Origin of the sequence: Salinisphaera sp. PC39, from assembly GCF_040361335.1 — a bacterium.
Taxonomy (GTDB): Bacteria; Pseudomonadota; Gammaproteobacteria; order Nevskiales; family Salinisphaeraceae; genus APNM01.
Genome location: NZ_APNM01000001.1, coordinates 339689 through 452626, shown reverse-complemented (window position 1 = coordinate 452626; position 112938 = coordinate 339689). Strand labels below are relative to the sequence as shown.

Genomic DNA, 112938 nt, shown 5'->3' with positions numbered 1-112938 from the left:
CCGATCACGCCGGTGGAGAACGGCAGGACGGCGTCGGCGGTCACGCCCAGTGCGCGTGCGACCGCCTCGCAACTCTCGCGCGCGTCTGCGAGACCGCGCGCGCCGGTGCCGGCGTTGGCATTGCCGCTGTTGACCAGCAGCGCCCGCGGCTCGGCCTCGGACCAGTGCTCGCGCGCTACGACAACCGGCGCGGCGGCGAAGGCGTTGCGGGTGAATACCGCGGCGGTGTGCGATCCCGGTGCCAGCTCGAACAGGGCGAGATCATCGCGGCCCGGCCGCTTGATCGCGGCCTCGGCGGTGCCGACTCTAATGCCGGGGATGGGCAGGAGGTCTTCAGGTGGATTCAGATTGACGGCCATGGGCTTGATTCCAGAACCCATCCCCCTCGGGGAGAAGACCCGGATGAAGGTGCCTTTGTATCGCCCCCTCACCCTGACCCTCTCCCCCTAAAGGGGGAGAGGGGACTTTAGGCTGATTTACCGCAGCAATGCTTGTACTTTTTGCCCGAGCCGCAGGGGCAGGGTTCGTTGCGGCCGACCTTGCGGTCGTCGCGCACGAAGGTCTCGGGCCTCTGGGCCGGCGCCTGGCGCTGCGGCCTTTGCGCGGCATTGCCGCCGCCCTGCGCGGGCGCCGGACGCGGTGCCTGGCCGCCGCCCAGGCCGGGTAGCGGACCGCCGGCGGCCGGCGCGACACCACCACCGCCCTGGGCGCCACCCGCGGCCGCCGCGGAGGCGGCGGCGGTGGCCTGCTCGGCGGCGCTGGCCGCCTCGGCATGCTGGTAGTTCAGCTCGCGGATGCGCTCCTGCGACTGCTGGCGTGCCTCCTCGTCGATCTCGGCACGGACCTGCCCCCGCGCGAGCACGGTGACGACCTCGTGCTTCAGCCGCGAGAGCATCTGGTTGAACATCTCGAAGGCTTCGCGCTTGTACTCGTGCTTGGGATTCTTCTGCGCATAGCCGCGCAGGTGGATGCCCTTGCGCAGATAGTCCATGGCGGCCAGGTGCTCGCGCCACAGCGAGTCCAGCACCTGGAGCATCACCGCCTTCTCGATCTTGTTCATCACCTCGTCGCCGGCGGCCTCGCGCTTGGCGTCGTAGGCGGCCTTGACGCGGTCCAGGATACGTTCGCGAAGCGCTTCCTCGTCGAGCTTGCTGTCCTCGTCCAGCCATTCCTGGATGGGCAGGTCCTCGCCGAACTCGCGCTTGATCGCCTCGGTGAGACCGGGGATATCCCACTGCTCTTCGAGGCTCTTGGGCGGCACGTATTCGTCGATCACCTCCTGGACCACATCGTTCCAGATGTTCTCGACGATGTCGGTGACCTCCTCGACCTCCATAAGCTCGTTGCGCTGCTCGTACACGACCTGACGCTGGTCATTGGCGACGTTGTCGTATTCGAGGAGCTGCTTGCGGATGTCGAAGTGGTGCGACTCCACCTTGCGCTGGGCGTTCTCGATGGCCCGCGTGACCCAGCGGTGCTCGATCGCCTCGCCCTTCTCCAGGCCCATGCCCTGGAGCATGGAACGCAGGCGCGGCGGGGTGAAGATGCGCATCAGGCTGTCTTCCAGCGCCAGGTAGAAGCGGCTGGCGCCGGGGTCGCCCTGGCGGCCGGAACGGCCGCGGAGTTGGTTGTCCACGCGCCGCGACTCGTGCCGCTCGGAACCGATCACATACAGGCCGCCGGCCTGCTTGACCTGCTCGTGGCGCTCGCGCCATTCGGTCAGGATGCGCTCGCGGCCCTCGGTATCGTCCTCGGGCAACTCGGCCAGCTCCGGCTCGGGATTGCCGCCGAGCACGATGTCGGTGCCACGGCCGGCCATGTTGGTGGCGATGGTCACGGCGCCGGGCCGGCCGGCCTGGGCGATGATCTCGGCCTCGCGCTCATGCTGCTTGGCGTTGAGCACCTCGTGCTTGACGCCTCGCTTGCGCAGCAGGTCGGACAGGTGCTCGGAGGCCTCGATCGAGGCCGTGCCCACCAGCACCGGCTGGCCGCGCTCGCGCGACTCCTGGATGTCGTCGGCGATCGCCTCGAACTTCTCCTGGATGGTCAGGTAGACCAGGTCCGGCAGGTCCTTGCGGATCATCGGCTCGTTGGTGGGGATGACCACCACCTCCAGCCCGTAGATGGACTGGAACTCGAAGGCCTCGGTGTCGGCCGTGCCGGTCATGCCCGAGAGCTTGTCGTAGAGCCGGAAGAAGTTCTGGAAGGTGATCGAGGCCAGCGTCTGGTTCTCCTGCTGGATCTTGACCCCTTCCTTAGCCTCCACCGCCTGGTGGAGGCCGTCCGACCAGCGCCGGCCGGGCATGGTGCGGCCGGTGAACTCGTCGACGATGACCACCTGGCCGTCGGTGACGATGTAGTCGACATCCTTCTGGTAGAGCGTGTGGGCGCGCAGGGCCGCGTTCACGTGATGCATCAGGATCACGTTGTTGGCGTCGTACAGGCTCTCGTCCTCGGCGAGCAGCCCGGCCTCGCGCATCAGCGTCTCGACCTTCTGGTGGCCCTCCTCGGTGAGATAGACCTGCTTGGCCTTTTCGTCCGGCGAGTAGTCGCCCGGCCCTTCCTCTTCCTCCTGCTTTTCCAGGCGGGGGATCAGCTTGTTGATGCGCTGGTAGAGCTGCGGATCATCGTCGGTCGGCCCCGAGATGATCAGCGGCGTGCGCGCCTCGTCGATCAGGATGGAGTCGACCTCGTCCACGATCGCGAAGTGGCGGCCCCGCTGCACCCGGTCCTTGGGCGAGAAGGCCATGTTGTCGCGCAGGTAATCGAAGCCGAACTCGTTGTTCGTGCCGTAGGTGATGTCGGCGGCGTAGGCGGCCCGCTTGTCCTCGGTGGGCTGGCCGGAATAGATGGTGCCGACGGTCAACCCGAGGAACCGGTAGATACGACCCATCCACTCGGCGTCGCGGCTGGCGAGGTAGTCGTTGACGGTGACGACGTGGACGCCCTCGCCCTCCAGAGCGTTCAGGTAGGCCGCCAGGGTGGCGACCAGGGTCTTGCCCTCACCGGTCTTCATCTCGGCGATCTTGCCCTGGTGCAGGACGATGCCGCCGATCATCTGGACATCGAAATGCCGCAGCCCCAGCACCCGCCGGGCCGCCTCGCGGACCACGGCGAAGGCCTCGGGCAGGAGGTCGTCGAGCTTGGCGCCGTCGCCCAGGCGCTTGCGGAATTCCTCGGTCTTCGCGCGCAGCGCGTCGTCCGGGAGCGCGCGCAGCTCGTCCTCCAGCGGACTGATCTTGGCCACATCCTTGCGTAGCCGTTTCAGGACCCGCTGGTTCCGGCTGCCGAATATCTGAGTGAAAAAGTTAGCCATCGGACCTCGGGTGTGACAGCGCGCACGGCGGAAAGTGCCCCGCGCCTCGACAACGGAAGGCAGGCATCATACCGCAGGGAACGGGCGGATTTCAGCCGACCGGCGGCCGGCACGCGTCACGTTTGGATTCGGGATTGCGCATTGCCGGCCACGGGGCCGGGCCGGCAGACATCGAACGCGAAACCGGAGGCCTGAAGAAGCCCGCAACGGCACGCGCCGCGCTCAACGCGACGCGTGTATGTACGAGGTGGGGTTCACGACCCGGCCGTTACGCAGCACCTCGAAGTGCACGTGCGGGCCGGTGGAGCGGCCGGTGGAGCCCATCTTGGCGATGAGCTGACCCTTGCTCACGCGCTCGCCCACCGATACCAGGAGCTTCTGGTTGTGGCCGTATCGCGTCACGTAACCGTTGCCGTGGTTGATCTCCACCACGTTGCCGTAGCCGGAGCGACGTTCGGCGAGGCTGACCACGCCCGAGGCCACCGCGATGACCTCCGTGCCCAGGGCGCCGGCGAAATCGATGCCGTGATGGCTGGTACGGCGGCCGGTGAACGGGTCGGTGCGTACGCCGAAACCGGAGGATACCCAGCCGCTCTTGACCGGCCGGCCCGAGGGCATGACCTCCTCGCGCAGCTCGCCGGCGACCATCAGGTCCCGCAGCACGCGCATCTGCCGCTCGCGGGCATCCAGCTCGCTGGAGAAGCGATCGAGGGCGGCGCGGAACTCGTCGACGGACGGCGGCGAGCCCGCCACCGTCTGCTCCTCGGGACCGCCGAGCGGCGGCGGGTTGTTGAAATCGAATTCCCCGGTGTCCAGTTCGGCCATCAGGGTCATGCGCTCGCCGACCGCGTTGAGCCGGGTCACGTGCGCCTGCAATTGGCCCAGACGCTGCGCCAGGGCATGGAGGTTATCGTCCATGCGCTGCCGCAGGTCCGCGATTTCCCGCCGCTGCGCCGACACCTGCTTGTCCCAGACGGCGGTGGCCTCCAGCACGCGGTCGACACCGCGGGCGTCCGGCGCCAGGGCGTAACCGGCCCAACCCGCCGCGCCCAGCAGCATCGCCGGGACCAGGACCAGAGGTGCGAGCAGCTTCAGGGAACGCGGCTGCACCCGCAGACGCAGGCTCTGTCCGCGCTCGTGGCTGATCAGTATGATGTCCATATGACTATGGCTATTTCGTGCCCCGGCCGGTCGCCTCGGTAATGAGAAAACCGCCCCGTTCCGTTAACGATTTATTACGGTCGCCCCCTCAGACACTTGCGAGTGTACTCAGGCGCGTCGCGTTTCTGCAAGAAATTGAGGCGGTTGTCCGGGACGGATTGCCCGCCGAGGCCCGCGATCAGGTGCGGGTGGCGGCCTGCGACGAGCGGGGATTGGTCCTGCATGTCGCCAACGGCGGCTGGGCCACCCGGCTGCGTTATCAGCAGAACACGATCCGCCGGGCGCTGGCCCAGCGCATGCGGCGCGACGTGCCGCGCGTGGATATCCGGGTGCGTCCCATGGCCGGACCGGCGGCGGCGCCGCGGCCTCCCCGCCGACTCTCGGACGACGCCCGCAAACAACTCGGCGCGACGGCGCGCTGCGTGGAGGACAACCCCGCTCTCGCGGCGGCGTTGCGGCGGTTGGCGGAAACGGCGGGGTGAGACCCGGAATCCCCCTCCTCCCCCTTTGGAAAGGGGGAAGAAGCTGCGTTCCCCCTTTGGGAAGGGGGACAGGGGGATCTATCAGGCCGCGGTGACCGGCCGCGCGTTGGCGTAGGCGATGGGCGCGGTCTCGACATCGTCGAAGGTGACCTCTTCCCAGGCATCCGGCTCGGCCATGAGCGCGCGCAGCAGCTTGTTGTTGAGCGCGTGCCCCGACTTGTAGCCGGAAAAGCTGCCGATCAGGCCGTGGCCCAGCAGGTAGAGATCGCCGATGGCGTCCAGGATCTTGTGGCGCACGAACTCGTTGTCGTAACGCAGGCCGTCGGCGTTGAGCACCCGATAGTCGTCCAGCACCACGGCGTTATCCATGCTGCCGCCCCGCGCCAGGTTGTGCGAGCGCAGGAACTCGATATCGCGCATGAAACCGAAGGTGCGTGCCCGCGAGACTTCCTTCACGAAGGAGGTGGTCGAGAAGTCGACGCTCGCGGTCTGGGTATCCGCGTCGAAGGCCGGGTGGTTGAAGTCGATGCCGAAGCTGACCTTGAAGCCGTCGTAGGGATCGAAACGGGCCCACTTGTCTTCATCGGCGACCTGCACCGGCTGGCGGATACGGATGAACCGCTTAGGTGCGTCCAGCTCCTGGATGCCGGCCGACTGGATCAGGAACACGAACGGGCCGGCGCTGCCGTCCATGATCGGCACCTCGTCGGCCGAAAGCTCGACCACGGCGTTGTCGATGCCCAGGCCGGCCATCGCCGACAGCAGGTGCTCCACGGTGGAGACCCGGACGTCGTCCTGCACCAGGGTCGTGGCCAGCGTGGTTTCGCCGACCTTCATCGCGTCGCCCTTCAACTCCACCGCGGGAGACAAGTCGGTGCGACGGAACACGATGCCGTGGTCCGCCGGCGCGGGCCGCAGGGTCATGTAGACCTTGTGGCCGGTATGCAGTCCCACCCCGGTGGCACGGATCGGATTCTTCAGCGTTCGTTGTCTCAGCATTCCGCACCTTCCCTCAAGTCAGCGAGCGGCGACGTGTCATGAAACCGTCACCGTTAGCGCCAATACTCTAGCCTGCCCCATTAACGCCCGCTGAACAGGGGCGTGCGTGCAGAAATTGTTGCAGTGAACAATTCATTAAGCGCAACAGTTTAGCACACAAACCTGCCCCGAATGGCGACAGCGCACGGCGGCTGTCGCCATCCCTCCGACGGGCGGCCGACACCGGCGTTCAGTCCGCCTGGTTGCGGAGGAACGCGGGCACGTCCAGGTAATCCAGGTCCACGGCCGCGTTCTCGTCGGCACGCTGCCGCGGCGCCCGGCGGATCACCGTGGGCTTGTCCAGGTCCTCGTAGCGCATCTGGCCGCTGGCGTCCGGCTGCAGCTTGCGCACGGACTCGCGCGCCAGCTCCGGCTGCCGGCCCAGGCCGGTTGCCACCACGGTGACGCAGAGCTCGTCGCCCAGGTCGTGATCGACGGCCGTGCCCACGATCACCTCGGCGTTCTCGGAGGTCATCTCCATGACCACCTCGTTGACGAGCTGGAACTCGTTGATGCTGAGGTTCTCGTCGCCGGTGACGTTGACCAGCAGGCCCTCGGCGCCGTGCAGGTTCAGGTCGTCCAGCAGCGGGCTCGACAGGGCGGCCTCCGCGGCCTCGCGGGCACGGTCGTCGCCCACGGCCGTGGCCCGGCCCATCATCGCCATGCCCTGCACCGACATCACCTTGCGCACGTCGGCGAAGTCGACGTTGATCAGGCCCGGACGGGTGATCAGGTCGGAGATGCCCTGGACCGCGTTCTGCAGCACATCGTTGGCGGCCTTGAACGCGGACTTCAGGGACGTGCCCTTGCCCAGCACCGTGAGCAGCTTCTCGTTCGGGATCACGATCAGCGAGTCCACGTATTCCTGCAACTCCTGGATGCCATTCTTGGCGACCTCCATGCGCTTGCCCCGCTCGAACGGGAACGGCTTGGTGACCACCGCCAGGGTCAGGATGTCCAGCTCGCGGGCGATCTCGGCCACCACCGGCGCCGCGCCGGTACCGGTGCCGCCGCCCATGCCGCAGGTGATGAACAGCATGTCCGCACCCTCGATGGCCTCGCGGATGCGGTCGCGGTCCTCCTCGGCGGCCTGCCGGCCGACCACGGGGTCCGCACCGGCGCCCAGGCCCCGGGTCACGTTCACGCCGAGCTGCACCAGCGTGTCCGCCTTGCAACCCTCCAAGTGCTGCGCATCGGTGTTGGCGCAGATGAAGTCCACGCCCTCGATGCCGGCGGTGACCATCTGATCGACGGTGTTACTACCGCCGCCACCGACGCCGATCACCTTGATGACCGCCTTGTCGGTCCTTTCGTCAGCGAATTCGAATACTTCGCCCATGACACACCTCCTACTTGCCGTGCTTGGTCCGGTCGCCCGGACTGTCAAAAATCAGAAATTGCCTTGAAACCAAGCCTTCATGCGTTGCCAGACCTGCTGAAAACTGTTGTCGGTCCGGCCGAGACTGCCGCCGGGAATCGATTTCTGCCCGAACAGCAGCAGACCCACGCCCGTGGCGTGGATGGGGTTCTTGACGACATCGGTCAGCCCTTGGGCGTGCTGCGGCACACCCAGACGGACGGGCATGTGGAAGACCTCCTCGGCGAGGTCGATCAATCCCTCCATCTTCGCGGAGCCGCCGGTAAGCACCACGCCCCCGGCCAGCACCTCGTCGAAGCCGCTGCGTACCAGTTCCTTGTGGATCAGCACGAACAGCTCCTCGTAGCGGGGCTTGATCACTTCCGCCAGGGTGTAGCGCGACAGCCGCCGCGGCGGGCGGTCGCCCACGCTGGGCACCTCGATGGCGTCGTCCTCCTCGATCAATTCCGGCAGGGCGCAGCCGTACCGGGTCTTGATCCCCTCGGCGTGTTGGGTGGGCGTGCGCAGGGCCACCGCGATGTCGTTGGTGACCTGATCCCCGGCGATCGGAATGACCGCGGTGTGGCGGATGGCACCGTTGACGAACACCGCGATGTCCGAGGTGCCGCCGCCGATGTCCACCAGGCACACGCCCAGATCCTTCTCGTCGTCGGCCAGCACCGCCTCCGCGGAGGCGAGCTGCTCCAGCGACAGCTTGGAGACCTCCAGGCCGCAGCGGGCGACGCATTTCTGGATGTTCTGCGCCGACGTCACGGCCCCGGTGACCATGTGCACCTTGGCCTCCAGCCGCACGCCGGACATGCCGACGGGCTCCTGGATTCCCTCGTTGTCGTCCACCGCGAACTCCTGCGGCAGGACGTGCAGGATCTTCTGGTCGGCGGGGATCGCGACCGCGCAGGCGGCGTCGATCACCCGGTCGATGTCGGCCTCCGTGACCTCCTTGCTGCGCACGGCGACGATGCCGTGCGAGTTGAGGCTTTTCACGTGGGCGCCGGAAATCCCGCAGTGCACCGACTGCACCCGGCAGCCGGCCATCAGCTCGGCCTCCTCGACGGCGCGGCGGATGGCGTTGGTGGTCGACTCGATATTGACCACCATCCCCTTCTTCATGCCGCGGGACGGGTGGCTGCCCAGGCCGATGATCTCGAGATCGCCGTCCTCGCCGATCTCGGCCACGATGCACGCCACCTTGGACGTGCCGATGTCCAGGCCCACGATCAGGTTCTTCTCAGGCCGCTTGCTCATTCTCGCTCTCCCGATCGGTATCCGTGTCGCGCAATCCGCCGACCGCGAATCCGTCGCCGTAGCGCATGTCCACATAGGCCGCCCGTTGCAGCCGCTCGCCCAGGGCCGGCGCGGCGTGCTCGACGAAACGGCGCACGCGGGTCTCGATGTCGGTGCGGCCCAGGCGCAGCTCCAGGCCGTTGTCCAGTTCCAGTCGCCAGGCGCCGCGCGGATCCAGGCCGAGGGCCGCGACCCCGTGCCCGGCCGGCGCGAGGATCTCCCGCAGTTCCGGCAGGCGCGCGCGCAGCCGCGCCTGGCTGCCCTCGGGGCCGACCAATCGCGGCAGGCCCTCGGGCCGCGGACCGCGCGGCACGAACAGGCTGCCGTCCGCGGCCAGCACCGCGTCCTCGCCCCAGAGGGCGACAGGCCGGTGCTCGCGCACCCGGATCACGAGCCCGTCCGGCCAGCGCCGGTGCACCTGCACCACGGCCAGCCAGGGCTCGGCGGCGACCGCGTCCCGGATCGCGTCCAGGTCGAGGTCAAAGAAGTCGGCGCCGAGATGCGGCCGGGCGGCCTCGACCACGGCGCGGTCGGACACGTGCGACAGCTCGCCGGCGACGTACAGGCGGCGCGGCCCCTCGTCGTGCTGGCGCAAGCCCTGCCAGGTGCAGGCCGCGAGTCCGAGCAGCAGGAGCGCCGCCGGCACCGGCCACAGCCGCCGGATATCCGGGCTATGCCGCTTCATGGCCGTCCTCCCGGGTTGCCAGCGTGGTCGCGAGGATGCGCCAGACCAGTTCGTCGAAATCGATGCCGGCGGCGGCCGCCGCCATCGGCACCAGGCTGTGCGAAGTCATGCCCGGCACCGTGTTCAGCTCCAGGAACCAGGGCTGGCCCTCGCCGTCCATCATGAAATCCACCCGCCCCCAGCCGTGCGCGCCGGCGGTCTCGAAGGCACGCAGCGACAGCGCCGCCAATTCCGATTCGCGTTCGGGCGGCAGCCCGCAGGGGCAGTGGTAGCGGGTGGTGTCCGATTCGTACTTGGCGTGATAGTCGTAGAAGCCGCTCTCGACCTCGATGCGCAACAGGGGCAGCACCCGGCCGTCCAGGATCGAGGCGGTGTATTCGGGCCCGTCGATGAAGCGCTCGGCCAGGACCTCGCGGTCGTAGACCGCCGCCGCCCGATAGGCGGCCGCCAGGTCGCCGGCCGCATCCACCCGGGTCATCCCCAGCGACGACCCCTCGTGTGCCGGCTTCACGAACAGCGGCAGCCCGAGATCGCCGGCCACCGCCTCGAAATCCATGTCCGGCACCAGGTAGCGATGCGCCGGCGTGGGAATCCCCTGCGACGCCCAGACCGCCTTGCAGCGGGCCTTGTCCATCGCCAGCGCCGAGGCCAGCACGCCGCTGCCGGTATAGGGCAGACCGAGCACTTCCAGGACCGCCTGGGCCACGCCGTCCTCGCCGCCGGCGCCGTGCAGGGCCACCCAGGCGCGGTCGAAGCCCTCGCCCTTCAGCCCCAGCAGACGGGCGCGATCGATATCCACGCCGTGGGCGTCGACGCCCCGTCGGCGCAGACCGGCCAGCACCGCCTCGCCGCTCACCAGCGAGACCTCGCGCTCGGCGGCCCAGCCGCCCATGAGCACGGCCACGCGGCCGAAGTCTTGCGGATTGTCCACCCGCGGCGCGTTCATTCGTCCGTCACTCCCCTGTTGCGGGCCAGCTCGGCGGCGGCCTGGCCGATGTCGCCGGCCCCCAGTGTCAGCACCACGTCCCCGTCTCCCGCGATGTCGGCAAGCAACGCCGGCAACTCCGCGAGATCGGACAGGAACACCGGATTCACTCCGCCGCGGGCGCGCACGCCGCGGGCCAGCGCGCGCCCGTCGGCGTTGGCCACCGGCGTCTCGCCGGCGGCGTAGACCTCGCACAGCACCAGCGTGTCCAGGTCCGCCAGCACGCGGCAGAAATCCTCGAACAGGTCGCGGGTGCGGCTGTAGCGATGCGGCTGGAACACCACCAGCAGGCGGCGGTCCGGCCAGGCGCCGCGCACCGCGGCCACGATGTTGGCGATCTCGCGCGGGTGGTGGCCGTAATCGTCCACCAGCAGGCAGCGCTTGCCGTCCAGGTCCAGCTCGCCGTGGACCTCGCAGCGGCGGCCGATCCCCGCGAACGAGGACAACGCCGCCTGGATGGCGCCCATCTCCACGCCCAGCTCGCGCGCCACCGCGGCGGCCGCCAGTGCGTTCAGCACGTTGTGGCGCCCCGGCAACGCCAGGTGCACGGTCCAGCCCTGCTGGCTGTCCTTGGTGCGCAGGGTGAAGCGGGTACCGGCGCCGACCGGTTCCAGCTTCTCGGCCCAGAGATCGGCGTCGGTCTCCACGCCGTAGGTCAGCACCGGCCGACCGACCCGCGGCAGGATCTCGCGCACCACGGGGTCGTCCACGCACAGCACCGCCAGACCGTAGAACGGCAGGTGGTGGATGAACTCCACGAAGGTGTCCTTGAGGCGGGCGAAGTCGCCGCCATAGGCCTCCAGGTGGTCGGCATCGATGTTGGTGACGATCGCCAGCATCGGCGTCAGGAACAGGAACGAGGCGTCCGACTCGTCGGCCTCCGCCACCAGGTACGGCCCCTCGCCCAGGCGGGCGTTGGTACCGGCGCCCAGGACCTTGCCGCCGACGATGAAGGTCGGGTCCAGCCCGCCCTCGGCGAGCAGCGCCGCCACCAGGCTGGTGGTGGTGGTCTTGCCGTGCGTGCCCGCGACCGCGATGCCGTAGCGGAAGCGCATCAGCTCGGCCAGCATCTCGGCACGCGGCACCACCGGCACCAGCCGCTCGTGGGCGGCCACCACCTCCGGGTTGTCCTCGCCGACCGCGGACGAGGTGACCACCACGTCCGCGCCCGCGGCGTGCTTCGCGGCGTGTCCGATGTGGATCGTCGCCCCCAGCTCGGTCAGCCGGCGGGTCGCGGCGCCCTCCTTGATGTCGGTGCCGGACACGGTATAGCCGAGGTTCAGCAACACCTCGGCGATACCGGCCATGCCGACACCGCCGATGCCCACGAAGTGCACCCGCTGCACACGCCGCATGGGCCGCTGGCTCATGGGCAGGAAGTTCTGCTCGGCGCCGGTCATGACGGAATCCCCCGAGGACATGCCGCGGCCATGCAAGCGTCCGCGATCTCCCGCGTCGCATCGGTCCAGGCGGCGCCGCGCGCGGCCTCGGCCATCTCGCAGAGGCGGGCCCGGTCGGCACACAGCTCGGCCAAACGATCCGCGAGGCGCCGGGCGTCCAACGCCGATTGCGGAATCAGCTCGGCGGCGCCGCGCCGGGTCAGATATTCGCCGTTGATCCGCTGGTGATCGTCCACCGCATACGGATACGGGATCAGCAAGGCGCCCAGCCCGGCCGCCGCCAGCTCGGCGACGGTGAGGGCGCCGGAGCGGCATACGACCAGATCGGCCCAGGCATAGGCCGCGGCCATGTCCTCGATATAGGCGGTCACGTCGCCGGCGACGCCGTGCTCGCGGTAGGCGGCCTGCGCCGCCTCCAGGGTGCGGCCGGCCTGGTGCCGGACTTCCGGACGGGTTGCCGCCGGCAGACGCGCCAGCGCCGCCGGCACCATCTCGTTGATCGCCAGCGCGCCGCCGCTGCCGCCCAGTACCAGCAACCGCACGGGCCCTTCGCGACCCGCCAGCCGCTCGCGCGGGCCCGGCAGCGCCAGAATGTCCGCGCGCACCGGATTGCCCACGCAGCGGGCGCCGCGCGCGGCCGGGAACGTATTCGGGAACGCCTCCAACACGGTCACGGCCATCCGTGCCAGCAGGCGGTTGGTCAGACCGGCGACGGCGTTCTGCTCGTGGATCACCAGCGGCCGTCGCAGCAGCCGGGACGCCAGACCGCCGGGCCCGGAGGCAAAGCCGCCCATGCCGAGCACGGCGCGCGGCGCGGTACGGCGCACGATGCCCAGCGCCTGGGCCAAGGCCCGAAGCAGCCGCCAGGGTGCCGTCAGCCAGGAGACCCAGCCCTTGCCCCGCAGGCCGGCGATACCGATCCATTCCATCGGATAGCCGGCGGCCGGCACCACGCGGGCCTCCAAACCCGCCTGGGTGCCCATCCACACCACTTCGGCGCCGCGGTTCTTCAATTCCGCAGCCACGGCCAACGCCGGGTAGACGTGGCCACCCGTGCCACCCGCCATGATCAGGATCCTCGGCGCGCTCACCGTCGCCTCCCCGGCGCGGCGGCGCGCGCCTCCAGGTCCACCCGCAGCAGCAAGGCCACCAACACGCAGGTCGTCAGCAGGCTGGAGCCGCCATAGCTCATCAAGGGCAGGGTCAGACCCTTGGTCGGCAGCAGCCCCATGTTCACGGCGATGTTCACGAACGCTTGCAGGGCCAGCCAGCTCACGATGCCGTAGGCCAGGTAGGCCCCGAACCAGAGGCCGGCCGCGCCGGCGCGGCCGGCCACCGCGAAGCCGCGCCAGAGCACCAGCGCGAACAACGCGATCACGGCGAGCGAACCGATGAGCCCGAACTCCTCGGCCAGGATCGCGAACAGGAAATCGGTGTGGGTCTCGGGCAGGTAAAGCAGCTTTTGCACCGAGTTGCCCAGCCCCACTCCGGCGAACTCGCCGCGCCCGATGGCGATCAGCGCCTGGGTGAGCTGGAAGCCGCTCGCGTAGGGATGCGCCCAGGGATCGGTGAAGCTCACCAGCCGCGCCACCCGGTAGGGCGAGGACAGGGCCGCGACCATCAGCATGCCGACCGCGCCACCGCCCAGCATCAGCAGGTGTGACAGCCGGGCCCCGGCCAGGAACAGAAGAATGCCGGAGACCGCCACCAGCACCGCCACGGCGCCGTAGTCCGGCTCCAGCAGCAGCAACAGGCTCGCCAGCAGCACCGGCAGGATCGGCCGGACCAGACCGCCCAGGGTCGTCCGCAGCTCGACCTGGCGGCGCACGGCGTAGCCGGCCAGGTACAACAGCACGCACAACCGCGCCGGCTCCGAGGCCTGCAGCATCGCCGGCCCCAGGTCGATCCAGCGCCGGGCGCCGTTGACCTCGCGGCCGATACCGGGGATCAGCACCAACACCAACAGGGCCAGGCCCGCGCCCAGCAACGGCACGCTGTTGGCCTGCCAGAGGCGCAGCGGCAGGTGTAGCACCACGAAACCCGCACCCAGCCCCAACAGCGCGTAGACCGCCTGCCGGTAGAAGTAATACAGCGGTTCGCCGGTGGCGCGGTCGGCCACGGCCACCGAGGACGAGGCCACCATGACCAGTCCGATCAGCAGCAACACCGCCACCGCCACGCTCAGTCCGAGGTCCGGCCGCGCCGGCGGCAATTTGAGGGACGCGGCGCCGATCATGCCGACAACCTCCCGACCGCCGCGGCGAAGCGTTCGCCGCGCTCGCGGTAGTCCCGAAACATGTCGAAGCTGGCGCAGCCGGGCGACAGCAGGACCGTGTCGCCGGGCCGGGCCGCGTCGGCGGCGGTGCGCACCGCCTCGTCCATGTTGGCCGCGCGGTGCATGGGCACCACGCCCGACAGCACCGCCTCGATCCGGCCGGCGTCCGTCCCGAACAGGACGGCGGCACGCCCCTTGGCCGCCATCACCGGCCGCACCGGCGCGAAATCGCCGCCCTTGGCCTCGCCGCCGGCCAGCAGCACGATCGGGCCGGCAACACCTTCCAGCGAGGCGAGCATGGCACCGACGTTGGTGCCCTTGGAGTCGTCGACGTAATCGACCTCGTTCACGCGCGCCACCCAGCGGCAACGGTGCGGCAGCCCCGGGAACTCGCGCAGGGCCGCGAGCATCGCGAGTCGCGGCAGACCCGCGGCCTCGCCCACGGCCAGCGCGGCCAGGGCATTGCCCAGGTTGTGGCGACCCCGGAGCTTGAGCTCGTCGGCGCGGCACAGCGGCTCATCGCCGGCGCACAATCGGATCGTCCCGTCCGCGTCCTCGCGCAGATGCCAATCGGCCTCCCCAGCGGTGCTGAACCGCACCACGGCGGCATCGCCGGTCGCCATGGCCGCGACCCGGGGATCGTCGACGTTGACCACGGCGGTGCCGGCGCCCCGGAACGCCCGCGCCTTGAGATCGGCGTAGCGGTCCAGGCTGCCGTGGCGATCGATATGGTCGGGGCTGACGTTGAGCACGACCGCGGCCGTGGGCCGCAGGGAGTCCGTGAGCTCGAGCTGGAAACTCGACAGCTCCAGCACGTAAAGCTCGATATCGTCGTCCAGCAGGTCGAGCGCGGGGGTACCGAAGTTGCCGCCCACGGCGACCCGCAGGCCCGCCGCCTCGGTCATGGCGCCGACCAGGGCGGTCACGGTGGACTTGCCGTTGGAACCTGTGATGGCAATCAGACGTGATTGCTGATGGGTGATGGGTGATTCGGAAGGCGATTCCGTATCCGAGTCCATCGCCCGGTGACCGAGTTCGCGGGCGAAGAGTTCGATATCACCGACCACGGGGATGCCGGCACTCTGCAGCTCACGGATAAAGGGTTCCTGCAACGAAATGCCGGGTGAGACCACCGCCTCGGCGATTTCCCCCAGCGGCAGCGGCGATGCGAATCCGCCGAAACGGCGCGGCACATCGCCGAATGCCGCCAATCCCTTCATTTTCGGCGGCTGATCCCGACTGTCCGTCACCGCAAACGGCACGCCCTTGCGCGCCAGATAACGCGCCACGGACAAACCTGTGGCCCCAAGGCCGACCACCAGCACCGGCCCTGTAACCTGTAACCCGTAACCTGTAACTTGCTGCCTGCTCATCGTATCTTCAACGTCGACAGGCCGATCAGGACCAGAACCAGGGTGATGATCCAGAAGCGGACGATGATCTTGGGCTCCGCCCAGCCCTTGAGTTCGAAGTGGTGGTGCAGCGGGGCCATCCGGAACATGCGGCGGCCGGTGAGCTTGTAGGTGGCCACCTGGAGCATCACCGACACGGTCTCGGCCACGAACACGCCGCCCATCACCAGAAGCACGAGTTCCTGGCGCACGATCACGGCGACGATGCCCAGCGCGGCGCCCAGCGCCAGCGCCCCGACGTCGCCCATGAACACCTGCGCCGGATAGGTGTTGAACCAGAGGAAGCCGAGACCGGCGCCGCCGATCGCGGTGCAGAAGATCGCCAGCTCGCCGACGCCGTGCACAAAGTGGAAGCCGAGATAGGCCGAAAACTCGGCATGCCCGGTGACATAGGCGAAAATGCCCAGCGCCGAGCCGACCAGCACACAAGGCATGATCGCCAGGCCGTCCAGGCCGTCGGTCAGATTCACCGCGTTGCTGGCGCCCACCACGACCAGGTAGGCCCAGAGGATGTAGCCCGCGCCCAGCGGCACCACCACATCCTTGAGCATGGGGATGAGCACGCCGGTCTCGGCGGTCGACTCGGCACTCAGGTAGACCCAGACGGCGGCCGTCAGGCCCACCAGGGTCTGCCAGAACAACTTGTTCCGCGCCGACAGCCCCTTGCTGTTGCCGTACTTGAGCTTGCGGTAGTCGTCGATGAACCCGATGGTGCCGAAGGCCGTGGTGACCAGCAGCGCGATCCAGACATAGCGGTTGGCCAGGTCCGCCCACAGCAGCGTGGCCACCACCACGGCGGCGATGATCAGGGCGCCGCCCATGGTCGGCGTCCCGGCCTTCACCAGGTGGCTCTGCGGGCCGTCCTGCCGGATCTGCTGGCCGATCTGGTGGAACGTCAGCCGCCGGATCATCCAGGGACCGAACACGAACGAGAAGATCATGGCCGTGAGCACGCCCAGGATCGCCCGGAAGGTCAGGAACTGGAACACGCGGAAACCACTGTGGAACTGTTCCAGCCATTCGGCGAGATGCATCAGCATGGCGCGTCCCTCCCTCCGTCCTCGCCGGCGGCGAACGCCTGCGCGACCCGATCCATGCGCGCCGAGCGCGATCCCTTGACCAGCAGGTTCACGCCGGGCGTCAGCGCCTCCCGCAGCGCCGCGATCAAGGATTCCTGATCGTCGTAATGCGTAGCGCCGTCGCCGAACCCCTCGACGGCGTGGCGCGACAGGGGCCCCACCGCGAACAGCCGCGTCACGCCGGCGGCACGCGCGGCGCGGCCGGCCTCGGCATGTGCCGCCTCGGCGCCGTCACCCAGTTCGGCCATGTCGCCCAGGGCCACCCAGGCATCGCCGGACTGGGCCACCAGCCAGGACACGGCGGCGGCCAGGGAGGCCGGGTTCGCGTTATAGCTGTCGTCGATGAGACTCACACCGGGCACCGACGCGGGGCGCGACTGCAGCCGGCCGGCGACACCGGCGACGCCGGTGAGACCGGCGGCGATACGGGCCGGATCCAGTTCCAGGGCGGTGGCGACGGCCGCCGCCGCCAGGGCGTTGAGCACGTTGTGGCGACCGGCCAGCGGCAGCTCCACGGCGGCCTCGCCGGCGGGCGTGATCAACATGAAGCGGGTCACGCCGCCGTCGCTCTCGATCGCGCGGGCGCGCACGTCGGCCCCGGCCTCCAGGCCGAAGGTGACGCGCCGCCGGTCGCCGGCCAGCTCGTACCAGACCGGGCTGCGGGGATCGTCGGCATTGATCACGGCGACGCCGTCGGCCGCCAGGTCGGCGAACAGCTCGCCCTTGGCCCGGGCCACGCCGTCCAGGGAACCGAACCCTTCCAGGTGGGCCGGCCCGGCGTTGGTGATCACGCCCACATTGGGCCGTGCCAATCGCGTCAGCAACGCGATCTCGCCGGGACCGCTGGCGCCCATCTCGATCACGGCGTGGGCGTGCTCGTCGTCGATGCGGAGCAGGGTCAGGGGCACCCCGATGTGGTTGTTCAGGTTGCCTCGCGTGACCAGGACCGGGCCCACCCCCCGCAGGATCGCGGCGATCATCTCCTTGACGGTGGTCTTGCCGTTGCTGCCGGTCACCCCGATCACCGGCCCGCGGAAACGCAGCCGCCAGGCGGCGGCGTAACGCTGCAGGGCCGCGAGGGTGTCGCCGACCACGATCTGCGGCAGGGCGACATCCTGCGGCCGCTCGACCAGGGCGCCGGCGGCGCCCAGCGAGGCGGCCCGCGCCACGAACTCGTGACCGTCGAAACGTTCACCGCGCAAGGCCACGTAGAGATCGCCGGGCGCCAGGCCGCGGGTATCGGTGGACACGCCGGTGAACGTGGCGTCGCCGCCCTGGAGACGCCCCTCGACCACCGAGGCCAGTTGTGCGAGACGGGCGTTCATGCCGCCTCCAGTGCCTGGCGCGCCGCGGCGCGGTCGTCGAAAGGCCGGCGCTGGCCGGCCACGATCTGGAACGTCTCGTGGCCCTTGCCGGCGATGAGCACGGCATCGCCGTCGCGCGCCTCGGCGATCGCCGAGGCGATGGCGCGGGCGCGGTCGTGCTCCACGGTCACCGGCGCCGCCGCGGGAAACCCGGAGCGGATATCGGCGACGATGGCCTCGGGTGCCTCGCCGCGCGGATTGTCGTCCGTGACCCAGATGGCGTCGGCGTGGCGGGCCGCCGCCGCGGCCATCAACGGGCGTTTGCCGCGGTCGCGCTCGCCGCCGCAGCCGAACACGCAGATCAGGCGGCCGCGGCAGTGCTCGGCCACCGCCAGCAGCGCCTGCTCCAGCGCCCCCGCGGTGTGGGCGTAGTCGACCACGACCAGCGGCCGGCCCATACCGCCGCTGACGATCTCCATGCGCCCCGGCACGGTCCCGACGCCATCCAGCGCGGCCACCGCGGCGGCCGGCTCGATCTCCCGAACCAGCAGCACGGCCGCGGCGGCCAGGAGGTTGTAGGCATTGAACCGGCCGATCAGTCGGCTGTGGATGCGGAGCTCGCCCCAGTCGCCGGTGATGTCCAGCGACAGGCCGTTGGGCTGTGCCAGGACCTCGCGCGCGACCACACGCCGGCAGCCGGCCGGGACCGCCGCCGGATCGAGCCCGTAGGCCACCACGGACACACCCGCCGGCAGGGTCTCCAGCCAGGCGCGGCCGTGGGCATCGTCGGCGTTGAGCACGGCCGTGCCCAGGCCCGGCATCTCGAACAGGCGGCGCTTCGCGGCGGCATACGCCGCCGGGCTGCCGTGATAATCCAGGTGGTCGCGGCCGATCTGGGTGAGCACGGCGACATCGAAGGCGACGCCGTCAACCCGGCCCTGCTCGAGGGCGTGCGACGAGACCTCGATCGCCGCCGAATCCAGGTCGGCGGCGACCATCCGCGCGAGCCAGTCCTGGAGTTCCACGGCGTCGGGCGTGGTATGCGCGGCGGGCGTCAGATCCGCGAGCGTGCCGTAGCCGAGCGTGCCGAGATAGCCGCAGCGGTGTCCGGTCAGGTCCAGGGCCTGGGCCAGGATATGGGCACAGGAGGTCTTGCCGTCGGTACCGGTCACCCCCGTCACGGCCAGCGCGCGCGAGGGGTGTCCATGGAAACGGGCGGCGATCTCGCCGCAGCGGTGCGCTAGATCGGGCACGCGCACCGTCGGCACGGACAAGGCCGCGCGGGGATCGTCCGGTTCACCGTCCCAGATCACCGCGGCCGCGCCACGGGAAACGGCTTCCTCCGCGAACGCCAGACCATGATTCGCGTCGCCCGGCCGCGCCAGGAACAGGTAGCCCGGCCGCACGCGGCGGCTGTCGGCGGCCACGCCCGACACCGGCGTGTCCGGCACCGGCGATGCCGTCATGCCCGCCAGGAGCGCGTCCAGGGGGCGTGGCGCCACGTTCGCTTCCGCCAGGGTCACGACGCTTCCTCCCGGCCGGCGTCGGCCGTGAGCATGGCCGGCTCGGACGGCGGCACCCGCAGGGTCCGAAGGGCGTCGCGCATGATCCGCGCGAACACCGGCGCCGCCACGGCACCGCCGTAGTAATCGCCGTCGCGCGGCTCGTCGATCATCACCAGGGTCACGAGCCGCGGCTCGTCGGCCGGGGCCATGCCCACGAACAGGGCCTGGTGGCGTTTGTGGTCGTAGCCGTCGGCGTCGACCTTGCGGACGGTGCCGGTCTTGCCGGCGATGTCGTACCCCGCCACGTCCGCGCGCGTCGCCGTGCCCTCGGGGGCGACCACGCCGCGCAGCAGATCGCGCACCGTGCGCGCGGTGGCCGGGTCGACCACCTGGCGTTCCCGCAGGTCGGGACCGGCTGCGTCGATGTCCGTGGCGACCAGGCTCAGGGGATGTAGACGACCGTCCGCGGCGATCGCGGCGTAGGCGCGCGTCAACTGCAGCGCCGTGACCGATACCCCGTAACCGTAGGCCGCGGTGGCCGTGGCGATATCGCCCCACTGGTAGAAATCGCGCAGCACCCCGTAGCGCTCGCCGGGGAACCCGATGCCGGTCATGTCGCCCAGACCGAAGTCGCGGTAAGCCTCCCAGAGCGCCTCCGCGCCCAGCTCGAGACCGACCTTGGCGGCGCCGACATTGCTGGATTTGGCCAGCAAGCGGGCAAAATCGACGTCGCCGTAGTCGCGGAAATCGCGGACCGTGAGCCGGCCCACGCGGAAGCTGCCGCCCTCGGTGTCGATGGTGCTGGCGGTGGAGAAGACGCCGCTGTCCAACGCACGCGCGATCATCAACGGCTTGATGGTCGAGCCGGGCTCGAAGATATCGGTCACGGCCCGGTTGCGCAGCCCGCCCGTCGGGATCGAGCTGCGGCTGTTGGGGTTGAAACTGGGATAGGAGGCCATCGCCAACACCTCGCCCGAGGCGGGGTCGAGCATCACCACCACACCGGCCTTGGCCTCGTTCTGCGTGACCGCGGCCTTGAGTTCGCGGTAGGCTAGGTACTGCAGCCGCAGATCCACCGTCAGGCGGATGTCGCGCCCGGCCTGGGGCGGCGTGAATTGCGCCAGGTCCTCGACCACCCGGCCGAGGCGATCCTTGATCACGCGGCGACTGCCGGACTCACCGTGCAGGCTCTCGTCCAGGGCCAGTTCCAGCCCCTCCTGGCCGCGACCGTCGATATCCGTCAATCCCACGAGCTGGGCCGCGGCCTCGCCCGCCGGGTAATAACGTCGGTATTCGCGTTGCAGGAAGATGCCGGGCATGTCGAGATCCATGACATGCCGCGCCTGCGCGGGGCTGAGCTGCCGACGCAGGTAAAGGAACTGACGATCCCGGTGCCGGTTGAGTTTCTCGCGCAGATCGGCGACGCCCGTCTCCAGCCGTCCGGCCAGCGCCGACAGGCGCTCCGGGGCCTCCAGGACCGCGGAGGGCACCGCCCAGACCGATTCCGTCGGCGCCGACAGGGCGAGCGGCTCGCCGCGACGGTCGCGGATCGCGCCGCGCCCGGCGGGCACGTCGACGGTACGCACATGGCGTTTGGTGCCCTCCTCGACCAGGAACTGCCGGTCGAGCACCTGCAGGTCGAACGCCCGCGCGCCCAGCACGACGGCGAACACGCCGAAGACCGCGAGCACGGCCCGGGCGCGCCACGGCGGCGGCGGTTCCAAGCGGACATTGGGGCGCCGGCGCCGGCTCACCGCGTGTCTCCCAGGACCGCGTACTGCCGCGGCCGGTGCATGTCGAGCCGCTCGTGCGCGATGCGCGCGATCCGGTCGGGGTTGGCCCAGGCGCTCTCCTCGAGCTGCAACTGGGCCCACTCGGTCTTCAGCCGGTCGCGTTCGACCCGCAGCACCTGGAGTTCGTGCTGGAGCTCGCGCGCGCGGTGCTTGGCCTGCACCACCGCCAGGGCGGCGACCAGGTCGGCCGCCACCAGCGCCAGGATCAGCAGCGCCCGCCGGCTCATGTGCCCTCCCCGGCCGTGCGCTCGGCCACGCGCAGGATCGCGCTGCGTGCCCGCGGGTTCTCGGCGATCTCGTCCGCCCCGGCGCGGTGCGGCTTACCGATCAGGCGCAGGGCCGGCGGCGTCGGCTCGGCCATGGGCAGCGGCGGCGGCTCGGGGTGCGCGGCGTCGCGCATGAACCGCTTGACGATGCGGTCCTCCAGCGAATGGAAACTGATTACCACCAGGCGCCCGCCCGGCGCCAGGGCCGGCAGGCATTGCGCCAGCGCCTCGCTCAGGTCTTCCAGCTCGCGGTTGATGTGGATACGCAGGGCCTGAAAGCTGCGGGTGGCGGGATGGATGCGCGAACCGGCGGCGACACGGGCCGGCACCGCGGAAGCGATGATCTCGGCGAGCCGCGCGGTGGTCTCGATCGGGGCCCGCTCGCGGGCATCCACGATGGCGCCCGCGATGCGGCCGGCCAGCGGCTCTTCGCCGTAGCGCTTGAGCACGCGTGCGATCTCGCCGTGGCCGGCGACCGCCAGCCATTCGGCGGCGCTCTCGCCGGCCGAGGGATCCATCCGCATGTCCAGGGGCCCCTCGCGGCTGAACGAAAAGCCGCGCCGGGCGGCGTCGAGTTGCGGCGAGGAGACGCCCAGGTCCATGAGAATCCCGTCGACACGGCCGGCCAGGTCGGCCTCGGCCAGGACCTCGCCGAGGCGGGCGAAGCTGGCGCGATGAAAACTGAACCGTGGATCGTCGCCCAGGGTGGCGCGGGCCGCGTCACCGGCCTCGGGGTCCTTGTCGAAGGCGAGCAGCCGGCCGCCCGGCCCCAGGCACGACAGTATGGCCGCGCTGTGCCCGCCGCGGCCGAAAGTGGCGTCCACGTAAACGCCGTCGGGCCTGATCGCCAGGCCCGCCATCGCCGCATCCAGCAGGACCGGCTTGTGTTCGGTCTGCTTCACTGCCCTCGCCCGCATTTGCTGCCGTACCTAATAAATAGAGGTGTCGCGACGCGCCGGGTTCACAGCTGGAGATCCTTCAGCGTGTCCGGCAGCTCGTCCGCCGCGGCCTGGGCGGCCAGACTGTCGCCGATGTCGGCGGTGCTGGCCTGCCAGTCGTCCTCGTTCCAGAGCTCGAACAGGTGTCCCATGCCGGCCAGGACGGCGCGCGTGTCCAGGCGCGCGAACCCCCTCAGGTTGGCCGGCAGCAATAGCCGTCCCTGACGGTCCATCTCGATGTCGCGCGCGTTGCCGAGGAAGAAGCGTTGGATATTGCGGACCTGGCTGTTCAGGCCGCCCTTGCTGAGCAGCTCGCGCTCGAAGGCCTGGAAGCGGTCCTGGGGATAGACCAGAAGGCAGCCGTCCCAGTGCTGGGTGACGACCATACGGCCACCGCAGGCGTCGACCAACGCCTGCCGGTACGCCGACGGGATCGCGAAGCGACCCTTGGCGTCTATGGTGACCGAATGCGAACCCCTGAACACCTCGGGCTCCTCTGGCTGCTTGCCACTTTAACCCACTTTTTTCCCCGATGCGCCACTATAGGCACCGCTGTCTCGCAATGTCAAGGAAAGAAACGCGACCAGTTCAGGCAAAAGCCCCGCCAAAACAAACGCTTACGACAGCAACCCAGGCCACGCCTGAGAAGTCGCGTTTGCCAACGAATACAGTTGCTTAGGAGATGTTTCTGACGCGGAAGATTAGAAGCGGGGCTCGCACCGGACAGGGGCCGGTGGTGAGAAGTGGGACACCCACCCGGACCGGCGACTGGGACGGCCAGACGGCTCGTCCCAATCACCAATCACGAATCACCAATCACGGTGACAAAAGGAGAGCCGACCTGTAAGCCGGGTTCTGTCGAGGACGGTCATTCCTCTGCGACGCCCGTCACCGGACGCCTGTAGCGACCTACCCGGGAGCCGTGCGGGCCACACGATCGCTCCCCTATTCGGTCTTGCTCCGGGTGGGGTTTACCGTGCCGCGAACCGTTGCCGGCCGCGCGGTGCGCTCTTACCGCACCTTTTCACCCTTGCCTGTGCCCTTTCGGGCCATCGGCGGTATGTTTTCTGTGGCACTTTCCGTCGGCTCACGCCGCCCAGGGGTTACCTGGCACCCTGCCCTGTGGAGCCCGGACTTTCCTCCGTCCCGCGATGCGGGGCAGCGACCGTCCGGTCGGCTCGATTGTCATTATAAAGGAACCACAGAGGCACGGAGAACACAGAGGTAAGACAAGGAGCAATTTGCTCTTCACTCCGTGCCCTCTGCGCCTCTGTGGTTGCCTTCTTTGATTTTCAATATACGTTCGTAGGCTTCGTTGCGGGCCACGCCGATGAGTTCGGCGGCGGTACGAGCCACGGCTTTGGCCGGCATATGTTCGAGCAGCACGCTGAGCAGGCGGTCGAGATCCACCTCGTAACGGGCCGGCGGGGTTTCGGTGCCGCCCACCACCAGCACGAACTCCCCGCGGTGGCGGTTGTCGTCCGCCGCCAGCCACTCGCCCAATCCGGCGGCCGTCAGGGTCACGCTCTCCTCATGCAACTTGGTCAACTCGCGGGCGAGACAGACCGAACGATCGCCACCGAGGGTCGCGGCGATGTCCGCCACCGTATCCGCGATGCGGTGGCTGGACTCGTACAGCACCAGCGTCCGGGTCTCGACCGCCAATTCCCCGAGCCGGCGCCGACGCGCCGTGGCGCGCGACGGCAGGAATCCCTCGAACACGAACCGGTCCGGCGGCAACCCCGAGACCGCGAGGGCGGCCACGGCGGCACAGGGTCCCGGCACGACGCGCACCGTCAGGCCCGCTTCACGCGCGGCACGGACGAGCAGGAAGCCGGGATCGCTGACCAGCGGCGTGCCGGCGTCGCTGACCAGGGCGACCTCGCCCCCCGTGCGCAGACGTTCGATGATCTCCGGCACCCGCTCGCTTTCATTGTGCTCGTGCAGCGACACGGCCGGGACGCCCGCGATGCCCAGGTGGCCGAGCAACTGCGCGCAACGCCGGGTGTCCTCGGCCGCGATCAGATCGACGCCCGCCAGGGTGTCGCGCACGCGTGGCGCCAGGTCCCCCAGATTGCCGATGGGCGTGGCCACGATGTGAAGGACGCCTCCGCCTTGCACCATGTGTCTCCCGGAACGGTCGGATACGACGGTACGCTATGCTATACGCTGACGGCGGCCGTGTCGGCACGGTCGCCGGCGGGCCGGTATCCGCGCCCGGACCAGACCCGAGACCGGACCAGACATCGGAGACGCATGATCGCCATCCGCCCCGTCCAAGCGCGCGCCCCCCTGGCGCTCGCCCTCGCCCTGCTCCTGTTCGCGGCCGGCTGCGCCCGGGTGCCCGTCACCCCGGCACCCGCACCGGAGGTGCCCACCGCCGACCGCGCGGCGGCACGGGCCGCGCAAGGCGAATACAGCGAGGCCGCGCGGCTCTACGCCCGGGCGGCGGAGGACGCCCGGGGCGCGGAACGCGACCGGCTTTACCTCGCCGCCGGCGAGGCGGCGGCCCGGGCCGGGGACGCGGCGACCGCCAACGATCATCTCGATCGGGTCAATACGGACTCGCTGGACGACACGCAGCGCGCCCGCCTGAGACTGGCCCGCACCGAGGCGCGCATCGCCGATCTGCCGCCGCCGCGCGCGCTGCAGCTCGTGCCGATTCCCGAAAGCGGCACACCGCCGGCGGTCGCGGCGCGGACCTGGCTACTGCGCTCGCAACTGCTCCTGGCCCAGGATCGCGTGGTGGAGGCGGTTCACGCCCTGGTGCAACGTGATATCTGGCTGCTGGAGCCGGAGCAGGCCCGCGCCAACGACGAGCGCATCTGGCGGATACTGCGGGCCCGTCTGCCCGAGGACGCCCGGCTCGACGCCCTCGACCGGGTGGACGACACCACCCGCGGCTGGGTCGCCCTGGCCCGCATCGGCGCCCGCGTGCGTACCGACCGCGCGGCCCTGGAGGATGCCCTGATCGACTGGGAACGGCGCTTCCCCGGTCATCCGGCGGGACGCACGATCCTGCCCGAACGCTTCGACTACGACCCGATCGCGCCCGGCACCGGCATCGCCGCGGGCGACGGCCGCGGCATCGGCCTCGCGCTGCCCCTCACCGGCCGCTTCGCCGATCCGGCGGCGGCGGTACGCGACGGGTTCCTCGCAGCCTACTACGCCAGCGGCCAGCCACGGCCCAGACTCCACATCTACGATACCAACGCCGTGGCCGACATGAGGGCGTTGGTGGAGCGGGCGCGCGGCGACGGCGTCGGCCTCCTCGTCGGCCCCCTGGACAAGAATCACGTCGCCGAACTGCGCACGCTGGAGCGCGGCAGCGGCGAGAACGGGGGCGAGAACGAGGACACGCCGCCCATGCCGATACTCGCGCTCAACTACACCGAGACCGACAGCGGCTACCCCGGCTTCTACCAGTTCGGCCTCGCCCCCGAGGACGAGGCGGAGGCGGTGGCCGAGCGCGCCATCAACATGGGCCTGCGCCGCGGCCTGGCCCTGGTGCCCGACAGCGACTGGGGCGACCGCGTGCTGTCAGCCTTCCGGGACGCCCTCTACTACATGGGCGGCGAAATGGTGGATTACGCCACCTACGACCCGCGCGACCAGGACCACGCCGGCCCCATCAAGACCCTGCTGAAATACCGCGGCGTTCCCGAAGACGATACCGAAAAGGACGACGACGACACGCCGCCGGAGACCGACGAGAACGGCGACCCCATCGAGCGCGGCCGACGTCAGGACGCCGATTTCATCTTCATCGCGGCGCAGCCGGCCGAGGCCCGACTGATCCGCACCCAGCTACGCTTCTACCGGGCCATGCGGCTGCCGGTGCTGGCGACCTCCCATGTCTTCACCGGCAAGATCGATCCCGCGCGGGACAGCGACCTGGACGGGCTGATGTTCGCCGACATGCCCTGGGCGCTCGCCCGCGAGGGCGACATCGCCGAACGCCGCGAACGCATACGGGAACTGTGGCCGGACGCGGCCGACCGCTACCTGCGCCTGTTCGCCCTCGGCCACGACGCCTGGGCACTGCAGGCGCGCATCCGCCGCGGCGACCTGGAGACCGGGCGACTGCTCGACGGCGACACCGGCGAGCTGTTCCTGCAGCCGGACGGCGAGATCCACCGCGCGCTCGACTGGGCCCGCTTCGTGCGCGGTCGCCCGGAGCCGATGCCCGAGCCCGTGGTGGAGGATGTCGGCGCCGCCGACGGCGAGCGCTAGGACGGCGGGCATTATGAGGACCTGGCGCCAGCGTCGCGGGCGCGCGGCCGAGAACCGGGCCCTGGCGGCCGCCCGCGAGCGGGGCTTGACCTGCCTGGCGCGCAATTTCCAATGCCGGCAGGGCGAACTGGACCTGGTGCTGGACGACGGCGACGAAGTCGTGATCGTCGAGGTCCGTTATCGCAACCGCACCGACTACGGTGATCCGGCGGCCACCGTGAACGCCGCCAAGCGACGCCGTATCATTGCCGCGGCGCGCCTGTTCCTGCTCGCGCACCCGGCGCTGGGCGACCGCGGCGTACGCTTCGACGTGGTCGCCGTCGGACCGGGCGAACGGCTGGAGTGGATCGAGGCGGCCTTCGACGCGGATAATTGGTAAAACCGATTAACCACAGAGACACAGGGGCACAGAGGTCCGGGAAACAGTCAATGCTTTCGTACCCTTTGTGACCGAAAATGACTTCGCCCGTGACTCTGTGCCCCTGTGGTGCTTTTCTTCCTGACCCATTCGGGAGTCCTGCATGAATCATGAGGAACGCCTGCGCGGCTTCTTCGAAGCCAGCATCCGGGCCAAGCGCGACACCCTGGCATCGGCGCTCCCGGTGCTGGCGGCCGCCGGCGAGATGCTCGCGGGCGCGCTGGCCGACGGACACAAGGTCCTGAGTTGCGGTAACGGCGGCTCCTCGGGCGACGCCCAGCATTTCTCCTCGGAACTGGTGAACCGTTTCGAACGCGAACGTCGCGCCCTGCCCGCCGTCGCCCTCACCACCGAGAGTTCCACGCTGACCGCGATCGCCAACGACTATGACTACGACCGGATATTCAGCCGCCAGGTGGAGGCCCTGGGCGCGCCCGGCGACGTCCTGCTGGCCGTGAGCACCAGCGGCAATTCACCCAACGTGGTCGCCGCGATCGAGGCCGCGCACGAGCGCGGCATGCGGGTGCTGGCGCTGACCGGACGCGACGGCGGCCGCATCGCCCGGACGCTGGCCGGGGAGGACATCGAGCTGCGGGCCGCCTCGGACGTGACCGCCCGTATCCAGGAGGTGCACCTCCTGTTCATCCACTGCCTCTGCGACCAGATCGACGAGCGGCTATTCGGCCACGAGAATCAGGCCTGAGGAACAAACCACAGAGACACAGAGGGCACAAAGAGAATCAGGCTGGCACACGTAGTCAGCCGACCGCGAAAGGGGCCGTTCTTGCCCCACAAGAAGCATCTTTCTCTGTGCGCTCTGTGTCTCTGTGGTTCGTATCGTCTTATTTGACGACCTTGAGGTGGGAGCGCTTCTTCTTTTCGCCCTGCTCCGGCTCGCCGTCGCCGCCATCGCCGTCGCCGCCATCGCCGTCGGGCGGCGGCTCGGGCTCCTCGACCTCGCCGAAGAGCATGCCCTGACCGTTCTCGCGGGCGTAGAGGGCGAGCACGGCGCCCGGCGGCACCTCGACCTCGAACGGCCGTCCGGAGAAACGGGCCGAGAAGCGGATCATGTCGTTGCCCAACGCCAGGTCGCGCACGGCGGAGGGGCTGACGTTGACGGTAATCTTGCCGTCCTCGGTCACGAACTGTTCGGGTACGCGCACGCCGGGCGCATCGGCGGCGACCAGCATGTGCGGGGTCAACTGGTTGTCCAGGACCCATTCGTATATCGCGCGGATCAGATACGGGCGCCGGGAGATCACGGCAACCACTCCTCGATGTCGGTCAGTCAGCCCGCATCTCCGCCTCGATGGCGGTCAGGCTGGCCTTGAATGCGGGACGCTCGAACAATCGCTTCGAGTAATCCTTGAGCTTGGCCTCGGCGCGTTCCGGCAGGGTGACCCGGTAATGGGGCAACCGCCACAGGATCGGCGCGAGGGTGCAATCGATCAGCGAGAACTCCTCGCCGACGTAGGGCCGCGGCGAGAACTCGGCGGCCAGGGCCGCCAGCGTCTCCTTGAGACGGTTGCGCGCCTTGCGCGTCTGCGCTGCGGTGCCCTCGAGATCGTCCACGAGGCCGTACAGTTCCGACTCCATGCGCAGCAGCGCCAGGCGGTAGCGCGCCCGGTTGACCGGATCCACCGGCATCAGGGGCGGATGCGGAAAGCGCTCGTCCAGATACTCGACGATGATCCGGGCGTCGTAGACCACGAGGTCGCGATCGACCAGCGTGGGCACCGTGTTGTACGGGTTCAGGTGCATCAGGTCGTCGCTGGTCTCGCCTTCCCGGACCTCGATCACGTCGAGGCTGGTGATGCCCTTTTCGGCGAGGACCAGCCGCACCCGATGGCTTTGCGGGCATTCCGGACGCGAGAACAGCGTCATCAGGGAACGGCGGTTGGCGACGGACGCCATGATGGCTGCTCTCCCTGATCCGGCCTAGTGCACGTCGCGCCAGTATTCGCGCTTGAGCAACCAGGCCAGGGCGGTGAACAGCAGCAGGAACGCAATCACCTTCACGCCCAGCCCGTAGCGCACCAGCTTGGCCGGCTCGCCCGCGTAGGTCAGGAAGTTGGTGATATCGGCTACGGCACGGCGGTACTCGGCCTCGCTCAGCCGGCCCTCGCGAACCAACTCGAAATCGGGGCCGCCGCCCCCGTGACCGCCCGACGTCTCCTCTCCATGATCGGCGTTGTAGTGCTGATACCCCTGCAGCGGCGCCAGCACGTGCGGCATCGCGGTGTTCGGCAGCACCAGGTTGTTGACGCCGGTCGCGGTGGAGTCGTCCAAGTAGAACGTCAGCAGAAAGCTGTAGATCCAGTCCGGGCCGCGCGAGCGCGCGACCAGACTCAGGTCCGGCGGGGCCTTGCCGAACCACTCTTCGGCCTTGGCCTTGGGCATGCTGTTCACGATGTGTTCGTGCGCTTCGCCGCCCGCCAGCATCAGCTTGTCCTCAAGGATCTCCTCGGGAATCCCCAGGTCCTTCGCCATACGGTTGTACCGCAGGTACTGCAACGAGTGGCAGCCGGCGCAATTGTTCAGGAACAGCTTGGCGCCGCGCTGCAGCGAAGCCTGGTTGCCCAGGTTCGGATCGAACTCGAAGGGAACCTGCTCCCCGCCGGCACCCCAGGCCGCCGGCATCGCGGCCACCAACAGAATCGCCACTAGCCGCCGCATCATTCGCTCACCCTCTCCGGAACCGGCTTGGTCTTGTCCAACTTGCTGTAGATCGGCATCAAAAGGAAGAACAGGAAGTACACGGCCGTGCCGATCTGGGCCGCCGGCATGCGCCAGCCGCCGGGCGGCTGGGTGCCGAGGTAGCCGAGCAGCAGGAAGCTGATCACGAAGGCGGCCACCGGCACCTTGAACATCCAGCCCTTGTAGCGGATCGACTTGACCGGGCTACGGTCCAGCCAGGGCATGAAGAACAGGATCAGCACGGCGGCGAACATCAGGATCACGCCCCAGAGCTTGGCCGGCACCCACAGGAAATCGACGGTGATCGCACGCAGGATCGCGTAGAACGGCGTGAAGTACCACACCGGTGCGATGTGCGCCGGAGTCACGGACGGGTTGGCTTCCTGGAAATTCGGCGGCTCCAGAAAATAGCCCCCGCCTTCCGGCGCGAAGAAGATCACGCCGCAGAACAGGATCAGGAACACGCCCACCCCGAACAGGTCCTTGACCGTGTAGTACGGATGGAACGGGATGCCGTCCGCGGGGTTGCCGTCGGCGTCCTTGACCTTCTTGATCTCGACGCCGTCGGGATTGTTCGAGCCGACGTGATGCAGCGCCATGATGTGGGCGATCACCAGCCCCACCAGCACGAACGGCAGGGCCACGACGTGCAGCGCGAAGAAGCGGTTCAACGTCGCGTCGCCGATTACGTAGTCGCCCTTGATCCAGGTCGCCAGCCCCTCGCCGACCACGGGGATCGCCGAGAACAGCGAGATGATCACCTGGGCGCCCCAGTAGGACATCTGGCCCCAGGGCAGCACGTAGCCCATGAAGGCCTCGGCCATCAGCACCAGGAAGATCAGGCAGCCGAAGATCCAGATCAGCTCGCGCGGCTTGCGGTAGGAGCCGTACAGCAGCGCCCGCATCATGTGCAGGTAGACCACGATGAAGAACGCCGACGCGCCGGTGGAGTGCATGTAGCGCAGCAGCCACCCCCACTCGACATCGCGCATGATGTAGGCGACGGAACCGAAGGCCTCGGCGGCCGACGGCTTGTAGAACATCGCCAGCCAGATGCCGGTGATGAGCTGGTTCGCGAGGACCAGCATCGCCAGCGAGCCGAAGTAGTACCAGAAGTTGAAGTTCTTGGGTGCGTAGTACTCGGACAGGTGCTCCCGCCAGAGCTGCGTGGCGGGGAAGCGCTCGTCCACCCAGTCCATGAAGCGAGAGCTCATTTATGCGGTCTCCGACTGATTGGGATCTTCGCCGATCACGAGGACGGTGTCGGTCTTGTAACGATACGGCGGGACGACCATGTTCAGCGGCGCCGGCACGCCCTTGTAGACGCGGCCGGCGATGTCGAACTTGGAACCGTGGCAGGGGCAGAAGAAGCCGCTGTAGGGCAGGTCACCCTGGGACGCGTCGGGGCGGAACTTGGGCGAGCAGCCCAAATGGGTACAGATGCCCACCATCACCAGGAATTCCGGCTTGATCGCGCGCGACTGGTTCTGGATGTAGGGGGGCTGCTGCGGCTTCTCGGAATCGGGATCCCGCAGCATGTCGGAGACCTCGTCCAGACTCGCCAGCATCTCCTCGGTGCGGCGCACGATCCAGACCGGCTTGCCGCGCCAGGTGACGGTCAGCATCGCGCCCTCGGCGAGTTGGCCCACATTGACCTCGACCGGCGCCGCGGCCGCCTCGGCCCGCGCGCTCGGCTGCCAGGACTTGATGAACGGAACCGCGACGAACGCCGCGCCGACGCCGCCGGCCACCGACGTGGCGGTGGTCAGGAATCGGCGCTTGCCGACGTCCACCCCCTCATTACTCATGCGAACAACCTCTGAATGACTCCCGGAATCGCCGTCCGCGTCGACGGCGTGCGGCCGGCCGACTAGTCGCCCCGATGGCGCCGGGCGGACCTAGACGCCGCCCCGCGCCGAATGGCGCGCCAACCGTTGATTTCATTTGCTTCCGCCGCCGTCCGTCCCGTGGTCGAAACGGGCGGCACGCAACAGCCGGAAAGTATAGCACAGCCCTCACCCGGCTCACGCCCCCAGGAGATCGCCCAAGGCCGTGATTACGGCCGTGTTTCCCTCCGGCGAGCCGACCGTGATGCGCAGGCAGTCGGCGACCAGCGGATGGCTGCCGTCCACCAGCTTGACCAGGATGCCGGCGTCGCGCAGGCCCGCGTGCAGCGCGGGTGCGCGGCCCGCGGGAACGCGCACCAGCAGGAAATTCGCCTGGCTGGGATGGACCGTCAGTCCCGGCAGCGCCGCCAGCGCCTCGTGCAGACGGCGCCGCTCGGCCACGATCGCCGCCGCCTGTGCCGCGAAGGCGTCGTAGTGTGACAGCGCCACCTCGGCCCCGGCCTGGGTCAGGGCATTGATGTTGTAAGGCAGCCGCAACGGCTCCAGCGCCTCGATCCAACGCGGCGCGCCCGCGAGCAACCCCAGCCGCAGCCCGGCCAGGCCGAGCTTGGAGACGGTGCGCAGGAGCAGCAGGTGCGGGTAATCGTCCAGCCAGGCCCGGCAATCGGCATCGGCGAACGGATAATAGGCCTCGTCGATCACCACGAGACCCGGCGCCGCCTCGACCACCGCGCGCAGGGCGGCGGCATCGAAGGCGTTGCCGGTCGGGTTGTTGGGCTGGGCCACGATCACCAGGGCCGGCCGGTGCGCGTCGATGGCGGCGCGCATGGCGTCGGCGTCGAGCGCGAACTCGGGAGTGAGATCGACGGTCTCGTGGCGCAGCCCGGCGGCCCGGGCGATCAGGCCGAACATGGCGAACCCCGGCGCCGGCGTGACCAGGGTCGCGCCCGGTCGCGCCACGGCCGAGATCAGGATCTGCAGCAGTTCGTCGGAGCCGTTGCCGAGCATCAGCGATGCTCCGAGCGGCAGATCCATCGCTGAGCGCAGGGCCGCCTTGAGAGCCGCCGCCTCGGGATCGGGATAGCGGTTGACCGCCACCGCCGCCAGACGCTGCGCCCATGCCTTGCGCACCACCTCGGGCAGCGGATAGGGATTCTCCATGGCGTCGAGCTTGATCAGCCCGCGCGCGTCGGCCACCTGATAGGCCCGGAGAGCCAGCACCTCCGGACGCAGCCAGTCTTCCGGGGCCGTGATTGGTGATTGGCAATTGGCAATTGGCAAAGCGATTCCCTCTCTCTCCGGATCACGAATCACCAATCACGAATCACGCGCGCCGCCGGCGGCGCGCGCCTCGGCGGATTGCGCGTGCGCCTCCAGGCCCTCGCCGCGCGCCAGCTCGGCGGCGATCGACGCCAGCCGCGCCGCGCCGCCCGGCGTGGCGTGGATCAGCGACAGGCGCTTCTGGAAATCGTAGACGCCCAGCGGCGACGAGAAGCGCGCGGTGCGGCCCGTGGGCAGCACGTGGTTGGGCCCGGCGCAGTAGTCGCCGAAGGCTTCCGGCGAATGGTGCCCCAGGAACACGGCCCCGGCATGGCGGATGGCGTCCAGCAGCACCTTGGGCTGGGCCACCGCCAACTCCAGGTGCTCGGGCGCGATGCGGTTGCTGAGATCGGTGGCCTCGTCGATGTCCCGGACCTTGATCAACGCGCCCTGCTTCGCGAGCGCCGCGCGAATGATCGCGGCGCGGGGCTGAGCGTCGATCAGGCGATCCACGGCCGCCGCCACCGCGTCCAGGTAGTCGCCGTCCGGACTGACCAGGATGGCGCGGGCGTCCTCGTCGTGCTCCGCCTGTGCGAACAGGTCCAGGGCCGCCCACTCGGGATCGCCGGTGCCGTCGGCGATGATCAGGACCTCCGAGGGACCGGCGATCATGTCGATGCCCACCTGGCCGAACACCTGACGCTTGGCGGCCGCCACGTAGGCGTTGCCGGGCCCCACGATCTTGTCGACGCCGGGCACGGTCTCGGTGCCGTAGGCCAGTGCCGCGACCGCCTGCGCGCCGCCGATGGTGAACACGCGATCCACACCGGCCAGCGCGGCCGCGGCCAGCACCAGATCGTTGCGCTCGCCGCCCGGCGTCGGCGAGACCATCACGATCTCGTCGACCCCGGCGACCTTCGCCGGGATCGCGTTCATGAGGACCGTGGAGGGATAGGCGGCCTTGCCGCCGGGCGCGTAGACGCCGACCCGGGCCAACGGCCGCACCGTCTGCCCCAGGGTGTTGCCGTCGCCGTCCTCGAATTCCCACGAGTCGGTCTTCTGGCACTCGGCATAGTCGATCAGACGGGCGGCCGCCGCCTTTAGGGCATCGCGCTGCCGGCCGGGGATCGCCATCAGGGCCTCCTCCAGCGCTTCGCGCGGGATTTCCAGATCGGCCGCCGCCGCGGCGTCCAGGCCGTCCAGCTCGCGGGTATGACGCAGCAGCGCGACATCGCCCTCGGCGCGCACCGCGGCGATGATCTCGGCCACGCGCGGGGCCACCTCGGCCTCGCGTCCGCCGGCGCGGTCGATCAGCGCCGTGAAATCCTCGGCGAAGCCGGCATCGGCGCTATTCAGACGTCTGATCTTAGTCACGATCAATCACCACTGACTGGACATTAACCACAGAGTCACAGAGCACACAGAGGCACGAAGGCACAGAGGGAAGAAACACAAAGAGGCTGGATGTTGATTCAAGCATCAAAAGCCCTGTGTCTCTGTGCCTCTGTGGTTAGTCTTCATTAATGAGCGGAAAATGCTCAGGACTGCCTGCCGGGCTAGACGCCGAAACAGCCCTCGGGGTCCAGCAGCCTTACTTCCCGCCTGCTCTGCTCTGTGTCCTCTGTGCCTCTGTGGTTCGATTGAACACGTCGAGCAATTCCTCGATGCGGTCGTGCTTCATCTTCATCGCCGCCTTGTTCACCACCAGCCGCGAGCTGATCTCGCGAATGGTCTCGAACGGCTCCAGGCCGTTGGCGCGCAGGGTATTGCCGGTGTCCACCAAGTCCACGATCACGTCCGCCAGACCCACGATCGGGGCCAGCTCCATGGAGCCGTAGAGCTTGATCAGCTCCACCTGGCGGCCGGCGCGGGCGAAGTGGGCGCGCGCCGTCTCGATGTACTTGGTCGCCACGCGCAGCGGCCGGTTGGCGGCGCCCTCCAGCGCGCCGGGCAGGCCGGCCACCATCAGCCGGCATTTGGCGATGCCCAGATCCAAGGGCTCGTACAGATCCTGGCCGCCGTGCTCGATCAGCACGTCCTTGCCGGCCACGCCCAGGTCGGCGGCGCCGTAGGCGACGAAGGTGGGCACATCGGCCGCACGGATCACCAGCAGGCGCAGGCCCTCGCGGTTGGTCGCGAACACCAGCTTGCGCGAGTCCAGCGGGTCTTCCTCGGGTTCGATCCCGGCCGCGGCCAGCAGGGGCAGCGTATCCTCCAGGATCCGGCCCTTGGACAATGCCAGCGTCAGCGATGTCATGGCTGGGGCACCTTCTTGCCGGGCGATCGCGGACAAATCCCCCCTAGCCCCCCTTTACGAAAGGGGGGGACGAAGCGGGTGGAGCGGCTTGCCGTGGTCATGCCAGCGCTCCCACCGGCGCCCGGTCCGGCAGCCGCCGGATCGACGCCCCGAGCTGGGCCAGTTTCTCCTCGATGCATTCGTAGCCGCGGTCGATGTGGTAGATGCGACGGACGTCGGTGGCGCCCTCCGCCACCAGACCCGCGAGCACCAGGGATGCCGAGGCCCGCAGGTCGGTGGCCATCACCGGCGCGCCGGTCAGACACTCCCGGCCGCGCACGATCACGGTATTGCCCTCCTGACGGATGTCGGCGCCCATGCGCATCAGCTCGGAAACGTGCATGAAACGGTTCTCGAATACCGTCTCGGTGATCGTGCCCACGCCCTCGGCGACGGCGTCCAGGGCCGTGAACTGGGCCTGCATGTCCGTGGGAAAGCCGGGATACGGTGCGGTGCGCACCGATACCGAGCGCGGCCGGCGGCCGCGCATGTCGACCGCGACCCAGTCCTCGCCGGTGGTCACCTCGGCCCCGGCCTCCTCCAGCTTCAGCGTCACCGCCTCCACCAGGCCCGGGTCGGTATGGGTCACGCGCACGCGACCACGGGTAGCCACGCCGGCCACCAGGAAGGTGCCGGTCTCGATGCGGTCCGGCAGCACACGGTAGGTGGCGCCGTGCAGCTTCGGCACGCCCTCGATCACGATCTCGGCGGATCCGGCGCCGCGGATTCTCGCCCCCATGGCGATAAGGCAGTTGGCCAGATCCACCACCTCGGGTTCGCGGGCGGCGTTCTCGAGCACGGTGGTGCCGTCCGCCAGGGTCGCGGCCATCATCAGGTTCTCGGTGCCGGTGACCGTGACCGTGTCCATGACGATGCGGGCCCCCTTGAGGCGCCCGGAGCGGGCCCGGATATAACCCGCCTCGACGTCGATCTCGGCGCCCATGGCCTCCAGCCCGCGCAGGTGGATATCCACCGGCCGCGCGCCGATCGCGCAGCCGCCGGGCAGCGAGACCTCGGCCTGGCCGTGCCGGGCCAGCAGCGGCCCCAGCACGAGGATCGAGGCGCGCATGGTCTTGACCAGGTCGTAGGGCGCGACCAGATCGGTGATAGTGCTGGCATCGGCCTCCACCGCCATGTGGTCGGCGATGGTCACCGACACGCCCATCTGCGCCAGGAGCATGTTGGTGGTGGTGACGTCCTCCAGGTGCGGGACGTTCTCGACCACCAGCGGCTCGTCGATCAACAGCGACGCCGCCATGATCGGCAGGGTCGCGTTCTTGGCGCCGGAGGCGCGCACGTCGCCCTCCAGCCGCCGGCCGCCCTCGATCCTCAGCAGGTCCATCAGCGGCCCGTCCCGCCGGCGACGCCGGTCATCGGCCCGCCTGTTCCGGCGTGAGTGTGCGCAGCGACAGGGCGTGGATATCCCCGCCCATACGCTCGCCCAACGCCGCATAGACCATGCGGTGCTGCTCGACGATGCCCTTGCCGGAGAAACTGGGGGAGATCACGCGCGCCGCGAAGTGCACGCCGTCATCGCCGGCGACCTCGACCTGGGCGTCGGGCAGGCCGGCCTCGATCAATCGCTTGAGTTCGTCTGCGCTATACATCGGATACGGGGTGTCTGTGGGGTGTGGCGCGGCCGCGTCATCCTATCACGAGCGCAGCTTGTAGCCGCTCTTGAGCATGGCCAGACACACGCCCGACACGGCCACGAAGAAGACGCCCACCACCGCCAGCGACAACGCCGGCGGCGCGTCGCCCACGCCGAAGAAGCCGTGCCGGAAGCCGTCGATCATGTAGAAGAACGGATTGTAGTGCGACGCCGTGCGGGCGACATCGGGCAGCGAGTGGACCGAATAGAACACCCCGGACAAAAACGACAGCGGCATGATGAAGAAATTCTGGAACGCCGCCAGGTGCTCGAACTTGTTGGCCACGATGCCCGCGATCATGCCCAGCACGGCCAGGGTGCCGCCGGCCAGGACCAGCATCGCCAGGGTCACCAGGGGCTGGCTCATGGGCACGCGCACGAAGAACAGCGCCATGATGTAGAGCCCGGTCGCCACCAACGCCGCCCGCAGCAGGGCCGCGCCGACGTAGGCGGCGTACAGCTCCAGCGCGGACAGCGGTGTCATCAGCACGAACACCAGGTTGCCCATGACCTTGGACTGGGTGATGCTCGACGAGGTGTTGGCGAAGGCGTTCTGGATGATGCTCATCATGATCAGGCCCGGGATCAGGAACGCCGTGTACGGCACCTCGTCGTAGACCTGCACGCGGTCCTCCAGCACCTGCCGGAACACCACCAGGTACAGCAGCGCGGTGATCACCGGCGCGCCCACGGTCTGGCCGATCACGCTCCAGAAGCGCCGGACCTCCTTCTTGAACAGGGTGTAGCAGCCGTACGGGTTCATCAGGCGGCCTCCACGGCGGGATCGCCGTCCATGGTGAGCTCCACGAAAATGTCCTCGAGCGAGGGCTCGCGCGTGCGCACGTCCTGGATGCGGAAACCGGCGTCGCGCAGCGCCTCGAGCACGTCGGCGATGTAATGCCGCCCCTGCTCCAGCTTGAGTTCGATCTCCTTGCCGTGGGTACTCTCGACCAGCTCGCGGACGCTGTCCGGCAGGTGCCCCGAGCCTTCCAGGCGCAGCTTGAGGAAACGGTAGGGATGGCGGTCGAGCAGCGCGCGCTTGTCCTCCAGAACCTTGAGCTCGCCGTGGTTGAGGATGGCGATGCGGTCGCAGAGCTCCTCGGCCTCCTCCAGGTAGTGGGTGGTGAGCACGATCGTCCGGCCCTGGTCGTAGAGCTCGCGGGTGAAGCGCCACAGGGTCCGGCGCAGTTCGACGTCCACGCCGGCCGTGGGCTCGTCCAGGATCACCACGTCCGGCTTGTGCACGAGCGCCTGAGCGATCAGCACGCGGCGCTTCATGCCTCCGGAGAGCTGGCGCATGGTGCTGTCGCGCTTGTCGGTCAGCTCCAGGGCCTCCAGCAGATAGTCGATCCACGGCCAGTAATCGCGGCCGCAGCCGTAGTAGCCGGCCTGCAGGCGCAGCAGGTCCAGGACCGGGAAGAAGGGATCGTAGACCAGTTCCTGGGGCACCACGCCCAGGCTGCGGCGCGCGGCCCGGTAATCCCGGACCACGTCGTTGCCGAGCACCGCGATGCGCCCGGAATCGATCCGGGCGAGGCCGGCGATCAGGTTGATCAGGGTGGACTTGCCGGCGCCGTTCGGCCCCAGGAGGCCGAAGTATTCGCCGCGTCGGATGTCGAAGGACACGCCCTTGAGCGCCTCGGTGTCGCCGAAGCGCTTGCGCACATCCTCGATGGCGATCGCGATGTCGGTCATGGCGGAGCTGAGGACAGGACAGGGCGCGCATTATACGCACCGCCGCAACCGGCGCCCGCGTTTCCGGTACCATCATGGCCCGCTTTCGCCGCTAGCAAGTGCCGGAAACAGCCCATGCTTTTGAGCCTCGTCGCCGTCGCCGGCGGCCTCGCCCTGCTCGTGTTCAGTGCCGACCGTTTCATCCTGGGCGCCGCCGCCAGCGCGCGCGCCCTGGGCGTGCCGGCCCTGCTGATCGGCCTGACCGTGGTCGGCATCGGCACCAGCCTGCCCGAGATCGTGGTCTCGACCGTCGCCTCGGTCCAAGGCAAGGCGGGCCTGGCGATCGGCAACGCCGTCGGCTCCAACATCACCAACATCCTGCTGGTGCTCGGCGCGACCGCCCTGATGATGCCGCTGGCCGTGCCTCGCGGCCTGTCCCGGCGCGAGTTGCCGGTACTGCTGGCGGTCACGGGCGGCGCCTGGCTGCTCGCCGCCGACGGCCAACTGTCGGCGCTCGACGGCATCCTCCTGTTGCTGGCCCTGGCGGCCCTACTGGCCTTCCTGGCGCGGCTGGCCCGTGACGACGGCGACCCCGCGGACGATCCGCTGGCCGCCGAGATAATCGCCGCGAACGAGGTCGAGCTGGCACCGCGCGCCGCGGCCGGCTGGCTCGCCCTGGGCGTGGTGCTGATGCCGGTGAGTTCGCAGCTACTGGTCTGGGGCGCCTCCAACATCGCCGCCGCGCTCGGCGTGAGCGAACTGGTGATCGGACTGACCGTGGTCGCCGTCGGTACCAGCCTGCCGGAACTGGCCACCTCGCTGGCCGCGGTGCGGCGCCGGGCCCACGAGTTGGTGCTGGGCAACATCGTGGGCTCCAACCTGTTCAACCTGCTGGCGGTGCTGCCGGCCCCCGCCCTGCTCGCGCCCGGCCTGCTGCCCGACGGCGCTCTCGCTCGCGACCTGCCGGTGATGGCCGGCGCCACGGTCGCCCTGTTCCTGCTCTGCGTGCTGCGCGGCGGTCGCATCGGCCGCGGCCACGGCCTGCTCCTGCTCGCTGCCTTCGCCGCCTACCAGACGCTGTTGTACGTGTCCCGTTTCCAATGAGGGCGTCTGCGACGGATAATGGAAGCATGAAAGGTGCCAATCGCATTCGTGTCGATTCGATGCGCGACGGCGGCGAATCCCGCGTGCGCATCCACGGGACCGCGCCCCCTGTTTCCGGCGACCACGCCAGCGGGGCGCGCGGCGCATGAGGGACGACGCTCTCATCGCCATGGGCCGGCGGGTCGTCGAGATCGAGGCCGGCGCGGTGACCGCCCTCGCGGAGCGCATCGGGGACGACTTCGCGGCCGCGGCCAAGCTGATGTACGCCTGTCACGGCCGGGTGATCGTCACCGGCATGGGCAAGTCCGGTCACATCGGCGGCAAGATCGCGGCCACGCTGGCCTCCACCGGCACGCCGGCCTTTTTCGTGCACCCCGGCGAGGCCAGCCACGGCGATCTCGGGATGCTCACCGGCAACGACGTGGTGATGGCGCTGTCCAATTCGGGCGAGACGGCGGAGGTCCTGACCATCCTGCCGCTGATCAAGCGCCTGGCGCTGCCGCTGATCGCGCTCACCGGCCGTCCGGGCTCGACGCTGGCGCGCCGGGCGGATGTCCACCTGGACGTGAGCGTGGCGGAGGAGGCCTGTCCGCTGGACCTGGCCCCCACCTCCAGCACCACGGCCACGCTGGCGATGGGCGACGCCCTGGCGATCGCATTGCTGGAGGCGCGCGAGTTCACCGCCGAGGATTTCGCCATGGCGCATCCGGGCGGCGCGCTGGGCCGGCGCCTGCTGCTGCGGCTGGAGGACATCATGCACCGCGGCGACGAGATGCCGGTGGTGGACGAGACCACGCCCCTGGGCGACGCGCTGCTGGAGATGACGCGCACGCGGCTGGGCATGACCGGCGTGGTCGACGGCGAGGGCCGTCTGTCGGGATTGTTCACCGACGGCGACCTACGGCGCGCCCTGGACAGCGCGGCCGACGTGCGCAGCACACCCATCGCCGAGGTGATGACGCGGGCACCGCGTACCGCCGGCCCCGACATGCTGGCGGCCGAGGCGCTGCACATGATGGAAGCGCACAAGATCAACGGCCTGATGGTGGTGGACGCCGAGCGCCGCCCCGTCGGCGCCCTCAACATGCACGATCTGCTACGGGCGGGAGTGGTATGAGCGATTTGCAAGCCAGGGCGGCGGCGATCCGCCTCGCGGTGTTCGACATCGACGGCGTGATGACCGACGGCCGGCTTTACCTCGGCCCCGACGGCGCCGAATTCAAGTCCATGCATATCCGCGACGGCCTCGGCCTCAAGCGGCTGCAGGCCGTGGACATCACCCCCGCCGCGATCAGCGGACGTCCCTCGCGCGCCGTCGAGGATCGCCTGCTGGATCTGGGCCTGCAGTACATCTACATGGATACCGAGGACAAGCTGGCCGCGTTCGAGGGCCTTCTGGACGATCTCGGCCTGGACCCCGCGCAGGCGGCGGTCATGGGCGACGACCTGCCCGACCTGCCGCTGATGCAGCGTGCGGGACTGGCATTGGCGGTGCCCGATGCGGTCCCCGAAGTCCGGGACGCGGCGGACTGGGTCAGCGCCGCCGCCGGCGGCGCCGGCGCCGTGCGCGAAGCCTGCGAGCTGCTGATAGCCGCGCGCAGCGGCCGGGACGCTTCGGCATGAGCCTCCTGCGACACGGGGTCGCGGCGTGATCCGCGCCGGTCTGGCGGCGGTCCTGCTGGCGATGGCGGCACTGTTCGCCCTGCGCCTGTACGACCCGAGCCGGCCCGAGCCGGACGACGTCCCGGCGACACCGGGCGACAGCGACTATTACCTGCTCGATGCCGAGATCCTTCAGATGGGCCCCCAGGGCGACCTCAAATATCGCATCCGCACCGACGAGTCCCTGCACTATCCCGACGATGCCGTGCGCCTGACCGGCATCGACGTGACCTATCTCGCCGGCGAACGCGGCCCCTGGCGCCTCGACGCCCCGCGCGGCCGGGTCCCGGCGGGCAGCCGCGACATCCACCTGGAGGGCGGGGTCGTGCTGAGCCAGCGCCGCGACGACGGCGAGCTGCGCGTGACCACGCCCCGCGCCCGGGTACGGCCCGACGCCGACCGTGTCGAGACCGACGCCGAGGTGACCGCCCGAGCCCCCGGCCAGGACATCCGCGCGCGCGGCATGACGGTGTACCTGGACAGCGACCGGCTGCGGCTGCGGCACGATGTCGAGGTGACCTATGCGCCTTGACCGTCGTTTCGCCCTGATCGCCATCGCCCTGCTCGCCGCGGCGGCCCCGGCCCGCGGCATCGAGATCCAGTCCGACACCGCGGAGCTGGACCGCAACGCCGGGCGCAGCATCTACCGGGGCGACGTGGTGCTCACGCGCGAGGGCCTGGAGCTGCGCGGCGACAAGCTGGTGGTCACGCGCGACGCCGACGACCGGTTCACCGCCGTGCTCACCGGCAACCCGGCGCGTCTGCATCAGGCACCCGCCAATCCGGACGAGGCACCGGTCAACGGCTCGGCGGCGCGCATGACCTACCGCAGCGGCTCCGAACTGGTGGAACTGCGGGGCGAGGCGATGATCGAGCGCGGCGGCAACGCGGTGCGCAGCGACACCATCACCCACGACCTCGCCAGCGGTCGCACCAAGGCGCGCCGCGCCGATGGCGAGGACGGCGAACGGGTCCGCATCACCCTGGAACCGCCACCGGACGCGGAACCGCCGCCGGATCAGAGCCCGTCCGGCGAGGAGACGCCGGACGGGAATGCGGGAGCCGCCGATGACGGCTGAACCCGGGGTACTGCGCGCCACCGGTCTGCGGAAGCGCTACCGCGGCCGCGACGTGGTGCACGACGTCGACCTCGAGGTGCACGCCGGCGAGGTGGTCGGCCTGCTGGGCCCCAACGGCGCCGGCAAGACCACCTCGTTCTACATGATGGTGGGCCTGGTGCCGCCGGACGCCGGCCGCATCCACCTGGACGACACCGACATCACCCGCATGCCCATGCACCGGCGGGCGCGCCGGGGGCTCGGCTACCTGCCGCAGGAGGCCTCGGTCTTCCGAAAGCTCTCCGTGGCCGATAACATCATGGCGATACTGCAGGTGAGGCGCGGCCTTTCCCGGCAGCAGCGCGAGGCACGCCTGGAGGCGCTGCTCGACGAATTGTCGATCGGCCACATCCGCGACAGCCAGGGGTTGAGCCTGTCCGGCGGCGAGCGCCGCCGGGTGGAGATCGCGCGGGCGCTCGCCGCCGAACCGCGCTTCATGTTGCTGGACGAGCCGTTCGCCGGGATCGATCCGATATCCATCGGCGACATTCGAAGCATCGTGCGGCACCTGCAGGAACGCGGCATCGGCATCTTGATCACGGACCACAACGTGCGCGAAACACTGGGCATCTGCGACCGCGCCTATATCCTGAGCGCCGGGGGCGTCATCGCCGCCGGCGCCGCGGACGACGTACTCGCGGACGAGCAGGTACGGCGCGTGTACCTGGGCGAGGACTTCCGGCTATGAAGCAGTCGGTCTCCCTCAAGCTCGGGCAGAGCCTGACCATGACGCCCGCGCTGCAGCAGGCGATCCGCATGCTGCAGTTGTCCACCCTCGACCTGCGCACGGAGATCCAGGAGGCCCTGGAATCCAATCTCATGCTGGAGGCCGAGGAGCGCGAGGAGGTGCCCGAGGAGGCGCCGGACCGCGCCGAGGAGAACCGGCCCGCCGGCGACGACATCCCCGAGAACCTGCCGGTCGACGCCGACTGGGACGACATCTACCAGAGCGGGCCGGCACCGAGCGCGCCCAGCGCCGACGAAGAGGCCCTGTGGGATTATCGCCAGGCCAACATGCATACCCCGCCGGGTCTGCACGAGCACCTGACCTGGCAGGCCGAGCTGCACTCCTTCACGGAACGCGACGCCGAGATCGCGGCCCATCTGATCGACGCCGTCGACGATTACGGTTACCTGCGCAACTGGCCCGAGCTCTGCGCCCGCCTGTGTGCCGAGCACGGCATCGACGAGTCGGCGATCGAGACCGTGCTCGCCACGGTCCAGCAGTTCGACCCGCCCGGCGTCGCCGCGCGCGATCTCGCCGAATGCCTGTCGATCCAGCTCCGCCAGACGCCCCCAGACACCGAGGGCCGGGATCTCGCCCTGGCCATCGTCGACAACGACCTGCTGGAGCTGCTGGCCGCGCACGACCATGCCGCCCTGGCCCGGCGCCTGGACGTCGGTACCGATGCGCTCGCGCCCGCCGTCAGCCTGATCCAGAGCCTGCAGCCGCACCCCGGCGAGGCGTTCTCGGACCACGAGGCCGACTACGTGGTCCCGGAGGTCTTCGTGATCAAGCGCGAGGGCCGCTGGCAGGTGACCCTGAACCCGGACATCGCGCCGCGGCTGCGGATCAACCCGCACTACCTCGCCCTGGTCAAGCGCGCCGACAAGAGCGCCGACCAGACCACGCTCAAATCGCACCTGCAGGAGGCACGGTTCTTCCTGAACAGCCTCAGGAGCCGCAACGAGACCCTGCTGCGGGTCGCGCAATGCATAGTTGAAGCCCAGCGCGCATTCCTGGAATATGGCGAAGAGGCGATGAAGCCACTGGTGCTCCGCGACGTCGCCGACAGCCTGGACATACACGAATCGACCGTGTCACGCGCGACAGCCAACAAGTACATGCAGACCCCGCGCGGCCTGTTCGAGCTGAAGTATTTCTTCTCCAGCCACGTCGCCACCACCGACGGCGGCACCTGCTCGGCCACCGCGATCCAGGCGATGATCCGCCGCCTGGTCGGCGAGGAAGGGGTGGACAAGCCGCTCTCGGACAGCAAGCTGGCCGAGATGCTGCTCGCCGAAGGCGTGCGCGTGGCGCGCCGCACCGTGGCCAAGTACCGCGAGGCGCTGGGCATTCCCCCCTCGCACCAGCGCCGGCGGCAGAACGCATGAGCACGCCGCGGCGCCACACCCGTATCCGTCGCGACGGCGCGACCTCCGCGAGGCATGCCGGCATCCCCGGCGGCCGCCGCGGCGCGGGCGCCCTCGCCCGCCCCCTCCCCGGCATGACCGGTCACCCTCCGTCTCATTCAAGGAGCGCGGTATGAACCTCAACATCTCCGGACACCACATCGACCTGACGGATGCGCTGCGCGACTACGTCAGCACCAAGCTGCAGCGCGTGGAGCGCCACTTCGACCATGTCATCGACGCCGAGATCGTGCTCGAGGTCGAAAAGCAGCGACACAAGGCCGAGGCGACGCTGAAGCTGTCCGGCACCACCCTTCATGCCGAGGCGGTCGAGGCCGATATGTATGCCGCGATCGACGTGATGATCGACCGGCTCGACCGTCAGACCCGCAAGTTCAAGGAAAAGCTGACCGATCACCACAATCGCGAGGGCCAGCAGGCCCAGATCAACGCGAGCTGACCAGATAGGAAAACGCATGACCATTGCCGACATCATCCACCCGGACCGGGTCCGGGTCGTAGCCGACGTCCAAAGCAAGAAGCGCGCCCTCGAGCGCCTGTCGGAAATCCTGGCGGAGGCCACCCCGTACCTGACCGCGACCGAGATCTTCACCGGGCTGGTGGCCCGCGAAAAGCTCGGCAGCACCGGGATCGGCGACGGCGTGGCCATTCCCCACGGCCGCCTCAAGGGCCTGGACGAATGCGTAGGCGCCATGATCCGGCTGCCGCAGGGCGTGGACTTCGAAGCGTCCGACGACCGGCCGGTGGACATGCTGTTCGGGCTGCTCGTACCGCAGGAATCCACGGAGGCGCATCTGCGCATCCTCAAGGCGCTGGCCGAAATGTTCGCCGACGAGGACTGCCTCAAGCGCCTGCGCGCCGCGGAGGACGACAAGGCCCTGCACGCGCTACTGCTGGATTACGACCCCATCGCCCAGGCGAGCTGACGCGGCCCCGGCGGACCGCGCGACGGGCGCCCAGCGGATGCAGGTCGACAACGCCGAAATCTCGGTCGCCCGCATCCACGCCCAGGTGGGCGAGGCCCTGCAATGGCGCTGGCGGCGCGAGCCCGCCGGCGGCGACCGGCCGTTGCGCACGGGCGCCATGGGCCGGGGCCACGTGCCCATGGTGGGGTATTTCAACTTCATCCACCCGCCGCGCGTGCAGGTCGTGGGCGCCCCCGAAGCCGATTACCTGGCCGGCGCCGACCCGGCCGAGCGCCGCCGTATCCTGGCGCGGGTCGCCGCCGCCGACACCGCCATGATGGTGCTCGCCGACGACTGCCGGCTCGAGGACGCCTGGCTCGACCCCCTGCACGATGCCGGCATCGCGGTGTTCGACACCGCGGTGTCGGCGCATCGCGTGGCCTATCGGCTGCGCCACTTCCTGGGTCGTGCGCTGGCACGCCAGGTCACGATCCACGGCGTGTTCATGGAGATCCTGAGCCTGGGGGTGCTGCTGACCGGCGAGCCGGCGGTGGGCAAGAGCGAGCTCGCCCTGGAACTGATCAGCCGCGGGCACCGCCTGGTCGCGGACGACGCCCCGGAATTCGCCCTCCTCGGCCCGGACGACCTCAACGGCGGCTGCCCGCCCCTGCTGCAGGATTTCCTGGAGGTACGCGGCCTGGGCATACTCAACATCCGGGCGATGTTCGGGGAGGCGGCGATCAAGCGCCGCAAGCAGCTCGGCCTGATCGTGAACCTGGTGCGGCCGACGGACCCGGCGCTGCCGGTGCCGGACCGGCTGGGCGGCAGCCGCCGGACCCGCGATATCCTGGAGGTCCGTACCCCCGAGATCACGCTGCCGGTGGCCGCCGGCCACAACCTGGCGGTGCTGGTGGAGGCGGCCTGCCGCGACCACCTGCTGCGGATGCAGGGCTACGCCGGGGACGAGGCCTTCGCCGAACGCCAGGCGGCGGCCCTGGACGAGAACGGGCGAGGAGAGGACGACTCATGCGACTGATCGTGGTCAGCGGCCTTGCCGGTTCCGGCAAATCCGTGGCCCTGCACATGCTCGAGGACCTGGGCTACTACTGCATCGACAACCTGCCCATCGGCCTCCTCGGCGATATCACCGCCGAGACACTGCGCCGCCAGGACCTGGACTTCGAACGCATGGCGGTGGGCGTGGACGCCCGCGCCCGGCCCGCCGAGATCCGCCAGTTCCCCGAGCGCATCGCCCGACTCAAGCGCGACGGGGTGGATATCCAGGTGATCTACCTGGAGGCGGACACGGACGTGATCCTGCGGCGCTACAGCGAGACCCGGCGCAAGCATCCCCTCACCGATGCCGAGACCCCGCTGATCGACGCCGTCGAGCGCGACCGCGAACTGTTGCGGCCCATCGCCGAGCAGGCGGACCTGGTGCTCGACACCAGCCGCACCAACATCCACCAGCTCCGCGACCTGATCCGCAGCCGCGTCGAGGCCAGCACCGCGGGCGGCCTGTCGCTGTTGCTGCAGTCGTTCGGCTTCAAGTACGGCGTGCCCGAGGCGGTGGACTTCGTCTTCGACGTGCGCTGCCTGCCGAACCCCCACTGGGAGGAATCGCTGCGCGACGCCACCGGCACCGACGAGGCCGTGGCCGCCTTCCTGGAGAAAACCCCGGAGACCGGCAAGATGCTGCGCGACATCGGCGACTTCCTGAGCGACTGGCTGCCCGCCTTCTCGCGCGAGAATCGCGCCTACGTCACGGTCGCCGTCGGCTGCACCGGCGGCAAGCACCGCTCGGTCTACCTGGTGGAGAAGCTGGCGGAACGGCTGCGTGCCGATTACCCGCACACGCTGGTGCGTCACACCGAGTTGCCGTAGCCTTACGGCCCGAAAGCGATACCCCACGGAACAGGCATGATCGGCGTACTTCTCGTCACGCACGGCCAGCTCGGCCGCCACCTGGTGGATACCGTCACCGGCATGCTGGGCGAACTGTCCCTGCCCACGGATGTCCTGGAGGTCCACCGGCAGTCCGACCCGGACGAACTGATCAACGCCGCCCGCGACGCCGCCGCGCGCCTGGACGACGGCCACGGCGTGCTGATCCTGACCGACGCCTTCGGCTCGACGCCCAGCAACATCGCCAACCGCGCCGCCGACCGCGACCGGCACCGCGTGATCGCCGGCGTCAACCTGCCGATGCTGGTGCGCATCTACAATTACCCCAAGCTGGAACTGGACGCGATGACCGCCAGCGCCGTGGAGGCCGGGCGCCAGGGGATCATGCCGTGCCTGCCGCCGACCGACGTGGACTGAACCGGAGATACGGGACACATGCCGCAACGCGACGTCGCCATCGTCAACAAGCTGGGCCTGCACGCCCGCGCCGCCTCCAAGCTGGTCACGGAGGCCTCGCGCTTCGACTCGGACATCCGCGTCGCCAAGGACGGGCGCGAGGTATCCGGCAAATCGATCATGGGCGTGATGATGCTGGCCGCGGCGCGCGGCTCGCGCATCCGCATCACCGCCGAGGGCGACGATGCGGAGGCGGCGCTGGACGCCCTCGAGGAACTGATACGGGACCGCTTCGGGGAGGAAGCGTGAAACGGCATACCCTGTTTCACTGTTCTCGTGTCACGCCGCTGCCGCACGGCACGCGGCGGCGTTTTCCGTCTCACGTTTTCCGTCCGACGGCGACGTCATGAGTCTCTGGCTGGCCGGCATCGGGGTCTCGCGGGGCATCGCCATCGGGCGCGTGCACCGCGTGCACGGCGCCGACCTGGATATCCCCGAGTACGCGATCGAGCCGGAAGAGCTGGACGCCGAGGTCGAGCGCTTCGAGGCCGCCCTGGCCGAGGCCCGGAGCCAGCTCGAGCAGATCCGCTCGCAGATCCCGGCCTCGGCGCCCGCGGAGATCAGCGCCTTCATCGACACCCACCTGCTGATGATGCAGGACACGGCCCTGTCGGACACCGTCGCCAACCTGATCCGCGAGCACCGCTGCAACGCCGAATGGGCGCTCAAGCTGCAGCAGGACCATCTGACCGACGTGTTCGACCAGATGGACGACGCCTACCTCAAGACCCGGCGCGACGACGTCGAGCACGTCACCGCCCGCATCCAGCGGGTGCTCCTGAAACAGGAGCGGCGCATCGACGCCCGCGCCGACCGCTCCCGGCATCCGCCGGTGATCGTGGCCGACGACCTGACGCCGGCCGATATCATCATCCTGCACCAGCAGGGCGTGGCCGCCTTCGTCACCGAGCACGGCGGGCCCCTGTCGCACTCGGCGATCCTGGCGCGCTCGCTGCGGATTCCCGCCATCGTGGGCGTGCATGACGCGCGCCGGATGCTGGTCGACGACGAGACCCTGGTGGTCGACGGCGAGGCCGGCCACATCCTCGCCGACCCGGCCGAGGACGCGCTGTCGTTCTACCGCCACCGCCAGAAGCGCGACCAGCGCTACCGGCGGATGCTCGGCAAGCTCAAGACCGAGCCCGCGATCTCGGCCGACGGCCGCAAGGTCCGGCTGCTCGCCAACGTCGAGCTGCCCGACGACAGCAAGGACGCCGCCGAGGTCGGCGCCGAGGGCATCGGCCTGTACCGGACCGAGTTCCTGTACATGAATCGCGAGGAGATGCCCGGCGAGGAGGAGCAACTCGCCGCCTACCGCCGGGTGCTGCGCTCGGTCGACGGCCCCGTGACCATCCGCACCCTCGACATCGGCGCGGACAAGACCCTGGGCCACGGCCGCGACCACTCGGCCTCCTCGAACCCGGCGCTGGGCCTGCGCGCGATCCGGCTCTGTCTCAAGGAGACGGACATGTTCCGGGTCCAGCTCCGGGCCCTGCTGCGCGCCTCGGCCGAGGGCGACGTCCGGATCATGCTGCCGATGATCTCCAACATCCAGGAACTGCGGCAGACCCGCCACCTGATCAACGAACTGATGACCGAGCTGCGGAGCCAGGGCCTGGCGTTCAACCCGGCCCTGCCGGTGGGCGCAATGATCGAGGTGCCGGCCGCGGCCCTCGCCGCGCCCCTGTTGGCACGCCACGCCGACTTCTTCTCCCTGGGCACCAACGACCTGATCCAGTACACCCTGGCCATGGACCGGGTGGACGACGAGATCAACTATCTCTACGACCCGCTGCATCCGGCGGTGCTGCGCCTGATCAAGTTCACCATCGACGCCGGCGCCGATGCCGGCATCCCGGTCTCGATGTGCGGCGAGATGGCCTCCGACCGGCGCTACACCCGCTTGCTGCTGGGTCTGGGACTGACCGAGTTCTCCATGCATCCGGCCAACATCCTCGAGGTCAAGCGCCTGGTCATGCAGTCCGACGTCTCGGCCTTGCAGCGCCACGTCGAGGCCGTCCTGGGCGCCACCGACGCCCTGGAATACCGCGAGTTGCTGGACGCGCTGGACGAGCCCGCGGCCGCGTGACGGCGGACATCCCAGCGTCCATGGACGCTGGGGCGCTTTACCGGTACCTTCACGGCAACCTTTTCCCGCGAGCCGATCCCCGGCCATGAGCGAACCCGCACAAAACGAGGACTACAGCGAATCCCGGCTCCAGTACCTCCACGATGTGCTGGAATCGGGGCGCATGCGGCGGCTCAAGCCCATGCTGCACGCGCTGCACCCGGCGGAGACCGCGCTGCTCCTCGAGGGTGTCCCGCGCGCCAAGCGCGAGCTGGTCTGGGGCCTGGTGCCGGAGGACGACCACGGCGAGGTCCTGCTGCACGTCAACGACGAGGTCCGGGCCGAGCTGATCGAGGGCCTGGACGACAGCGTCCTGCTCAAGGCCACCGAAGGCCTGGAGATGGACGACCTCGCCGACCTGATCGAGGACCTGCCGGAAGAGGTCACGCAGCAGGTCCTGCGGTCGATGGACCGGCAGAACCGCGAGCGCCTGCAGGCGGTGATGTCGTACCCGGCGGATTCCGCCGGCGGCCTCATGAACCCGGACACCGTGACGGTGCGCCCGGACGTGTCGCTGGACGTGGTGGCACGCTACCTGCGCCAGCGCGGCCAGCTCCCGGACGCCACCGATACCCTGTTCGTGGTCAGCCGCTACGGCCGCTACCTGGGCATGCTGTCGCTGGCCAAGCTGGTCACCCTGGACGCCGAGCACGACGTCTCCGAGGTCATGGACACCTCGGTCGAGGCCCTGCCCGTCGACCTGTCGTCGAGCCAGGTGGCCAAGCGCTTCCAGGACCTGGACCTGACCTCCGCCCCGGTGGCCGACGACGAGGGCATGCTGCTCGGCCGGATCACCATCGACGACGTGGTGGACGTGATCCGCGACGAGGCCGAGCACAGCATCATGAGCATGGCCGGCCTGGACGAGGAGGAGGACGTGTTCGCCCCGATCGCCCGCAGCGCCCGGCGCCGCGCGGTATGGCTGGGGATCAACCTGGCCACCTCCTTCCTGGCCGCGCGGGTGGTCGGCCTGTTCGAGGCCACCCTGGAGGAGGTCGTGGCCCTGGCGGTGCTGATGCCCATCGTCGCCTCGATGGGCGGCATCGGCGGCAGCCAGACCCTGACCATCATGATCCGCGGCCTGGCGATGGGCCAGATCGCGTTCTCCAACGCCCGCGCCCTGCTGATCAAGGAACTGGCGGTCGCGGTGATCAACGGCCTGGTCTGGGCCGTGGTGGTGGGCGTGATCGCGCTGATGTGGTTCGGCAACCCGGTGCTCGGCATCGTGATCGGCAGTGCCCTGATCCTCAACCAGATCGGTGCCGCCCTGGCCGGCGTCACCCTGCCCCTGGCGATGCGCAAGTTCGGCATCGATCCGGCCCTGGCCGGCACCGTGGTCCTCACCACCATCACCGACGTCGTCGGCTTCGGCCTGTTCCTGGGTCTGGGGACGCTGTTCCTGCTTTGAGAACAAAGCGTTTTTGATCCACGGATGACACGGATGGCACGGATTCGAAGACAGGAAGTGATCCGCAGATGACGCAGATGGACGCCGATAAAAACTGATCCACAGATTGCACGGATTACGCGGATAGAAGCAGATAAAAAATTTCTTGAAAATCTGCGTGCATCGGCGTTTATCTGCGGATTGCTTTCCCTCTTGAAATCCGTGCCATCCGTGTCATCCGTGGATTCCTACTGCCCGCCGACGGTCATCTCGCCGATCAGGAGCGAGGGCGCGCGGAGGCTGCCGCGCACGTCGAGATCGTTGCCGATCGCCACGATATCGCGGAAAATATCCGCCAGATTGCCGGCGATAGTGGCGTTCTGCACGGGACGGGCGATCTCGCCGTCCTCGATCCAGAAGCCGGCGGCGCCGCGCGAGTAGTCGCCGGTGATCAGGCTCACGCCCTGCCCCATCAGCTCCGTGACCAGCAATCCGGTGCCGGCGCGGCGCCGCAGCGCCGCGGCGTCTTCATCGCCCGGCACGATCTCGAGGTTGAACACCCCGCCGGCGTTGCCGGTGGTCTCCAGGCCGAGACGCCTGGCCGCGTAGCTGCCCAGGAGATAGCCCTGGAGCACGCCGCCGGCGACCAGTTCGCGCTCGCGGGTGGCGACGCCGTCGGCATCGAAGGCGGCGCTGCCCAGCGCGCGCCGCAGGTGGGGCCGCTGGACGATGTCGACGGCTTCGGCGAACACGGCCTCGCCGACCCGGTCCTTGAGGAAAGAGGCGTCCCGGTACAGCGCGCCGCCGCTGATCGCGCCGACGAAGTGACGCAACAGCCCGCGCGCGAGCTCCGCCGGGAACAGCACCGGCACCCGGGCGGTGGCGGGCGTGGTCGCGCCCAGGCGCGCCGCCGCACGCCGGCCGGCCAGCCGGCCGACCTCGGCCGCCGGCGCCAGGCCCGCGGCATGGCAGGCGCGGCTGTAGTGATGATCGCGCTGCATGGCCCCGTCCGCGTCCCGGCTCACGGCCGCGCAGGCCAGACCGTGGTCGCTGGTGCGGTGATAGCCGAAAAAGCCGTGACTGTTGGCGTAGGCGGTGATGCTCTCCCCGGTGTTCACCGACGCCGGTTCCACCTGGGTCACGCGCGGATCGGCCGCGAACGCCGCCTCTTCCATCTCCCGGGCCAGCGCCTCGGCCTCGCGCACCTCCGGATGCCAGGGGTGGTGCAGATCCAGCTCCGGCAGTTCCGCGGCCATGAGTCCGGGGTCGGCCAGGCCCGCCCATGGATCCTCGCCGGTGTGGCGCGCCAGGGCCGCCGCGCGCCCGGCGGCATCGGCGATGGCCGTGGCCGTCAGGTCGGTGGTGGTGACGCTGGCGGAGCGCCGGCCGCGGAACGCGGTGACCGACAGGCCCCGGTCGCCCTGGAACTCGACCGTGTCGATCTCGCCGCCCCGCACGCGCACGGACAATCCGCGCGACACCGATACCGCCACCTCCGCGGCATCCGCGCCCGCCCCGCGGGCGGCGTCCAGGGCCTGCGCGCACCAGGTTTCCAGGCTGCTCGGTTCGGCAAGGGCGGTAGCTTGGGTCATGGATAACGGCCTCTAGTCGACGTTCGTCGGCGTCCTTCTGTGGGTAGCTTGGCGGCGGCGCGGCGCCGCGACAGCTTAACGCATCCCATGCTGGTCAAGGACCGAGGTTTGGGTATCCTGGCCGCCATGGCGCACCCCAATCTACGCCCACGCTCGGTCCCCGGCCTGTTGCTGGCCGGCTTTGCGCTGGTGGCCCTGCCGCTGGCGCTGGCGGTCGCCTTCGCGGTGGTCTACGTGGACCGGCTCAGCGACCAGAGCGAGCGCCTGGTGGATCGGGGCGTGCAGGTCACGCGGGTGAGCAACCGCCTGACCGGCATCGTGATCGCGATGGAGCGCAACGTGCGGCAATACGCGGTGCTCGGCGAAGCCGAGCTGGCGGAGACCGTGGCCGAGCGCCATCGCAATTTCCAGGAGTCCGTGGACACCCTCGCCGCGCTCAACCTGGACACGGTGGCCGCCTGGAACCTGGACGAACTGCGCGAGCTGGCCGACTCGATCGCGGCGGCCGTCGCGGCGTCGCCAGAACGCTCGCAGGCCCTGCTGGACGCCAGGCCCGACATCTTCGACCGGTTGCGCGAGCGCACCGAGGCGATCACCGACCAGGGCAACCGCTTCATCGACAACGAAGTCGCCCGCCTGCAGCAGACCGCGGCCGAGGCGCGCGGCTTCATGGTGCTGCTGGTGTTCGCCGTCCTGCCCGGCGCGGCCTTGATCGTGGTGTTGCTCACGGTGGTGATCTCGCGGCCGATCCGCCAGATCCGCAATGCCGTCCGCCGCCTGGGCGAGGGCGATTTCTCGCAGGCCGTGGAGATCAGCGCGCCCTCGCGCGAGTTGGACGCGCTCAGCGACCAGCTCGACTGGATGCGCCAGAAGCTGGCGGCCCAGGAGAGCGAGAAGAACCAGTTCCTGCGACAGATGTCGCACGAGCTGAAGACACCGTTGGCCAGCGTCCGGGAAGGCGCGGAACTCCTGCGCGACCACAGCCTGGGCGCACTGACCGGAAAACAGGCCGAGGTGACCGACATCATCCGGCGCAGCAGCCTGGAACTGCAGTCCCTGATCGAGAACCTGCTCAACTTCGCGGCCTGGCGCCAGCAGCGCGGCCAGGTGACACGCTCGCGCTTCGACCTCGGCGAACTGGTCGACGAAGTCCTGGCACGCCACCAGCTCGCCATCGAGCAGAAGGGGCTGCAGATCGAGGTGCCGGACAAGGGCCTGGTGCTCGATGCGGACCGCGACCAGTTCCGGCTTATACTGGACAACCTGCTGACCAACGCGCTGAAGTTCTCGCCGCCGGGCGGCGGCATCCACATCGACGCCTCCCGCACCCGGCGGGAATGGGTGATCGAATTCGCCGACGACGGCCCCGGCATACCGCGGGAAGAATGGGAACGTGTATTCAACCCCTTCTATCAATCGAGGCAACCGGAGAGAACGCACGTGAACGGCACGGGTATCGGCCTGTCGGTGGTACGCGAGGCGGTGCGCGCGCACAATGGCGACGTCACGGTGACGGAAGGCCGGGGGCGGGGGGCCTGCTTCCGGATCACGATTCCCCGTCGGAGCCGCCCATGAGAAACGGGCTATCGGCATCCATCCGCAGCTTGGCATGCGCGGTCGCCGCGACGGCCGCACTCGCCGGCTGCGCGTCCCTGCAGCAGATGCAACTGAACGGGGGCGACGCGGAGGTCATCGACTATGCCGCCCGACTGATCGACCTGGAACCCGAGGAACGCCGGCAGGCCGTGGCCGAGGCCAGGCAGCGCTGGGAACGAACCGGCGATCCCCGCGACCGCGCCCGCCTGGGACTCGCCCGGGGCCAGTGGGGACACGAGGGATACGCCCCGACGGCCGCGGTCTCCGACATCCGGCATGCCCTGGCCGCCGACGGGGTAAGATGGAACGAAACCGAACGGCGCTTCCTGAACCTGCGCGCAGCCGAGCTGGCCTATCTCGCCGAGCGCGAGGGCGACATGGCGCGGCTGCGCCAGGAACGGGCCGAGCTGGAGGCCTCGTTGCAGGAGGCGCGTCGCAAGCTGCGCGCGATCACGGATATCGAACGCAGCCTGGGTGAGAAAGAGTCCGAGGAATAGCCGGACGCATAGAGACGAGGGGGACGGTCCCGATGGCAAGGAAAGGCCATATCCTGTTGGTCGACGACGATCCCAGCCTGCAGCGCCTGCTGTCGCTGCGGCTGGAATCCGAGGGGTACACGGTCGCCTGCGCCGACTCGGGTCACGCCGCCCTGACCGAGCTCGCGCGCTTCCCCGCCGACGTCGTGATCACCGACCTGCGCATGGAGGGCATGGACGGACTGCAACTGCTGTCCGAACTGGTCGCGCGACGGCCCACGCTGCCCGTGATCGTACTCACCGCCCACGGCACCATCCCGGACGCGGTCAGCGCGACCCAGAGCGGGGCCCTGGACTTCCTGACCAAGCCGGTCGACAAGGAGGCGCTACTGCGTCTGCTCGACAAGGCCCTGGGCGACGGCGGGCGAGCGGCGGACGGCGGCGACGACTGGGCGCCGCGCATCGTCACCCGATCGCCGCGCATGCACGCCCTGCTGGAGGAGGCACGCCTGGTGGCCGCGGCCGACGCCGCGGTCCTGATCAACGGTGAATCCGGCACGGGCAAGGAAGTCCTGGCCCGCAGCCTGCACGAGGCCAGCCCGCGCGCGGACGGTCCCTTCGTGGCGATCAATTGCGGTGCGCTGCCGGAAGCGCTGCTGGAGAGTGAGTTGTTCGGGCACGTCAAGGGGGCCTTCACGGACGCCAAGACCTCGCAGCCCGGCCTCTTCCGCGCCGCCGACGGGGGCACCCTGTTCCTGGACGAGATCGGCGACATGCCGCTGCCGCTGCAGATCAAGCTGCTGCGGGTGCTGCAGGAACGCGAGGTGCGTCCGGTGGGGGGCCGGGAATCCGTGGCCGTCGATGTCCGGGTGATCTCGGCCACGCACCGCGATCTCGGCCGTTCGATCGAGGCCGGCGAATTCCGGGAAGACCTCTATTACCGCCTGAACGTGGTATCGCTCACCCTGCCGCCGCTGACCGAGCGGCGCGAGGACATTCCGCTGTTGGCCAACCATTTCCTGCGCCAGATCGCCGCACGCAACGATCAGCCGGTGAAGGTCTATGCCCCGGACGCGATGGCCCTGCTGGCCGGCGCCGAGTGGCCGGGCAATATCCGCCAGCTCGCCAATGTGGTGGAGCAGAACGTCGCTCTGAGCCGCGCCCGGGTGATCCCCGCCGAGCAGGTACGCAAGGCACTCGGCCCCCAGGCCGGCGGGGACGCGGAACTGCGGGGGCTACCCCCGCTCAAGGAAGCGCAGGACGCCTTCACGCGCGACTACCTCGTGCAACTGCTCACGATCACGGAAGGCAACGTCAGCCGCAGCGCCCGGCTTGCCCGGCGCAACCGCACCGAGTTCTACAAGCTCCTGGACCGGCACTCGATCCAGCCCTCGGCTTTCAAATCCGACTGACTGTCGCCTATCGGCGACAGCTTTTACCTTTTCATATCAATAAGTTGAAATTCGACACGTGAATAGTGTCGCCGCCGGGCGACAGTCACCACCGCAACCGGCTCGTGCCTCACGGCCGGATATCCCCTAGCCGCCGGAACCGCGTCCCATCGCATTCCCGGCGGACCGGCCGTCCCCCCGGCCGGTCCCGATGGGCCGGCCCTCGTGCCGACCGACCCCGGCACCGCGGCCGCTGACGGGCCTTGCTGTCGGGTTCCGACGACGCTTTGCCGGCCGCTGTGGCCCCGATCACCGATCACGGCCGACGACACCGCCCCAATAAAAATATAACTCACTGTAAATAAAGCACTAATTATTCTTGGCACGGGGGTTGCTCCCTGTGCATGGCAAACGGACGAAGCGATCGGAGTACGACGCGAGTCAAGCAAGGAGTTCGACGAGTTTTCGCCTGGCCGGGCCGGCATCTCCCGGTCCCCCCTCGTGCCTCGGCGTGTCCCGGCCCGGCCAGTGCGAAACCTTCCGCTCCGACAGAGTTCGACGAGTTTTCGCCTGGTCGGGCCGGCATTTCCCGGTCCCCCCTCGTGCCTCGGCGTGTCCCGGCCCGACCAGTGCGAAACCTTTCATCCGCCGACAAGCAAGAAGGAGCAACACATGCAGATACGGATTCCCGGCTATCTGGCATTGCTCGCGCTCGCCCCCGCCCTGGGCGTATCGGCGCCGGCCGTGGCCCAGACCTCCGGGCTGGAGCCGCACGGGTACCTGGGCGGCGGCATCGGTTACTACCGCGTCGAGGATGAGGAGTTCCCGGACGACGACGACGATTTCAAGGACGAGCGCGAGGCCTACCGCGGGTTCATCGGCGCGATGCTCAACCGCTACGTCGGTCTGGAGATCGGGTACACCGATTTCGCCGAGGCCGAGGACGGCGGCTACGAAGCGGACGCCGACGGTTTCACCGCCGCGGTCCTGGCGCAGGTCCCCGTGAACGAGGCGTTCTCGGTGTACGGCAAGGGCGGCATGCTCGCCTGGGACCTCGACGTCAGCGGGCCGCTGGTTTCCGGCAGCGACGACGGTGAGGATCCGTTCTACGGGGTCGGCACCCGCATCGGACTCGGCGGCGCCTTCGGGCTGCGCCTGGAGTACGAGCGCTTCGAGCTGGACGACACCGACGTCGACCTGGCCTCGGCGAATCTCGAATTCCGTTTCTGAGCGGTTTCAGGCAAGCGTCCGACCCCCGAGCGAGTCCCCGCCGGACCGAGACCCGGCACACAACTCCCTCCCCCATCCTCCGCTTATTGGACGGCCACGGTTTCCCTGGCCGTCTTTTTTATGCGCGGCGCGCCAGCATCGCCAGGAGCTTGTCGTGGATACCGCCGAAGCCGCCGTTGCTCATGACCAGTATCCGGTCGCCGGGCCGGGCCGCCGCGACCGCGGCCTCGGCCGCGGCATCGACATCGGCCACCACACGCGCACGATCGCCCAGCGGCGCCAGCGCGCCGGCCACGTCCCAGGCGATATCCGGCGCCCGGTGCACCACGCTGAAATCGGCGTCGGCCAGGCTCGCCGCCAGCCGGTCGCGATGCACACCCATGCGCATGGTGTTGGAACGCAGGTCCAGTACCGCGATCAACCGTCCCGCCCCCACGGCACCGGCCAGGGTGGTCTCGATGGCGGTGGGATGGTGGGCGAAATCGTCATAGACCGCGACGCCGCCGGCCTCGCCGCGCAGCTCCATGCGACGCTTGACGCCGGGGAAACCCGCCAACGACGCGATCGCGCGTTCCGGCGCGACGCCCACATGGCGCGCGGCCGCGATCGCGGCGAGGGCGTTGCTGCGGTTGTGCCGGCCCGGCAGCGGGCACTCGGCGTGTCCGAGCCCCTGCCCCGCGTACGCGACGGTGAAACCCGACGCCCCCGGCTCGGCCGTCCAGCCGTCAGCGGTGTCGAATCGCTCGACCTCGCTCCAGCAGCCGCGCGCCAGCACGTCCGACAGGGCGGCGTCGGCGCCGTTGACGATAATCCGTCCCTGTCCGGGCACCGTCCGCACCAGATGATGGAATTGGCGCTTTATCGCCTCCAGATTGTCGAAGATATCCGCGTGATCGAACTCGAGATTGTTCAGCACAAGGGTCCGCGGCCGGTAGTGGACGAACTTGGAGCGCTTGTCGAAGAAGGCGGTGTCGTACTCGTCCGCCTCGACCACGAAGAAATCGGATTCGCCCAGACGGGCCGAGAGCCCGAAGCCGCCCGGGATACCGCCGATCAGGAACCCGGGGCTCAGGCCGGCATCCTCCAGCAACCAGGCGAGCATGCTGGCGGTCGTGGTCTTGCCGTGGGTACCGGCCACCGCGAGCACCCAGCGCCCGGCGAGCACGTTCTCCGCCAGCCATTGCGGCCCCGAGATGTACGGCAGGCCGGCATCGAGCACATGCTCCACCGCGGGATTGCCGCGCGACAGGGCGTTGCCGATCACGACCACGTCCGGCGCCGGATCGAGATGCTCGGGACGGTATCCCTCCAGGACCTCGATACCGGCCTCGTCGAGCTGGGTGCTCATGGGCGGATACAGGCCCTGATCGGACCCGGTCACGCGGTGCCCTGCGGCGCGCGCCAGCAGGGCGACACCCGCCATGAAGGTGCCGCCGACGCCGAGGATATGCAGATGCATCAGCCGGCGACGCCGAGCAGCGAGAAGGCCAGGAACAACACGATCTCGAAACCGACGGCGGTCGCCACGCCCAGCCACAGGTTCACGCCCAGGGCGTGACGATAGATATGCCCGTAGGCCACCAGCCCCCAGATGCCGATCACGAGATAGGCCAGGATCACCATGCCCGGCGGTTGCGGTACGGCCTCGGGATCACCGGCTTCGGCCAGCGCTTCCAGGAAGGGCGCCAGCGCCGCCGTGGGACCGAGCATCAACAGCGTGAGCACGGCGCCCACGACGAGCAGGCCGGTCAGGGTTTGCACGAAGCGCTCCGGCACGCCCCGCCAGCGCAGGACCGAGTGCACGAACAGCGCCAGCAGCAGCACCGCCGTCACCGTCTGGGCGATCGCGGGCAGCGCCGAGGCCACCATCCGCACCTGGACGAACGTCAGGCTACAATAGAGGATGCCCACGCCGCCGAGCAGGCCCCAGTCGCTGGGCAGGTCCTGCGGACCGCGGCGCAGCAGCAGCAAATCCACGGTGACGCGCAACAGTTGGGACAGCATGACCATTCACTTTCGGAACGAGCGGGCATGATACCGGACACGTCGGAATCCGTCGCCGTGATCGCGGACGTCGAGGCCCTGCGCGATCTCGTGCAGCGCCTGCGCAAGTCGGCGTGGGTCGCGGTGGACACCGAGTTCATGCGCGAGCGGACCTACTACCCCAAACTCTGTCTGGTCCAACTCGCCACCGACACCGAACTGGCCTGCGTGGACCCCCTGGCGCTCGCGGACCTGTCGCCCCTGACCGAGCTGTGGACCGACGCATCCGTCACCAAGGTCTTCCACGCCGCCGGCCAGGACATGGAAGTCCTGCTGCAGACCGCCGGCGAGCTGCCGCGACCGGTGTTCGACACCCAGATCGCCGCCACCCTGCTGGGCTATCCCGACCAGATCGGCTACGCCCGCCTGGTGGCCGATCGCCTGGGCGTGACCCTGGACAAGAGCCATACCCGCAGCGACTGGTCGCGACGGCCGCTGTCCACCGAGGAACTGGACTACGCCGCCGACGACGTGCGCTACCTCGCCCGGCTGTTCCCGGACATGGAGGCCGAACTGGAGCGGCGCGGCCGGCGCGACTGGCTGGACCCCGAGTTCGAGACCCTGCTGGACGCGAACCGTTACCGTCCCGACCCGGCCGCCGCCTGGCGCCGGGTACGCGGCGGCCAGCGCCTGCGGCCGGGACAGCGGCGGGCACTGGCCCGGCTCGCGGAATGGCGCGAGCATGCCGCCATGACCGGCGACCGGCCACGCGGCTGGATCCTCAAGGACGAGGTACTGCTGACGCTGGCCCAGAAGCGCCCGGGCGACGAGACCGAACTGGGCAAGATCCGGAACCTGCCGGAGAACGTCCGCCGCAAGCACGGCAAGACCCTGGTCGAGCTGATCGCGGCCGCCGCCGAGGGCCCGGCGCCCCCGGGCGTGGAGGAGCCGGCGCCGGCACCGCTGCCGCCGGAACGCCAGCCGCTGGTGGACCTGGCGATGGCGGGCCTGCGCGAACGGTCGGCGGCCACCGGCATCGCCGCCGGCACCCTCGCCAACCGCAAGGACCTGGAACGGCTGGTGGCGGGCGAACGGGACCTGCCGCTGCTCAAGGGCTGGCGGCGCGAGGCCGCCGGTCAGGCGCTGCTGGACCTGCTGGAAGGCAAGACCGCGCTGCGCGGCGCGGAGACGGGCGTGGACTGGATCGAACCCGACTGACGCCGGCGCCCGTTCAGGAATCCACGGATTGCACGGATGACGCGGATTTCAGGGCAGGAAACAATCCGCGGATGTACGCCGATGGACGCAGACAAAAACCGGTTCGGTCGGGATTGTCGACAGACTGATCGCGACCTGACTTAACTCCGTGCAATCCGTGTAATCGGTGGATTCGCGAATTATCCGCAAGCTGCCGTTTCCAATCGGCGTCCATCTGCGTTTATCCGCGGATGCATGTCTTCGGGAATCGTTCTCCGCAGCCGGCAGGCGGACAAGGCCCGGCGGAGCCGTTTGCGGCGAGGCGCACTGATCTATAATCCACGGATTACGCGGATTCAAGGCAGGAAATAATCCGCAGATGAACGCCGATTGACGCAGATACAGCCAGTCAAAAATCCAGAGTGATCGACGCTGCCGGCAGACTGATCGCAAGCCGACCTTGAATCCGGAAAGTCCGTGAAATATTTGGATTCAATAACTTACCAGAACGAAAGTGTTTTTATCTGCGTCCATCTGCGTTTATCTGCAGACAACCTCTTCAGGAATCGTTCTCCGCAACCAGCAGACGGCAAAGAGTCCGGCGGGCCCAGTTGTGACCCCTTCTTCAAATCCGCGAAATCCGTGTAATCGGTGGATTCACGATTTATCCGCGAGCCGGCGTTTTTTTTATCTGCGTCCATCAGCGTCCATCGGCGGATGAACTGCTTCAGGAAGCTTTCTACGCGGGCAGGGCGTCCTTGATGCGGGCGTAGATTTCGTCGACGGTGCCCATGCCGTCCACCGCGGTGAACTTGCCCTGTTGCCGGTAGTATTCGATCAGCGGCTGGGTCTGGTTCTGGAACACCTGGAGGCGGTTGCGGATGGTGTCCTCGTTGTCGTCGGCGCGGCCGCGATCGAGCAGGCGCTGAACGATCTCTTCGTTGTCCACCTCGAGATGGATCACGGCCTGGATCGGACGGCCCATGTCCGCCAGCAGCTCGTCCAGGGCCTCGGCCTGGGTCAGGCTGCGCGGGAAACCGTCCAGGATGAAACCGTTGCCGGTGTCCGGCTCGTTGAGGCGCTCCCGGATCATGCCGATCACGACGTCGTCGGAAACCAGCTCGCCGGCGTCCATGGCCGCCTTGGCGCGCTTGCCCAGCTCGGTGCCGTCGGCCACCGCCTGGCGGAGCAGGTCGCCGGTGGAAATCTGCGGGACACCGAACTCGGCGACCAGCTTCTCGCTCTGCGTTCCCTTGCCGGTGCCGGGCGCACCGAACAGCACGATCCTCATGTCGAACTCCCCCGAAGGAATCGATAAGGCCGGTAAAACAGGCCAGTTGGGATGCGCCGGCCCGCGTCGGGACGGGACGGGGCTGGCGCCGGAAAGAGCCGAAACCCTACCCGCGCGTGCGGGGCAAGTCAATTTTCCGCGGCCCCGTATTGCCGGTATCATTCACGCGTTTGCCGGCCCCTGAACGCGCTTCGGGAGCGCGGCACGCGCCGGCCGGACCGGGTCCGGCCCGTCTTGCCGATCCGCGGGATATCGCCCCGATGCGAGCGGATCGACAGGGCGCCTCGCGAGTAATCCGCATCAGTCCAGGGGAGTTATCGGAGCATGGCAGCCAAGAATGCCTTTTACGCGCAAAGCGGCGGGGTCACCGCGGTCATCAACGCCAGCGCCGCCGGCGTGATCGAGGCCGCCCGCGAGCATCCCGAGACCATCGGCAAGGTCTACGCCGGTCGCGACGGCATCATCGGCGCCCTCACCGAGGACCTCATCGACACCAGCGCGGAGAGCCCCGGCGCGATCGCCGCGCTCAGGCACACGCCCGCCGGCGCCTTCGGCTCGGCGCGCTACAAGCTGAAGGGCCTGGAGGAGAACCGCGCCCAGTACGAGCGTCTGATCGAAGTTTTCAAGGCGCATGACATCGGCTATTTCTTCTACAACGGCGGCGGCGACTCGGCCGATACCTGTCTCAAGGTGAGCCGGCTGTCCGCGGAGATGGGTTATCCGGTGCAGGCGATCCACATCCCCAAGACCATGGACAACGACCTGCCGCACACCGATTGCTGTCCCGGTTTCGGTTCCGTCGCCAAGTACACCGCGGTATCCATCCGCGAGGCCGGGTTCGATCTCGCGAGCATGAGCAAGACCTCCACCAAGGTCTTCATCCTCGAGGTCATGGGCCGGCACGCCGGCTGGACCGCGGCCGCCGGCGGCCTCGCCGCCGAGGGCGAGGGGGGCGACCCCCACATCGTCCTGTTCCCGGAGATTGCCTACGACGAACCGGCGTTCCTGGCCAAGGTCGACAACTGCGTCGAGCGCTTCGGCTACTGCACCATCGTCGCCTCGGAGGGGCTGCGCACCCAGGACGGCCGCTTCCTTTCGGAGGCCGGCACCACCGACGCCTTCGGCCACTCCCAGCTCGGCGGCGTCGCCCCGCTGCTGGCCGATCGCATCAAGAGCGAGCTCGGCCACAAGTACCACTACGCCATCGCCGACTACCTGATGCGGGCGGCGCGGCACATCGCCTCCGCCACCGACCTGGAGCAGTCCTATGCCGTCGGCCGCGCGGCGGTGGAATACGCCGCGGCGGGCAAATCCGGCGTGATGGTGACCATCGACCGGGTCAGCGACGAGCCCTACGAGTGGACCCTGGGCGAGGCCCCGCTGGACGAGATCGCCAACGTGGAACGCAAGGTGCCGCGCGAGTTCATCACCGACGACGGCTTCCACATCACCGAGGCCTGCCGCCGCCACCTGGCGCCCCTGATCATGGGCGAGGACTACCCGCCGTACGTCGGCGGCCTGCCCCAGTACGTGCGCCTCAAGAACGTGGCGGTGCCCAAGAAGACCGGGCGCGATTTCGAGATTTGAGCCGGGCCGCCACGGGCAACGGCCCGCCTGCGGTATAATCGCGCGCCCCGAGAGTCCGAACCATCTTCCAGAAGGGGAATTTCATGGGTTACGAAGCGTTGAGCGCGGGCAAGAACCCGCCCGACGAGATCAATGTCGTCATCGAGATCGTCGCCGGCAGCAATGCCGTCAAGTACGAAGTCGACAAGGACAGCGGTTGCCTGATGGTGGACCGGTTCATGAACGTGGCCATGCACTACCCGGCCAACTACGGCTTCGTGCCCCGGACCCTGTACGACGACGGCGACCCCGTCGACGTCCTGGTGCCGACCCCGTACCCGATCGTGCCGGGCTCGGTCATCAAGTGCCGCCCGGTCGCGGTGCTCGGTACCGAGGACGAATCCGGCCTGGACGCCAAGGTCATCGCCGTGCCCACCGACAAGGTGGCCACCGACTATTACAAGGACGTGCAGGACCTGGACGACCTCGACGAGCGTTTCCGCAACAAGATCCAGCACTTCTTCGAGCACTACAAGGATCTCGAGAAGGGCAAGTGGGTCAAGATCACCGGCTGGGAAGGCGTGGCCAAGGCCAAGGCCGAGATCACCAAGTCGATCGAGGCCTACGCGAAGGGCTGACGCCAAGCATCGCCCGGAACCGAGAGGCCCCGGCAATGCCGGGGCCTTTTTTCGTGACGCGGACTGTATCGCTTCCCGCGGTTACCGCGTATACTCGGTCCCGCCGGTTGTGGCGCCCGCCGGTCTGGCGCCCGAAGCATCCCCGGACGGCTTCACGCATCCCGCCGCGTCGGACACGACGCGCACGATCCCCGTTATTTACCCCGCGGTCTGGACCGGACGGCGCACAACATGCGACGCAGGCCCACACCGGAGTCATTCCTTGACAGCATTTTCCGAACTCGGTCTCATCGAGACCCTTCAGACGGCCGTCGCCCGCGAGGGCTACACCGCCACCACGCCCATCCAGGCCCGCGCAATACCCGCCGTGCTCGACGGTCGCGACGTGCTCGCCGCGGCCCAGACCGGCACGGGCAAGACCGCCGCGTTTGCGCTGCCGCTGCTACAGCACCTGGCACAAACGCCGGGCCGCGGCCCGCGCCGGCCGCGCGCCCTCGTGCTCACGCCCACCCGCGAACTGGCGGCGCAGGTGGCCGAGAGCGCCCGCACCTATGGCCGCGACCTGCCGATCCGCACCGCGGTGATCTTCGGCGGCGTCGGTTTCGGTCCGCAGATCGACGCATTCCGGCGCGGCGTCGACCTGGTGGTCGCCACGCCCGGCCGCCTGCTCGATCTGGTGCAGCAGGACGCCGCCGACCTGTCGGGCATCGAATGCCTGGTTCTCGACGAGGCCGACCGCATGCTGGACATGGGCTTCATCCGCGACATCCGCCGCCTGATCGAGCGCCTGCCGGCCAAACGCCAGAACCTGCTGTTCTCCGCGACCTTCTCGGACGACATCCGCCGGCTCGCCGGCAGTCTCCTGCACAACCCGGTGTCGATCGACGTCGCGCCCCGTAACGCCCCGGCCGAGCTCGTGGACCAGCGGATCGTGCACACGCCCAAGAAGGAAAAGCGGGCCCTGCTTTCTTGGCTCATCGGCAGCAACAACTGGCGCCAGGTGCTGGTCTTCACCCGCACCAAGCACGGCGCCAACCGCCTGTGCCAGCAGCTCGAGACCGACGGCCTGACCGCCGCCGCCCTGCACGGCAACAAGAGTCAGGGCGCGCGCACCAAGGCGCTGGACGGTTTCAAGAGCGGGTCGGTACGGGTCCTCGTGGCCACCGACATCGCCGCGCGCGGCATCGACATCGACGCCCTACCCCACGTCATCAACTACGAGCTGCCGAACGTACCGGAGGACTACGTCCACCGCATCGGCCGCACCGGCCGGGCCGGCAGCGAGGGCCAGGCACTGTCGCTGGTGGACGCCGAGGAACGCGCCTACCTGAAGGGCATCCAGCGGCTGCTGGGCCGGAGCATCCCTGAGATGGCGGTGGACGGCTTCGAGATGCCGGCGCACGCGGCCACGCCCGAGGACGACCGCCCGCCGCGCGGCGCCCGCAACGGCCGGCCCGGCGGCCGGCGGCCGACGCAGGCCGCGGGTGAACGCGGCGACCGACGTCCCGCGGGCAAACGGCGCCGCGGCGGACAGCGATCGGGCCGCCGCCGGCCGTCGGCCTGAGACGGCGGGACCGGGACGGCCTCAGCCGTCCCGGTCCCCGCTGCCGGGCACATCCAGGCGGTCGATCTCGCTGTCGGGATCGACCACGCCCATGCGCTTGGCGCGCTGCAGCCACTGCCGCCGCGCCAGCTCGCGCATGTCCCGGGTGCGGTCGGTTTCGTCCACGATCTCCAGGCCGAGCAGGGTCTCGACCACATCCTCCAGCGTGACCAGACCGACGAGACCGCCATACTCGTCGACCACCACCGCCAGGTGCTCGCGCCGCTCCAGCAGCTTGCGGAACAGCTCGCGCAGGGAGAGCGTCGCCGGCACCCGCAACACCTCGCGACGCAAGTCGCGCAGCAGACGGTCGTGCTCGTCGGCGGCGACCGCCATCAGGATGTCGCTGAGCAAAACGTAACCGGTGATCGTCTCGGGATCGTCGCGGTAGACCGGCAGCCGCGAGAAGCGGCGGCGCTGTAGACGCGCGAAGGCCTCGGCCACGGTATCCGCCTCGTCGAAGCTCGCCATCACCACCCGCGGCGTCAGGACGTCGCGCGTCATCAGGGAGCCGAAACGCATCAGGCTCTGGAACACGCGCGATTCGTCGGCCCGGAACACGCCCTCGCGGGCGCCGTGCTCCGCCATGGCGTAGATCTCCTCGCGGCTGAACGCCGGGCCGGCCGCGTCCCGCGCCATCAGGCGGGTGATCGCCATCGACATCAGCACCAGCGGGTACAGGGCGACGATCATGAAGCGCAGGATCACCGCCGCAAGCGGCGCCAGGCGCCGCCAGTGGGTCGCTCCCAGCGTCTTGGGGATGATCTCGGAGAACACCAGGATCAGGAACGTGAGCACCGCCGAGGTCGCGGTGACGTACTCGTTGCCGAAGACCGCCTGGGCCTGGGCGCCCACGCCGGCCGCGCCCACGGTGTGGGCGATGGTGTTGAGGCTGAGCAGCGCCGACAGCGGCCGGTCGATATCCGCCTTGAGGACGCGCAGCCGCCGGCCGGTGTCGCCGCCGCGCCGCTCCATCAGGGACACGTAGGCGGGCGTCACCGAGAGCAGCACCGCCTCCAGCACCGAGCACAGGAACGACACGAACAGCGCGAGACCCAGATACAGAAACAGCAGCGTCATCCTTCGCCTTCTCCGCACGCCGGCTCGAAGCCGGAACGGCAACGACGATACAGGCCACGGCCCGGCGAAACCACAACGCATGCCGTACACTTGCGCGCGCCATGCTCAGGATCGATCGCGTCACCCTGCGCCGCGGCCCGCAGCCGCTGCTCCACGATGTCTCGCTGACCGTCCATGCCGGCCAGCGGGTCGGCGTCGTCGGCCGCAACGGCACCGGCAAGTCGAGCCTGTTCGCCCTGCTGTTGGGCGAATTGGCGCCGGACGCCGGCGAGGTCGAAGTCCCGGCCGCCCTGACCGTCGCCGCGGTCCGACAAGAGGCGCCGAGCGGCGACCGTCCCGCGGTCGAATACGTGCTCGACGGCGACAGCGAGCTGCGCGAACTGGAGACCGACATCGCCCGCGCCGAGGCCGGCGACGGCGATACCGGGCGCCTGGGCGCCCTGCACGAACGCATGCTCGCCATCGGCGGCTACGCCGCCCGCGCCCGCGCGGCACGGCTGATGCACGGTCTGGGTTTCGCCCCGGCGACCCAGGAACAGCCCATCGACGCCTTCTCCGGCGGCTGGCGCATGCGCCTCAACCTGGCCCGGGCCCTGATGTGCCGCGCCGAGCTGCTCCTGCTGGACGAGCCCACCAACCACCTCGACCTGGACGCGGTGCTGTGGCTGCAGGACTATCTCGCCGCCTACCCCGGCACCCTGATGGTGATCTCGCACGATCGCGACTTCCTGGACGCCGTGGCCACGCATACCCTGCACCTGGAGCGCCGGACCGCCACCCTCTACACGGGCGGCTACTCCGCCTTCGAGAAGCTGCGCGCGGAGCGCGCCGCGCACCAGCAGGCCGAGCACGAGGCGCAGCAGAAGCGGCTCGCGGAGATGCAGGCCTTCGTCGACCGTTTCCGCGCCAAGGCCACCAAGGCCCGGCAGGCCCAGAGCCGACTCAAGCAGATGGAGCGCATGACCCGGACGGCGCCGGCGCACTGGGACGCCCCCTTCTCGTTCCGTTTCCTGTCGCCCGAGCGGCTGCCGACCTGGCTGCTGCGGCTGGACGGCGCCGCCGTGGGCCATGGCGACACCCCCCTGGTCTCGGGCATCAAGCTGACACTGGCCCCGGGCGACCGCATCGCCCTGCTCGGCCGCAACGGCGCCGGCAAGTCCACCGTCATGCGCCTGCTGGCGGGGGAACTGCCCGCCCTGGACGGCGACATGCAGCGGGACCGCTATCTCAAGGTCGGCTACTTCGCCCAGCACCAACTCGAGCAGCTCGACGCGGCCGCCAGCCCGTTGACCCACCTCCAGCGCCTGGACCCGCGGGCGTCCGAGCAGTCCCTGCGCGACTTCCTCGGCGGCTTCGACTTCCACGGCGACCGCGCCCTGGAACCGGTGGCGCCCCTGTCGGGCGGCGAAAAGGCACGCCTGGCCCTGGCGCTGGTGGTCTACCGGCGGCCCAACCTGCTGCTGCTGGACGAGCCCACCAACCATCTCGACCTGGACATGCGCCACGCCCTGGAGCGGGCGCTCCAGGACTACGAGGGCGCCATGGTCCTGGTGGCCCACGACCGGCACCTGATCGACGCCACCTGCGACGACCTCTGGCGTATCGCGGACGGCCGCTGCAAACCGTTCGACGGCGACCTCGACGACTATGCCGCCTGGTTGCGCGCCCAGCAGGCCAACGTCGAGGGCGAACCCGATACGGCGACCGCGGGCGCGCGCCCCTCGGCCCGCGACCAACGGCGCGAGGCCGCCGAGCGGCGGCAGCGCCAGAAACCGCTCCGCGACGAGATCAAGCGACTGGAGAAGGAACTCGCCGCGCTGGAGCGCAAGCTGACCGAGGTGGAAACCGCCCTCGCCGACCCGGCGGTCTACGAACGCGCCGACGACCGCGTCGCCGAACTGTCGCGCGAGCAGGGTGCGCTGCGTAAGCGTCTGGACGCCACCGAGGAAGCCTGGCTGGAGGCCGCGGAGCGCCTCGAAACGGACTGAGGCACATGGCTTTCATCACGGGCCTCTGCGTCGAGGCACGGCGACATCCGTACCGTCGTATTATGCGTAAGGGCGGAACGAATCCAGCGGACTAAAGAAATACCCCGGGCGATCGATAACAAGATTGACCGGGGCGACCCCGTGTCGGATATCGTGATGCCCCCTATGTTTCACTGACCTCGCCCGCGCATCCCCGGGCCAAGCGCACCGCCAACCCACCGAGTACCCGCAGAATGAAGCAGCCCGCCCTCCCGGCGAACGAGAGAGAACGCCTTTCCTCGCTCCATCGTTACCGGATACTGGACACGCCCAACGAAATTGCCTTCGATCGGATCACACGATTGGCCAGCCGTCTGCTGGACACGCCCGTATCGCTGTTGACCCTGCTCGACAAGGACCGCCAATGGTTCAAGTCGAGGGTCGGCCTCGAGCACGAGGGCGGGTCACGAGAGGCATCCTTCTGCGCCCACGCGATCAACCAGCACAATGTGATGGTGATCAACGATGCGATCGTGGACGAGCGCTTCCGCGACAATCCCTGGGTGGTGAAGGATCCCCGCATACGGTTCTACGCGGGTGCGCCGTTACGGACCACGGAGGGACACGCCCTGGGGACGCTGTGCGTGATCGACCAGAAGCCGCGCCACGATTTCAGCGACGTGCAGCGCCGGAATCTTCAGGATCTGGCCGACCTGGCGATGACGCAGATCGAGATGCGCCAATCCGCCTCGCACATCGATCCCACCACCGGCGTCTATTCCCGACGGAAATTCGTGGAAGTGCTGAACCGGGAGGCCGAGCAGGCACGGCACGACGGCCGGCAGCGACTGGTGGCGGCGGTGGACATCGCGCTGTCCAACCGCTTCAACGAGATCGTCCGGGTCATGGGCTACGCCTATGCCGAAGACTTCATCCAGGAGTCGCTTCGACGAATCGAAGACGTCCTGGGCGAGGGGCACGACCTCTACCGGATCGGTCTATTGCGATTCGGCTTCGTCATCTCCGACTACGCCGGGCCGTTCACGCGCACGGCGCTGGATCGGCTCGCGGAGGCGCTGTGCGAGCCGATCCGCGACCCGCAGGGCATCTCGCTGCGGCCGATGGCGACGATAGGTCTCGCCGACCTGATGGCGGACTACGACAACCCCGCGGAGCACGTCCTGCGCGCGGCCACGCTCGCGGCCGATTCGGCGCTGGAGGCGAAACGGCCCTGGGCCTTCTATACGCCCGACGACGACGAGATACGGCGACGCCGCTTCAGCATGATGGCGGACCTGCCGATCGCCCTGGAATCGGACGATCAACTGTATCTGCAGTACCAGCCGCAGATCGATCTGTCGACGGGGACATCCGACAGGGTCGAGGTATTGCTCCGATGGCGACATCCGACCCTGGGCGAGATATCGCCGGCGGAGTTGATCGAAGCGATCGAACACACGGGCTTGATGTCCGACCTGACCGACTGGGTGCTCGACCGCGCCTTGTCGCAGGCCGCGGCATGGCACCGTGCCGGCATCGTCAAGGGCGTGGCCGTGAACATCTCGGCCACGGACCTCGCCGATCCCGGCTTGCGGGACCGGATAGCGGCACACCTGCGGACTCACGGCCTGGACGGGAGCGTTCTGGAAGTCGAATTCACGGAGAGCGCTGTCATCCAGGGGATCGATACCGTGGCATCGACCCTGGAAAGCGTGCGCGAGCTGGGCGTCTCCATGGCGATCGACGACTTCGGCACCGGCTATTGCAACATGATGTACCTGCAGAGAATCCCTGCCGACACGATCAAGATCGACCGGTCATTTATCCGCGATCTGTCACCGGACTCCCGGCAATACCGCATCATAGAGGCCATCGTGTCGCTCGCCGCGACACTGGGACTGGCGGTCGTGGCGGAGGGCGTCGAAAACCGCGCGGTGCTCGACCTGCTCTCGCAAATGGCATGCGACCGGGCACAGGGATTCCATATCGGCGCGCCGATGCATGCCCATCAAATCGCCTCGGAGACGGCATAGCGACCGGACCGCCATCAAGCGGGACTGTGCGCGTGGGCGGTCGGTGGATTAGGCTATCGACCCCATGCAAGGCATGACCCTTTACTGGCACGACTACGAGACCTTCGGCGCGGACCCGAGGCTGGACCGACCGGCGCAGTTCGCGGGGCTGCGCACGAACACGGACCTGGAGGTCGTGGACGAGCCGCTGGTGCTGTACTGCCGGCCCGCCGACGACTATCTGCCGCATCCCGAGGCCTGCCTGATCACCGGTATCACGCCGCAGGAGGCCGAGGCGCGCGGCGTGTCCGAGCCGGAATTCATCGCCCGGGTGCTGGACGAGCTGGGCGCGCCCGGCACCTGCGGCGTGGGCTACAACAGCCTGCGCTTCGATGACGAGGTGACCCGCCACACCGCCTGGCGCAATTTCTTCGATCCCTACGCCCGCGAATGGCAGCAGGGCTGTTCGCGCTGGGACATCATCGACATGGTGCGCCTGACCTACGCCCTGCGCCCGGACGGCGTCACCTGGCCGCGCCGGGACGACGGCGCCCCCAGTTTCCGTCTGGAAGACCTGGCGGCGGCCAACGGCCTGGCCCAGGAGCGGGCGCACGACGCCCTGTCCGACGTCCACGCCACCCTGGACCTGGCACGCCTGATCCGCGATCGCCGGCCCAAGCTCTACGACTACGTGTTCGGCAACCGCGACAAGCGCTCGGCGCGCGCGATGCTGGACCTGGACGGCCACAAGCCGGTGCTGCACGTCTCCGAGAAATTCCCCGCCGAGCTGGGCTGCCTGAGCCTGGTGATGCCGCTGGCCCCGCATCCGGTCAACGGCAACGCGGTCCTGGTGTTCGACCTGCGGCGCGACCCGGCCGACCTGCTGGCGCTGTCCCCGGAGGACCTGCACGAACGGCTGTTCACGCCGTCCGAGGACCTGCCCGACGACGTCGAGCGCATCCCGATCAAGGCAGTGCAGGTCAACAAGTGTCCGGTGCTGGCGCCGGTGGAGACCCTGCCCGACGACCGCGCCCGCGATCTCGACCTGGACCTGGCTCGTTGCCGGCGCCACTGGAAGGCCCTGCACGACGACATCGAGGCGGTGGCCGCCAAGGTCCAGGCCGCCTACGCCCTGGGCGAATTCCAGCCCAACGACGACCCGGAGCAGGACCTGTACGGCGGTTTCGTGCCCGACGCCGACCGCGACCGCTGCGAGCGCCTGCGGCAACTCGACGGCGCCGCGCTGGCCGCCGACCCGCCGGCCTTCGAGGACCCGCGCCTGCGGACACTGCTCTTCCGCTACCGGGCGCGCCACCATCCGGAAACGCTGACCGGCGAGGAGGCCGACGCCTGGGCACAATGGCGGGAAAACCGGCTACGCTTCGCCCCCGACGGCGGCCTCAGCCTGGACGACTACGCCCTGCTCCTGCAGCACCTCGCCCAGGGCCCCGCCGGCCGCGACCCGGAAAAGCGCCGCATCCTGGAGGCCCTCACGGCCTGGGGCCAGCGCCTCGAGACGAGTCTTTAGAATCCACCGATTACACGGATTGCGCGGGTTGCCGGGCCAGAAAGCGATCCGCGGATAAACGCCGATTCACGCAGATCGAAGAAGTCACAAAATCCAGAAAGACAACCACAGAGGCGCGCAGAGGCGCACGGAGGGAAAAAGAATATTGTCGCGGGAAAGGCGGCGTGCTTTTCCGCCCCCTTCGGGTTCGGGGCATATGTCCCTGGATGCCGGAACGGCGCTATGCGCCATCCGGCATGACAACCAACCAAACCTCTGAGCGCCTCCGTGCGCCTCTGTGGTTCATCGCTCTTGTCCGAATAGATGCTCGTCTATCCGTGGCCGCAGAGGTAATGGAACAGGCGGGACACCTCCAGGACGCGGGCGGTCGTACGAGGCGGCCCGCAGCTCGACAAGGTCGTTAAAGCCAGGCCGATCGTCGTTTACCAGCGAACCGGGTGTGATCGCTTCTTGAAATCCGCGAAATCCGTGTAATCGGTGGATTCTTGTCAGGCACAACCGCCCGCGGCGCGGGCCGGCGGCGGGCGCAGGTCGTCCAGCGCCCGCGCGAGGCGCTCGTCGTGGGCCAGCCGGGTGACCACGTGGCCCATCTTGCGCCCCGGCCGGGGCGACTTGCGGTAGAGATAGAGCCGGGTGTCGGGGATCGCCAGCAGCGGCGTGAAATCGGGCTCGCCGGCCTCCCAGAGATCGCCCAGCAGGTTGTACATGACCGCGTCGTGGCGCAGCTCGCAACTGCCCAGCGGCAACCCGCAGGCCGCCCGCACCTGCTGCTCGAACTGCGAGGTCGCGCAGGCGTCGAGGGTGACGTGGCCGCTGTTATGCACGCGCGGCGCGATCTCGTTGACCAGCAGTTCGCCGTCCGGCCGCAGGAAGAACTCGACCGTGAACACCCCGACGTAATCGAGGGCGGCGGCCATGGTCCGGACCAGCTCGCGCCCGGCCGCGGTCACCTCGTCCGCGATCGGGGCCGGCACCTCGGTGCGCGCCAGCACGCCGTCGCGGTGACGATTCCACAACGGCGGGAAGAACACGACCTCGCCGTCGTGGCCGCGCACCAGGATCAGCGAGATCTCGCGCTCGAAGTCGATCCAGCGCTCCAGGACCGCCGGCCGGCGATCCAGCGCCGCCCAGGCCTCCGGCAGATCCCCGGCGGCGGCGACCCGCACCTGGCCACGACCGTCGTAGCCGCCGCGCCGGCTCTTCAGCACACCCGGAAACAGGTCGGCGCGCATGGCCGCCGCCAACTCGTCGTCATCGCCCACGGCGTGATACGGCGATTGCGGCACATCCAGTTCGGACAGCATCCGGCGCTGCTCGAGACGGTCCTGGATGCGCAGCAGCGCCGCGGGCGCCGGGTATACCGGCGTGTGCGCGGCGATCTCGGCCAACGGGCCGCCCGGGATGTGCTCGTTGTCCAGCAGCAGCAGGTCGCAGCGCGACGCCAGGTCCGCCAGAGCGTCCGGGTCGCGGAAATCGGCGACGATATGCGCCGTGGCCGTGCGCGTGGCGGTGCAGCCGGGGTCGGGATCCAGCACCACCGTGTCGTAGCCGAGCCGCCCGGCGGCCCCGGCCATCAGCCAGCCGAGCTGGCCGCCGCCGACGATGCCGACGGTGGCCGGCGGCAGCACGGGATTCGCATCCCGCGCGCTCACTCCACCGACTCCGGCACACCCTCGGTCTGCGCGGCACGGTAGGCGGCCAGGCGCTCGGCGAGGGCCGTGTCCGTGGTCGCCAGCATCGATGCCGCCAGCAATCCGGCGTTGACCGCGCCGGACTCGCCGATGGCGAGCGTGCCCACGGGCACCCCGCGCGGCATCTGCACGATCGACAGCAATGAATCCAGGCCGCTGAGCGCGGACGAGCGCACGGGCACGCCGAGCACGGGCAGCGCGGTCTTGGCCGCGAGCATGCCCGGCAGGTGCGCCGCGCCGCCGGCGCCGGCGATGATCGCGCGCAGGCCGCGCCCCGCCGCCGCCTCGGCATAGGCGAACATACGGTCGGGCGTGCGGTGCGCGGACACCACCCGGCATTCGTGCGGGACATCCAGCTCCGCGAGCACGTCGCTGGCGTGACGCAGGGTCGGCCAGTCCGACCGGCTCCCCATCACGATGCCCACCACGGGATCACTCATGACGCGTTCCTCAGCCATCGTTGCGCCCGGCGGGCGCCGGGCCACGGTAAAACGGGATAGTTTATCGCGATGCGGCGCCGCGGCGAAGTGGCAGGGGGTCAGGCGCGGGCGCGGGAACCCGGCCGGAGCAGCGTCCATCCCTGATGCAGGCCGCCCGCCCACTCGCTGACGGTGAACAGCAGGAAGATCGCCGGCACCCCGCCGGTGACCACGAACCAGGCGATCAGCGCGCCCACCCAGAGCCGGGCGCCGGCATCGATACCGCCCAGCACGCGCGTCGGGCGCAGCAGGCGCGCCGCGGCCCAGACCACGCCCAGGGCGCCGGTAATGCACACGAACAGCAGGCCCAGCGCGGTCAGGCGCTCGGGCCCGGCCCCGCCGAGAAAGGCGTTGACCTCCAGCAGGAGACCCAGGAACGCGCGCGCCACCGGCGGCAGCACCAGCAGGCCGGTGACCGCCAGGTCGAAGCCCGCCCAGGCGCGGACCACCCGTCGTCGATACGCTTCCATGCGGCCATCCTCCCTCACCGGGAGGCGTCCGGCAACGTCCGGCGCCAGACGCGGCAACGGTTGTTGGCGGGCATGGCGACATCCGCGACCAGGGCGAGCCCCGCCTCCGCCGCCAGCCGGTCCACGTCCCCGGCGTCGCGGATGCCCATGTGCGGCGCCCGTTTGCGCAGCGAGGCGTCGAAGCGCGCGTTGCTGTCGCTGGTGGCCCGCCCCCCGTAGTGGAAGGGACCGTAGATGGCCAGCGTGGCATCCGCCGCCAGCACGCGGTCCAGGCCCGCGAACATCGCCGTCACCTCCGCCCAGGCCATGATATGCAGCGTGTTGGCGGAGAACGCGGCATCGTAGCGTTCGTCGGGCCACTCGCCGGTGACATCGAGATCCAGCGGCGGCAATACATTGGGCAGGGCCGCCTCGGTCAGCCACGCGCGGATGCCGGGATGGTTGGCGCGCCGGTCCGAGGTCCGCCAGGTCAGGTGTGGCAGGTGCGCCCCGAAGTGCACCGCGTGCTGACCGGTGCCGCTGCCGATCTCGAGCACCCGGGAACGATCGGCGAAATGCTCGCGCAGCACCGCCAGGATCGGCTCGCGATTGCGCTCGCTGGCGGCGGCGTAGGGCTTGGCGTCCGTCATCGCAGCAACAGATAGGCGATGTAGGCCACGTAGAGCAGCAGCAGGACCGCCCCCTCGCCGCGCCGGACCCGGGTGCCGGTGAACATGAACACGCCCAGCAGCGCCGTGAAGCCGACCATCAGCCAGAGGTCCGCCATCGCCAGGCCGCCGGCGTCCAGAGGCCGTATCAACGCGGTGACGCCGAGGATGCCGAGGATGTTGAACAGGTTGGAACCGATCACATTGCCCACGGCGATATCGCCCTCGCCCTTGCGCGCCGCCACAACGGAGGTCGCCAGTTCGGGCAGGCTGGTGCCGACGGCGACCACGGTCAGGCCGATCACGACCTCGCTGAGGCCCGCACCCGTCGCTATGGCAACGGCCGAGAGCACCAGCACGCGGGCGCCGAGCACCAGCAGGGCGAGCCCGCCGATCACCAGCGTCAGGTCGCGTCCGGCCGAGCCCGCGGGCGCGGGCAGGGCCTCGGCGAACTCGGCCTGGACCGCCGCCGACTCGCGGCGGGCGAGGCGCAGGTTGAACACGGTGTAAAGCACCGCGCCGACCGCCAGCGCACCCGCCTCCAGACGGCCCAGGGCGCCATCCGCCAGCAATGCGACCAGCAGCAGGGACACCACCATCAGGACCGGCATATCCAGCCGCAGGATCTGCGCCTTGACCGCCAGCGGCGAAACCAGTGCCGCCAGCGCCAGGATCAGGCCGATATTGCCGATATTGGAACCGACGACGTTGCCCACGGCGAGACCGCCGCGGCCATCCAGAGCGGCATCCACGCTGACCACCATCTCCGGCATGCTGGTGCCCATCGCGACCACGGTGAGTCCGATCACCAGCGGGGTCAGTCCCAGCCGCACGGCCAGCGACGCGCTGCCCCGAACCAGGCCCTCGGCACCCACATACAGCAGGCCGGCGCCGGCCGCGATACCGATCCAGGCGAACAGCATGATCACCCTCCCGATGGTTGAAGCCACGTCGACCCATCCCCGGCACCGGCATGCAGCCGGCGTCGCGGCCGCCTATCATGACCGTGCCATGAGCCGTCAACAAGACAACGCGCTGCGTGCCGTCTGCGTTTACTGCGGCTCCAGCACCGGCCGCGATCCCGCCTACGCCGCGGCCGCGGCGGACCTCGCCCGCGGCCTGGCGGCACGCGACATCGGGCTGGTCTACGGCGGCGCCGGGGTGGGCCTGATGGGCGCGCTGGCCGATGCCATGCTGGCGGCCGGCGGCCGCGTCGTGGGCGTGATCCCCGAGACCCTGATGCGCCGCGAGGTGGCGCACCCCGGCCTCACCGACCTGCGGGTGGTGGCCTCGATGCACGAACGCAAGGCGACCATGGCGGAACTGGCGGACGCCTTCGTGGCGCTACCCGGCGGGCTGGGCACGCTGGAGGAACTCTTCGAGATGCTCACCTGGGCGCAACTCGGCCTGCACGCCAAGCCTTGCGGCGCCGTCGACACGGCGGACTATTACGCGCCCCTGGCCCGGTTCCTGGACGGGGCGGTGGCGGCCGGCTTCGTGCGCCCCGCGCACCGCGAACTGCTGCTGATCGAACCGGAGCCGGAGACGTTGCTGCGACGCTTCGAAGCCTTCGTGCCGCGGCCCGCGCGCCGCCGCGTCGATCCCTGACTCGGCTAACCCTGGAGCTGACCGGCCATGAGCCGGTGGATCAGCTCGATCGCCTTGAGCGGCCGGATCATCACCTTGAAGTCCGTGATCCGGCCGTCGTCGTTCCAGCGGATGAGATCGACACCGTTGATGTGGACCCCCTCGATCTCGGTCTCGAACTCCAGCACCGCGTCGCGTTCGTCCACGATCTCACGCACGTAACGGAAACGGTCGCCGAGCAGGACCGCGAAGGCCGCGCTCAGGTAGGCCTTGGTCACCGCCTTGCCGGCCTGCGGCGTGTGCACCACCGGCGAGTGGAAGACGGCATCCTCGGCCAGAAGATCGTCCAGACCGGCGGTGTCGCCGGCATTGGCGAGCCGGTGCCAGGCTTCGATCGGATGTTCGCGCATGCGATATCTCCGGCGGTTTGCGAAGCGCCCAGTCTGCAGCAATGTCCGGTGCCGGGGTAGACTGCCGGCACGGTGATACGACCATGGGCAGCCGGAGGCGGAATGGAGTCCGACGTCGACATCCTGGTGGACATCGCCCTGCCGGGCACCCTGATCCTGATCATGTTCGGCATGGGCATGACCCTGACCGTGCGCGACTTCCTGCGGCTCGCGAGTTACCCGCGCGCGGTGGCGGTCGGGCTCGGCGGACAATTGGTCCTGCTGCCCGTGGTGGGAGCCGCCCTGGCCCTGCTCTGGGATCTGCCGTCGGCGCTCGCGGTGGGCGTGATCGTGCTCGCCGCCTGTCCCGGCGGGACCACGTCCAACCTGGTGTCCCACCTGGCGCGCGGCGACGTGCCCCTGTCGATCACCCTGACCGCGGTCAACAGCTGCATCGTGGTCTTCACCATCCCGCTGTACGGCGCCCTCGCCGTGGATCACTTCGCCGGCGCCGACGCCGACGTGCCCCTGCCATTGGCCGCGACCATGCAGCGCGTGTTCCTCTACACCGTCCTGCCGGTCGGCCTGGGCATGGGCGTGCGCGCCCTGGCGCCGGTTTTCGCCAAGCGTATCGGCCCGGCCTACGACCGCTTCGCGATGCTCGCCTTCGTCTTCATCCTGGTGGTGATCGTCTGGACGTCGCGCGAATCGCTGCTGCAGATGCTGGCGGTCGTCGGCGGCGTGACCGCCGCCCTGAACCTGATCATGACGGCGCTCGGCCTGCTGCTCGGCGCCCTGCTCGCCGTGGGGACGCGGCAGGTGCTCACGCTCGGCATCGAGATCGGGATCCAGAACACCGTCCTGGGCATGGTAGTGGCGGCGACCATCCTGGACGGCCTCGGCGGGCTGGACGGCCGGGTGATGCTGATGCCGTCCGCGATCTACGGCCTGCTGATGTTCGCGCCGGCGGCGCTGATCATCGCCTACGGTCGGCGGCGCCTGGCGCCGCTGGTCTGAAGGGGCTGCTGTTCTCAGCAGCGCCTGCAAGGGTATCTACAGAATCAACCGGTATGAGTGAGCCGTCCGGCCCGTGGCCGAGCTCCCGCCGTCCGGACCCGGGTTTTGGTGGCGGCACATGAAACCACAGAGGCGCACGGAGGCGCGCAGAGGTTTTTGATGGGCGCTTGCCGGAAGAAAGAATCCACAGATTACGCCGATGTACGCGGATTAAAGAACAACCCAACCAATCTGCGTTAATCGGCGTCCATCCGCGGATAAACAAATGCCTTGACTCGGCACGGCACCGACCGCGTAGCGCCCCGGCGACCGAATTGCCGGGTTGGTAACGGACCTTGGCGGGTGGTTCCCGGAAGAAACAATCCACAGATTACGCTGATGTACGCAGATTAAAGAACAGCCCTAACCAATCTGCGTTAATCGGTGTCATCTGTGGATAAAAACAAACGCCTTGGCTCGGCACGGCACCGACCGCGCAGCGCCTAGGCGACCGAACTGTCGGGGTGGCAACGAACCTTGGCGGGCGGTTTCCGTAAAAAAATCCGCAGATTACGCTGATGTACGCAGATTAAAGAACAGCCCAATCAATCTGCGTTAATCGGCGTTCATCCGCGGATAAACAAATGCCCTGGTTCGGCACGGCACCGACCGCGCAGCGCCCCGGCGACCGAATTGCCGGGTTGGCAACGGACCGTGGCGGGTGGTTTCCAGGAAAAATCCGCAGATGACGCCGATGGACGCAGATTAAAAAACAGCCCAATCAATCTGCGTTAATCGGCGTAATCTGTGGATAAACAAATGCCTTGGCCCGGCACGGCGCCGACCGCGCAGCGCCCCGGCGACCGAACTGCCGGGTTGGCAACGGACCTTGGCGGGCTATCCGGCCTCGCGGGACACGCCGTGAATACATCCCCGTAGGCTCGACGGCGGCCATCCCTGGCCTGACGCATTGTTTCCCTGGGTCCCTGATAGCCCCCGGATCGAGTCCGGGGCAGGCTTCTTTGCGGCTGCCGAGACGACAGTCATTTTCCTCTGTGTCCCTCTGTGCGCCTCTGTGGTTTATTTTCTGGCTGGCCGTGTACCAAGCGTCGTGATCTTAGGCAGGGGAATGCCGGGAGCACTTCGCTTATCCCGGCCTACCTCGCCTGGGCACCGGCGGAGCCTTCAACCGCCGCGCTTGACCCGCTGCAGGCGGCGCCGCGACTTCTTGTCCGGCCGGCCCTCCGGTCGCGGCGCACCCGATCCGGCGACACGCCGCCGCTCGGCCGCCCGCTCGCGGGCGGCGACGCTGGCCGCCGTCTCCTCGTACAACCGTTGCGCCTCGGCCGCCGGCCCGCGGCGGGCGGCGACGTCCGCGACCACCACCTCGAAGCGGAGCTCGCCCTTGGTGATCTCCAGCCGGTCGCCGACCTTCACGGCATAGCCTGGGCGGGCGCGCACACCGGCCACGTCCACCTTGCCGCCGGCGACCGCCTCCGCCGCCAGCGGCCGCGTCTTGAAGAAGCGGGCCGCCCAGAGCCACTTGTCCAGGCGTACCCGGCCGGAATCGTCCGTCATGCCTGTCCGTGCGGGTTGCAATGGGATGTCCGCGGCACTACCCCGCCGCGCCGAACGACGATACCCTGCCCGCCTGCCCATCGCCAACGGGGGAACCGCGCATGATCACCGTCCATCACCTGGAGAACTCGCGCTCCCAGCGCATCCTGTGGCTGCTGGAGGAGCTGGACCTAGCATACGAGGTCGTGCGCTACGCGCGCGACGCCAAGACCATGCTCGCTCCGCCCGAGCTCAAGCAAATCCATCCGCTGGGGCGCTCGCCGGTGATCACCGACGGCGACGTCACTGTGGCCGAATCCGGCACCATCATCGAGTACCTGGTCGAGCGCCGCGGCGACGGCCGCCTGAAGCCGGCGGCGGACGACGCGGCTTGGCTGGACTACACCTACTGGCTGCACTACGCCGAGGGCTCGCTCATGCCCCTTCTGGTCATGAAGCTGATCTTCGGCCGGCTGTCGAAATCGCCCATGCCGCTGCCCATGCGGCCGTTCGGCGCGCTGATCGGCGCCGGCGTCCAGGGCCAGTTCCTCGACCCCCGCATCGACGAGGCCCTGGCGTTCGCCGACGCCAGCCTCAAGGATCGAGACTGGTTCGCCGGCGACGAATTCACCGCCGCCGACATCCAGATGAGCTTCCCGTTGGAGGCGGCCGCGGCGCGCGGCGGCCTGGACGGCCGCTATCCGGCGCTGGCGGGATTCCTGGAGCGGGCGCAGGCGCGTCCGGCCTACGAGCGCGCCCTGGAACGCGGCGGGCCCTACGAGCTGATGCGCTGACCCCGTGGCCGCGACCCGCGACACCCATGCCGTGACCATCGCCGGCCTCGACCGCGAATTGCCGCTGTTCGAGGTGCGGCCGGGGCTACGGATCGCGGTGCTCAACATCCTGGGCGACGTCGCGCTGGTCCGCGCCGCGGCCGCGGCCCTGGCCGACCGGCTCGCGGGAACCGCCTTCGACGCCATCGTCACGCCCGAGACCAAGAGCGTGCCGCTGGCGCACGAACTGGCGGCCGCGACGGATCGCCCGTACGCGGTGCTGCGCAAGAGCTACAAGACCTACATGGGCGACGCCCTGGCGCTGCAGACCGAGTCCATCACCACCGGCGTCGAGCAGCACCTCTACCTGGACGAGAAGGACGCCGCGCTGGTGCGCGGCCGCCCGGTGCTCCTGCTGGACGATGTGGTGAGCACCGGCTCCACGCTGCAGGGCATGCGCCAACTCATGCGCCGCGCGGGCGCCGACATCGCCGCGGTGGCGGCCATCGCCACCGAGGGCGAGCCCGGCGACTGGCGGGACGTGGTCGCCCTGACCCACCTGCCGCTGTTCTTAGACACCTGAGAGGGTGTCTACAAAATCAACCGGCATGAGTGAGCCGTCTGGCCCGTGGCCGAGCTCCCGCCGTCCGGACCCGGGCTTTGGTTGGCGGGATATGAAACCACAGAGGCGCACGGAGGCGCGCAGAGGTTCTGGCTAGCCGCTTGCCGAGGCGTTTCCCGGAAGAAAGAATCCACAGATGACGCCGATGGACGCAGATTCAAGAGCAGCCCCGACCGATCTGCGTTAATCGGCGTTCATCTGCGGATAAACAAATGCCCTGGTTCGGCACGGCACCGACCGCGCAGCGCCCCGGCGACCGAACTGCCGGGGCGGCAACGGACCTTGGCGGGCGGTTCCCGGAAGAAACGATCCGCAGATGACGCCGATGGACGCAGATTCAAGAGCAGCCCCGACCGATCTGCGTTAATCGGCGTTCATCTGCGGATAAACAAATGCCCTGGTTCGGCACGGCACCGACCGCGCAGCGCCCCGGCGCGCGAGCTGCCGGGTTGGGAACGAACCTTAACGGGCTATCCGCCTCTTTCGCTTGAAAACCGTGATCGTGTCCGGGGCAGGCTTCTTTGCGGCTGCCGGGACAACAGTCAGTTGCCTCTGTGTCCCTCTGTGCGCCTCCGTGCGCCTCTGTGGTCCATGTTCTTGCCGGCCGCTTGCCGAGGCGCTTTCCGACGTCGTGCTCTTCGGCAGGGGAATGCCGGGAGCACTTCGCTTATCTCCGGCCTACGGTCTGCCTTTGCTCGCTACGTTTTGTAGACACCCTCTGAGCGGCGCGCGGACGAGTCTGCCAACACCCCCTATGCGCAAACAGGAAGTCTTTTTCGACACATTCGGTGTTCGTTATCGGTATATCTCGCCCCCGCCCTCGCGGAACTCCTCGGCCTTCTCCGACAAGCCGGCGTCGAGGGCATCCTCGGGCGTCTCGATGCCGCGCTCGGCGGCGAACTCCCGGACCTCCTGCGAGATACGCATGGAGCAGAACTTGGGGCCGCACATACTGCAGAAGTGGGCCACCTTGGCGCTGTCCTTGGGCAGGGTCTCGTCGTGGTAGCCGCGTGCCCGGTCGGGGTCGAGGCCGAGGTTGAACTGGTCCTCCCAGCGGAACTCGAAACGGGCCTTGGACAGGGCGTTGTCGCGCACCTGGGCGCCGGGCAGGCCCTTGGCCAGGTCCGCGGCGTGGGCCGCGATCTTGTAGGTGATGATGCCTTCGCGGACATCGTCGCGGTCGGGCAGGCCCAGGTGCTCCTTGGGCGTCACGTAGCAAAGCATGGCGGTGCCGTACCAGCCGATCTGCGAGGCGCCGATCGCCGAGGTGATGTGGTCGTAACCCGGCGCGATATCGGTGGCCAGCGGTCCCAGGGTATAGAACGGCGCCTCGTGGCAGGCTTCCAGCTCGGCGTCCATGTTCTCCTTGATGCGCTGCATGGGCACGTGGCCGGGCCCCTCGATCATGACCTGGCAGTCGTGGCGCCAGGCGATCTCGGTGAGCTCGCCCAGAGTGCGCAGCTCGGCCATCTGGGCCTCGTCGTTGGCGTCCGCGATCGAGCCCGGGCGCAGGCCGTCGCCGAGCGAGAAGGCCACGTCGTAGGCCTTCATGATCTCGCAGATCTCCTCGAAACGCTCGTAGAGGAAGCTCTCGCGGTGATGGGCCAGACACCACTTGGCCATGATCGAGCCGCCGCGCGAGACGATGCCGGTGACGCGGTTGGCGGTCATGGGCACGAACGGCAGCCGCACGCCGGCGTGGATGGTGAAGTAGTCCACACCCTGCTCGGCCTGCTCGATCAGGGTGTCGCGGTAGAGTTCCCAGGTGAGGTCCTCGGCCTTGCCCTCGACCTTCTCCAAGGCCTGGTAGATCGGCACGGTCCCCACCGGCACCGGCGCGTTGCGGATCAGCCATTCGCGGGTCTCGTGGATGTGCTTGCCCGTGGACAGATCCATGATGGTGTCGGCGCCCCAGCGGGCGGCCCAGACCATCTTCTCCACCTCCTCGGCGATCGAGCTGGTGACCGCCGAGGTGCCCATGTTGGCGTTGATCTTCACCCGGAAGTTGCGGCCGATGATCATCGGCTCGGACTCCGGGTGGTTGATGTTGGCGGGGATGATGGCGCGGCCGGCGGCGACCTCGTCGCGCACGAACTCGGGCGTCACCCGCTCGGGCAGCTCGGCGCCGAATCCCTGGCCGGGATGCCGGCGCAGCAGGCGCGAGTCGCGGATGCGCTCCAGGCGCGCGTTCTCGCGCAGGGCCACGTACTCCATCTCCGGGGTGACGATGCCGCGGCGCGCGTAGTGCATCTGGCTGACGTTGCCGCCGACGGCGGCCCGGCGCGGCTTCGGCGGATGCGGGAAACGCAGGTGTGCGAGCGCGTTCTCGGCGTGCCGGAGGCGGCCGTACTCGGAGGAGAAGTCGGCCAGGCGCTCGCTGTCGCCGCGCTCCTCGATCCAGCCCGCGCGCAGCGGCCGCAGGCCGGCGGTGAGGTCGATCTCCACGTCCGGGTCGGTGTACGGGCCGGAGGTGTCGTAGACCGTGATCGGCGGGTTTTTCTCGATACCGAAGGTGGCGGGCGTGTCCGCCTGCGCGATCTCGCGCATGGGCACGCGCAGGTCCGGCCGCGAGCCGGCCTCGTAGATCTTGCGGGAACCGGACAGCGGGCGGGTGACCTCCTCGGTCAGCCGGCCGGTGCGTTCCAGGATGTCGTCGGCGATATCGGGTGCGGCAGCGCTCATGCTCGGCCCGGGGTTGCGGGGGATAGGACGGCAATTTAACAAGCCCCCGGTCGGGCGCCAACAGCCGGCACCGTTCTTGCAGATCGATATCCGACATATTTTCCGGGGGAACCGCATGACGCATCCGTTTCGTCGCCGCCGCGCCGCGGCGCTGTCGGCCGCGCTCCTACTGGGCTCGGCGCCGGCGCGCGCGGCCGAGGGCGTGCTGCAGGCGCCGGCGGACATCGCCTGGGTGGCGATGGCCGCGGCCCTGGTGTTCTTCATGCAGGCGGGCTTCGCCCTGCTGGAGGGCGGCTGCACGCGCGCCAAGAACGCCACCAACGTGATCCTCAAGAACTACGCCGACCTGTGCTTCGGCATCCTGGCGTTCTGGGCGGTGGGCTACGGCTTGATGTTCGGCGCCAACCCCAGCGGCTGGCTGGGCACGGACGGCTTCGGCTTCGACGGCGCCGACGGCGGCGAGGCGGTGTTCTTCGTCTACCAGGCCATGTTCGCGGCCACGGCGGCGACCATCGTGTCGGGCGCGGTCGCGGAGCGCATGCGCTTCTGGCCGTACGTACTCGGCTCGATCGCGCTCACGGCCCTGATCTATCCGGTGTTCGGCAGTTGGGTGTGGGGCGGCTTCCGCGGCGGCAGCGGCTGGTTGGCCGACCTGGGCTTCGTCGATTTCGCCGGCTCCACGGTGGTCCATTCCGTGGGCGGCTGGTGCGCCCTGGCCGCGGTGCTGGTACTCGGCCCCCGCCTGGGACGCTTCGGCGCGGACGGCGGCGTGCGCACCATTCCGGGGCATAACCTGCCGATGGTCGCCCTGGGGGTGTTCATCCTCTGGCTGGGCTGGTTCGGGTTCAACGGCGGCAGCACCCTGGCCGCGGAGGCGGCGGTGGGCACGGTGTTGATGAACACCCAGCTCGCCGCGGCCGCCGGCGCCGTGGGCACGCTGGCGGCCCTGTACCTGCTGCGGCGGCCGCCGGCGGCGATGGCCATCCTCAACGGTGCGCTCGCCGGACTGGTGGCGATCACGGCGGGCTGCGCCAGCATGACCGCCCCGTTCGCGGTGATTACGGGCCTGATCGGCGGCGCGGTCGCGGTGCTCGGCAGCCGCTTCCTGGAGGCCCTGCGGGTGGACGATGTCGTCGGCGCGGTACCGGTACACGCCTTCGCCGGCGCCTGGGGCACGCTGGCGGCGGGCCTATTCCATGTCGACGGCCTGTTCGACGGCGGCCGGATCGCGATCCAGGCGATCGGCATCGGCGCCGCCTTCATCTGGACCTTCCCCGCCGCGCTGTTGCTGTTCGGGCTGTTGCGCGGCTTCCTGTCACTGCGCGCCAGCACCCTGCACGAGCAGCACGGGCTGGATTACACGGAGCACGCCGACATCGGCTATCCCGAGTTCCAGCCGCCCGGCGGGCCGTCACGCTGATCATGGCGGAACAGTGGCAACGGGCCGTGGAGGCGGTCCTCAGCGAACACCTCCCCGCGGCACAGGCGCGCGACGCGGCCGACCTGTGGCGCCGGCGCTACGCCAGCGGCCGGGCATCGACGGTGATCGCCTTCGTGCGCGACCTGTCGACACGCTTCGAGCTCGACTCGCGCGACCGGCATACCCTGCGGACAGCGATCTACCGGGCCCTCATGTACGGCACGCAGCCCACGGAACCCGCCGCCGGGGACAACGACTACCCGGCGCCACAGGCACGCGAGGTGGCCGCGGCGCTGGTGGACCATATCCGCCACGCGGCGTCGCTACTGCCGGGCGGCGGCACGGCACTGCCGGAGGAACTGGCCGCCGCCGTGGCCGACGAGCCGACCCTGGCGCCAAGGCGCGATGCGGTCACGGGCTGGCTGGCCGGGGAGGCGAGCATGCCGGCCCTGGACGAACGCGCCCTGGCGGCGGCGGTGCATGCCCTGTACGTCGCCGCCTGCCGCGCCTTCGGGCCGGTCACCGGCGACAAGCTGATCCACGCCGCGTCGGCGCGGGCCGATGCCCTGCCCGCGGCGGCGCGCTACCCGGTCACCCGGTTGCTGTATCCGGAATAGACGCCCCGGTCAGGAGCGCAGACCGGCCGGGGCGTCGGTATCCGGCGCGCCGGGCAGGGCCCCACACTCGGCCAGGACGGCATTGCTGTCGGTGACGCGCACGCCGGCCTCGCGCATATCGTCCAGGCAACGCGCCACGTCGCCGGGAGTCATGTCGACACCGTGGGTGGCATCCTCCACCAAGTGCGTGCCGAAGCCCTCGCGCACCGCGTCCAGGGCCGTGTAGTAGACGCACACATCCTCGGCCAGACCGGCGATATAGACCGTATCGACGCCGCGCTCGCGGAGCCAGTCGGCCAGGCCGGTGGACTTGCGGTGACCGTTGTCGTGGAAGGCGCTGTAACTGTCGATGCGCGGATCCGTGCCCTTGCGGAAGATGCGGTCCACGCGATCGGTCTCCAGCTCCGGCACCAGCTCGGCGCCCTCGCTGCCCTGCACGCAGTGGTCCGGCCAGAGGATCTGCTCCAGGCCGTCCACCTCGGTGACCTCGAAGGGCTCCCGTTCCCGGTGGTTGCTGGCGAACGAGAGATGATTCGGCGGGTGCCAGTCCTGCGAGGCGACCACGGTATCGAACTCGGCCTGCAGGCGGTTGACCACCGGCACGATCTCGTCCCCCCGCGGCACCGGCAGGGCGCCCCAGGGCATGAAGTCGTGCTGGATGTCGACGAGGATCAGGGCGCTACCCATGACGGCCTCCGGGTCGCGAGGTGTCTACCTTGAACCTGCGTGCCCGGCGGGGCGGATTCAAGCCTCAGCCGCCGAGTGCCGTCCGCAGGCGCCGACGCTCGGCGGCCAGCGGCGCGTCCAGCCGCACGGGATAGTCGTCCAGCGCCGCGAAACTCGCGAATTCCGCCATCGCGGCCTCGCGGACGCGATCCAGCGGCGGCGCCTCGTAGACCGGCTCGCCGGCGCGCAGCATGGGCACCAGCAAATCCTCGGCTGCGGCGTCGGCCGGGATATCACCGGCGGTTGCCGCGACATCGGCGCCGATGTCGCCCACGTCGTGGATCACGTCCGCCAGCGGCCGGTCGCCGCGCCGATACCGCCGCACCTGCTGGATGCCGGGATTGGTGTGCTTGGCCTCGGTATCGGACAGCTTGATGCGCGGTTCCCAGGCGCCGCCGTCCGGCGACCGGATCGCGGTGAGCTTGTACACCCCGTCCAGGGCCGAATCCGGCTGGGCCGTATCCAGTTTAGTGCCGACGCCCCAGATGGCGATCGGCGCCCCCGCGCGCCGCAGTCCGGCGATGCGGTGCTCGTCCAGATCGGAACTGGCGGCGATGCGGGCGTCCGGGAAGCCGGCCTCGTCCAGGCGACGCCGCGCATGGGCGGCGAGTTCGCCCAGGTCACCCGAGTCCAGCCGGATGCCGACCATCTCGTGGCCCCGTTCGCGCAGCTTGCGGCCGGCCGCGATGGCGTTCTCGATGCCGGCGCGGCTGTCGTAGGTGTCCACCAGGAAGATGCAGTTGTCGGGCATGGCCTCGGCGTAGCGGTCGAAGGCTTCCAGTTCGTCGTCGAACGCCATCACCCAGCCGTGGGCGTGGGTCCCCTTCACCGGGATACCGAACAGCCGTCCCGCGAGGACGTTGGCGGTGGCGGCGCAACCGCCCAGGTAGGCCGCGCGCGCCGCGGTGACGCCGCCGTCGATCCCGTGGGCCTTGCGCAGGCCGAAGTCGAGGACCGCCCCGTCCCCGGCGGCGTGCACCATGCGCGCGGCCTTGGTCGCCACCAGCGTCGGGAACAGGACCAGGTTGAGCAGCGCCGTTTCCAGCATCTGCGCCTGCAGCACCGGCGCCCGTACCCGCAGGATCGGCTCGTGCGGGAACACCGCGGTGCCCTCGGGCACCGCGTCCAGGTCGCCCTCGAAACGCAACCCGCGCAGGTATTCCAGAAAATCGTCGGGGAACATCGGTTGGCCGGCGGCATCCTCGAGCGAGCCGAGATAGGCGATATCGTCGTCCCCGAAGCGGAAGTCCGCGAGGTACTCCAGCGCCGCGTCGAGACCGGCCGCGATCACGAAGCGACCGTCGAAGGGCGCCTTGCGAAAGGTCAGGTTGAACACCGCCTCGCGTTCCGGATCGGCCGCGCGCCAATGCGCGTAGGCCATCGTGAGCTGGTAGAAATCGGTCAGCAGCGCGTGGGGGCGCCCGTAGAGTTGGCGGATGACGGACATGCGGCTCTCGCCTGGAAGTCTGCTCTCTACATGCGATCGCCGCCGCGCCGAGTCAAGCGCCGGGCTCGTACCGGCGGCGGGCATCGTCGATAATGCCCCGCATGCCGGACGAGACCGTCACGCTATTGTTCACCCGGCTCGCCGGGCGGGTGCCGGCCTCGCCGTGGCGCCCGCGGCTGTCCGCGGAGTGGACCGAACGCATTGCCGGGATGCGCAGCGAAACCGCCCGACGGCGTACCCTGGCGGGCCTCTGGCTGCTGCATACGGCGCTGCCGGAGGCCGATCTGGGCGAGTTGGTCCGCGACACCGAGGGCCGTCCCTTCCTGCCCGCCGGGCCCGCCTTCAACATCAGCCATTGCGGCGACGGCATCGCCTGCGCGGTCGGCGGGACGGCCGGCCTGGGCCTGGATATCGAGCGGGTCCGGCCGGTGTCGCTGCGGCGTTTCGCGCGCTTCCTGACACCGGAGCAGGTACCCGCGGCGCACACCGATCCGGCCGTGTTCTTCCGTGCCTGGACCGCCCGCGAGGCCACGGTCAAGGCCGGCGGACGCGTGGGGCTGGCGCGCATCGCCCGGGTGCGCATCGACGGCGACCGGGCGACTCTGGACGGCGATACCTGGCATCTCCAGTGGCCGACGCTGGCGCCGAACTGGGTCGCCTGCCTGGCCACGGCCGCGCCGACGGCGCCGGCCGGGGTGACGACGGTGTCCGCACCGCCGGTCTGAGGGCCGGACGCGGGCTCAGAACCCGCGATCGAGACAATACAGGCCCGCGAAGACACGGTGATCGACCAGGCACCCCTCGTCGGCGCGCGCCCGCAGCCATGCGCGCGCCTCGCTGAGCGGCACGCGGTGTACGGCGATGTCCTCGCCGTCGACACCGCCGCCCTCGCCCACCCGGCTCAGATCGTGGGCGCGCACCAGCGTGATGATCTCGGCGGCCATGCCCGGCGCCGACGGTCCCCGGTGCAGGCGCTCGACGCGGGCCGGACGGTAGCCGGTCTCCTCGACCAGCTCGCGGGCCGCCGCGGCCTCGGCCGACTCGCCGCGGTGACCGGCCTCGTCCCCGACGATCCCGGCCGGCAGCTCGAGCACGCGCGCGCCCACCGGCGCCCGGAACTGTTCCACCAGCAGCAGCTCGTCCTCGGGCGTGACCGCCACGATATGCACGGCACCGCTGGCGTTGACGCGTTGCACATACTCCCAGCGCCCCTGTCGGCACAGGCGCAGGAATCGGCCCTCCGCGAGGGTCTCGGTCGGTTCGGACATGGGGAACGGGATTGTGGATTGCGTTCCCGAGTATAAGCGGCCGGCGCGCCCCGTTTCAGGCGCGCCGGCCGCCGCGGGGGTTCAGGCCGCGGCGCCGCGCAGCGGCGTGACCTTGCGGGCGTGCTGCTCGTCGGCCCAGTTGACGATTTCCATGCGGCCGTCCGGGTGCTCCACCAGCGCCGTGCAGGATTCCACCCAATCGCCGCTGTTGTAATAGGTCACGCCCTCCAGGTCCTTGATCTCGGCGTGGTGGATGTGACCGCAGACGACGCCGTCGAAGCCGCGGCGGCGGCATTCGTGGGCGACCGCCTTCTCGAACTCGGAGATGAAGTTCACGGCGGTCTTGACCTTGTGCTTGGCGAAGGCCGACAGCGACCAGTAGGGATAGCCCAGGCGCGCCCGCACCCAGTTCACGTAGCGGTTGGCCCGCAGCAGCGTGGTGTAGGCGACGTCCCCGACCATGGCGACCCAGCGGTGGTAGCGGGTGACCACGTCGAACAGGTCGCCGTGCAGCACCAGCAGCCGGCGCCCGTCGGCGGTCTCGTGGACCAGGTCGTTGACCACGCGGATGTTGCCCATGCGCAGCTCGTAGTCGACGAACTTGCGCAGGAAGTCGTCGTGGTTGCCGGTAACGTAGAACACACGGGTACCGCGCTTGGACTTGGTGAGGATGCGCCGCACCACGTTGGTGTGTTCCTGCGGCCAGTAGAAGGTGCCCTTGAGCCGCCAGCCGTCGATGATGTCGCCCACCAGGTAGAGCGTGTCGCAGTCGTGCGTCTTGAGGAAGGCCGTCAGGCGCTCCGCCTGGGCGCCCGGCGTGCCCAGATGGACATCGGAAATCCAGATGGCGCGGTACCGGGGCCGATCGCCGGGACGATCGCCGGCTTGCTCGTGGTCCTGCATGGCCGCTTCTCCTCGTGCTGTCATTTGCGGCCAGCCTAGGCCCCGCCATTAACGGCAACATGACGGTTTTATTGCAGTTCCGTGACAATGCCCGCGCGAGTCGGCGCGAACCGGCACGATTGCTGCTAACATCCGCCCCCTCCCGACCAACCCGGCAAAGCGATACGACCCATGGAGAACGGCAAGGTCCTGATCGTCGGCGGCGGCGGCCGCGAGCACGCCCTGGCCTGGAAGGCGGCGGCATCGCCGCGGGTCGCCGAGGTACTGGTGGCGCCCGGCAACGCCGGCACGGCCAACGAGCCGGGCGTGCGCAACGTGGCGGTCGCCGCGGAGGACATTGACGCACTGCTGGCCCTGGCACGCGAGGAGGCCGTGGACCTGACGGTCGTGGGGCCCGAGGCGCCGCTGGCGGCCGGCATCGTCGACCGTTTCGCCGACGCCGGCCTGGCCTGCTTCGGCCCCTCCGCCGAGGCCGCCGCGCTGGAGGCGAGTAAGGCCTTCAGCAAGGATTTCCTGGCCCGCCACGACATCCCCACCGCCGACTACCGCAGCTTCACCGACCCCGAGGCGGCCGCCGACTACATCCGCGCCCGGGGGGCCCCGATCGTGGTCAAGGCCGACGGCCTCGCCGCCGGCAAGGGCGTGGTCCTGGCCGCCGACGAGGACGAGGCGATCGCCGCGGTGCGCGATATGCTCGGCGGCGAACGCTTCGGCGAGGCCGGTCGCCGGGTCGTGATCGAGGAGTTCCTGGAGGGCGAGGAAGCCAGCTTCATCGCCCTGGTGGATGGCGAGAACGTGCTGCCCCTGGCGAGCTCGCAGGACCACAAGGCCGCCTTCGACGGCGACACCGGGCCCAATACCGGCGGCATGGGCGCCTATTCGCCCGCCCCGGTGGTCACGGAGGCGATCGCCGAGCGTGCCATGACCGAGGTGATCCGGCCGACGGTCGCCGGCATGGCGGCCGAAGGCCGGCCGTTCACCGGTTTCCTCTATGCCGGGCTGATGATCGGTCCCGACGGCACCCCCAAGGTGCTCGAATTCAACGTGCGCCTCGGCGATCCCGAGGCCCAGCCGCTGCTGATGCGGCTGCGCTCGGACCTGGTCGATCTGGTCGACGCGGCCCTGAAGGGCCGCCTGGATCGCACGCGCATCGACTGGGACCCGCGGGCCGCGCTCGGCGTGGTGATGGCGGCCGGCGGCTATCCCGGCGACTACCGCAAGGGCGACGCCATCTCGGGACTGGGGAACGATACCGCCGATACCAAGGTGTTCCACGCCGGCACGGCCCTGGCGGACGGCCGCGTGGTCACGGCCGGCGGCCGCGTGCTCTGCGTCTGCGCGCTGGGCGACGACGTCGCCGAGGCCCGGCGCCGGGCCTATGATCGGACGGACACGATCCGCTGGCCGGACGTGCATTACCGCCGCGATATCGGCTACCGTGCGCTGAATCGCTGAATCCGCTCAACCGGAAAGGGGCGCCCATGAAACGGACCGCGCTGACCCTCTGCATCGTCCTGGCGACCTGGACCGCGGCCGTCGCCGCGGGCGACGACGAGCGACGTGTCTTCGGCTGGGTCGAGAAGGCCGTGGTCGAGGCGCTCGACGCGGAGGTCAAGGTCAAGCTCGACAGCGGCGCGCTGACCTCCTCGATGCACGCCACGGATATCGAGCGCTACGAGCGCGACGGCGAGGAATGGGTCCGTTTCACCATCGGCCTCGAGGACGAGCGCGACGGCGACTTCGTCGAGCGGACATTCGAGAAACCCCTGTACCGCAGCCTGAAGGTCATCGGCGCCGGCGGCAGCGACCGCCGGCCGGTGGTGCTCCTGCGCCTGTGCATCGGCGACCGGATATACGAAGAACAGTTCAGCCTGCGCGACCGCAGCGAGATGAACTATCCGGTCCTGCTGGGGCGGCGCACGATCCAGCACCTCGGGCTCTTGGACGTGTCGCGGACATTCATGCACGAGCCCGACTGCGGCGACGCGACGTTGTCCGAGATCGACGAGCGCGAGCCCGACGAGGATATCGGCATCTGAACGATGCGGTGACGCCGTGAAAAACCTCCACGTGAAAGTGCTGGCGCTCGTGCTGACCGCGATCGGTCTCGGTGTCTGCGCCTACAAGGTCCAGAGGCTCGGACTGCCGCTGACACCGGGCAGCCAGGCCCAGGTCTGGACCGTCGAGGCGCGGGTGACCTTCAACGGCACCGGGCGCGCGGCCAAACTGGGGCTGCTGATTCCGGAGTCCCCGCCCGGCTTCTCGGTGCTGGACGAGGACTTCGTATCCTCGGGATTCGGCGTGACCACCGAGGACGAGGGCGTGAACCGGCGGGCATTGTGGGCGGCCCGTCACGTGCGCGGGCGCCAGACCGTCTACTACCGAACGGTGCTCGCCCGGAACCGCGACGCCAACGACCGGCGCACGGAACCCGAACCCGAGTATCCCACGGTCCCGGACTACCCGGAACCGGAACGTTCCGCGGTCTTCGCCCTGCTGGAGGACGTGCGCTCGCAGTCCGCCGACACCGTGTCCTTCGTGCGGGAATTGCTCAAGCGTTTCAACGATCCCACGCCGGAGGAGAACGTCAGCGTCCTGCGTGAGGACAGCGACAGTGACGCCGAGCGCGTGCGTCGGCTGCAATACATCCTCGCCGGCGCCCGCATCCCGACCCGTCAGGTCCAGGTGCTGGACCTCGTGGACGGCACCCGCAGCGGCAAACTCCACCCCTGGCTGGAGGTCTACAACGGCGAGCAGTGGCTGGCCTTCGATCCCCGCACCGGGCACCGCGGATTCCCGGAGGACATGCTGGTCTGGCACGTCGGCGACGCGCCGCTGGCCACGATTGAGGGCGGGCGCGGCGCCAGCACCGAATTCGCGGTGGCCCGCAGCTCGCGCGAAGTGATCGGCGTGGCCCAGCAGCGGGCGCGGCTGCTCGACTCCAACATCCTGGAGTTCTCGCTGCTGTCGCTGCCGGTCTCGACCCAGAACATCTACCGGATCCTGCTGCTGGTGCCCCTGGGCGCCTTCGCGGTCGTGATCCTGCGCAACGTGGTGGGCGTGACCACGTTCGGTACCTTCATGCCCATCCTGATCGCGCTGGCCTTCCGCGAGACCAAGCTACTCTGGGGCATCGTGCTGTTCACCACCCTGGTGGCGCTGGGCGTGCTGCTGCGTTTCTACCTGGAGCGGCTGAAGCTCCTGCTGGTGCCGCGCCTGGCGTCGGTGCTGATCATCGTGATCCTGCTGATGGCCGTGGTATCCGTGTTCAGCCACAAGCTGGGGCTGGAGCGCGGCCTGTCGGTGGCGTTGTTCCCGATGGTGATCCTGGCGATGACCATCGAGCGCATGTCCGTGTCCTGGGACGAATCCGGACCGCGGGAAGCGCTTACCGCCGGCATCGGCAGCCTGGTGGTGGCGATCATCGGCTACCTGGTGATGACCCACCCGCTGCCGGCCTACCTGGTGTTCGTGTTCCCCGAGCTGCTGCTGGTGCTGCTGGCCGCAACCCTGCTGATGGGCCGCTACACGGGCTACCGCCTGTCCGAACTGCGCCGCTTCCGATCGTCCACGACGTCCGGCGAACAACCATGAACGCGGTCGTGTCGCGCCTGCGCCTGCTGCGCCGCCTGGCGCGCCGGAACCCGCCGCTGATCATGCCCTGGACCCTGCGTCGCCAGGGCATCCTGGGCATGAACCGGCGCAACGCCGACTACATCATGCGCTACAACCGGCGGCGCCACTACCCGCTAGTGGACGACAAGCTGCAGACCAAGCGTCTGGCCGAGGCGGCCGGGATCGCGATCCCGGACCTCTACGGCGTGATCGAGATCGAGCACCAGGTGCGGGAACTGGACCGCATCCTGGAGGGACGCACGGACTTCGTGATCAAGCCCGCGCACGGCGCCGGCGGCACCGGCATCATGGTCCTGACCGGACGCCGCGCGGGCCGCTACATCCGGGCCTCGGGCGCGGTCATCTCCGCCGATGACCTGGCCCACTTCGTGTCCAACATACTTTCGGGCATGTACAGCCTCGGCGGAATGCCGGACCGGGCAATCCTGGAATACCGGGTGAAGCCGCATCCCATCTTCGACGCGGTCAGCCATCAGGGCGTGCCCGACATCCGCACCATCGTGTTCCGCGGCATGCCGGTGGCGACCATGGTCCGCCTGCCCACCCGGCTGTCCGACGGCAAGGCCAACCTGCACCAGGGCGCGGTGGGCGCCGGCATCGACCTGGCGACCGGGCGCACCCTGGACGGCGTGTGGCTCAACCGCATGCTCGACCTGCACCCGGACAGCGGCAACCGCATCCGCGGCATCGAGATCCCGGACTGGGACAAGCTGCTGGAACTGGCCGCCCGTTCCCACGACCTGACGCAGCTCGGCTACCTGGGCGTGGACGTGGTCCTGGACCGGGACAAGGGCCCGCTGGTGCTGGAATACAACGCCCGTCCCGGCCTCAGCATCCAGATCGCCAACCAGACCGGCCTGCTGGCACGGCTGGAACGCGTCGAGGCCCTGCCCGAAATCCCCGAGCGGGCGGACGAGCGGGTGGCACTGGCGAAGGAGATGTTCGGCCGAGCTTAGTTAGCAGGCCGGGATAAACGAAGGGTTCCCGGCAACGCCAGCGAGAAGATTAACCACAGAGGCACAGAGGCACAGAGGACACAGAGAAATACAAAGCGATCTTGATCGGCATCTTTGGAGACGGGAAACGGGGATGCCCCGAACGCCGGTCGCCTCCCTCAGCTTTCTTCATTTGCCCTTCGTGTTTGGCGCCCGCCTTATGCTCTGTGTCCTCTGTGCCTCTGTGGTTCATGCCTTTGCGAAGTCGGGCGCATCTCTAGAACGAAACCGTGGCGGGTGCCGCCGCGCCCGCTACTGACGCTTCATGGACTCGAAGAACTCCGCGTTGGTCTTGGTCTGCTTCATGCGGTCGATGAGCAGTTCCATCGCGGCGAGATCGTCCATGCCGTGCAGGAGCTTGCGCAGGACCCACATCTTCTGCAGCTCGGCCTGGTCGACCATGAGCTCCTCGCGGCGGGTGCCGGAGCGGTTGATGTGGATCGCCGGGTAGACCCGCTTCTCGGCGATGCGGCGCTCCAGGTGCACCTCCATGTTGCCGGTGCCCTTGAACTCCTCGTAGATCACCTCGTCCATCTTGGAGCCGGTCTCGACCAGCGCGGTGGCGATGATGGTCAGGCTGCCGCCCTCCTCCACATTGCGGGCGGCACCGAAGAAGCGTTTGGGCTTCTGCAGGGCGTTGGCGTCCACGCCGCCGGTGAGCACCTTGCCCGAGGACGGCGCCACGGTGTTGTAGGCGCGCGCCAGCCGGGTGATGGAATCCAGCAGGATCACCACGTCCTTCTTGTGCTCGACCAACCGCTTGGCCTTCTCGATCACCATCTCGGCGACCTGCACGTGGCGCGCGGCCGGCTCGTCGAAGGTCGAGGAGACCACCTCGCCGCGCACCGAGCGGTCCATCTCGGTGACCTCCTCGGGCCGCTCGTCGACCAGCAGCACGATCAGGTAGCACTCGGGATGGTTGTGCGCGATCGACTGGGCGATGTTCTGCAGGATCATGGTCTTGCCCGCCTTGGGCGGGGACACGATCAGGCCGCGCTGGCCCTTGCCGATCGGCGAGACGAGATCGATGGTGCGCGCGGTGATGTCTTCGGTGGAGCCGTTGCCGATCTCCAGTTCCAGCCGCTCGGAGGGGAACAGCGGGGTCAGGTTCTCGAACAGGACCTTGCCCTTGGATTTCTCCGGCGGCTCGTGGTTGATCTCGTCGACCTTGAGCAGCGCGAAGTAGCGCTCGGAGTCCTTGGGCGGCCGGATGCGGCCGGTGATGGTGTCGCCGGTGCGCAGGTTGAAGCGCCGGATCTGGGAGGGCGAGACGTAGATGTCGTCCGGCCCCGCTACGTACGAGGCGTCCGCGCTGCGCAGGAAGCCGAAACCGTCGGACAGGATTTCCAGGACGCCGTCGCCGTAGATCTGCTCGCCGCGCTTGGCGTGCGCCTTGAGCATGGCGAAGATCAGGTCCTGCTTGCGGGTGCGCGAGACATTCTCGAGCTGGAGTTCCTGCGCCATCTCCATCAGCTCGGCGGCGGTCTTGCGCTTGAGCTCGGTCAGGTTCATGACGGGACGGTCCTCCCCCCCGTTATCGTTGGCCAGTTCGGCCTCGGCCTCGTCGTCGCCGTTGCCGGCGTCGGCCATGCCGTTACCGGGCTCGCGCACGTTGCCGTTGGCTTCCTCGGACGCCCCGCCGCCGGACCGTCCACCACCCGACTTGCGCCGGCGTGGCCGGCGGCCGCCGGCGTTGCCGCGGCTCGTGCCGAGACGCTCGGACTTCTTCTCCTGCGTCTGCTCGTTGCGCTCTTCGATCTTGTCTTCGGACACGGGCATCAATCCGTAGTGGCTGGAGCCGGCTGTCTCGCCGGCCCCGGAAATGGGCGGGTCATCAAGGTTATCTTCGAATGTTCAGGGGGCCGTATTACCGGTAACGATCTGGTCGGCGCGCTCCGCGGGCGCGGGCGCCGCCGGGGCGGCGGCCGGGCGGAACCCGGCCGCCGCGGACGTCAGACATGCTGGCCGAGAAACTCCGTGAGCTGCGTCTTGGACAGCGAGCCGACCTTGGTCGCCTCGACCTCGCCGTTCTTGAACAGCATCAGCGTCGGGATACCGCGGATACCGTACTTCGGCGGCGTGTTCGGGTTCTCGTCGATGTTGAGCTTCGCGACCTTGAGCTTGCCGTCGTACTCGTCGGCGATCTCGTCCAGCACCGGCGCGATCATCTTGCATGGACCGCACCACTCGGCCCAGTAATCGACCAGCACCGGGGTATCCGAGCCCAGCACATCCTGCTCGAAGCTGTCGTCGGTTACCTTGATTATATGCTCACTCATGCGTTGCGTCCTCGTTGTTGCGGGACATGGATCGAGGCCGCGCCGATGTCCGCGAACACTCGTGCGGCGCCTGCCGCGGGATATGAGGGCGCTCCCGGATCAATACAACCTGTTATGATGTGGCGCGCATCGAGAGACCCGAACCGGGTCGTTTTATGCGATCTTAACGGAAGCTGCCCGTGGATAGCGCGGGCGATGGTTCGTATTTGAGCCTATATTCCGGCATTTTTCAACCCCGGCCGTGACCGGCCCCCATACACGCCGATCACGGTTTTCCTGACGCGAAGACCCGATGACCGAAAAACGATTGCTCACGGACACCCGCATCGACTCCCTGGGCCTGCACGAGAACCTGCTGCGGGGTGTCGCGGAGCTGGGCTTCACCAACTGTACGCCGATCCAGGCCGACACCCTGCCCCGCGCGCTGCGCGGCGAGGACGTCGCCGGCCAGGCCCAGACCGGCACCGGCAAGAGCGCCGCCTTCCTGCTGGCGACCATGAACCGGCTGCTGACCGCCGCGCCCGACCCCTCGGAGCGGGCGCCGGAAGGGGCCAGCCAGCCGCGAGCCCTGATCCTGGCACCCACGCGCGAACTCGCGATCCAGATCCACAAGGACGCCGAAGGGCTGGGCAAGTATTCCGGTCTGCGGATGCTGGTCTGCTACGGCGGCGCGGGCTACGAGTCGCAGCGCCAGGCCCTGGAGGAGGGCGTCGACCTGCTTATCGGCACGCCGGGCCGCCTGATCGACTACTGGAAACAGAAGGTCTATACCCTCAAGGCGATCGAGGTCGCGGTGCTGGACGAGGCCGACCGCATGTTCGATCTTGGCTTCATCGACGATATCCGCTTCCTGTTCAAGCGCATGCCGCCGCCCGGCAACCGCCTGAACATGCTGTTCTCGGCGACCCTGTCGCACCGGGTCATGGAGCTCGCCTACGAGCACATGAACGACCCCCAACTGATCAAGACCGACAGCGACAGCGTGGACGTGAAGGCCATCCGGCAGAAGGTCTACCACGTCAGCAACGACGACAAGATGCCCCTGTTCCTGGGCCTGCTGCGACGGATCGACCCGCGCCGCACCCTCGTCTTCGTGAACACCAAGCGCGAGGCCGAGCGCATCGAGGACACCCTCAACGCCAACGGCCTGCAGGCGGCCACGCTGTCCGGCGACGTGCCCCAGAAGAAACGCATGAGCCTGCTGGAGGACTTCAAGTCCGGCGAATTGCCGATCCTGGTGGCGACCGACGTGGCCGCGCGCGGCCTGCACATCCCGGATGTCACCCACGTGTTCAACTACGACCTGCCGCAGGACGCCGAGGATTACGTCCATCGTATCGGGCGCACCGCCCGCGCGGGCGCCGAGGGCGACGCCATCTCCCTGGCCTGCGAGACCTACGTCTATTCCCTGCCCGACATCGAGAGCTACGTCGGCCACAAGATCGAGGCCGAGATGCCCACCGCCGACGAGTACGCCGACGACTGGATCCGGCCGAAACCGCGCCCGCGCCGCCCGCGCGGCGGCCGCCCCGGCGGCGGCCGGGGCCGTGGCGACGGCGGCCGCGGCAACCGCCGCTCGCGCGGACGCGGACGTGGTCAGCGCTCCGGCAATTAACCCGCCCGTCACGACTCACCAATCACGAGTCACGAACTTTTTGAGCCAGATCAATGCACGAGCCGGCGTGACGCCCTATCCTGACCGGGTATTTCCACAACCGCGCGGAGGAGTCCGGCCATGGCGAACAAGCTGCTCGTGCCCATCGATCTCAACCAGGAAGAGGTACTCGATCCCGTCTTCAAGGCGGTGACGGAGCTCGCCGCGGCGCACGACGCGGAGGTCGACCTCCTGACGGTCGTGCCCAACCTGGACGCGGGCATCTTCCCCTACGTCTCCCAGGACCTGCTGCAACAGACCCTCGACGCCGCGAACAAGCGCATCCGTGAGATCGGCGAGACCCGCCTCGGCGACAGCGGCCTGACCTGGCGCGCCGAGGCCCTGATCGGTCCCATCGCGCGCACCATCGTGGATACGGCCGAGGACAAGGGCAGCGACCTGATCGTGATGGCCTCGCACGATCCCGGCGTGCTCGACATCCTGCTCGGCAGCGTCGCCGACCAGGTCCTGCGCCGCGCGCACTGCTCGGTACTGATCGTGCGGCAACGGCCGCAACGGTGACCGCATCCGTCCGCGTTTGATCCGCGGCCCCCGATCGGGTACGCCTAGGGCTGTGATCGGCTGCGGCCGCAGGACAGCAGAAGCGAGGAGACACGCATGGCCAAAACCATCCTGGTTCCCATCGACCTGAACCACGACAAGACATTCGAGCGGGTCTTCGCCGCGGTGCGCGAGCAGGCCGACAAGGCCGGCGGCGCCAGCGTGCGTCTGGTCACCGTGGTGCCCAACTTCAGCGCCGGCATGTTCCCCTACGTCTCGCACGAGATGATCGACGAGACCCGTGCCGAGGCCGAGAACAAGCTACAGGCGGTGGGCCGCGAATGGCTCGGCGACGACATCGAATGGACGGCCGAGGTGCACGTCGGCGCGGTCGCGCGCAGCATCGTCGACAGCGCCGGCGAGCGCAAGGCCGACCTGATCGTGATGGCCTCGCACGACCCCACCTCCATCGACCTGCTGCTGGGCAGCGTCGCCGATCAGGTGGTCCGGCGCGCCCACTGCTCGGTGCTGATCGTACGCCAGTAGGTTCGCGACCCGTGATTGGTTACCGCTGATTCGGCGGTGAAGACGGCGATCACCGCGCGGGCGGCAGCAGATCGGCCAGCCGTTCCGCGGCGGGGCGGTGAGTGTGTTCCCGCCGGCCGCCGCGGGAATCCGGCCGCGACAGGGCCACCACCTGGCCGATGCCGTGGGCATGGGCGGCGGCGACCACCGCCGGACTGTCGTCCACGAACAGGGCGCGCGACAGGTCCACCGGATGCCGGTCCGCCAGACGATCCCAGAAACCCGGCTCCTCCTTCGCCATGCCCAGGTCGTGCGAGCTGATCACCCGCGCGAAGCGCGGCCCCAGGCCCGTACGCTCCAGCTTGAGGGTGACCGAGTCCGGGTGGGCGTTGGTGACCAGCCACATCGGCCGGCCCGCGGCCACCATGCGATCCAGGAATCCCAACGCACCCGGCAACGGCCGGATGTGCTCGGCGATCTCGCGCTTGAGCGCGATCAGGTCCAGACCGGTCACCCGCCCCCAGAAATCCGTGCAATACCAATTGAGCCTGCCGGCGTTCTCCGCGAACACCGGCGCCAGACGGCGCTCGGCCTCGGACAACGCCAGTCCGTGGCGCTCGGCATAGCGGCGCGGCAGATGCCCCTGCCAGAAACGGTCGTCGAAATGCAGGTCCAGCACCGTGCCGTCCATGTCCAGCAGCACGGTGTCGACCCGGTTCCAGTCCACGTGCGTCATGCCATGAGCATAGCCCACACCGGGACGGTATGATGAGCGCCCCATCCATCCCGACCGTGCCCATGCCCGATTACGACCACCTGCTGGAACCGGTGCTCGCCCTCGCCGAGGACGCCGGCGCGGCGATCCTGCCGATCTACCGCGGCGACGACTTCGACGTCTCGCACAAGGACGACGACAGCCCGCTGACCGCCGCCGACCTGGCCGCCCACCGCGTGATCGACGCCGGCCTGGCCGATCTCGCGCCCGACATCCCGCGACTCTCCGAGGAAGGCGGCGAGGTGCCCTACGCCACCCGGCATGGCTGGCGTCGTTACTGGCTGATCGACCCGCTCGACGGCACCAAGGAATTCATCAAGCGCAACGGCCAGTTCACGGTCAATATCGCGCTGATCGAGGACGGCGAGCCGGTCCTGGGCGTGGTCCACGCGCCCGACCTGGGGGCGAGTTGGTACGGCTCGGTGGGCCACGGCGCCTTCAAGCGCACCGACGGCGCGGCCCCGGAGCCCCTGCACACAGTCGTGGCACACACCGACAAGCCGCGCGTGCTGGTCTCGCGCTCGCACCGCGGCCCCGACGTCGACGCCCTGCTGGAACGCCTGCCGGACTACGAGCCGGTGGTCATGGGCTCGTCGCTGAAGTTCTGTGTGATCGCCGAGGGCGAGGCCGACTTCTACCCGCGCCTGGGGCCGACCTCGGAATGGGACACCGCGGCCGGCCACGCCGTGCTCGCCGCCGCCGGCGGCGATGTCGTCGACATCGAGGGCCGGCGCCTGCGCTACAACACCAAGGACAGCCTGCTGAACCCCTACTTCCTGGCGTTCGGCGACACCAGCCATGACTGGCTGAAATATCTGCCTGAAGAAGAATGAACCACAGAGGCACAGAGTCACAGAGGATTCAAAAAGAAAATAAAAGAAAGTCGCCACGAAGAGCACAAGGGGTGCAGGTGAAGAAGTAAAAGCTTTGCCCCCTTGTGATTACTGCTTTTTATCTCTGTGCCTCTGTGCCTCTGTGGTTAGCCTTCATTATCCTCAAGGATCATCTCCGAGCCCTTCTCGGCGATTGCCGTGGTCGGGGCGTTGGTGTTGCCGCCGACCAGGGTCGGCATGATCGAGGCGTCGACCACGCGCAGGCCGCGCAGGCCGTGCACCCGCAGGCGGTCGTCCACCACCGCCATGTCATCGTGACCCATCTTGCAGGTGCCCACCGGGTGGTAGATGGTCTCGGCGCGCTGGCGCACGAAGGCGCGGATCTCGTCGTCCGTGCGCACGTCCTCGCCGGGCTCCATCTCGGGGCCGCGGTGCGGATCGAAGGGCGCCGCCGCCAGCAGGCGGCGCGCGAGCTTCACCGCCGCCACCAGGTTTTCCAGGTCGCGCTCCTCGGCGAGATAGTTGGGCTCGATCCGGGCGTCGTCCGTGGGATCGGCGCTGTTGAGGCCGATGTGGCCGCGCGACAGCGGCCGCAGGTCGCAGACCCGCAGCGAGTAGCCGTGGTAGCGGAAGGTGTTCCAGAGACGGTGGCCGTGATCCTGCTCGATGGCGGCGATGAAGTGGCACTGTAGGCTGGGTACCGTGTCCGCGGGATCCAGCTTGGCGAAACCGCCGCACTCGGCGACATTGCTCGCCAGCGGACCGCGGCGACGCAGGAGATAGGCGAACAGGGCGGGCACGCCCTTGAGCAGCAGCCAGCGCGGACCGAGGTTCAGGCTCTCGCGCGTGCGCTCGCGCCGGATCACGTTGATGTCCAGGTGATCCTGCAGGTTGCGGCCCACGCCCGGCAGCTCGTGCCGCACGGGGATATCGTGCCGGGCCAGTTCCTCGCGCGGGCCCACGCCCGACAACAGCAGTAGCTGCGGGGAGTTGATGGCGCCGCCGGCCAGGATGACCTCTCGTGTCGCATACACGCGCCGGCGGCGACGGAGCCAGCCCCGACGGTATTCCACCCCCACCGCGCGGTCGCCCTCGAACAGCAGGCGGGTGGCGCGGGCGCGCGTGCGCACGACCAGGTTGCGGCGGTCGGCGACCGGGTGCAGGAAGGCGTCGGCGTTGCTGCAACGGCGGCCGTCGCGCTGGGCCACGTCGTAGAAGCCGAACCCCTCCTCGGACGGCCCGTTGAAGTCGTCGTTGCGGGGAAAACCGCAGGCCTCGGCCGCGCGCAGGAACACGTGCGACAGCTTGTTGGTGTGGCGCAGGCTGGAGACGGTGTAGCCGCCGCCGGTGCCGTGATATTCGTTCTCCGCGCCGACGAGATAGTTCTCGGACTTGCGGAAGTACGGCAGCAGGTCGCGGTAGCCCCAGCCGCGGTTGCCCAGCTCGGCCCAATGGTCGTAGTCGGCGGCGTTGCCGCGGGTGTAGCACTGGGCGTTGACCGAGGACGAGCCGCCCAGGGTCTTGCCGCGCGGCCAGAACAGCCGGCGTCCGTTCAAGCGCGGCTGGGGCTCGGTGTAATACCCCCAATTGAACAACCGGCTGCGCATCAGGGCGATCACGCCGACGGGTATGCGGATGAACGGGTTCCAGTCGCGCGGACCGGCCTCCAGCAGGCATACCCGGCTGCCGGGATCGGCGCTCAGGCGGTTGGCCAGCACGCAGCCGGCGGAACCGCCGCCGACGATGACGTAGTCGAAGGCATCGGCGCCACGCGCCGCTGTCCCGTTTCTTGTCTCGTGTTTCATGTTTCGTGTCGGTCCTCCATGAGCACGCCGGATGCGATCAGGTCACACGAGACACGAAACGGCCATCAGGCTTGGTTCCGGGACTGCTCCGGGAGCGTGATGTTGAGTTCCAGGACTTCCATCTCGCCGTCGCGCTCGATCTCGATCTGGACCGCATCGTCCTCGACCTGCACGTACTTGCGCAGCACCCGCAGCAGATCGCGCTGGAGCTTGGGGAAGTAGTCCGGATGGTCGCCCCGGCCGCCGCGGCGATGGGCCACCACCACCTGCAGGCGCTCCTTGGCGAGCTGGGCGGAGTTCTTCTTCTGGCCGCGGAATACGTCGAGCCAACCCATGTCAGCCCCTCCCGAGCAGTCGACCGAACAGACCCTTCTTGGCCTCGACGAACCGCAGGGGGCGGTCCTCGCCGAGGAAGCGGGCCACCAGGTCCGCGTATGCGCCGCCGGCGTCGGCGCCCTCCTCCAGGATCACCGGCAGGCCGGCGTTGGAGGCGTTGAGGACGGTCTCCGATTCCGGGATCACGCCCAGCAGGGGGATCGCCAGGATGTCGCCGACATCGTCCAGCGACAGCATCTCGCCCTTGCCCACGCGCGCGGGCGCGTAGCGGGTCACCACGAGATGCTCCTTGACCGGCTCGCCGCCCTCCTCCGCGCGCTTGGTGCGCGAGGAGAGCATGCCCAGCACGCGATCGGAATCACGCACCGAGGAGACCTCGGGATTGGTCACCACCAGCGCCTCGTCGGCGTAGTACATCGCCATCAGGGCGCCCTTCTCGATACCGGCGGGCGAGTCGCAGACGATGTAGTCGAATTCCTGCGACAGCTCCTCCAGCACGCGCGCCACGCCGCTCTCGGTGAGGGCATCCTTGTCGCGGGTCTGGGAGGCGGCGAGGATCGACAGGTTCTCGACCCGCTTGTCGCGGATCAGTGCCTGGCGCAGGTTCGCCTCCTTGCTGATGACGTTGACGAAATCGAACACCACGCGGCGCTCGCACCCCATGATCAGGTCGAGGTTGCGCAGGCCGACGTCGAAGTCGATGACGACGGTCTTGTGTCCGCGCAAGGCGAGGCCGACGGCGAAGGACGCCGCCGTGGTGGTCTTGCCCACGCCGCCCTTGCCGGAAGTGACTACCACGATCTTGGCCACGAGTCGTTCCCCTCTCTGGCTCTAAAGTTTGTCGATGTGCAAGACGCCGTCCTCGTCCAGCCGGATCTGGACGGCCGCTCCCCGTGCCTCGTCGTCGATATCGTCCGCCACCTTGTAATTGCCGGCGACGGCGACCAGGTCGGCCTCGAAGCGCCGACAGAAGATCCGCGCCCCGGTGTCGCCCGAGGCGCCGGCCAGCGCGCGCCCCCGCAGGGCGCCGTAGACATGGATGTGCCCGTCCGCCAGGACCTCGGCCCCCTCGCTCACCGCGGCCGTGATCACCAGGTCGGCGTCGCGGGCGTAGATCTGCTGGCCGGAGCGCACCGGCCGGTCGATCAGGCGGGTGCGCTCGCGCCGTTCCCCGCCGGACGGTTTCTCGCGCGGCACCCGGGTGTCGTCGATCACGCCCAGACCCGCCGCGCGGGCCGCGGCCGCCCGCGTCTCGTCGCCGCCGAGCACCGCCACCGGCACCAGCTCGCGCTCGCGCAGCATGCCCGCGAGCTCGGTGAGTGCCGGGTGGCTCGTCCCCAGCTCCAACAGGACGGGCATGCGCCGGAAGAAATCCGGCGAACGCGCGATCTGGGCGTCCAGGGCTTCCGCCACCGCCGCCGGATCGTCGCTGCCGACGGCCAGGACCGTGAGCGTCAACATGCGGCCCTTGAAGGCCACGGCGGAGGTTCCGGCGGGGGTTGCCGTTTGCGGTGGTGGCATGGGCGCGGATATTAACACGGCTGCCGCGCCCGTCGGCGCCACATGGCGGCCCGATTCTTGCTGAAGGATTGCCGAGATGAACGATCGACGAGACAGGACCGGGCCCGGCCGGCCCCCACGCCGCCCCGCGACGAAGGGGGCACGGCCATGAGCGACTTCTGGCGCGGCTATCGCGCCGACGGCGGCTACGACGAGCTGTTCACCGCGGACGGCCGCGCGCGGCCGTTCGGGGCGCCGCTGGTGGCACAGATGGAGGCGCTCGGACGCGACGAGCTCGCGGCACGGCGCATCGCCGCGGACCTCTCGATCAAGGGCATGGGGATCACGTTCACGGTCTATGCCGAGGGCGGCGCGATCGACCGCGCCTGGCCGTTCGACATCCTGCCCCGGATCATTCCGGAGCGCGAATGGCGCACCGTGCGCACCGGACTGGTGCAACGGCTCGATGCCCTCAACCGTTTCATCCAGGACGTCTACAACGAGCGGCATATCGTCCGCGACGGCGTGGTGCCGGAGGCCCTGCTGGCGGAATCGCGCAACTTCCGTCCGGAGTGCCGGGGCATGACGCCGCCGGGCGGTATCTGGGCCCACATCTGCGGCTCCGATCTGGTGCGCGACGACAGCGGCCGTTTCCTGGTCCTGGAAGACAACCTGCGGGTGCCCTCGGGCGTGTCCTACATGGTCGAGAACCGCCTGGTGAGCAAGCGTGTGTTCCCGGAGGTATTCGCGGCGCAGTCGATCCTGCCGGTGGACGACTATCCCGGCGAGCTGCTGGACGCCCTCTCGGCGCTGGCGCCCCGTCACGACCCGGCGCCCAACATCGCCCTGCTCACGCCCGGCGTTTACAACTCGGCCTATTTCGAGCATGTCTGGCTGGCCGGCCAGATGGGGGCCGAACTGGTCCAGGGCGGCGACCTGGTGGCCGACAACGACGGCGTATTCGCGCGCACCATCTACGGCCCCCAGCGGGTGGACGTGATCTATCGGCGCGTGGACGACGCCTTCCTGGACCCGACCGTGTTCCGGCGGGACTCGCTGCTGGGCGTGCCCGGCCTGATGAAGGCCTGGCGGCGGGGACAGGTCGTGCTGGCCAACGCACCCGGCGCGGGCGTGGCCGACGACAAGCTGGTCTACACCTATGTCCCGGACATGATCCGCTATTACCTGGACCAGGAGCCGATCCTGCCCAACGTCCCCTCCTACCGTTGCGTGGACGACAAGGAGCGCGAGCACGTGCTGGCCAACCTGGACAAGCTCGTGGTCAAGCCGGTCAACGAGTCCGGCGGCTACGGGCTGCTGATCGGTCCCGCCGCCACCGCCGCCGAGCGTGAACGCTGCGCGGCGCACATCCGCGCCCGGCCGCGCGACTACATTGCCCAGCCGACCCTGAACCTGTCGACCGCGCCGACCCTGGTCGACGGCGCGCCCGTGCCGCGTCACGTGGACCTGCGCCCGTTCGTGATCGCGCGCCCGGACGGCGACAGCTACGCCACCATGGGCGGCCTGACCCGGGTCGCCCTGCGCGAGGGCTCGCTGGTGGTCAACAGCTCCCAGGGCGGCGGCAGCAAGGACACCTGGGTCGTCGAGGAGCCCGAGTAGTGCTCTCCCGTGTCGCCGAGAACCTGTACTGGACCGGGCGCTACCTGGAACGCGCCGAGACCACCGCGCGCCTGATTTCCGCGACCACCGACCTGCTCCTGGACCTGCCGCGCCAGACCGCCTTCGACTGGCAGCCGCTGGTGGAGATCATCGGCGCCGAGGACGATTTCAGCGTCCGCTACCCGCAGGCCTCGGAATCCGCGGTGATGCGCTTCCTGATCATCGAGCGCGAGCATCCCGCCTCCATCGTGTCCGCGCTGTCCCAGGCCCGGGAGAACCTGCGCGCGGCCCGCGACCTGGTGCCGCGCGAGGTCTGGGAGGAAGTCAACGCGCTCTACCTCCATGTCGGCGACAGCGCCACCGAGATCGAGCGCCGGGTCTCGCGCCAGAAGGTGGTCTCGCGCCTGGTCACCGGCGGCCGGCTCGTGGCCGGGTGGCTGGAGAGCGGCATCAGCCGTGACGCCGCCTACGACTTCCTGCGCCTGGGCACCCTCCTGGAGCGCGCCGACATGACCACCCGGGTACTGGACGTGCGCACCAGCGACCTGCTGCCGGAGACCGACCAGGCCCTGGTGCCCTTCCAGACCGTGCAATGGATGAGCGTGCTGAAATCGCTCGGCGCCTACCAGATGTATCGGCGGCACGTGCGCACACGGGTGGCGGCCCGGCCCGTGGTACGCTTCCTGATCCAGGACGCCGCGTTCCCCCGCTCGGTGCGGTATTGCCTGATGCGCATGCACCAGCGCCTCGACCGCCTGCCCGACAGCCGCGAGGTCGGCGACCGCGCGCGCACCCTCGCGGACCGGACCGCGGAGCGCGATCTCCGCGACATCGGCGGCGTGGCCCTGAGCGAGTTCCTGGACCTGCTGCAGATCGAGCTGGCCAAGCTGAACGCGACCATCGAGCGGCGTTATTTCGGACACTGACCCCGATGCAGACTTTCGAGTGCCAGTGCGGGCACATCCTGTTCTTCCGTAACACCCGCTGTCTGCGCTGCGGGCGGCGCGTGGGCTTCTCCCCCGACGCCGGCGCGATGACCGCGCTGGAGCCGGGCGCCGACGGTGTCTGGCACGTCCCCGACGCGGGCCGGGTGCGCGGCCGCGGTTTCCGGCGCTGCCGCAACGATGTCGCCTACGACATCTGCAACTGGTTGCTACCCGCCGACAGCGACGGCGACCTGTGCCGCGCCTGCCGTCTCAACCGCACCATTCCCGATCTGGCCGAACCGCGCCACATCACCCTCTGGTACCGCCTGGAGACCGCCAAGCGCCATCTCCTGTACACGCTCTACCGGCTGGAGTTGCCGGTGATCGGCCGCGATCGCGATCCCGAGGCCGGCCTGGCCTTCGACTTCCTCGCCGACAGCGACGCCGCCACCGAGTTCACCCGCCCCCTGGACGACGGCAACCCCGTCAGCACCGGCCATCTCAACGGCCTGATCACCATCAACATCGCCGAGGCCGACGACGTCGCCCGCACCCGCATCCGTGAACAGCTCGGCGAGTCCTACCGCACCCTGATCGGGCATTTCCGGCACGAGATCGGACACTACTACTGGAGTCTGTTGGTGGCCGGCGGCGAATGGCTGGCGAGCTTCCGCGACCTGTTCGGGGACGAGCGCGCCGACTATGCGGCGGCATTGCGCACCCACTACGAACAGGGCCCCCGGCGCGGCTGGGAGGACCGTTACATCAGCGCCTACGCCGCCTGCCACCCCTGGGAGGACTGGGCCGAGTGCTGGGCCCATTACCTGCATATCGTCGACACCCTGGACACCGCGCGGGAGTTCGGCTTCACCCGGCCCGTACCCTGGCACCGGGATCCGGACGGCTTCGACCGGATGATGCGGGAATGGAGCACGCTCACCGTCGGCATCAACGCGGTCAACCGCAGCATGGGCCTGTCGGACGCCTATCCCTTCGCCATCAACCGTCCGACCTGGGACAAGCTGGCCTTCATCCACCGCCTGATCCGGCGACACGCGACGCAAGCGGGCACCCCACTCCGGACCACGGCCTGAGCCCTCCCCGTTCCGTGCCGCACATAGCGCGGCGCCTGTTATGATCCGGCCGGTCCACCGCCGGGAGATGCCGATGAACCTGGGCGAATCCGACTACCTGGAAATACGCGGCCTGCGCTACCACGTGCGCCGCTGGGGGCCGCGCGACGCGCCGCCGCTGTTCCTGCTGCACGGCATCCTCGACAATTCGGCCACCTTCGCGCTGATGGCCGAGGCCTTCGCCGGGCAACGCAACCTGATCGCCCCCGACTGGCGCGGGCACGGCCACAGCGACCACGCCCCCCAGGGCTACTGGTTCCCGGACTATCTCGCCGACCTCGACGCCCTGGTCGCGCATTACGCCCCCGATACGACGGTATCGCTGGTGGGCCACAGCATGGGCGGGCAGGCCGCGAGCCTGTATGCCGGCCTGCGACCGGAGAAGGTGGCGGCCCTGGTCTGCCTCGACACCCTCAACGTGCCCGAGCAACCGCCCGAGGAACTGCCCGAGCGCTACCGTCACTGGCTGGACCTGCAGCGCTCGCCGCCGCGGCGCAAGCTCTATCACTCGTTCGAGGCGCTGGCGGAGCGCATCCGTCACCGCAACCCGCGCGTGGACGCCGATCGCGCCCGCTTCATCGCCGAGTGCTGGGGCCATCGCACCGACGACGGCAGGGTGGCCCTGTACGTGGACCCCTGGCACCTGACGCGGACACCGCTGTTGTATCGCGCCGCCGAATCCATGGCGATCTGGAAACGGGTGCGCTGCCCGGTCTTCTGCCTGGACGGCGCGGAATCCGCCATCCGCCGCGCCCTCGGCGGCGACGAGCACCGCCGCCGCCGCGCCTGCTTCCGCGACCTGCGCCAGCACGCGCTGGCGGACTGCGGCCACATGATCCACTACGAGCAGCCGCGCACCGCGGTCGCCGAAATCGAGCGTTTCCTGGACACCGAGGTCTGACGCGCGCTTCCGGGCCGTCCCTCGGGCAATCCCTCGATTGCGAGCCCCCGCCCTCTCGCCTATTCTTGCGGTAAGCCGAAATTCCGCGCATCGGGAGAGCCGCCATGTCCGCCCTGATCTGGTTCGCGATCTTCGCCGGCGTCCTGCTCGCACTGGCCTATCATCGCGCGAGCCTGCGCACCGCCACCTACAGCGTCGGCGCCCTGCTGGTCCTCTACAGCCTTAGCGGCCCCGGCTGGGGCTGGGGCCTGCTCTGCTGGGCAGTGTTCGCGGCCGTGGCGCTGCCGCTCAACCGCGAGGCCTGGCGCAAGACCTACCTGACCCGGCCGGCCCGGGATTTCTTCCGCCGGGTGCTGCCGCCCCTGTCCGACACCGAGCGCACCGCCCTGGAGGCCGGCACGGTCTGGTGGGAGGGCGAGCTGTTCTCGGGCCGCCCCGACTGGCACCGGCTGGCGGCGATCCCCGAGCCGGAGCTCTCCGCCGAGGAACAGGCCTTCCTGGACGGCCCGGTCGAGCAACTGATCGATCTCTGCGACGAGTGGCGGATCACCCACGAGGATGCCGACCTGCCGGATGAGGCATGGCGTTTCCTGAAGGAGAACCGATTCTTCGGGATGATCATCCCCAAGGAGTACGGCGGCCTGGGCTTCGGCGCCTACGCCCACTCCTGCGTGCTCGCCAAGCTCGGCAGCGGTCCCGCCGCGATCACGGTCGGGTCGACCGTGGCCGTGCCCAATTCCCTGGGCCCGGCGGAACTGCTGCTGCATTACGGCACGAACGAGCAGAAGAACCACTACCTGCCGCGTCTGGCCGACGGCCGCGAGATCCCCTGCTTCGCCCTGACCAGCCCGCACGCCGGCTCCGATGCCGGCGCCATCCCCGACAAGGGTGTCGTCTGCCGGGGCCAGTGGAACGGCAAGGAAATCCTGGGCATGCGCCTGACCTGGGACAAGCGCTACATCACCCTGGCGCCGGTGGCCACGGTGCTGGGCCTGGCCTTCAAACTGTACGACCCGGACGGCCTGCTCGGCGACCGGGAAGACATCGGCGTGACCTGTGCCCTGATCCCGACCGACACGCCCGGGGTCGAGATCGGGCGCCGGCACTTCCCGCTCAACGCGCCCTTCCAGAACGGACCGACCCGCGGCGAGGAGGTGTTCGTGCCGCTGGACTTCATCATCGGCGGCCCGGAGATGGCCGGCGAGGGTTGGCGCATGCTGATGGAATGCCTGGCCGTGGGCCGCTCGATCTCGCTGCCGTCGATGAGCAGCGGCTCGGCGACCGCCGCGGCCTTCGCCACCGGTGCCTACGCCCGTATCCGGCGCCAGTTCAACGTCCACATCGGCGCCTTCGAGGGCGTCCAGGAGGCCCTGGCCCGCATCGGCGGACTGGCCTACGCGGCCGACTCCGTGCGCCGCTTCACGGCCAACGCCGTCGATCTGGGCGAGACGCCGTCGGTGCCCTCGGCGATCGCCAAGTACCACTGCACGGACATGGCCCGCCAGGTGTCGATCGACGCCATGGACGTGCACGCCGGCAAGGGCGTGTGCCTCGGCCCCTCCAACTACATCGGGCGCGGCTACCAGGGCGCGCCGATCGCGATCACGGTGGAGGGCGCCAACATCCTCACCCGCAGCATGATGATCTTCGGTCAGGGCGCGATCCGCTGCCATCCCTACGTGCTGAAGGAGATGGAGGCCGCCCGCGACGAGGACGACGGCCGCGGGCTGGACGCCTTCGACGACGCCTTCTTCGGCCATGTCGGCCACGACATCGCCGCGGCGGCGCGTTCATTGGTGCTCGGCGTGACCCAGGGCCGGGGCTCGGCCGCGCCCGGCGAGCGCGACACGCGCCGCCATCTCCAGCGCATGAACCGCTACGCCGCCAACCTCGCGCTGCTGGGCGATCTCGCCCTGGCGGTGCTCGGCGGCGAACTCAAGTTCCGCGAGAGCATCTCCGCCCGCCTGGGCGACGTGCTGGCCTACCTCTACATCGCCAGCGCCACCATCAAGCGCTTCGAGGACGACGGCGGCCACCCGGAGGACCTGCCGCTGGTGGACTGGGTCTGCGAGGACTGCTTCCACCGCATCGAGACCCAGCTCGACGGGGTGCTGCGCAACCTGCCCGCCCGGCCGGTGGCCTGGCTGGCCCGTGCCCTGATCTTCCCCGTCGGCCGCCGGGCCCACCGTCCCGACGACAAGGCCGGCGCGCGCGTGGCCGGGATCCTGCAGACCCCGGGCGCGGCGCGCCGGCGGCTCACGCAGACCTGTTACGTGCCGGACTCCGCCGACGACGGCGGACTCGGCCTGCTGGACGCGACCATGCGCATGGTCCTCGACTGCCGCGACCTGGAGAAACGTCTGATGGACGCGGTCAAGAAGGGCCGTGTCGCCAGCGACCACCCGCGCGAACGCATCGAGGAGGCGCTGGAGGCCGGCGTGCTCGACGAGGCCGAGGCGGAGCGCCTGCGCGCGCTGTACGAACGCCTGATGGCGGTGATCCGGGTGGACGATTTCGATGCCACCGAGCTGCGGGCCGGTCGCAGCACCAGCGCGCGCAAGGACGCGGCGGCGCAGGGCAGCGCCAAGAAGACCGCCCGCAAGCCGCGACGCAAACGGAAAAAGGCCGAAGAGGCCTGAGGCGGCGTCCCGTCGCCCGCCGGCGGCCGAACACCGCCGGGCGCCCGCTACTGGCGGCCGACGAGCTTGGCCAGCTCGGTGCGGCTGGTCACGCCCAGCTTGCCGTAGACCCGGTACAGGTGATTGGAGACGGTCGAGGGGGCGATACCCAACGGCCGCGCCACCTCCTTGTAGCTCAACCCCCGGCAGACCGACGTCACGATCTGGCGCTCGCGGTCGGTGAGGCGGTCCATGGGACCTTCCGGCCAGAGCTGCACGCA

General features: G+C 69.2%; 107 protein-coding genes and 1 other RNA gene (2 of these 108 only partly in view). 50 read left to right on the top strand and 58 right to left on the bottom strand.

The window, feature by feature from the left end:
* From argJ to PC39_RS02120, 3 genes are all read right to left on the bottom strand, one after another.
* Window positions 1-359: the start of a bifunctional glutamate N-acetyltransferase/amino-acid acetyltransferase ArgJ gene (argJ, locus tag PC39_RS02130; RefSeq protein WP_353251710.1), read on the bottom strand. The gene continues 853 nt to the left of window position 1, outside the view; the window shows 359 of its 1212 coding nt (coding positions 1-359); its start codon is at window positions 357-359; the stop codon falls past the left edge of the window.
* Window positions 360-466: 107 nt separating this feature from the next.
* Complete coding sequence (secA, locus tag PC39_RS02125; RefSeq protein ID WP_353251709.1) at window positions 467-3316, bottom strand: preprotein translocase subunit SecA; 2850 nt, start codon at window positions 3314-3316, stop codon at window positions 467-469.
* A gap of 222 nt (window positions 3317-3538) precedes the next feature.
* Window positions 3539-4477 carry a M23 family metallopeptidase gene (locus tag PC39_RS02120; RefSeq protein WP_353251708.1) on the bottom strand — a complete coding sequence of 313 codons (939 nt, stop codon included), beginning with the start codon at window positions 4475-4477 and terminating at the stop codon, window positions 3539-3541.
* 41 nt (window positions 4478-4518) lie between these two features.
* Between PC39_RS02120 and PC39_RS02115 the strand changes: the two genes are divergently transcribed.
* On the top strand, window positions 4519-4959 hold the full coding sequence (locus PC39_RS02115) for a DciA family protein (RefSeq protein ID WP_353251707.1): 441 nt from the start codon (window positions 4519-4521) through the stop codon (window positions 4957-4959).
* Between the two features lie 81 nt (window positions 4960-5040).
* Here the strand turns inward: PC39_RS02115 and lpxC are convergent, their stop codons facing one another.
* The 18 genes from lpxC to rsmI all read right to left on the bottom strand — a co-directional run bounded on the left by lpxC (window position 5041) and on the right by rsmI (window position 24425).
* Window positions 5041-5958, bottom strand: coding sequence for a UDP-3-O-acyl-N-acetylglucosamine deacetylase (lpxC, locus tag PC39_RS02110; protein WP_353251706.1), 918 nt, complete (start codon window positions 5956-5958; stop codon window positions 5041-5043).
* Window positions 5959-6187: 229 nt separating this feature from the next.
* Window positions 6188-7336, bottom strand: coding sequence for a cell division protein FtsZ (gene ftsZ / locus PC39_RS02105; protein WP_353251705.1), 1149 nt, complete (start codon window positions 7334-7336; stop codon window positions 6188-6190).
* A gap of 51 nt (window positions 7337-7387) precedes the next feature.
* Window positions 7388-8620, bottom strand: coding sequence for a cell division protein FtsA (gene ftsA / locus PC39_RS02100; protein WP_353251704.1), 1233 nt, complete (start codon window positions 8618-8620; stop codon window positions 7388-7390).
* Window positions 8604-9344 (bottom strand): cell division protein FtsQ/DivIB, encoded by a 741-nt coding sequence (locus PC39_RS02095; protein ID WP_353251703.1) that lies wholly within the window; start codon window positions 9342-9344, stop codon window positions 8604-8606. The genes ftsA and PC39_RS02095 overlap by 17 nt, the downstream gene beginning before the upstream one ends.
* On the bottom strand, window positions 9331-10290 hold the full coding sequence (locus PC39_RS02090) for a D-alanine--D-alanine ligase (protein WP_353251702.1): 960 nt from the start codon (window positions 10288-10290) through the stop codon (window positions 9331-9333). The genes PC39_RS02095 and PC39_RS02090 overlap by 14 nt, the downstream gene beginning before the upstream one ends.
* On the bottom strand, window positions 10287-11729 hold the full coding sequence (gene murC / locus PC39_RS02085) for a UDP-N-acetylmuramate--L-alanine ligase (protein ID WP_353251701.1): 1443 nt from the start codon (window positions 11727-11729) through the stop codon (window positions 10287-10289). The genes PC39_RS02090 and murC overlap by 4 nt, the downstream gene beginning before the upstream one ends.
* Window positions 11726-12820 carry an undecaprenyldiphospho-muramoylpentapeptide beta-N-acetylglucosaminyltransferase gene (murG, locus tag PC39_RS02080; RefSeq protein WP_353251700.1) on the bottom strand — a complete coding sequence of 365 codons (1095 nt, stop codon included), beginning with the start codon at window positions 12818-12820 and terminating at the stop codon, window positions 11726-11728. The genes murC and murG overlap by 4 nt, the downstream gene beginning before the upstream one ends.
* Entirely contained in the window at window positions 12817-13965 is a 1149-nt protein-coding gene (ftsW, locus tag PC39_RS02075) for a putative lipid II flippase FtsW (protein WP_353251699.1), read from the bottom strand. Before ftsW ends, murG begins: the two co-directional genes overlap by 4 nt.
* On the bottom strand, window positions 13962-15377 hold the full coding sequence (gene murD, locus PC39_RS02070) for a UDP-N-acetylmuramoyl-L-alanine--D-glutamate ligase (RefSeq protein ID WP_353251698.1): 1416 nt from the start codon (window positions 15375-15377) through the stop codon (window positions 13962-13964). The genes ftsW and murD overlap by 4 nt, the downstream gene beginning before the upstream one ends.
* Complete coding sequence (gene mraY / locus PC39_RS02065; protein WP_353251697.1) at window positions 15374-16456, bottom strand: phospho-N-acetylmuramoyl-pentapeptide-transferase; 1083 nt, start codon at window positions 16454-16456, stop codon at window positions 15374-15376. The genes murD and mraY overlap by 4 nt, the downstream gene beginning before the upstream one ends.
* Entirely contained in the window at window positions 16450-17820 is a 1371-nt protein-coding gene (locus PC39_RS02060) for a UDP-N-acetylmuramoyl-tripeptide--D-alanyl-D-alanine ligase (RefSeq protein ID WP_353251696.1), read from the bottom strand. The genes mraY and PC39_RS02060 overlap by 7 nt, the downstream gene beginning before the upstream one ends.
* Window positions 17817-19322: a UDP-N-acetylmuramoyl-L-alanyl-D-glutamate--2,6-diaminopimelate ligase gene (locus PC39_RS02055; RefSeq protein WP_353251695.1), complete on the bottom strand. Its 1506-nt coding sequence runs from the start codon at window positions 19320-19322 to the stop codon at window positions 17817-17819. The genes PC39_RS02060 and PC39_RS02055 overlap by 4 nt, the downstream gene beginning before the upstream one ends.
* The gene (locus PC39_RS02050) at window positions 19319-21058 is read right to left on the bottom strand and encodes a peptidoglycan D,D-transpeptidase FtsI family protein (protein ID WP_353251694.1); all 1740 of its coding nucleotides are present in this window, start codon (window positions 21056-21058) and stop codon (window positions 19319-19321) included. Before PC39_RS02050 ends, PC39_RS02055 begins: the two co-directional genes overlap by 4 nt.
* Window positions 21055-21324 carry a cell division protein FtsL gene (gene ftsL, locus PC39_RS02045; RefSeq protein ID WP_353251693.1) on the bottom strand — a complete coding sequence of 90 codons (270 nt, stop codon included), beginning with the start codon at window positions 21322-21324 and terminating at the stop codon, window positions 21055-21057. The genes PC39_RS02050 and ftsL overlap by 4 nt, the downstream gene beginning before the upstream one ends.
* Window positions 21321-22265 carry a 16S rRNA (cytosine(1402)-N(4))-methyltransferase RsmH gene (gene rsmH, locus PC39_RS02040; RefSeq protein WP_353251692.1) on the bottom strand — a complete coding sequence of 315 codons (945 nt, stop codon included), beginning with the start codon at window positions 22263-22265 and terminating at the stop codon, window positions 21321-21323. Before rsmH ends, ftsL begins: the two co-directional genes overlap by 4 nt.
* A 59-nt stretch (window positions 22266-22324) precedes the next feature.
* A complete protein-coding gene (mraZ, locus tag PC39_RS02035) occupies window positions 22325-22786 on the bottom strand; it encodes a division/cell wall cluster transcriptional repressor MraZ (protein ID WP_353251691.1) in 462 nt (153 codons plus the stop codon).
* Between the two features lie 343 nt (window positions 22787-23129).
* Window positions 23130-23482, bottom strand: an RNA gene (gene rnpB / locus PC39_RS02030) — RNase P RNA component class A.
* 67 nt (window positions 23483-23549) lie between these two features.
* Window positions 23550-24425, bottom strand: coding sequence for a 16S rRNA (cytidine(1402)-2'-O)-methyltransferase (gene rsmI, locus PC39_RS02025; protein WP_502950832.1), 876 nt, complete (start codon window positions 24423-24425; stop codon window positions 23550-23552).
* Window positions 24426-24557: 132 nt separating this feature from the next.
* On the opposite strand from rsmI, the gene PC39_RS02020 reads away from it, so the two are divergent.
* The 3 genes from PC39_RS02020 (at window position 24558) to PC39_RS02010 (ending at window position 27655) form a co-directional block, all read left to right on the top strand.
* Window positions 24558-26534 carry a penicillin-binding protein activator gene (locus tag PC39_RS02020; RefSeq protein ID WP_353251690.1) on the top strand — a complete coding sequence of 659 codons (1977 nt, stop codon included), beginning with the start codon at window positions 24558-24560 and terminating at the stop codon, window positions 26532-26534.
* 13 nt (window positions 26535-26547) lie between these two features.
* Window positions 26548-26913: a YraN family protein gene (locus tag PC39_RS02015; RefSeq protein WP_353251689.1), complete on the top strand. Its 366-nt coding sequence runs from the start codon at window positions 26548-26550 to the stop codon at window positions 26911-26913.
* A gap of 142 nt (window positions 26914-27055) precedes the next feature.
* Window positions 27056-27655, top strand: coding sequence for a phosphoheptose isomerase (locus PC39_RS02010; RefSeq protein WP_353251688.1), 600 nt, complete (start codon window positions 27056-27058; stop codon window positions 27653-27655).
* A 139-nt stretch (window positions 27656-27794) separates the two neighbouring features.
* On the opposite strand, the gene PC39_RS02005 is transcribed toward PC39_RS02010, so the two are convergent.
* The 12 genes from PC39_RS02005 to PC39_RS01950 form a co-directional block, all read right to left on the bottom strand.
* Window positions 27795-28214 carry a ClpXP protease specificity-enhancing factor gene (locus PC39_RS02005; RefSeq protein ID WP_353251687.1) on the bottom strand — a complete coding sequence of 140 codons (420 nt, stop codon included), beginning with the start codon at window positions 28212-28214 and terminating at the stop codon, window positions 27795-27797.
* 22 nt (window positions 28215-28236) lie between these two features.
* The gene (locus PC39_RS02000; protein ID WP_353251686.1) at window positions 28237-28866 is read right to left on the bottom strand and encodes a glutathione S-transferase N-terminal domain-containing protein; all 630 of its coding nucleotides are present in this window, start codon (window positions 28864-28866) and stop codon (window positions 28237-28239) included.
* 24 nt (window positions 28867-28890) lie between these two features.
* Window positions 28891-29631: a cytochrome c1 gene (locus PC39_RS01995; protein WP_353251685.1), complete on the bottom strand. Its 741-nt coding sequence runs from the start codon at window positions 29629-29631 to the stop codon at window positions 28891-28893.
* Window positions 29628-30863, bottom strand: a complete 1236-nt coding sequence (locus PC39_RS01990) for a cytochrome b (RefSeq protein WP_353251684.1) — start codon at window positions 30861-30863, stop codon at window positions 29628-29630. Before PC39_RS01990 ends, PC39_RS01995 begins: the two co-directional genes overlap by 4 nt.
* Window positions 30864-31457, bottom strand: a complete 594-nt coding sequence (gene petA, locus PC39_RS01985) for a ubiquinol-cytochrome c reductase iron-sulfur subunit (protein WP_353251683.1) — start codon at window positions 31455-31457, stop codon at window positions 30864-30866.
* A 216-nt stretch (window positions 31458-31673) separates the two neighbouring features.
* Window positions 31674-32717, bottom strand: a complete 1044-nt coding sequence (gene hisC / locus PC39_RS01980) for a histidinol-phosphate transaminase (RefSeq protein ID WP_353251682.1) — start codon at window positions 32715-32717, stop codon at window positions 31674-31676.
* 96 nt (window positions 32718-32813) lie between these two features.
* Complete coding sequence (gene hisD / locus PC39_RS01975) at window positions 32814-34130, bottom strand: histidinol dehydrogenase (protein ID WP_353251681.1); 1317 nt, start codon at window positions 34128-34130, stop codon at window positions 32814-32816.
* Window positions 34131-34347: 217 nt separating this feature from the next.
* Window positions 34348-35013, bottom strand: a complete 666-nt coding sequence (hisG, locus tag PC39_RS01970; protein ID WP_353251680.1) for an ATP phosphoribosyltransferase — start codon at window positions 35011-35013, stop codon at window positions 34348-34350.
* A gap of 97 nt (window positions 35014-35110) precedes the next feature.
* Complete coding sequence (gene murA, locus PC39_RS01965; protein ID WP_353251679.1) at window positions 35111-36394, bottom strand: UDP-N-acetylglucosamine 1-carboxyvinyltransferase; 1284 nt, start codon at window positions 36392-36394, stop codon at window positions 35111-35113.
* 28 nt (window positions 36395-36422) lie between these two features.
* Window positions 36423-36659, bottom strand: coding sequence for a BolA family protein (locus tag PC39_RS01960; protein WP_353251678.1), 237 nt, complete (start codon window positions 36657-36659; stop codon window positions 36423-36425).
* Between the two features lie 45 nt (window positions 36660-36704).
* Window positions 36705-37466, bottom strand: a complete 762-nt coding sequence (locus tag PC39_RS01955) for an ABC transporter permease (RefSeq protein WP_353251677.1) — start codon at window positions 37464-37466, stop codon at window positions 36705-36707.
* Window positions 37466-38398, bottom strand: a complete 933-nt coding sequence (locus PC39_RS01950) for an ABC transporter ATP-binding protein (RefSeq protein ID WP_353251676.1) — start codon at window positions 38396-38398, stop codon at window positions 37466-37468. The genes PC39_RS01955 and PC39_RS01950 overlap by 1 nt, the downstream gene beginning before the upstream one ends.
* Before the next feature lie 114 nt (window positions 38399-38512).
* On the opposite strand from PC39_RS01950, the gene PC39_RS01945 reads away from it, so the two are divergent.
* From PC39_RS01945 to mgtE, 15 genes are all read left to right on the top strand, one after another.
* Window positions 38513-39481: a calcium/sodium antiporter gene (locus PC39_RS01945; RefSeq protein WP_353251675.1), complete on the top strand. Its 969-nt coding sequence runs from the start codon at window positions 38513-38515 to the stop codon at window positions 39479-39481.
* A 145-nt stretch (window positions 39482-39626) separates the two neighbouring features.
* On the top strand, window positions 39627-40598 hold the full coding sequence (locus PC39_RS01940) for a KpsF/GutQ family sugar-phosphate isomerase (RefSeq protein ID WP_353251674.1): 972 nt from the start codon (window positions 39627-39629) through the stop codon (window positions 40596-40598).
* Window positions 40595-41104, top strand: coding sequence for a KdsC family phosphatase (locus PC39_RS01935; protein ID WP_353251673.1), 510 nt, complete (start codon window positions 40595-40597; stop codon window positions 41102-41104). The genes PC39_RS01940 and PC39_RS01935 overlap by 4 nt, the downstream gene beginning before the upstream one ends.
* A gap of 25 nt (window positions 41105-41129) precedes the next feature.
* Window positions 41130-41675, top strand: coding sequence for an LPS export ABC transporter periplasmic protein LptC (lptC, locus tag PC39_RS01930; protein ID WP_353251672.1), 546 nt, complete (start codon window positions 41130-41132; stop codon window positions 41673-41675).
* On the top strand, window positions 41665-42222 hold the full coding sequence (lptA, locus tag PC39_RS01925) for a lipopolysaccharide transport periplasmic protein LptA (protein ID WP_353251671.1): 558 nt from the start codon (window positions 41665-41667) through the stop codon (window positions 42220-42222). The genes lptC and lptA overlap by 11 nt, the downstream gene beginning before the upstream one ends.
* Entirely contained in the window at window positions 42212-42949 is a 738-nt protein-coding gene (gene lptB / locus PC39_RS01920) for an LPS export ABC transporter ATP-binding protein (RefSeq protein WP_353251670.1), read from the top strand. Before lptA ends, lptB begins: the two co-directional genes overlap by 11 nt.
* Window positions 42946-44376 (top strand): RNA polymerase factor sigma-54, encoded by a 1431-nt coding sequence (locus PC39_RS01915; RefSeq protein ID WP_353251669.1) that lies wholly within the window; start codon window positions 42946-42948, stop codon window positions 44374-44376. The genes lptB and PC39_RS01915 overlap by 4 nt, the downstream gene beginning before the upstream one ends.
* 151 nt (window positions 44377-44527) lie before the next feature.
* Window positions 44528-44854, top strand: coding sequence for a ribosome hibernation-promoting factor, HPF/YfiA family (gene hpf / locus PC39_RS01910; protein WP_353251668.1), 327 nt, complete (start codon window positions 44528-44530; stop codon window positions 44852-44854).
* 16 nt (window positions 44855-44870) lie between these two features.
* Window positions 44871-45341, top strand: a complete 471-nt coding sequence (gene ptsN, locus PC39_RS01905; protein ID WP_353251667.1) for a PTS IIA-like nitrogen regulatory protein PtsN — start codon at window positions 44871-44873, stop codon at window positions 45339-45341.
* Between the two features lie 37 nt (window positions 45342-45378).
* Entirely contained in the window at window positions 45379-46356 is a 978-nt protein-coding gene (gene hprK, locus PC39_RS01900; RefSeq protein WP_353251666.1) for an HPr(Ser) kinase/phosphatase, read from the top strand.
* Window positions 46347-47204: an RNase adapter RapZ gene (gene rapZ / locus PC39_RS01895; RefSeq protein ID WP_353251665.1), complete on the top strand. Its 858-nt coding sequence runs from the start codon at window positions 46347-46349 to the stop codon at window positions 47202-47204. The genes hprK and rapZ overlap by 10 nt, the downstream gene beginning before the upstream one ends.
* A 36-nt stretch (window positions 47205-47240) precedes the next feature.
* On the top strand, window positions 47241-47642 hold the full coding sequence (locus tag PC39_RS01890; protein ID WP_353251664.1) for a PTS sugar transporter subunit IIA: 402 nt from the start codon (window positions 47241-47243) through the stop codon (window positions 47640-47642).
* A gap of 18 nt (window positions 47643-47660) precedes the next feature.
* Window positions 47661-47930: an HPr family phosphocarrier protein gene (locus tag PC39_RS01885; RefSeq protein WP_353251663.1), complete on the top strand. Its 270-nt coding sequence runs from the start codon at window positions 47661-47663 to the stop codon at window positions 47928-47930.
* Between the two features lie 97 nt (window positions 47931-48027).
* Window positions 48028-49770 carry a phosphoenolpyruvate--protein phosphotransferase gene (gene ptsP / locus PC39_RS01880; RefSeq protein ID WP_353251662.1) on the top strand — a complete coding sequence of 581 codons (1743 nt, stop codon included), beginning with the start codon at window positions 48028-48030 and terminating at the stop codon, window positions 49768-49770.
* An 85-nt stretch (window positions 49771-49855) separates the two neighbouring features.
* On the top strand, window positions 49856-51217 hold the full coding sequence (mgtE, locus tag PC39_RS01875) for a magnesium transporter (RefSeq protein ID WP_353251661.1): 1362 nt from the start codon (window positions 49856-49858) through the stop codon (window positions 51215-51217).
* A gap of 227 nt (window positions 51218-51444) precedes the next feature.
* Here the strand turns inward: mgtE and PC39_RS01870 are convergent, their stop codons facing one another.
* Window positions 51445-52788, bottom strand: coding sequence for a metallopeptidase TldD-related protein (locus PC39_RS01870; RefSeq protein ID WP_353251660.1), 1344 nt, complete (start codon window positions 52786-52788; stop codon window positions 51445-51447).
* Window positions 52789-52827: 39 nt separating this feature from the next.
* Here PC39_RS01870 and PC39_RS01865 point away from each other — a divergent pair, with 39 nt between their 5' ends.
* The 4 genes from PC39_RS01865 to PC39_RS01850 all read left to right on the top strand — a co-directional run bounded on the left by PC39_RS01865 (window position 52828) and on the right by PC39_RS01850 (window position 57481).
* Window positions 52828-54363, top strand: coding sequence for a sensor histidine kinase (locus PC39_RS01865; protein ID WP_353251659.1), 1536 nt, complete (start codon window positions 52828-52830; stop codon window positions 54361-54363).
* Window positions 54360-54881: a hypothetical protein gene (locus PC39_RS01860; protein WP_353251658.1), complete on the top strand. Its 522-nt coding sequence runs from the start codon at window positions 54360-54362 to the stop codon at window positions 54879-54881. Before PC39_RS01865 ends, PC39_RS01860 begins: the two co-directional genes overlap by 4 nt.
* A gap of 32 nt (window positions 54882-54913) precedes the next feature.
* Window positions 54914-56272, top strand: a complete 1359-nt coding sequence (locus tag PC39_RS01855; RefSeq protein WP_353251657.1) for a sigma 54-interacting transcriptional regulator — start codon at window positions 54914-54916, stop codon at window positions 56270-56272.
* Window positions 56273-56923: 651 nt separating this feature from the next.
* Window positions 56924-57481 (top strand): outer membrane beta-barrel protein, encoded by a 558-nt coding sequence (locus PC39_RS01850; RefSeq protein ID WP_353251656.1) that lies wholly within the window; start codon window positions 56924-56926, stop codon window positions 57479-57481.
* A 118-nt stretch (window positions 57482-57599) separates the two neighbouring features.
* Here the strand turns inward: PC39_RS01850 and mpl are convergent, their stop codons facing one another.
* Together mpl and PC39_RS01840 are read right to left on the bottom strand one after the other, a co-directional pair.
* A complete protein-coding gene (gene mpl / locus PC39_RS01845; protein WP_353251655.1) occupies window positions 57600-58940 on the bottom strand; it encodes a UDP-N-acetylmuramate:L-alanyl-gamma-D-glutamyl-meso-diaminopimelate ligase in 1341 nt (446 codons plus the stop codon).
* Complete coding sequence (locus PC39_RS01840) at window positions 58940-59485, bottom strand: hypothetical protein (RefSeq protein ID WP_353251654.1); 546 nt, start codon at window positions 59483-59485, stop codon at window positions 58940-58942. The genes mpl and PC39_RS01840 overlap by 1 nt, the downstream gene beginning before the upstream one ends.
* Window positions 59486-59512: 27 nt before the next feature.
* Between PC39_RS01840 and rnd the strand changes: the two genes are divergently transcribed.
* Window positions 59513-60682, top strand: a complete 1170-nt coding sequence (gene rnd / locus PC39_RS01835; RefSeq protein WP_353251653.1) for a ribonuclease D — start codon at window positions 59513-59515, stop codon at window positions 60680-60682.
* 718 nt (window positions 60683-61400) lie between these two features.
* Here rnd and PC39_RS01830 read toward each other — a convergent pair.
* Window positions 61401-61952 (bottom strand): adenylate kinase, encoded by a 552-nt coding sequence (locus tag PC39_RS01830; protein WP_353251652.1) that lies wholly within the window; start codon window positions 61950-61952, stop codon window positions 61401-61403.
* Between the two features lie 324 nt (window positions 61953-62276).
* On the opposite strand from PC39_RS01830, the gene PC39_RS01825 reads away from it, so the two are divergent.
* The 3 genes from PC39_RS01825 to PC39_RS01815 all read left to right on the top strand — a co-directional run bounded on the left by PC39_RS01825 (window position 62277) and on the right by PC39_RS01815 (window position 65720).
* Complete coding sequence (locus PC39_RS01825; protein WP_353251651.1) at window positions 62277-63539, top strand: 6-phosphofructokinase; 1263 nt, start codon at window positions 62277-62279, stop codon at window positions 63537-63539.
* A gap of 83 nt (window positions 63540-63622) precedes the next feature.
* On the top strand, window positions 63623-64156 hold the full coding sequence (gene ppa, locus PC39_RS01820) for an inorganic diphosphatase (protein WP_353251650.1): 534 nt from the start codon (window positions 63623-63625) through the stop codon (window positions 64154-64156).
* Between the two features lie 262 nt (window positions 64157-64418).
* Window positions 64419-65720: a DEAD/DEAH box helicase gene (locus tag PC39_RS01815; protein ID WP_353251649.1), complete on the top strand. Its 1302-nt coding sequence runs from the start codon at window positions 64419-64421 to the stop codon at window positions 65718-65720.
* Window positions 65721-65741: 21 nt separating this feature from the next.
* Here PC39_RS01815 and PC39_RS01810 read toward each other — a convergent pair whose 3' ends face one another.
* Complete coding sequence (locus PC39_RS01810; RefSeq protein ID WP_353251648.1) at window positions 65742-66839, bottom strand: hemolysin family protein; 1098 nt, start codon at window positions 66837-66839, stop codon at window positions 65742-65744.
* 101 nt (window positions 66840-66940) lie between these two features.
* Between PC39_RS01810 and PC39_RS01805 the strand changes: the two genes are divergently transcribed.
* The 3 genes from PC39_RS01805 (at window position 66941) to sbcB (ending at window position 72346) form a co-directional block, all read left to right on the top strand.
* Window positions 66941-68827 (top strand): ATP-binding cassette domain-containing protein, encoded by a 1887-nt coding sequence (locus tag PC39_RS01805; protein WP_353251647.1) that lies wholly within the window; start codon window positions 66941-66943, stop codon window positions 68825-68827.
* 233 nt (window positions 68828-69060) lie between these two features.
* Complete coding sequence (locus PC39_RS01800; protein ID WP_353251646.1) at window positions 69061-70839, top strand: sensor domain-containing phosphodiesterase; 1779 nt, start codon at window positions 69061-69063, stop codon at window positions 70837-70839.
* Window positions 70840-70903: 64 nt separating this feature from the next.
* Window positions 70904-72346, top strand: coding sequence for an exodeoxyribonuclease I (gene sbcB, locus PC39_RS01795; RefSeq protein WP_353251645.1), 1443 nt, complete (start codon window positions 70904-70906; stop codon window positions 72344-72346).
* Between the two features lie 488 nt (window positions 72347-72834).
* On the opposite strand, the gene PC39_RS01790 is transcribed toward sbcB, so the two are convergent.
* The 5 genes from PC39_RS01790 to PC39_RS01770 form a co-directional block, all read right to left on the bottom strand.
* A complete protein-coding gene (locus PC39_RS01790; protein WP_353251644.1) occupies window positions 72835-73998 on the bottom strand; it encodes a 5-(carboxyamino)imidazole ribonucleotide synthase in 1164 nt (387 codons plus the stop codon).
* Window positions 73995-74477: a 5-(carboxyamino)imidazole ribonucleotide mutase gene (gene purE, locus PC39_RS01785; RefSeq protein ID WP_353251643.1), complete on the bottom strand. Its 483-nt coding sequence runs from the start codon at window positions 74475-74477 to the stop codon at window positions 73995-73997. Before purE ends, PC39_RS01790 begins: the two co-directional genes overlap by 4 nt.
* A gap of 98 nt (window positions 74478-74575) precedes the next feature.
* A complete protein-coding gene (locus PC39_RS01780; protein ID WP_353251642.1) occupies window positions 74576-74986 on the bottom strand; it encodes a hypothetical protein in 411 nt (136 codons plus the stop codon).
* Window positions 74987-75000: 14 nt separating this feature from the next.
* Window positions 75001-75615 (bottom strand): DUF938 domain-containing protein, encoded by a 615-nt coding sequence (locus PC39_RS01775; protein WP_353251641.1) that lies wholly within the window; start codon window positions 75613-75615, stop codon window positions 75001-75003.
* Window positions 75612-76583, bottom strand: coding sequence for a calcium/sodium antiporter (locus PC39_RS01770; protein WP_353251640.1), 972 nt, complete (start codon window positions 76581-76583; stop codon window positions 75612-75614). The genes PC39_RS01775 and PC39_RS01770 overlap by 4 nt, the downstream gene beginning before the upstream one ends.
* A gap of 61 nt (window positions 76584-76644) precedes the next feature.
* On the opposite strand from PC39_RS01770, the gene PC39_RS01765 reads away from it, so the two are divergent.
* Window positions 76645-77241 (top strand): LOG family protein, encoded by a 597-nt coding sequence (locus PC39_RS01765; protein WP_502950831.1) that lies wholly within the window; start codon window positions 76645-76647, stop codon window positions 77239-77241.
* A gap of 5 nt (window positions 77242-77246) precedes the next feature.
* On the opposite strand, the gene PC39_RS01760 is transcribed toward PC39_RS01765, so the two are convergent.
* Window positions 77247-77630 (bottom strand): nuclear transport factor 2 family protein, encoded by a 384-nt coding sequence (locus tag PC39_RS01760; RefSeq protein WP_353251639.1) that lies wholly within the window; start codon window positions 77628-77630, stop codon window positions 77247-77249.
* A gap of 102 nt (window positions 77631-77732) precedes the next feature.
* On the opposite strand from PC39_RS01760, the gene PC39_RS01755 reads away from it, so the two are divergent.
* Window positions 77733-78626, top strand: coding sequence for a bile acid:sodium symporter family protein (locus PC39_RS01755; RefSeq protein ID WP_353251638.1), 894 nt, complete (start codon window positions 77733-77735; stop codon window positions 78624-78626).
* A gap of 1164 nt (window positions 78627-79790) precedes the next feature.
* On the opposite strand, the gene PC39_RS01750 is transcribed toward PC39_RS01755, so the two are convergent.
* The gene (locus PC39_RS01750; protein WP_353251637.1) at window positions 79791-80183 is read right to left on the bottom strand and encodes an RNA-binding S4 domain-containing protein; all 393 of its coding nucleotides are present in this window, start codon (window positions 80181-80183) and stop codon (window positions 79791-79793) included.
* Between the two features lie 101 nt (window positions 80184-80284).
* Between PC39_RS01750 and PC39_RS01745 the strand changes: the two genes are divergently transcribed.
* Together PC39_RS01745 and PC39_RS01740 are read left to right on the top strand one after the other, a co-directional pair.
* Window positions 80285-80956, top strand: a complete 672-nt coding sequence (locus tag PC39_RS01745) for a glutathione S-transferase (protein WP_353251636.1) — start codon at window positions 80285-80287, stop codon at window positions 80954-80956.
* A gap of 4 nt (window positions 80957-80960) precedes the next feature.
* Window positions 80961-81518: a phosphoribosyltransferase family protein gene (locus PC39_RS01740; protein WP_353251635.1), complete on the top strand. Its 558-nt coding sequence runs from the start codon at window positions 80961-80963 to the stop codon at window positions 81516-81518.
* Window positions 81519-82352: 834 nt separating this feature from the next.
* Here the strand turns inward: PC39_RS01740 and thiC are convergent.
* On the bottom strand, window positions 82353-84239 hold the full coding sequence (thiC, locus tag PC39_RS01735) for a phosphomethylpyrimidine synthase ThiC (protein ID WP_353251634.1): 1887 nt from the start codon (window positions 84237-84239) through the stop codon (window positions 82353-82355).
* 115 nt (window positions 84240-84354) lie between these two features.
* On the opposite strand from thiC, the gene PC39_RS01730 reads away from it, so the two are divergent.
* Both PC39_RS01730 and PC39_RS01725 read left to right on the top strand, forming a co-directional pair.
* Complete coding sequence (locus tag PC39_RS01730) at window positions 84355-85659, top strand: ammonium transporter (RefSeq protein WP_353251633.1); 1305 nt, start codon at window positions 84355-84357, stop codon at window positions 85657-85659.
* A gap of 2 nt (window positions 85660-85661) precedes the next feature.
* Window positions 85662-86276 carry a hypothetical protein gene (locus PC39_RS01725; protein WP_353251632.1) on the top strand — a complete coding sequence of 205 codons (615 nt, stop codon included), beginning with the start codon at window positions 85662-85664 and terminating at the stop codon, window positions 86274-86276.
* A 9-nt stretch (window positions 86277-86285) separates the two neighbouring features.
* Here the strand turns inward: PC39_RS01725 and pncA are convergent, their stop codons facing one another.
* Together pncA and PC39_RS01715 are read right to left on the bottom strand one after the other, a co-directional pair.
* Window positions 86286-86963 (bottom strand): bifunctional nicotinamidase/pyrazinamidase, encoded by a 678-nt coding sequence (gene pncA, locus PC39_RS01720; RefSeq protein ID WP_353251631.1) that lies wholly within the window; start codon window positions 86961-86963, stop codon window positions 86286-86288.
* Window positions 86964-87027: 64 nt separating this feature from the next.
* On the bottom strand, window positions 87028-88449 hold the full coding sequence (locus PC39_RS01715; RefSeq protein ID WP_353251630.1) for a nicotinate phosphoribosyltransferase: 1422 nt from the start codon (window positions 88447-88449) through the stop codon (window positions 87028-87030).
* A gap of 101 nt (window positions 88450-88550) precedes the next feature.
* Here PC39_RS01715 and PC39_RS01710 point away from each other — a divergent pair, with 101 nt between their 5' ends.
* Window positions 88551-89174, top strand: a complete 624-nt coding sequence (locus PC39_RS01710; protein ID WP_353251629.1) for a 4'-phosphopantetheinyl transferase family protein — start codon at window positions 88551-88553, stop codon at window positions 89172-89174.
* Between the two features lie 15 nt (window positions 89175-89189).
* Here the strand turns inward: PC39_RS01710 and PC39_RS01705 are convergent, their stop codons facing one another.
* Together PC39_RS01705 and PC39_RS01700 are read right to left on the bottom strand one after the other, a co-directional pair.
* A complete protein-coding gene (locus PC39_RS01705) occupies window positions 89190-89717 on the bottom strand; it encodes an NUDIX hydrolase (protein WP_353251628.1) in 528 nt (175 codons plus the stop codon).
* An 81-nt stretch (window positions 89718-89798) separates the two neighbouring features.
* The gene (locus PC39_RS01700) at window positions 89799-90620 is read right to left on the bottom strand and encodes a UDP-2,3-diacylglucosamine diphosphatase (RefSeq protein WP_353251627.1); all 822 of its coding nucleotides are present in this window, start codon (window positions 90618-90620) and stop codon (window positions 89799-89801) included.
* 171 nt (window positions 90621-90791) lie between these two features.
* On the opposite strand from PC39_RS01700, the gene purD reads away from it, so the two are divergent.
* Genes purD through PC39_RS01680 form a run of 4 tightly spaced genes read left to right on the top strand, consistent with a single transcriptional unit; the run spans window position 90792 to window position 95212 of the window.
* A complete protein-coding gene (gene purD / locus PC39_RS01695; protein WP_353251626.1) occupies window positions 90792-92075 on the top strand; it encodes a phosphoribosylamine--glycine ligase in 1284 nt (427 codons plus the stop codon).
* Between the two features lie 26 nt (window positions 92076-92101).
* Window positions 92102-92659, top strand: coding sequence for a retropepsin-like aspartic peptidase RloA3 (gene rloA3 / locus PC39_RS01690; RefSeq protein WP_353251625.1), 558 nt, complete (start codon window positions 92102-92104; stop codon window positions 92657-92659).
* A 16-nt stretch (window positions 92660-92675) separates the two neighbouring features.
* On the top strand, window positions 92676-94214 hold the full coding sequence (locus PC39_RS01685) for an inactive transglutaminase family protein (protein WP_353251624.1): 1539 nt from the start codon (window positions 92676-92678) through the stop codon (window positions 94212-94214).
* Entirely contained in the window at window positions 94211-95212 is a 1002-nt protein-coding gene (locus PC39_RS01680; protein ID WP_353251623.1) for an alpha-L-glutamate ligase-like protein, read from the top strand. Before PC39_RS01685 ends, PC39_RS01680 begins: the two co-directional genes overlap by 4 nt.
* 291 nt (window positions 95213-95503) lie before the next feature.
* On the opposite strand, the gene rho is transcribed toward PC39_RS01680, so the two are convergent.
* Complete coding sequence (rho, locus tag PC39_RS01675; protein WP_353251764.1) at window positions 95504-96763, bottom strand: transcription termination factor Rho; 1260 nt, start codon at window positions 96761-96763, stop codon at window positions 95504-95506.
* Window positions 96764-97203: 440 nt separating this feature from the next.
* Window positions 97204-97530 carry a thioredoxin TrxA gene (gene trxA, locus PC39_RS01670; RefSeq protein ID WP_353251622.1) on the bottom strand — a complete coding sequence of 109 codons (327 nt, stop codon included), beginning with the start codon at window positions 97528-97530 and terminating at the stop codon, window positions 97204-97206.
* Between the two features lie 292 nt (window positions 97531-97822).
* On the opposite strand from trxA, the gene PC39_RS01665 reads away from it, so the two are divergent.
* The 3 genes from PC39_RS01665 to PC39_RS01655 all read left to right on the top strand — a co-directional run bounded on the left by PC39_RS01665 (window position 97823) and on the right by PC39_RS01655 (window position 100231).
* Window positions 97823-99145: a DEAD/DEAH box helicase gene (locus PC39_RS01665; protein ID WP_353251621.1), complete on the top strand. Its 1323-nt coding sequence runs from the start codon at window positions 97823-97825 to the stop codon at window positions 99143-99145.
* Between the two features lie 120 nt (window positions 99146-99265).
* A complete protein-coding gene (locus tag PC39_RS01660) occupies window positions 99266-99706 on the top strand; it encodes a universal stress protein (RefSeq protein ID WP_353251620.1) in 441 nt (146 codons plus the stop codon).
* A 96-nt stretch (window positions 99707-99802) separates the two neighbouring features.
* Window positions 99803-100231, top strand: a complete 429-nt coding sequence (locus tag PC39_RS01655; protein WP_353251619.1) for a universal stress protein — start codon at window positions 99803-99805, stop codon at window positions 100229-100231.
* Between the two features lie 49 nt (window positions 100232-100280).
* On the opposite strand, the gene PC39_RS01650 is transcribed toward PC39_RS01655, so the two are convergent.
* On the bottom strand, window positions 100281-100946 hold the full coding sequence (locus PC39_RS01650) for an HAD-IA family hydrolase (protein WP_353251618.1): 666 nt from the start codon (window positions 100944-100946) through the stop codon (window positions 100281-100283).
* 32 nt (window positions 100947-100978) lie between these two features.
* On the opposite strand from PC39_RS01650, the gene cysQ reads away from it, so the two are divergent.
* Window positions 100979-101818 carry a 3'(2'),5'-bisphosphate nucleotidase CysQ gene (gene cysQ / locus PC39_RS01645; protein WP_353251617.1) on the top strand — a complete coding sequence of 280 codons (840 nt, stop codon included), beginning with the start codon at window positions 100979-100981 and terminating at the stop codon, window positions 101816-101818.
* A gap of 146 nt (window positions 101819-101964) precedes the next feature.
* Here cysQ and PC39_RS01640 read toward each other — a convergent pair whose 3' ends face one another.
* The 4 genes from PC39_RS01640 to minC form a co-directional block, all read right to left on the bottom strand.
* Window positions 101965-103623 carry a GMC family oxidoreductase gene (locus tag PC39_RS01640; protein WP_353251616.1) on the bottom strand — a complete coding sequence of 553 codons (1659 nt, stop codon included), beginning with the start codon at window positions 103621-103623 and terminating at the stop codon, window positions 101965-101967.
* A gap of 65 nt (window positions 103624-103688) precedes the next feature.
* Window positions 103689-103958: a cell division topological specificity factor MinE gene (minE, locus tag PC39_RS01635; protein WP_353251615.1), complete on the bottom strand. Its 270-nt coding sequence runs from the start codon at window positions 103956-103958 to the stop codon at window positions 103689-103691.
* A gap of 1 nt (window position 103959) precedes the next feature.
* On the bottom strand, window positions 103960-104769 hold the full coding sequence (gene minD, locus PC39_RS01630) for a septum site-determining protein MinD (protein ID WP_353251614.1): 810 nt from the start codon (window positions 104767-104769) through the stop codon (window positions 103960-103962).
* Between the two features lie 21 nt (window positions 104770-104790).
* Window positions 104791-105438 carry a septum site-determining protein MinC gene (gene minC, locus PC39_RS01625; RefSeq protein WP_353251613.1) on the bottom strand — a complete coding sequence of 216 codons (648 nt, stop codon included), beginning with the start codon at window positions 105436-105438 and terminating at the stop codon, window positions 104791-104793.
* 189 nt (window positions 105439-105627) lie between these two features.
* Between minC and PC39_RS01620 the strand changes: the two genes are divergently transcribed.
* The 5 genes from PC39_RS01620 to PC39_RS01600 all read left to right on the top strand — a co-directional run bounded on the left by PC39_RS01620 (window position 105628) and on the right by PC39_RS01600 (window position 112678).
* Window positions 105628-107079 carry a circularly permuted type 2 ATP-grasp protein gene (locus tag PC39_RS01620; protein WP_353251612.1) on the top strand — a complete coding sequence of 484 codons (1452 nt, stop codon included), beginning with the start codon at window positions 105628-105630 and terminating at the stop codon, window positions 107077-107079.
* Window positions 107079-108005: an alpha-E domain-containing protein gene (locus PC39_RS01615; protein WP_353251611.1), complete on the top strand. Its 927-nt coding sequence runs from the start codon at window positions 107079-107081 to the stop codon at window positions 108003-108005. Before PC39_RS01620 ends, PC39_RS01615 begins: the two co-directional genes overlap by 1 nt.
* Before the next feature lie 5 nt (window positions 108006-108010).
* Window positions 108011-109099: a zinc-binding metallopeptidase family protein gene (locus tag PC39_RS01610; RefSeq protein WP_353251610.1), complete on the top strand. Its 1089-nt coding sequence runs from the start codon at window positions 108011-108013 to the stop codon at window positions 109097-109099.
* A 73-nt stretch (window positions 109100-109172) separates the two neighbouring features.
* Complete coding sequence (locus PC39_RS01605; protein ID WP_353251609.1) at window positions 109173-110039, top strand: alpha/beta fold hydrolase; 867 nt, start codon at window positions 109173-109175, stop codon at window positions 110037-110039.
* 104 nt (window positions 110040-110143) lie between these two features.
* Window positions 110144-112678: an acyl-CoA dehydrogenase gene (locus PC39_RS01600; protein WP_353251608.1), complete on the top strand. Its 2535-nt coding sequence runs from the start codon at window positions 110144-110146 to the stop codon at window positions 112676-112678.
* 47 nt (window positions 112679-112725) lie between these two features.
* Here PC39_RS01600 and PC39_RS01595 read toward each other — a convergent pair whose 3' ends face one another.
* Window positions 112726-112938, bottom strand: partial view of a helix-turn-helix transcriptional regulator gene (locus PC39_RS01595; RefSeq protein WP_353251607.1) — the end only. The gene runs 753 nt beyond the window's last position; the window shows 213 of its 966 coding nt (coding positions 754-966); its start codon lies beyond the right edge, outside the window; it ends in the stop codon at window positions 112726-112728.

Excerpts from the sequence above, each read along its gene's own strand:
- secA (WP_353251709.1), bottom strand. The coding sequence starts at position 3,316 with ATGGCTAACTTTTTCACTCAGATATTCGGCAGCCGGAACCAGCGGGTC.
- PC39_RS02120 (WP_353251708.1), bottom strand. The coding sequence starts at position 4,477 with ATGGACATCATACTGATCAGCCACGAGCGCGGACAGAGCCTGCGTCTG.
- PC39_RS02115 (WP_353251707.1), top strand. The coding sequence starts at position 4,519 with ATGAGAAAACCGCCCCGTTCCGTTAACGATTTATTACGGTCGCCCCCT.
- lpxC (WP_353251706.1), bottom strand. The coding sequence starts at position 5,958 with ATGCTGAGACAACGAACGCTGAAGAATCCGATCCGTGCCACCGGGGTG.
- ftsZ (WP_353251705.1), bottom strand. The coding sequence starts at position 7,336 with ATGGGCGAAGTATTCGAATTCGCTGACGAAAGGACCGACAAGGCGGTC.
- ftsA (WP_353251704.1), bottom strand. The coding sequence starts at position 8,620 with ATGAGCAAGCGGCCTGAGAAGAACCTGATCGTGGGCCTGGACATCGGC.
- PC39_RS02095 (WP_353251703.1), bottom strand. The coding sequence starts at position 9,344 with ATGAAGCGGCATAGCCCGGATATCCGGCGGCTGTGGCCGGTGCCGGCG.
- PC39_RS02090 (WP_353251702.1), bottom strand. The coding sequence starts at position 10,290 with ATGAACGCGCCGCGGGTGGACAATCCGCAAGACTTCGGCCGCGTGGCC.
- murC (WP_353251701.1), bottom strand. The coding sequence starts at position 11,729 with ATGACCGGCGCCGAGCAGAACTTCCTGCCCATGAGCCAGCGGCCCATG.
- ftsW (WP_353251699.1), bottom strand. The coding sequence starts at position 13,965 with ATGATCGGCGCCGCGTCCCTCAAATTGCCGCCGGCGCGGCCGGACCTC.
- murD (WP_353251698.1), bottom strand. The coding sequence starts at position 15,377 with ATGAGCAGGCAGCAAGTTACAGGTTACGGGTTACAGGTTACAGGGCCG.
- mraY (WP_353251697.1), bottom strand. The coding sequence starts at position 16,456 with ATGCTGATGCATCTCGCCGAATGGCTGGAACAGTTCCACAGTGGTTTC.
- PC39_RS02060 (WP_353251696.1), bottom strand. The coding sequence starts at position 17,820 with ATGAACGCCCGTCTCGCACAACTGGCCTCGGTGGTCGAGGGGCGTCTC.
- ftsL (WP_353251693.1), bottom strand. The coding sequence starts at position 21,324 with ATGAGCCGGCGGGCGCTGCTGATCCTGGCGCTGGTGGCGGCCGACCTG.
- rsmI (WP_502950832.1), bottom strand. The coding sequence starts at position 24,425 with ATGGTGCAAGGCGGAGGCGTCCTTCACATCGTGGCCACGCCCATCGGC.
- PC39_RS02020 (WP_353251690.1), top strand. The coding sequence starts at position 24,558 with ATGATCGCCATCCGCCCCGTCCAAGCGCGCGCCCCCCTGGCGCTCGCC.
- PC39_RS02015 (WP_353251689.1), top strand. The coding sequence starts at position 26,548 with ATGAGGACCTGGCGCCAGCGTCGCGGGCGCGCGGCCGAGAACCGGGCC.
- PC39_RS02010 (WP_353251688.1), top strand. The coding sequence starts at position 27,056 with ATGAATCATGAGGAACGCCTGCGCGGCTTCTTCGAAGCCAGCATCCGG.
- PC39_RS02000 (WP_353251686.1), bottom strand. The coding sequence starts at position 28,866 with ATGGCGTCCGTCGCCAACCGCCGTTCCCTGATGACGCTGTTCTCGCGT.
- PC39_RS01995 (WP_353251685.1), bottom strand. The coding sequence starts at position 29,631 with ATGATGCGGCGGCTAGTGGCGATTCTGTTGGTGGCCGCGATGCCGGCG.
- PC39_RS01990 (WP_353251684.1), bottom strand. The coding sequence starts at position 30,863 with ATGAGCTCTCGCTTCATGGACTGGGTGGACGAGCGCTTCCCCGCCACG.
- petA (WP_353251683.1), bottom strand. The coding sequence starts at position 31,457 with ATGAGTAATGAGGGGGTGGACGTCGGCAAGCGCCGATTCCTGACCACC.
- hisG (WP_353251680.1), bottom strand. The coding sequence starts at position 35,013 with ATGACATCGCTGACGCTGGCATTGTCCAAGGGCCGGATCCTGGAGGAT.
- murA (WP_353251679.1), bottom strand. The coding sequence starts at position 36,394 with ATGGACCTGCTGAGGATCGAGGGCGGCCGGCGGCTGGAGGGCGACGTG.
- PC39_RS01960 (WP_353251678.1), bottom strand. The coding sequence starts at position 36,659 with ATGTATAGCGCAGACGAACTCAAGCGATTGATCGAGGCCGGCCTGCCC.
- PC39_RS01955 (WP_353251677.1), bottom strand. The coding sequence starts at position 37,466 with ATGAACCCGTACGGCTGCTACACCCTGTTCAAGAAGGAGGTCCGGCGC.
- PC39_RS01950 (WP_353251676.1), bottom strand. The coding sequence starts at position 38,398 with ATGACCGACATCGCGATCGCCATCGAGGATGTGCGCAAGCGCTTCGGC.
- PC39_RS01945 (WP_353251675.1), top strand. The coding sequence starts at position 38,513 with ATGCTTTTGAGCCTCGTCGCCGTCGCCGGCGGCCTCGCCCTGCTCGTG.
- PC39_RS01940 (WP_353251674.1), top strand. The coding sequence starts at position 39,627 with ATGAGGGACGACGCTCTCATCGCCATGGGCCGGCGGGTCGTCGAGATC.
- PC39_RS01935 (WP_353251673.1), top strand. The coding sequence starts at position 40,595 with ATGAGCGATTTGCAAGCCAGGGCGGCGGCGATCCGCCTCGCGGTGTTC.
- lptA (WP_353251671.1), top strand. The coding sequence starts at position 41,665 with ATGCGCCTTGACCGTCGTTTCGCCCTGATCGCCATCGCCCTGCTCGCC.
- lptB (WP_353251670.1), top strand. The coding sequence starts at position 42,212 with ATGACGGCTGAACCCGGGGTACTGCGCGCCACCGGTCTGCGGAAGCGC.
- PC39_RS01915 (WP_353251669.1), top strand. The coding sequence starts at position 42,946 with ATGAAGCAGTCGGTCTCCCTCAAGCTCGGGCAGAGCCTGACCATGACG.
- hpf (WP_353251668.1), top strand. The coding sequence starts at position 44,528 with ATGAACCTCAACATCTCCGGACACCACATCGACCTGACGGATGCGCTG.
- ptsN (WP_353251667.1), top strand. The coding sequence starts at position 44,871 with ATGACCATTGCCGACATCATCCACCCGGACCGGGTCCGGGTCGTAGCC.
- hprK (WP_353251666.1), top strand. The coding sequence starts at position 45,379 with ATGCAGGTCGACAACGCCGAAATCTCGGTCGCCCGCATCCACGCCCAG.
- rapZ (WP_353251665.1), top strand. The coding sequence starts at position 46,347 with ATGCGACTGATCGTGGTCAGCGGCCTTGCCGGTTCCGGCAAATCCGTG.
- PC39_RS01890 (WP_353251664.1), top strand. The coding sequence starts at position 47,241 with ATGATCGGCGTACTTCTCGTCACGCACGGCCAGCTCGGCCGCCACCTG.
- PC39_RS01885 (WP_353251663.1), top strand. The coding sequence starts at position 47,661 with ATGCCGCAACGCGACGTCGCCATCGTCAACAAGCTGGGCCTGCACGCC.
- ptsP (WP_353251662.1), top strand. The coding sequence starts at position 48,028 with ATGAGTCTCTGGCTGGCCGGCATCGGGGTCTCGCGGGGCATCGCCATC.
- mgtE (WP_353251661.1), top strand. The coding sequence starts at position 49,856 with ATGAGCGAACCCGCACAAAACGAGGACTACAGCGAATCCCGGCTCCAG.
- PC39_RS01870 (WP_353251660.1), bottom strand. The coding sequence starts at position 52,788 with ATGACCCAAGCTACCGCCCTTGCCGAACCGAGCAGCCTGGAAACCTGG.
- PC39_RS01860 (WP_353251658.1), top strand. The coding sequence starts at position 54,360 with ATGAGAAACGGGCTATCGGCATCCATCCGCAGCTTGGCATGCGCGGTC.
- PC39_RS01855 (WP_353251657.1), top strand. The coding sequence starts at position 54,914 with ATGGCAAGGAAAGGCCATATCCTGTTGGTCGACGACGATCCCAGCCTG.
- PC39_RS01850 (WP_353251656.1), top strand. The coding sequence starts at position 56,924 with ATGCAGATACGGATTCCCGGCTATCTGGCATTGCTCGCGCTCGCCCCC.
- mpl (WP_353251655.1), bottom strand. The coding sequence starts at position 58,940 with ATGCATCTGCATATCCTCGGCGTCGGCGGCACCTTCATGGCGGGTGTC.
- PC39_RS01840 (WP_353251654.1), bottom strand. The coding sequence starts at position 59,485 with ATGCTGTCCCAACTGTTGCGCGTCACCGTGGATTTGCTGCTGCTGCGC.
- rnd (WP_353251653.1), top strand. The coding sequence starts at position 59,513 with ATGATACCGGACACGTCGGAATCCGTCGCCGTGATCGCGGACGTCGAG.
- PC39_RS01830 (WP_353251652.1), bottom strand. The coding sequence starts at position 61,952 with ATGAGGATCGTGCTGTTCGGTGCGCCCGGCACCGGCAAGGGAACGCAG.
- PC39_RS01825 (WP_353251651.1), top strand. The coding sequence starts at position 62,277 with ATGGCAGCCAAGAATGCCTTTTACGCGCAAAGCGGCGGGGTCACCGCG.
- ppa (WP_353251650.1), top strand. The coding sequence starts at position 63,623 with ATGGGTTACGAAGCGTTGAGCGCGGGCAAGAACCCGCCCGACGAGATC.
- PC39_RS01810 (WP_353251648.1), bottom strand. The coding sequence starts at position 66,839 with ATGACGCTGCTGTTTCTGTATCTGGGTCTCGCGCTGTTCGTGTCGTTC.
- PC39_RS01805 (WP_353251647.1), top strand. The coding sequence starts at position 66,941 with ATGCTCAGGATCGATCGCGTCACCCTGCGCCGCGGCCCGCAGCCGCTG.
- PC39_RS01800 (WP_353251646.1), top strand. The coding sequence starts at position 69,061 with ATGAAGCAGCCCGCCCTCCCGGCGAACGAGAGAGAACGCCTTTCCTCG.
- sbcB (WP_353251645.1), top strand. The coding sequence starts at position 70,904 with ATGCAAGGCATGACCCTTTACTGGCACGACTACGAGACCTTCGGCGCG.
- purE (WP_353251643.1), bottom strand. The coding sequence starts at position 74,477 with ATGAGTGATCCCGTGGTGGGCATCGTGATGGGGAGCCGGTCGGACTGG.
- PC39_RS01780 (WP_353251642.1), bottom strand. The coding sequence starts at position 74,986 with ATGGAAGCGTATCGACGACGGGTGGTCCGCGCCTGGGCGGGCTTCGAC.
- PC39_RS01775 (WP_353251641.1), bottom strand. The coding sequence starts at position 75,615 with ATGACGGACGCCAAGCCCTACGCCGCCGCCAGCGAGCGCAATCGCGAG.
- PC39_RS01765 (WP_502950831.1), top strand. The coding sequence starts at position 76,645 with ATGAGCCGTCAACAAGACAACGCGCTGCGTGCCGTCTGCGTTTACTGC.
- PC39_RS01760 (WP_353251639.1), bottom strand. The coding sequence starts at position 77,630 with ATGCGCGAACATCCGATCGAAGCCTGGCACCGGCTCGCCAATGCCGGC.
- PC39_RS01755 (WP_353251638.1), top strand. The coding sequence starts at position 77,733 with ATGGAGTCCGACGTCGACATCCTGGTGGACATCGCCCTGCCGGGCACC.
- PC39_RS01750 (WP_353251637.1), bottom strand. The coding sequence starts at position 80,183 with ATGACGGACGATTCCGGCCGGGTACGCCTGGACAAGTGGCTCTGGGCG.
- PC39_RS01745 (WP_353251636.1), top strand. The coding sequence starts at position 80,285 with ATGATCACCGTCCATCACCTGGAGAACTCGCGCTCCCAGCGCATCCTG.
- thiC (WP_353251634.1), bottom strand. The coding sequence starts at position 84,239 with ATGAGCGCTGCCGCACCCGATATCGCCGACGACATCCTGGAACGCACC.
- PC39_RS01730 (WP_353251633.1), top strand. The coding sequence starts at position 84,355 with ATGACGCATCCGTTTCGTCGCCGCCGCGCCGCGGCGCTGTCGGCCGCG.
- PC39_RS01725 (WP_353251632.1), top strand. The coding sequence starts at position 85,662 with ATGGCGGAACAGTGGCAACGGGCCGTGGAGGCGGTCCTCAGCGAACAC.
- pncA (WP_353251631.1), bottom strand. The coding sequence starts at position 86,963 with ATGGGTAGCGCCCTGATCCTCGTCGACATCCAGCACGACTTCATGCCC.
- PC39_RS01715 (WP_353251630.1), bottom strand. The coding sequence starts at position 88,449 with ATGTCCGTCATCCGCCAACTCTACGGGCGCCCCCACGCGCTGCTGACC.
- PC39_RS01710 (WP_353251629.1), top strand. The coding sequence starts at position 88,551 with ATGCCGGACGAGACCGTCACGCTATTGTTCACCCGGCTCGCCGGGCGG.
- PC39_RS01705 (WP_353251628.1), bottom strand. The coding sequence starts at position 89,717 with ATGTCCGAACCGACCGAGACCCTCGCGGAGGGCCGATTCCTGCGCCTG.
- PC39_RS01700 (WP_353251627.1), bottom strand. The coding sequence starts at position 90,620 with ATGCAGGACCACGAGCAAGCCGGCGATCGTCCCGGCGATCGGCCCCGG.
- purD (WP_353251626.1), top strand. The coding sequence starts at position 90,792 with ATGGAGAACGGCAAGGTCCTGATCGTCGGCGGCGGCGGCCGCGAGCAC.
- rloA3 (WP_353251625.1), top strand. The coding sequence starts at position 92,102 with ATGAAACGGACCGCGCTGACCCTCTGCATCGTCCTGGCGACCTGGACC.
- PC39_RS01680 (WP_353251623.1), top strand. The coding sequence starts at position 94,211 with ATGAACGCGGTCGTGTCGCGCCTGCGCCTGCTGCGCCGCCTGGCGCGC.
- rho (WP_353251764.1), bottom strand. The coding sequence starts at position 96,763 with ATGAACCTGACCGAGCTCAAGCGCAAGACCGCCGCCGAGCTGATGGAG.
- trxA (WP_353251622.1), bottom strand. The coding sequence starts at position 97,530 with ATGAGTGAGCATATAATCAAGGTAACCGACGACAGCTTCGAGCAGGAT.
- PC39_RS01665 (WP_353251621.1), top strand. The coding sequence starts at position 97,823 with ATGACCGAAAAACGATTGCTCACGGACACCCGCATCGACTCCCTGGGC.
- PC39_RS01660 (WP_353251620.1), top strand. The coding sequence starts at position 99,266 with ATGGCGAACAAGCTGCTCGTGCCCATCGATCTCAACCAGGAAGAGGTA.
- PC39_RS01655 (WP_353251619.1), top strand. The coding sequence starts at position 99,803 with ATGGCCAAAACCATCCTGGTTCCCATCGACCTGAACCACGACAAGACA.
- PC39_RS01650 (WP_353251618.1), bottom strand. The coding sequence starts at position 100,946 with ATGACGCACGTGGACTGGAACCGGGTCGACACCGTGCTGCTGGACATG.
- cysQ (WP_353251617.1), top strand. The coding sequence starts at position 100,979 with ATGAGCGCCCCATCCATCCCGACCGTGCCCATGCCCGATTACGACCAC.
- PC39_RS01640 (WP_353251616.1), bottom strand. The coding sequence starts at position 103,623 with ATGAAACACGAGACAAGAAACGGGACAGCGGCGCGTGGCGCCGATGCC.
- minE (WP_353251615.1), bottom strand. The coding sequence starts at position 103,958 with ATGGGTTGGCTCGACGTATTCCGCGGCCAGAAGAAGAACTCCGCCCAG.
- PC39_RS01620 (WP_353251612.1), top strand. The coding sequence starts at position 105,628 with ATGAGCGACTTCTGGCGCGGCTATCGCGCCGACGGCGGCTACGACGAG.
- PC39_RS01610 (WP_353251610.1), top strand. The coding sequence starts at position 108,011 with ATGCAGACTTTCGAGTGCCAGTGCGGGCACATCCTGTTCTTCCGTAAC.
- PC39_RS01605 (WP_353251609.1), top strand. The coding sequence starts at position 109,173 with ATGAACCTGGGCGAATCCGACTACCTGGAAATACGCGGCCTGCGCTAC.
- PC39_RS01600 (WP_353251608.1), top strand. The coding sequence starts at position 110,144 with ATGTCCGCCCTGATCTGGTTCGCGATCTTCGCCGGCGTCCTGCTCGCA.